This window comes from Rhodococcus sp. NPDC004095 (assembly GCF_053604015.1).
Genome location: NZ_JBSGGS010000005.1, coordinates 1 through 115,343 on the forward strand (window position 1 = coordinate 1; position 115,343 = coordinate 115,343).

The 115,343-nt window shown below is 69.6% G+C and carries 94 protein-coding genes, 5 tRNA genes, 1 rRNA gene and 2 pseudogenes (1 of these 102 running past the window's edge); 55 read left to right on the plus strand and 47 right to left on the minus strand.

Features of this window, described 5'->3' with window-relative positions; genetic code table 11:
- Both rrf and ACWEPG_RS10705 read left to right on the plus strand, forming a co-directional pair.
- Positions 1 to 86, plus strand: a 5S ribosomal RNA gene (gene rrf, locus ACWEPG_RS10700); the annotation flags it as partial.
- 764 nt (positions 87 to 850) lie between these two features.
- Entirely contained in the window at positions 851 to 1,213 is a 363-nt protein-coding gene (locus ACWEPG_RS10705) for a hypothetical protein (RefSeq protein ID WP_450116964.1), read from the plus strand.
- A gap of 189 nt (positions 1,214 to 1,402) precedes the next feature.
- On the opposite strand, the gene ACWEPG_RS10710 is transcribed toward ACWEPG_RS10705, so the two are convergent.
- On the minus strand, positions 1,403 to 2,950 hold the full coding sequence (locus ACWEPG_RS10710) for an adenylate/guanylate cyclase domain-containing protein (protein ID WP_452594371.1): 1,548 nt from the start codon (positions 2,948 to 2,950) through the stop codon (positions 1,403 to 1,405).
- A 97-nt stretch (positions 2,951 to 3,047) separates the two neighbouring features.
- Between ACWEPG_RS10710 and nucS the strand changes: the two genes are divergently transcribed.
- The gene (gene nucS, locus ACWEPG_RS10715; RefSeq protein WP_450134213.1) at positions 3,048 to 3,722 is read left to right on the plus strand and encodes an endonuclease NucS; all 675 of its coding nucleotides are present in this window, start codon (positions 3,048 to 3,050) and stop codon (positions 3,720 to 3,722) included.
- Positions 3,723 to 3,753: 31 nt separating this feature from the next.
- Complete coding sequence (locus tag ACWEPG_RS10720) at positions 3,754 to 4,059, plus strand: ATP/GTP-binding protein (protein ID WP_450116967.1); 306 nt, start codon at positions 3,754 to 3,756, stop codon at positions 4,057 to 4,059.
- Here ACWEPG_RS10720 and ACWEPG_RS10725 read toward each other — a convergent pair.
- Positions 4,040 to 5,071: a hypothetical protein gene (locus ACWEPG_RS10725; protein WP_452594372.1), complete on the minus strand. Its 1,032-nt coding sequence runs from the start codon at positions 5,069 to 5,071 to the stop codon at positions 4,040 to 4,042. The genes ACWEPG_RS10720 and ACWEPG_RS10725 overlap by 20 nt on opposite strands.
- A 147-nt stretch (positions 5,072 to 5,218) precedes the next feature.
- Positions 5,219 to 5,692 carry a methylmalonyl-CoA epimerase gene (mce, locus tag ACWEPG_RS10730; RefSeq protein WP_450116969.1) on the minus strand — a complete coding sequence of 158 codons (474 nt, stop codon included), beginning with the start codon at positions 5,690 to 5,692 and terminating at the stop codon, positions 5,219 to 5,221.
- Positions 5,693 to 5,782: 90 nt separating this feature from the next.
- Between mce and ACWEPG_RS10735 the strand changes: the two genes are divergently transcribed.
- The 3 genes from ACWEPG_RS10735 (at position 5,783) to ACWEPG_RS10745 (ending at position 8,477) form a co-directional block, all read left to right on the plus strand.
- Positions 5,783 to 6,973, plus strand: a complete 1,191-nt coding sequence (locus ACWEPG_RS10735) for an acetyl-CoA C-acetyltransferase (RefSeq protein ID WP_450116970.1) — start codon at positions 5,783 to 5,785, stop codon at positions 6,971 to 6,973.
- Positions 6,974 to 7,070: 97 nt separating this feature from the next.
- Positions 7,071 to 7,451 (plus strand): DUF3817 domain-containing protein, encoded by a 381-nt coding sequence (locus tag ACWEPG_RS10740; protein WP_450116971.1) that lies wholly within the window; start codon positions 7,071 to 7,073, stop codon positions 7,449 to 7,451.
- A 129-nt stretch (positions 7,452 to 7,580) separates the two neighbouring features.
- Positions 7,581 to 8,477, plus strand: a complete 897-nt coding sequence (locus ACWEPG_RS10745) for a tetratricopeptide repeat protein (protein ID WP_452594536.1) — start codon at positions 7,581 to 7,583, stop codon at positions 8,475 to 8,477.
- 57 nt (positions 8,478 to 8,534) lie between these two features.
- Here the strand turns inward: ACWEPG_RS10745 and ACWEPG_RS10750 are convergent, their stop codons facing one another.
- The 3 genes from ACWEPG_RS10750 to ACWEPG_RS10760 are packed head-to-tail and all read right to left on the minus strand — an operon-like array spanning position 8,535 to position 14,154.
- Positions 8,535 to 9,950: a neutral zinc metallopeptidase gene (locus tag ACWEPG_RS10750; protein ID WP_450116972.1), complete on the minus strand. Its 1,416-nt coding sequence runs from the start codon at positions 9,948 to 9,950 to the stop codon at positions 8,535 to 8,537.
- Positions 9,947 to 12,145 (minus strand): 1,4-alpha-glucan branching protein GlgB, encoded by a 2,199-nt coding sequence (gene glgB, locus ACWEPG_RS10755; RefSeq protein WP_450116986.1) that lies wholly within the window; start codon positions 12,143 to 12,145, stop codon positions 9,947 to 9,949. The genes ACWEPG_RS10750 and glgB overlap by 4 nt, the downstream gene beginning before the upstream one ends.
- A 2-nt stretch (positions 12,146 to 12,147) precedes the next feature.
- Positions 12,148 to 14,154 (minus strand): maltotransferase domain-containing protein, encoded by a 2,007-nt coding sequence (locus ACWEPG_RS10760; protein WP_450116973.1) that lies wholly within the window; start codon positions 14,152 to 14,154, stop codon positions 12,148 to 12,150.
- Positions 14,155 to 14,249: 95 nt separating this feature from the next.
- Here ACWEPG_RS10760 and glgP point away from each other — a divergent pair, with 95 nt between their 5' ends.
- Entirely contained in the window at positions 14,250 to 16,835 is a 2,586-nt protein-coding gene (gene glgP, locus ACWEPG_RS10765) for an alpha-glucan family phosphorylase (protein ID WP_450116974.1), read from the plus strand.
- Here the strand turns inward: glgP and ACWEPG_RS10770 are convergent.
- From ACWEPG_RS10770 to ACWEPG_RS10785, 4 genes are all read right to left on the minus strand, one after another.
- Complete coding sequence (locus ACWEPG_RS10770; RefSeq protein WP_452594373.1) at positions 16,816 to 18,258, minus strand: phytoene desaturase family protein; 1,443 nt, start codon at positions 18,256 to 18,258, stop codon at positions 16,816 to 16,818. The two genes, glgP and ACWEPG_RS10770, sit on opposite strands and share 20 nt — an antisense overlap.
- A gap of 152 nt (positions 18,259 to 18,410) precedes the next feature.
- Positions 18,411 to 20,444 carry an ATP-dependent DNA helicase gene (locus ACWEPG_RS10775; RefSeq protein WP_450116976.1) on the minus strand — a complete coding sequence of 678 codons (2,034 nt, stop codon included), beginning with the start codon at positions 20,442 to 20,444 and terminating at the stop codon, positions 18,411 to 18,413.
- 9 nt (positions 20,445 to 20,453) lie between these two features.
- A complete protein-coding gene (locus ACWEPG_RS10780; RefSeq protein ID WP_450116977.1) occupies positions 20,454 to 21,074 on the minus strand; it encodes an isochorismatase family protein in 621 nt (206 codons plus the stop codon).
- Between the two features lie 11 nt (positions 21,075 to 21,085).
- On the minus strand, positions 21,086 to 22,417 hold the full coding sequence (locus ACWEPG_RS10785; RefSeq protein WP_452594374.1) for a nicotinate phosphoribosyltransferase: 1,332 nt from the start codon (positions 22,415 to 22,417) through the stop codon (positions 21,086 to 21,088).
- Positions 22,418 to 22,541: 124 nt separating this feature from the next.
- Between ACWEPG_RS10785 and clpS the strand changes: the two genes are divergently transcribed.
- The 7 genes from clpS to rdgB all read left to right on the plus strand — a co-directional run bounded on the left by clpS (position 22,542) and on the right by rdgB (position 27,678).
- Positions 22,542 to 22,889, plus strand: coding sequence for an ATP-dependent Clp protease adapter ClpS (clpS, locus tag ACWEPG_RS10790; RefSeq protein ID WP_450116979.1), 348 nt, complete (start codon positions 22,542 to 22,544; stop codon positions 22,887 to 22,889).
- Positions 22,890 to 22,928: 39 nt separating this feature from the next.
- Entirely contained in the window at positions 22,929 to 23,504 is a 576-nt protein-coding gene (gene aosR, locus ACWEPG_RS10795) for an oxidative stress transcriptional regulator AosR (protein ID WP_450116980.1), read from the plus strand.
- On the plus strand, positions 23,501 to 24,571 hold the full coding sequence (locus tag ACWEPG_RS10800) for a P1 family peptidase (RefSeq protein ID WP_450116981.1): 1,071 nt from the start codon (positions 23,501 to 23,503) through the stop codon (positions 24,569 to 24,571). Before aosR ends, ACWEPG_RS10800 begins: the two co-directional genes overlap by 4 nt.
- 52 nt (positions 24,572 to 24,623) lie before the next feature.
- A complete protein-coding gene (locus ACWEPG_RS10805; RefSeq protein WP_450116982.1) occupies positions 24,624 to 25,271 on the plus strand; it encodes a rhomboid family intramembrane serine protease in 648 nt (215 codons plus the stop codon).
- Positions 25,272 to 25,404: 133 nt separating this feature from the next.
- Positions 25,405 to 26,163 (plus strand): cyclic nucleotide-degrading phosphodiesterase, encoded by a 759-nt coding sequence (locus ACWEPG_RS10810; RefSeq protein WP_450116983.1) that lies wholly within the window; start codon positions 25,405 to 25,407, stop codon positions 26,161 to 26,163.
- 95 nt (positions 26,164 to 26,258) lie between these two features.
- The gene (rph, locus tag ACWEPG_RS10815) at positions 26,259 to 27,041 is read left to right on the plus strand and encodes a ribonuclease PH (protein ID WP_450116984.1); all 783 of its coding nucleotides are present in this window, start codon (positions 26,259 to 26,261) and stop codon (positions 27,039 to 27,041) included.
- 34 nt (positions 27,042 to 27,075) lie between these two features.
- On the plus strand, positions 27,076 to 27,678 hold the full coding sequence (rdgB, locus tag ACWEPG_RS10820) for an RdgB/HAM1 family non-canonical purine NTP pyrophosphatase (RefSeq protein WP_452594537.1): 603 nt from the start codon (positions 27,076 to 27,078) through the stop codon (positions 27,676 to 27,678).
- 89 nt (positions 27,679 to 27,767) lie between these two features.
- On the opposite strand, the gene ACWEPG_RS10825 is transcribed toward rdgB, so the two are convergent.
- The 3 genes from ACWEPG_RS10825 to ACWEPG_RS10835 all read right to left on the minus strand — a co-directional run bounded on the left by ACWEPG_RS10825 (position 27,768) and on the right by ACWEPG_RS10835 (position 28,712).
- Complete coding sequence (locus tag ACWEPG_RS10825) at positions 27,768 to 28,142, minus strand: DUF3817 domain-containing protein (protein ID WP_450117238.1); 375 nt, start codon at positions 28,140 to 28,142, stop codon at positions 27,768 to 27,770.
- Entirely contained in the window at positions 28,139 to 28,540 is a 402-nt protein-coding gene (locus tag ACWEPG_RS10830; RefSeq protein ID WP_450117237.1) for a transcriptional regulator, read from the minus strand. Before ACWEPG_RS10830 ends, ACWEPG_RS10825 begins: the two co-directional genes overlap by 4 nt.
- Before the next feature lie 87 nt (positions 28,541 to 28,627).
- Positions 28,628 to 28,712: transfer RNA gene (locus ACWEPG_RS10835), tRNA-Leu, on the minus strand.
- A 448-nt stretch (positions 28,713 to 29,160) separates the two neighbouring features.
- Between ACWEPG_RS10835 and ACWEPG_RS10840 the strand changes: the two genes are divergently transcribed.
- From ACWEPG_RS10840 to ACWEPG_RS10855, 4 genes are all read left to right on the plus strand, one after another.
- Positions 29,161 to 38,460: a fatty acid synthase subunit beta domain-containing protein gene (locus tag ACWEPG_RS10840; RefSeq protein ID WP_452594375.1), complete on the plus strand. Its 9,300-nt coding sequence runs from the start codon at positions 29,161 to 29,163 to the stop codon at positions 38,458 to 38,460.
- The gene (acpS, locus tag ACWEPG_RS10845; RefSeq protein ID WP_450117117.1) at positions 38,461 to 38,874 is read left to right on the plus strand and encodes a holo-ACP synthase AcpS; all 414 of its coding nucleotides are present in this window, start codon (positions 38,461 to 38,463) and stop codon (positions 38,872 to 38,874) included. It begins immediately after the preceding gene.
- A gap of 177 nt (positions 38,875 to 39,051) precedes the next feature.
- Positions 39,052 to 39,642, plus strand: a complete 591-nt coding sequence (locus ACWEPG_RS10850; protein WP_450117118.1) for a hypothetical protein — start codon at positions 39,052 to 39,054, stop codon at positions 39,640 to 39,642.
- Positions 39,643 to 39,658: 16 nt separating this feature from the next.
- On the plus strand, positions 39,659 to 41,224 hold the full coding sequence (locus ACWEPG_RS10855) for an MFS transporter (RefSeq protein ID WP_452594376.1): 1,566 nt from the start codon (positions 39,659 to 39,661) through the stop codon (positions 41,222 to 41,224).
- Between the two features lie 7 nt (positions 41,225 to 41,231).
- Here the strand turns inward: ACWEPG_RS10855 and ACWEPG_RS10860 are convergent, their stop codons facing one another.
- The 4 genes from ACWEPG_RS10860 to ACWEPG_RS10875 form a co-directional block, all read right to left on the minus strand.
- Positions 41,232 to 41,891: a phosphodiesterase gene (locus tag ACWEPG_RS10860; RefSeq protein ID WP_450117120.1), complete on the minus strand. Its 660-nt coding sequence runs from the start codon at positions 41,889 to 41,891 to the stop codon at positions 41,232 to 41,234.
- Between the two features lie 48 nt (positions 41,892 to 41,939).
- Complete coding sequence (locus ACWEPG_RS10865; RefSeq protein ID WP_450117121.1) at positions 41,940 to 42,662, minus strand: TetR/AcrR family transcriptional regulator; 723 nt, start codon at positions 42,660 to 42,662, stop codon at positions 41,940 to 41,942.
- 80 nt (positions 42,663 to 42,742) lie between these two features.
- Positions 42,743 to 43,522: an ABC transporter permease gene (locus tag ACWEPG_RS10870; RefSeq protein ID WP_450117122.1), complete on the minus strand. Its 780-nt coding sequence runs from the start codon at positions 43,520 to 43,522 to the stop codon at positions 42,743 to 42,745.
- A complete protein-coding gene (locus tag ACWEPG_RS10875; RefSeq protein WP_450117123.1) occupies positions 43,519 to 44,487 on the minus strand; it encodes an ATP-binding cassette domain-containing protein in 969 nt (322 codons plus the stop codon). The genes ACWEPG_RS10870 and ACWEPG_RS10875 overlap by 4 nt, the downstream gene beginning before the upstream one ends.
- Before the next feature lie 120 nt (positions 44,488 to 44,607).
- Here ACWEPG_RS10875 and ACWEPG_RS10880 point away from each other — a divergent pair, with 120 nt between their 5' ends.
- From ACWEPG_RS10880 to ACWEPG_RS10895, 4 genes are all read left to right on the plus strand, one after another.
- Positions 44,608 to 45,372 (plus strand): TetR/AcrR family transcriptional regulator, encoded by a 765-nt coding sequence (locus ACWEPG_RS10880; protein ID WP_452594377.1) that lies wholly within the window; start codon positions 44,608 to 44,610, stop codon positions 45,370 to 45,372.
- Between the two features lie 140 nt (positions 45,373 to 45,512).
- Positions 45,513 to 47,000: an APC family permease gene (locus tag ACWEPG_RS10885; RefSeq protein WP_450117125.1), complete on the plus strand. Its 1,488-nt coding sequence runs from the start codon at positions 45,513 to 45,515 to the stop codon at positions 46,998 to 47,000.
- A gap of 1 nt (position 47,001) precedes the next feature.
- Complete coding sequence (locus tag ACWEPG_RS10890; RefSeq protein WP_450117126.1) at positions 47,002 to 47,496, plus strand: hypothetical protein; 495 nt, start codon at positions 47,002 to 47,004, stop codon at positions 47,494 to 47,496.
- A gap of 26 nt (positions 47,497 to 47,522) precedes the next feature.
- Positions 47,523 to 48,899 (plus strand): M20/M25/M40 family metallo-hydrolase, encoded by a 1,377-nt coding sequence (locus tag ACWEPG_RS10895; RefSeq protein ID WP_450117127.1) that lies wholly within the window; start codon positions 47,523 to 47,525, stop codon positions 48,897 to 48,899.
- Positions 48,900 to 48,977: 78 nt separating this feature from the next.
- On the opposite strand, the gene bcp is transcribed toward ACWEPG_RS10895, so the two are convergent.
- On the minus strand, positions 48,978 to 49,451 hold the full coding sequence (gene bcp, locus ACWEPG_RS10900; protein WP_450134237.1) for a thioredoxin-dependent thiol peroxidase: 474 nt from the start codon (positions 49,449 to 49,451) through the stop codon (positions 48,978 to 48,980).
- 74 nt (positions 49,452 to 49,525) lie between these two features.
- Between bcp and ACWEPG_RS10905 the strand changes: the two genes are divergently transcribed.
- Positions 49,526 to 49,747, plus strand: a complete 222-nt coding sequence (locus ACWEPG_RS10905; protein WP_450134238.1) for a DUF3618 domain-containing protein — start codon at positions 49,526 to 49,528, stop codon at positions 49,745 to 49,747.
- A 50-nt stretch (positions 49,748 to 49,797) separates the two neighbouring features.
- Here ACWEPG_RS10905 and ACWEPG_RS10910 read toward each other — a convergent pair.
- Both ACWEPG_RS10910 and ACWEPG_RS10915 read right to left on the minus strand, forming a co-directional pair.
- A tRNA-Lys gene (locus ACWEPG_RS10910) sits at positions 49,798 to 49,873 on the minus strand.
- Between the two features lie 89 nt (positions 49,874 to 49,962).
- Positions 49,963 to 50,038, minus strand: a tRNA-Lys gene (locus tag ACWEPG_RS10915).
- A gap of 287 nt (positions 50,039 to 50,325) precedes the next feature.
- Between ACWEPG_RS10915 and ACWEPG_RS10920 the strand changes: the two genes are divergently transcribed.
- Positions 50,326 to 51,513, plus strand: a complete 1,188-nt coding sequence (locus ACWEPG_RS10920; RefSeq protein ID WP_452594378.1) for a L,D-transpeptidase — start codon at positions 50,326 to 50,328, stop codon at positions 51,511 to 51,513.
- A 63-nt stretch (positions 51,514 to 51,576) separates the two neighbouring features.
- Here the strand turns inward: ACWEPG_RS10920 and ACWEPG_RS10925 are convergent, their stop codons facing one another.
- The 9 genes from ACWEPG_RS10925 to orn all read right to left on the minus strand — a co-directional run bounded on the left by ACWEPG_RS10925 (position 51,577) and on the right by orn (position 58,956).
- On the minus strand, positions 51,577 to 52,746 hold the full coding sequence (locus ACWEPG_RS10925; RefSeq protein ID WP_452594379.1) for a phosphotransferase family protein: 1,170 nt from the start codon (positions 52,744 to 52,746) through the stop codon (positions 51,577 to 51,579).
- The gene (locus tag ACWEPG_RS10930; protein WP_450115864.1) at positions 52,743 to 53,195 is read right to left on the minus strand and encodes a hypothetical protein; all 453 of its coding nucleotides are present in this window, start codon (positions 53,193 to 53,195) and stop codon (positions 52,743 to 52,745) included. Before ACWEPG_RS10930 ends, ACWEPG_RS10925 begins: the two co-directional genes overlap by 4 nt.
- A gap of 40 nt (positions 53,196 to 53,235) precedes the next feature.
- Complete coding sequence (locus ACWEPG_RS10935; RefSeq protein ID WP_452594380.1) at positions 53,236 to 53,970, minus strand: hypothetical protein; 735 nt, start codon at positions 53,968 to 53,970, stop codon at positions 53,236 to 53,238.
- 192 nt (positions 53,971 to 54,162) lie between these two features.
- Positions 54,163 to 54,852: a hypothetical protein gene (locus ACWEPG_RS10940; protein ID WP_450115866.1), complete on the minus strand. Its 690-nt coding sequence runs from the start codon at positions 54,850 to 54,852 to the stop codon at positions 54,163 to 54,165.
- Complete coding sequence (locus ACWEPG_RS10945; protein WP_450115867.1) at positions 54,849 to 55,640, minus strand: AAA family ATPase; 792 nt, start codon at positions 55,638 to 55,640, stop codon at positions 54,849 to 54,851. Before ACWEPG_RS10945 ends, ACWEPG_RS10940 begins: the two co-directional genes overlap by 4 nt.
- A complete protein-coding gene (locus ACWEPG_RS10950; RefSeq protein WP_450115868.1) occupies positions 55,637 to 57,169 on the minus strand; it encodes a VWA domain-containing protein in 1,533 nt (510 codons plus the stop codon). The genes ACWEPG_RS10945 and ACWEPG_RS10950 overlap by 4 nt, the downstream gene beginning before the upstream one ends.
- 172 nt (positions 57,170 to 57,341) lie before the next feature.
- Entirely contained in the window at positions 57,342 to 57,950 is a 609-nt protein-coding gene (locus ACWEPG_RS10955) for a TetR family transcriptional regulator (protein ID WP_450115869.1), read from the minus strand.
- A 244-nt stretch (positions 57,951 to 58,194) separates the two neighbouring features.
- Positions 58,195 to 58,267: transfer RNA gene (locus ACWEPG_RS10960), tRNA-His, on the minus strand.
- 89 nt (positions 58,268 to 58,356) lie between these two features.
- The gene (gene orn / locus ACWEPG_RS10965; RefSeq protein WP_450115870.1) at positions 58,357 to 58,956 is read right to left on the minus strand and encodes an oligoribonuclease; all 600 of its coding nucleotides are present in this window, start codon (positions 58,954 to 58,956) and stop codon (positions 58,357 to 58,359) included.
- Positions 58,957 to 59,039: 83 nt separating this feature from the next.
- Between orn and ACWEPG_RS10970 the strand changes: the two genes are divergently transcribed.
- Positions 59,040 to 60,770, plus strand: a complete 1,731-nt coding sequence (locus ACWEPG_RS10970) for a helicase HerA-like domain-containing protein (protein ID WP_452594381.1) — start codon at positions 59,040 to 59,042, stop codon at positions 60,768 to 60,770.
- Positions 60,771 to 60,833: 63 nt separating this feature from the next.
- On the opposite strand, the gene ACWEPG_RS10975 is transcribed toward ACWEPG_RS10970, so the two are convergent.
- The 3 genes from ACWEPG_RS10975 to ACWEPG_RS10985 all read right to left on the minus strand — a co-directional run bounded on the left by ACWEPG_RS10975 (position 60,834) and on the right by ACWEPG_RS10985 (position 64,627).
- Complete coding sequence (locus ACWEPG_RS10975) at positions 60,834 to 62,468, minus strand: AMP-binding protein (protein WP_452594382.1); 1,635 nt, start codon at positions 62,466 to 62,468, stop codon at positions 60,834 to 60,836.
- A 79-nt stretch (positions 62,469 to 62,547) separates the two neighbouring features.
- Positions 62,548 to 63,891, minus strand: coding sequence for a diaminopimelate decarboxylase (lysA, locus tag ACWEPG_RS10980; protein ID WP_452594383.1), 1,344 nt, complete (start codon positions 63,889 to 63,891; stop codon positions 62,548 to 62,550).
- Between the two features lie 172 nt (positions 63,892 to 64,063).
- Positions 64,064 to 64,627, minus strand: a complete 564-nt coding sequence (locus tag ACWEPG_RS10985; protein WP_450115874.1) for a TetR/AcrR family transcriptional regulator — start codon at positions 64,625 to 64,627, stop codon at positions 64,064 to 64,066.
- A gap of 92 nt (positions 64,628 to 64,719) precedes the next feature.
- On the opposite strand from ACWEPG_RS10985, the gene ACWEPG_RS10990 reads away from it, so the two are divergent.
- Positions 64,720 to 65,562, plus strand: coding sequence for an alpha/beta fold hydrolase (locus ACWEPG_RS10990; RefSeq protein WP_452594384.1), 843 nt, complete (start codon positions 64,720 to 64,722; stop codon positions 65,560 to 65,562).
- A 51-nt stretch (positions 65,563 to 65,613) separates the two neighbouring features.
- On the opposite strand, the gene cmrA is transcribed toward ACWEPG_RS10990, so the two are convergent.
- The 3 genes from cmrA to ACWEPG_RS11005 all read right to left on the minus strand — a co-directional run bounded on the left by cmrA (position 65,614) and on the right by ACWEPG_RS11005 (position 69,036).
- On the minus strand, positions 65,614 to 66,417 hold the full coding sequence (gene cmrA / locus ACWEPG_RS10995; protein WP_450115876.1) for a mycolate reductase: 804 nt from the start codon (positions 66,415 to 66,417) through the stop codon (positions 65,614 to 65,616).
- 17 nt (positions 66,418 to 66,434) lie between these two features.
- Complete coding sequence (locus tag ACWEPG_RS11000; RefSeq protein WP_452594538.1) at positions 66,435 to 68,441, minus strand: FAD-dependent oxidoreductase; 2,007 nt, start codon at positions 68,439 to 68,441, stop codon at positions 66,435 to 66,437.
- 67 nt (positions 68,442 to 68,508) lie between these two features.
- Positions 68,509 to 69,036, minus strand: a complete 528-nt coding sequence (locus ACWEPG_RS11005) for a PadR family transcriptional regulator (protein WP_450134250.1) — start codon at positions 69,034 to 69,036, stop codon at positions 68,509 to 68,511.
- Positions 69,037 to 69,231: 195 nt separating this feature from the next.
- On the opposite strand from ACWEPG_RS11005, the gene ACWEPG_RS11010 reads away from it, so the two are divergent.
- Positions 69,232 to 70,548: an MFS transporter gene (locus ACWEPG_RS11010; RefSeq protein ID WP_450115879.1), complete on the plus strand. Its 1,317-nt coding sequence runs from the start codon at positions 69,232 to 69,234 to the stop codon at positions 70,546 to 70,548.
- Here the strand turns inward: ACWEPG_RS11010 and ACWEPG_RS11015 are convergent.
- Both ACWEPG_RS11015 and ACWEPG_RS11020 read right to left on the minus strand, forming a co-directional pair.
- Positions 70,524 to 71,102: a TM7S3/TM198-like domain-containing protein gene (locus ACWEPG_RS11015; protein ID WP_450115880.1), complete on the minus strand. Its 579-nt coding sequence runs from the start codon at positions 71,100 to 71,102 to the stop codon at positions 70,524 to 70,526. The two genes, ACWEPG_RS11010 and ACWEPG_RS11015, sit on opposite strands and share 25 nt — an antisense overlap.
- The gene (locus ACWEPG_RS11020) at positions 71,099 to 71,944 is read right to left on the minus strand and encodes an alpha/beta fold hydrolase (protein WP_452594385.1); all 846 of its coding nucleotides are present in this window, start codon (positions 71,942 to 71,944) and stop codon (positions 71,099 to 71,101) included. Before ACWEPG_RS11020 ends, ACWEPG_RS11015 begins: the two co-directional genes overlap by 4 nt.
- A 203-nt stretch (positions 71,945 to 72,147) precedes the next feature.
- Between ACWEPG_RS11020 and ACWEPG_RS11025 the strand changes: the two genes are divergently transcribed.
- On the plus strand, positions 72,148 to 73,380 hold the full coding sequence (locus tag ACWEPG_RS11025) for a PucR family transcriptional regulator (protein WP_450115882.1): 1,233 nt from the start codon (positions 72,148 to 72,150) through the stop codon (positions 73,378 to 73,380).
- A gap of 101 nt (positions 73,381 to 73,481) precedes the next feature.
- Positions 73,482 to 74,384 (plus strand): endonuclease/exonuclease/phosphatase family protein, encoded by a 903-nt coding sequence (locus ACWEPG_RS11030; protein ID WP_450115883.1) that lies wholly within the window; start codon positions 73,482 to 73,484, stop codon positions 74,382 to 74,384.
- Positions 74,385 to 74,489: 105 nt separating this feature from the next.
- On the opposite strand, the gene ACWEPG_RS11035 is transcribed toward ACWEPG_RS11030, so the two are convergent.
- On the minus strand, positions 74,490 to 74,978 hold the full coding sequence (locus ACWEPG_RS11035) for a hypothetical protein (RefSeq protein ID WP_450115884.1): 489 nt from the start codon (positions 74,976 to 74,978) through the stop codon (positions 74,490 to 74,492).
- Positions 74,979 to 75,393: 415 nt separating this feature from the next.
- On the opposite strand from ACWEPG_RS11035, the pseudogene ACWEPG_RS11040 reads away from it, so the two are divergent.
- Positions 75,394 to 76,116: pseudogene (locus tag ACWEPG_RS11040) on the plus strand (HNH endonuclease family protein); the annotation flags it as partial.
- 4 nt (positions 76,117 to 76,120) lie between these two features.
- Here ACWEPG_RS11040 and ACWEPG_RS11045 read toward each other — a convergent pair.
- A complete protein-coding gene (locus ACWEPG_RS11045; protein WP_450115885.1) occupies positions 76,121 to 76,741 on the minus strand; it encodes a TetR family transcriptional regulator in 621 nt (206 codons plus the stop codon).
- Between the two features lie 194 nt (positions 76,742 to 76,935).
- Between ACWEPG_RS11045 and ACWEPG_RS11050 the strand changes: the two genes are divergently transcribed.
- Genes ACWEPG_RS11050 through ACWEPG_RS11060 form a run of 3 tightly spaced genes read left to right on the plus strand, consistent with a single transcriptional unit; the run spans position 76,936 to position 79,439 of the window.
- Complete coding sequence (locus tag ACWEPG_RS11050; RefSeq protein ID WP_450115913.1) at positions 76,936 to 77,967, plus strand: ferredoxin reductase; 1,032 nt, start codon at positions 76,936 to 76,938, stop codon at positions 77,965 to 77,967.
- Positions 77,968 to 77,991: 24 nt separating this feature from the next.
- Positions 77,992 to 79,182, plus strand: a complete 1,191-nt coding sequence (locus ACWEPG_RS11055) for a fatty acid desaturase family protein (RefSeq protein WP_452594386.1) — start codon at positions 77,992 to 77,994, stop codon at positions 79,180 to 79,182.
- A 14-nt stretch (positions 79,183 to 79,196) separates the two neighbouring features.
- Entirely contained in the window at positions 79,197 to 79,439 is a 243-nt protein-coding gene (locus tag ACWEPG_RS11060; RefSeq protein WP_450115887.1) for a hypothetical protein, read from the plus strand.
- 19 nt (positions 79,440 to 79,458) lie between these two features.
- On the opposite strand, the gene ACWEPG_RS11065 is transcribed toward ACWEPG_RS11060, so the two are convergent.
- Positions 79,459 to 79,974 (minus strand): MarR family winged helix-turn-helix transcriptional regulator, encoded by a 516-nt coding sequence (locus tag ACWEPG_RS11065; RefSeq protein ID WP_450115888.1) that lies wholly within the window; start codon positions 79,972 to 79,974, stop codon positions 79,459 to 79,461.
- A 75-nt stretch (positions 79,975 to 80,049) separates the two neighbouring features.
- Here ACWEPG_RS11065 and ACWEPG_RS11070 point away from each other — a divergent pair, with 75 nt between their 5' ends.
- Both ACWEPG_RS11070 and ACWEPG_RS11075 read left to right on the plus strand, forming a co-directional pair.
- Positions 80,050 to 81,456, plus strand: a complete 1,407-nt coding sequence (locus ACWEPG_RS11070) for an FUSC family protein (RefSeq protein WP_450115889.1) — start codon at positions 80,050 to 80,052, stop codon at positions 81,454 to 81,456.
- Positions 81,457 to 81,559: 103 nt separating this feature from the next.
- Positions 81,560 to 81,730, plus strand: a complete 171-nt coding sequence (locus ACWEPG_RS11075) for a hypothetical protein (protein ID WP_450115890.1) — start codon at positions 81,560 to 81,562, stop codon at positions 81,728 to 81,730.
- Positions 81,731 to 81,743: 13 nt separating this feature from the next.
- Here ACWEPG_RS11075 and ACWEPG_RS11080 read toward each other — a convergent pair whose 3' ends face one another.
- The gene (locus tag ACWEPG_RS11080) at positions 81,744 to 82,340 is read right to left on the minus strand and encodes a hypothetical protein (RefSeq protein WP_450115891.1); all 597 of its coding nucleotides are present in this window, start codon (positions 82,338 to 82,340) and stop codon (positions 81,744 to 81,746) included.
- 633 nt (positions 82,341 to 82,973) lie between these two features.
- Positions 82,974 to 83,120, minus strand: a complete 147-nt coding sequence (locus ACWEPG_RS11085; protein ID WP_450115892.1) for a hypothetical protein — start codon at positions 83,118 to 83,120, stop codon at positions 82,974 to 82,976.
- A 432-nt stretch (positions 83,121 to 83,552) separates the two neighbouring features.
- Between ACWEPG_RS11085 and ACWEPG_RS11090 the strand changes: the two genes are divergently transcribed.
- Both ACWEPG_RS11090 and ACWEPG_RS11095 read left to right on the plus strand, forming a co-directional pair.
- Positions 83,553 to 84,503 (plus strand): lipase family alpha/beta hydrolase, encoded by a 951-nt coding sequence (locus ACWEPG_RS11090; protein ID WP_450115893.1) that lies wholly within the window; start codon positions 83,553 to 83,555, stop codon positions 84,501 to 84,503.
- Positions 84,504 to 84,701: 198 nt separating this feature from the next.
- Positions 84,702 to 87,991: pseudogene (locus ACWEPG_RS11095) on the plus strand (protein kinase domain-containing protein).
- A gap of 53 nt (positions 87,992 to 88,044) precedes the next feature.
- Here ACWEPG_RS11095 and ACWEPG_RS11100 read toward each other — a convergent pair.
- Positions 88,045 to 88,118: transfer RNA gene (locus ACWEPG_RS11100), tRNA-Arg, on the minus strand.
- Positions 88,119 to 88,242: 124 nt separating this feature from the next.
- On the opposite strand from ACWEPG_RS11100, the gene ACWEPG_RS11105 reads away from it, so the two are divergent.
- The 14 genes from ACWEPG_RS11105 (at position 88,243) to ACWEPG_RS11170 (ending at position 109,446) form a co-directional block, all read left to right on the plus strand.
- Positions 88,243 to 90,276: a cytochrome c oxidase assembly protein gene (locus ACWEPG_RS11105; RefSeq protein WP_450115894.1), complete on the plus strand. Its 2,034-nt coding sequence runs from the start codon at positions 88,243 to 88,245 to the stop codon at positions 90,274 to 90,276.
- Positions 90,277 to 90,496: 220 nt separating this feature from the next.
- The gene (locus ACWEPG_RS11110; protein WP_450115895.1) at positions 90,497 to 90,985 is read left to right on the plus strand and encodes a single-stranded DNA-binding protein; all 489 of its coding nucleotides are present in this window, start codon (positions 90,497 to 90,499) and stop codon (positions 90,983 to 90,985) included.
- Between the two features lie 132 nt (positions 90,986 to 91,117).
- Entirely contained in the window at positions 91,118 to 92,257 is a 1,140-nt protein-coding gene (locus ACWEPG_RS11115) for a lipase family protein (protein WP_450115896.1), read from the plus strand.
- A gap of 102 nt (positions 92,258 to 92,359) precedes the next feature.
- A complete protein-coding gene (locus tag ACWEPG_RS11120) occupies positions 92,360 to 93,556 on the plus strand; it encodes a lipase family protein (RefSeq protein WP_450115897.1) in 1,197 nt (398 codons plus the stop codon).
- 328 nt (positions 93,557 to 93,884) lie between these two features.
- On the plus strand, positions 93,885 to 95,558 hold the full coding sequence (gene ettA / locus ACWEPG_RS11125) for an energy-dependent translational throttle protein EttA (RefSeq protein WP_450115898.1): 1,674 nt from the start codon (positions 93,885 to 93,887) through the stop codon (positions 95,556 to 95,558).
- Positions 95,559 to 95,568: 10 nt separating this feature from the next.
- The gene (locus ACWEPG_RS11130) at positions 95,569 to 95,988 is read left to right on the plus strand and encodes an acyl-CoA thioesterase (protein ID WP_450115899.1); all 420 of its coding nucleotides are present in this window, start codon (positions 95,569 to 95,571) and stop codon (positions 95,986 to 95,988) included.
- A gap of 64 nt (positions 95,989 to 96,052) precedes the next feature.
- Positions 96,053 to 100,948: an NAD-glutamate dehydrogenase gene (locus tag ACWEPG_RS11135; protein WP_450115900.1), complete on the plus strand. Its 4,896-nt coding sequence runs from the start codon at positions 96,053 to 96,055 to the stop codon at positions 100,946 to 100,948.
- Positions 100,949 to 100,977: 29 nt separating this feature from the next.
- Positions 100,978 to 101,403, plus strand: coding sequence for an acyl-CoA thioesterase (locus tag ACWEPG_RS11140; RefSeq protein ID WP_450115901.1), 426 nt, complete (start codon positions 100,978 to 100,980; stop codon positions 101,401 to 101,403).
- Positions 101,396 to 102,052, plus strand: coding sequence for a hypothetical protein (locus ACWEPG_RS11145; RefSeq protein WP_452594387.1), 657 nt, complete (start codon positions 101,396 to 101,398; stop codon positions 102,050 to 102,052). The genes ACWEPG_RS11140 and ACWEPG_RS11145 overlap by 8 nt, the downstream gene beginning before the upstream one ends.
- 271 nt (positions 102,053 to 102,323) lie before the next feature.
- Positions 102,324 to 103,604, plus strand: coding sequence for an amidohydrolase family protein (locus tag ACWEPG_RS11150; RefSeq protein ID WP_450115903.1), 1,281 nt, complete (start codon positions 102,324 to 102,326; stop codon positions 103,602 to 103,604).
- A 90-nt stretch (positions 103,605 to 103,694) separates the two neighbouring features.
- Positions 103,695 to 104,435: an ATP-binding cassette domain-containing protein gene (locus ACWEPG_RS11155; protein ID WP_450134269.1), complete on the plus strand. Its 741-nt coding sequence runs from the start codon at positions 103,695 to 103,697 to the stop codon at positions 104,433 to 104,435.
- Between the two features lie 3 nt (positions 104,436 to 104,438).
- Positions 104,439 to 106,421, plus strand: a complete 1,983-nt coding sequence (locus ACWEPG_RS11160; protein ID WP_452594388.1) for a YhgE/Pip family protein — start codon at positions 104,439 to 104,441, stop codon at positions 106,419 to 106,421.
- 98 nt (positions 106,422 to 106,519) lie between these two features.
- On the plus strand, positions 106,520 to 107,896 hold the full coding sequence (locus ACWEPG_RS11165) for a glutamate decarboxylase (protein ID WP_450115906.1): 1,377 nt from the start codon (positions 106,520 to 106,522) through the stop codon (positions 107,894 to 107,896).
- Between the two features lie 92 nt (positions 107,897 to 107,988).
- Complete coding sequence (locus ACWEPG_RS11170) at positions 107,989 to 109,446, plus strand: FUSC family protein (RefSeq protein WP_450115907.1); 1,458 nt, start codon at positions 107,989 to 107,991, stop codon at positions 109,444 to 109,446.
- A 39-nt stretch (positions 109,447 to 109,485) separates the two neighbouring features.
- Here ACWEPG_RS11170 and ACWEPG_RS11175 read toward each other — a convergent pair whose 3' ends face one another.
- The 3 genes from ACWEPG_RS11175 to ACWEPG_RS11185 all read right to left on the minus strand — a co-directional run bounded on the left by ACWEPG_RS11175 (position 109,486) and on the right by ACWEPG_RS11185 (position 112,313).
- The gene (locus ACWEPG_RS11175; RefSeq protein WP_450115908.1) at positions 109,486 to 110,130 is read right to left on the minus strand and encodes a hypothetical protein; all 645 of its coding nucleotides are present in this window, start codon (positions 110,128 to 110,130) and stop codon (positions 109,486 to 109,488) included.
- Positions 110,131 to 110,226: 96 nt separating this feature from the next.
- Positions 110,227 to 111,822, minus strand: coding sequence for a glycoside hydrolase family 13 protein (locus tag ACWEPG_RS11180; protein WP_450115914.1), 1,596 nt, complete (start codon positions 111,820 to 111,822; stop codon positions 110,227 to 110,229).
- A 95-nt stretch (positions 111,823 to 111,917) separates the two neighbouring features.
- The gene (locus tag ACWEPG_RS11185; RefSeq protein ID WP_450115909.1) at positions 111,918 to 112,313 is read right to left on the minus strand and encodes a globin; all 396 of its coding nucleotides are present in this window, start codon (positions 112,311 to 112,313) and stop codon (positions 111,918 to 111,920) included.
- A gap of 178 nt (positions 112,314 to 112,491) precedes the next feature.
- Between ACWEPG_RS11185 and ACWEPG_RS11190 the strand changes: the two genes are divergently transcribed.
- The 3 genes from ACWEPG_RS11190 to ACWEPG_RS11200 are packed head-to-tail and all read left to right on the plus strand — an operon-like array spanning position 112,492 to position 113,932.
- The gene (locus tag ACWEPG_RS11190; RefSeq protein ID WP_450115910.1) at positions 112,492 to 113,151 is read left to right on the plus strand and encodes an HNH endonuclease; all 660 of its coding nucleotides are present in this window, start codon (positions 112,492 to 112,494) and stop codon (positions 113,149 to 113,151) included.
- A gap of 57 nt (positions 113,152 to 113,208) precedes the next feature.
- On the plus strand, positions 113,209 to 113,472 hold the full coding sequence (gene ctaJ / locus ACWEPG_RS11195; protein WP_450115911.1) for an aa3-type cytochrome oxidase subunit CtaJ: 264 nt from the start codon (positions 113,209 to 113,211) through the stop codon (positions 113,470 to 113,472).
- Positions 113,459 to 113,932: a DUF5130 domain-containing protein gene (locus ACWEPG_RS11200; RefSeq protein WP_452594389.1), complete on the plus strand. Its 474-nt coding sequence runs from the start codon at positions 113,459 to 113,461 to the stop codon at positions 113,930 to 113,932. Before ctaJ ends, ACWEPG_RS11200 begins: the two co-directional genes overlap by 14 nt.
- A gap of 63 nt (positions 113,933 to 113,995) precedes the next feature.
- On the opposite strand, the gene pepN is transcribed toward ACWEPG_RS11200, so the two are convergent.
- Positions 113,996 to 115,343 carry the 3' portion of an aminopeptidase N gene (gene pepN, locus ACWEPG_RS11205; protein WP_452594390.1) on the minus strand. The gene runs 1,232 nt beyond the window's last position, so the window shows 1,348 of its 2,580 coding nt (coding positions 1,233–2,580); the start codon falls outside the window, past its right edge — the gene reads right to left on this strand; its stop codon occupies positions 113,996 to 113,998.

The window sequence follows — 115,343 nt, forward strand, 5'->3', positions numbered from 1 at the left end:
GTCCCATTCCGAACCCGGAAGCTAAGCCCTCCAGCGCCGATGGTACTGCACTCGACAGGGTGTGGGAGAGTAGGACACCGCCGTACATAACATCCCCGGTTGCCCGGGATCAGGAGTTTTCTTCTGGTCCCGGGCATTCGGCATTTCTGGGGGTGTTGTCCCTTTTTTGTTTCGGGCTGCTGCCGGCGAACTCCTGTGCACACAGGCGATGTCGCGTCCACGCACGGCATGCACGCGCAACGGTCGTGTGGACCGGCGAACTCCTGTGTGCTCGGCCTGGTGGGGAGGCCGTGCGGCGATGCCGCGGTAGCAGTCGGTGCGGCGGCGTACTCGGCGCCACCGAAAACCCCTGTGCACACACCCGATGCGGCGTCCACACACGGCATGCACGCGTAAAGGCCGTGTGCACCGCCGACCAGGCGTGTGCACACGACAATTCCGCTACCCGGCGCGGAAGACCCGCGTGCACACACCTGATGCCGCGTTCACACACCGAATGCACGCGCAATGGCTGTGTGGGCCGGCGAACTCCTGTGTGCTCGGGCCGGCGGGAGACCGTGCCGCGATTCCGGTGTGCACACGACAGTTGGCCGCTCGGCGCCAAAACCCCGGTGCACACACCCGATGCCGCGTGCACACACCGAATGCACGCGCAACGGTCGTGCGCACCGACGACAGGGCGTGTGCGCGGGCTGGTCAACTGACCTGACCGGACGTCGGAAGAGAGCGGGAGAGGCCCTCGCCGACTGCCGACCACGCGGTCGATCCGGGGTTTCCCTGAGAGGTGATCACACGATCAACCCGGGGTTTCCCCGATGTGTTCGAGGCCCGGGAGTGGTGAGCTGGGAACATGACGTTCGAGACCGCCGCTGCCGAACCTTCCCACGCCGTCGGCATTGTCGTGTTCGGTGTGATGGTTGCCCTGCTCGCACTGCTGATCGTCGCCTCATTCAGCCGAACCCTGCGGCCGCGGATACTCAAGCCGCTGGGCTACGGCATTGTCGGCATCGTGGCCGTGTACGCGGTCACCCGCGGAGTCGCCGAGTTCTTCATCGTCGACTACGCCGACCCGGCCAGTTACCGTGACGACTGGGGAGGGCCGAGCCTGATCGGGGTGCTCCTCGTACACAGTGGCCCCGGGGTTGTCGCGTTGATTGCTGCGGCCTATCTGATCCGCAGAAATCGCGCGGAGCGCTCAGCGATGGTTGGTTGAACATCCCAAGTGTCGCGCGACAGTTCGGCGACCCGCGCGCCCGCGAGACTCGTGCACATCAGGTGGAGTGCGCACACAGGCGTTCCCACGTCCACACGGCAGTTGTACGCCGAACGCCTGTGTGGAAGAGGGAAAAGGGTTGTGCACATTCCTTTTCGGCAGGGTTGATCGCTCGGCGGTACGGGGCTGTCAGGGGACCGGAGTCGCCAGGCGGGTCGGGGCGGTGCGGCCGCGGAGCGTGACGGACTCGCCGAGCGTCCATCCCCGGGCGACGTGAGCATCGGCGGCGGTGATGGTCTGCTCCGACGCCACCAGCGCACCGGGGACCGATTTCGCGAGCTCGCACAGGCGAGCCGCCTCGTTGACCGGATCGCCGATCACCGTGTACTCGAATCGGTTACGGGCACCGATGTTTCCCGCGACCGCGATGCCGGAGGCGACCCCGATCGCGGCACTGCAGTCGGGTACCTCCTCGCGCAGTCGGTCGCGAATGCGACGGGCCGCGGCGAGGGCGCTGCCCTCCGGGTCGTCGAGTTCGGCCGGCGCACCGAAGATCGCGAGCGCGGCGTCACCCTCGAACTTGTTGATCAGGCCGCCGTGCGCGTCCACTTCGTCGACGACGACCGCGAAGAACCGATTCAGGAGCTCGACGACCTCCCTCGGCGGGCGAGTGGCCGCGATCGTCGTCGACCCGACGAGATCGATGAAGAACACCGCGATCTGCCGTTCCTCGCCACCCAACTCCGGGTTGCGGGCGATCGCCGCATCCGCGACCTCGCGGCCGACGTGCCTGCCGAACAGCTCCTGAATGCGTTCACGCTCCCGGAGGCCTTCGGCCATCCGGTTGAATCCGCTCTGCAACTCGCCGAGCTCGGTGCCGTCGTACACGACCACCGAGGCGTCGAGGTCGCCTCGCTCGATCCGGGACATCGCGCCGCGTACCGCCCGGATCGGGGCGACCGTCGCGGACAGTCCGAGAAGCGTCAGGGCGAAACCACAGACCAGGGTCACGCCGCCGATCGCGAGGATCGACACGTTCACCTGCCTGGCGTTGTCGTCGCCCCGAACGAGGCTGAACACCGCGACCAGCATCAGCCCGATGACCGGGACGCCGGTGCCGAGCGCCCACGCGAGCAGACCGCGGCCGGTGACGCCGGCAATCCGGAACCGGCGCGGGTCGCCTGCCTCGAGCGCCCGGGCCGCGGCGGGGCGCAGTGAGAACTCGGACAGCAGGTAACAGAAGGCGCAGACGGTGATGCCTCCCATCGCGATCGTCAGGGACACCTTGGGGATCGTGGCCGGATCGATCAGCCCGTACGCGGTGGTGAACAGGGCCAGTCCGCCCGACCAGAGCACGATCTGGATGACGGTCAGTCGCCACGGCGTCGACAGGGCCGCCGTCGCCTCGCGGCGCGTGGGTGTGCGTCCCTCGACGGCCCAACGCAGGTCGCGGATCCCCATCAGCGTGCCCCACAGGGATCCGATCAGCAGCGACAGACCGATGTAGATCGGCCCGAGCACGGCGGTGATGACCATGAACTGCCGGGTGAAGAGCTCCGGTCCGGGAATGACGACGAGGAACAGTGTGCCCACCAACAAGGCACCGATGAGGTTGGCCAGCATCAGTGACGAGGTGATCAGGATCTGGACGCGAACCCGCCGGACGCAGGGGCTCTCGTCGACCGTCCCGAGGATCGGCGACCCGAGCGGCGAGGCGGAACGGCGGAATGGTCGCATGGTGTGCCTCACACTAGCGGCGCGTACCTGGGGGAGTGTGAAACCTTGTGCGGCGAGCATGCGGGAGTTGGCGGCGTCGTGTTCTAGTGTGGTGGCCGTGCGTCTCGTCATTGCCAGCTGCCAGGTCGACTACGTCGGACGTCTCACCTCCCACCTTCCGAAGGCTCGCCGGCTGCTGCTGGTGAAGTCGGACGGTTCGGTGAGCATTCATGCGGACGACCGGGCGTACAAGCCGCTCAACTGGATGAGCCCGCCGTGCTGGCTGGTCGAGGACGGTGGTGACGACGGCAAGCAGTTGTGGGTCGTCACGAACAAGGCCGGCGAGGAACTCCGCATCACGATCGACGAGGTCGAACACGATTCGTCGCACGAACTGGGAATCGACCCCGGCCTGGTGAAGGACGGGGTGGAGGCGCACCTGCAGGAACTGCTGGCCGAGCACGTCGAAACCCTCGGCGCCGGCTACAGCCTCGTGCGGCGCGAGTACATGACCGCGATCGGACCCGTGGACCTGCTCTGCCGGGACGAGAACGGCGCCTCCGTCGCCGTCGAGATCAAGCGGCGCGGGGAGATCGACGGCGTCGAGCAGCTGACCCGCTACCTCGAACTTCTCAACCGCGATCCGCTGCTCGCCCCCGTCACCGGAGTGTTCGCCGCCCAGCAGATCAAGCCGCAGGCCCGTACCCTCGCCGAGGACCGCGGAATCCGTTGTCTCGTTCTCGATTACGAGGCGCTGCGCGGTATCGAGAGCACCGAGTTCCGCCTGTTCTGATCGGCCGGTGGGGACTGGCTAGGCTTACGTCATGCCTCGACGCAACAACAACCGCAAGCCCACCGGCGGCCCGTCGCCCGTGGGCTTGAACGGACCGCGCGTCGAGTCCGGTCCCTCCCAGTACGACGACGAGCGCTATCTGGTTCGGCAGGTACCCGGCGCGCGGGCGCTGAAGACCTATCGTTGCCCGGGCTGCGACCACGAGATCCGGCCGGGCGTCGCGCATCTGGTGGCGTGGCCGGCGGACGGACTCGGCGGGGCCGAGGACCGCCGGCACTGGCACACCGGCTGCTGGAACGGACGCGGATCGCGGGGGATCACCCGGCGTTGGTCGTGACCTGCTTCGGAGCGGCCTTTCCCTTGGCTGCCGCGGTGGACTCGGCGGACGCCGCACCGTCGTTCTGCGGCTTCGGCTTCGCCTGATCGCTCGTGGCCTCGGCGTCGGATTCCTCGTCGAGGTCCCGGTCGTCGACGACCTTCGCGGCCGACGAGTCGGTGGTTCCGTCGAGGAGTTCGCCCTCCCGGTTGACGGAGGCCAGCATCGCGGGAACCGAATCGAGCTGACCGCGAATACCCAGTAGCTGCGCGAGGATCCGGCCCCGCAGGACCCGGAGCTCCTCGGCGAGCTCCTTCGCGTGCGCGATGCGCTTCTCGGCCTGTTCGGTGGCGGTCTGCAGCCGCCGGCGGGCTTCGCTGGTCGCGTCCGCGAGCCGTCGCTCGGCCTCGGCCTTGCTGGAGGACTCCAGCTCCTCGACAGCCGCGACGACCTTGGTGCGCCGCTCGCTCATCGTGATCTCGAAGTCCTGCTGGATGCGGGTGCGCTTGGCGTCGGACTCGGCCTCCAGACGGGCGGCCTCCGACTGGGCGGCCTCGACGGTGCGGGCGGCCTCGGTGCGCGCGCGGGCCATGGTCTGCTCGTGCTCGGTGTCCATCGCGGAGCGGCGGTCGGCCAGTTCGGCGAGCTTGGCCTCGTACTTGCCGCGGAGCGCGGTGGCGTCCTGTTCGGCGATCGAGACCATCTCGGCGGCGTCGGCCTGGGCCTTCGCGCGGACCTCGGAGGCCTCGTCGGACGCCAGTCGCAGCATCCGGGAGATGCGCTCGCTCATGCCCTCCGCGGTGGTCGGCGGAACGGACAGGCGGTCGACGTCCTTACGGAGCGAATCGATCTCGTCACGGGCGTCCTCGAGCTGGTGGGCGAGGTCGCGGGCCTGCGCGGCGGCGGCGTCACGGTCGGTGGCGGTGACGCGCAGCTCGGTGTCGAAACGGTCGAAATAACGCCGGACCTCGTCCTTGTCGTATCCCTTGCGGACGATGGTGAACGGCATGCCGCGGTCGTGGTCGTAGGCCATGCGCACCAATTTACCGCTGGTCGCGGAAGTGGGGGCCGGGGCAGGTGCCTTGTGACGTGGGACACCGTGCAGTGGGCCCCTCCCGCAACGGCTGAAGGGCACCCTCGTCCGGTTGGACCGAACGAAAGTGCCCTTCAGTCGGAGAGATCAGTGCGCGGGGTTCGCGGCCGGCTCGACGAGCTCGACCAGCACGCCGCCTGCGTCCTTCGGGTGCATGAAGTTGATGCGGGAATCGGCGGTGCCGCGCTTCGGGGCGTCGTACAGCAGGCGGACGCCACCGGCGCGCAGCCGCTCGGAGATCGCGTCGAGATCGGTGACCCGGTAGGCCATCTGCTGGATACCGGGGCCGTTGCGGTCGATGAACTTCGCGATGGTGGAGTTCTCGTTCAGCGGAGCCAGCAGCTGGATCGCGGGGGCGCCGGCCGGGCTGCCGGGAACGGACAGCATCGCCTCGCGGACGCCCTGCTCCTCGTTCACCTCCTCGTGCGTGGACACGAGACCGAGGTGCTCGCCGTACCAGGCGATGGCGACGTCGAGGTCGGGGACGGCGATGCCGACATGATCGATGGCGGTCACCAGTTCGGAGGCCAGCGGTGAGCCGGCGGGGGCGGAGTGTGTCATACCCACGACGTTAGCGTTACCGTCTTGGTAGTTCTCTGTCGGATGTGACTGCGGTCGCCCCGATGCTCGTGTGGATCGTTGGAGGAAGTCGTGACCAGTTCTGTCATCGTGGCCGGAGCCCGTACGCCGATGGGGCGTCTGCAGGGTTCGTTGAAGGACTTCTCGGGTTCCGATCTCGGTGGCGTCGCGATCAAGGGCGCGCTCGACAAGGCCGGGGTCGCCCCCGAGCAGGTCGAGTACGTGATCATGGGCCAGGTCCTCACCGCCGGTGCCGGTCAGATCCCCGCCCGCCAGGCCGCCGTCGCCGCCGGCATCCCGATGAGCGTGCCCGCGCTGACGATCAACAAGGTGTGTCTGTCCGGCATCAACGCCATCGCGATGGCCGACCAGCTGATCCGCGCCGGCGAGTTCGACATCGTCGTCGCCGGCGGCCAGGAGTCGATGAGCCAGGCGCCGCACATGCTCGAGAAGTCCCGGCAGGGCTTCAAGTATGGCGACGTGACCCTGCGCGACCACATGGCGTACGACGGCCTGCACGACATCTTCACCGACCAGGCGATGGGCAACCTCACCGAGTCGGCGAACGCCGGGGAGAAGTTCGTCTCGCGTGAGGAGCAGGATGCGTTCGCCGCAGCCTCGCACCAGCGCGCGGCCCGCGCCTGGAAGGACGGCCTGTTCGACGGCGAGGTCGTGCCGGTGACCATCCCGCAGCGCAAGGGCGACCCGATCGTGTTCGCGTCCGACGAGGGGATCCGCGCCGACACGACCGCCGAGTCGCTCGGCAAGCTGCGCCCGGCGTTCTCCAAGGACGGCACCGTGACGGCCGGTTCGGCCTCGCAGATCTCGGACGGCGCCGCGGCGGTCGTCGTGATGAGCAAGGCCAAGGCGCAGCAGCTCGGCCTGGACTGGATCGCGGAGATCGGTGCGCACGGTGTGGTCGCCGGACCGGACTCGACGCTGCAGTCGCAGCCCGCGAACGCGATCGCCAAGGCGTGCGAGCGGGAGGGCATCGACCCGAAGGATCTGGACCTGGTCGAGATCAACGAGGCGTTCGCCGCGGTCGGTATCGTCTCGGCCCGCGAACTGGGCATCGACGCAGACAGGGTCAACGTCAACGGCGGCGCGATCGCGCTCGGCCACCCGCTCGGCATGTCCGGTGCGCGTATTGCCCTGCACCTGGCGCTCGAACTGGCCCGCCGCGGCGGCGGTGTCGGCGCGGCCGCACTGTGCGGCGGCGGCGGACAGGGCGACGCCCTGATCGTGCGCGTTCCCAAGGCCTGACCGGTCGACGCACTACTCCTCTCACGGCCCCGACGCATCGCGTCGGGGCCGTGACGTCTCCCACACCAACGACAGATCGTCGTAGGCGCCCGGCACAATGGCGGTCATGGCGAACATCTTCGACCTCAGCACCCCGGCCAAGCGGTTCCGATTCGTCGCGATCCTCGAGGCGTTCACCTGGGCCGGCCTGCTCGTCGGCATGGCGTTCAAGTACCTGCCCGAGAACGGCAACGAGATCGGCGTGAAGATCTTCGGCCCGTTCCACGGTGCCGTGTTCGTCCTGTTCGTCATCGTCTCGCTGCTCACCGCCCGCGCGCTGAAGTGGAACCTCGTGACCACCGGTCTGGCGCTGGTCTCGAGCATCCCGCCGTTCTTCACGGTGCTGTTCGAGTGGTGGGCCGCCCGCACCGGGAAGCTCGGAGAGCTGTCCGCCCCCGTGACGACGGCTGTGCCGGCGCGAGAACTCGACGCAGTCTGATCGACCCCCATCGGCGCCCCCGAACCGTTCGCGGTCCGGGGGCGCGGTCGTGTTTGTGACAAACTGGTCAGCGTGACTCGACCCGGTTCTCGTCAGCCCGCACGTCCGTCCGCCGCGATGGCCGCGGCCATGTCCGGGGCAGTGGATCTGTCCGGCCTGGCGGATCGCCCCCGACCGCCTGCAGGACCGGCCGCGACGGCCCCCGCCGGCGGCGGCCCCGCGACAGGGCTGGCCCCGATTGTCGACGTCACCGAGGCCACCTTCGAGGCGGAGGTCCTCGAACGCTCCATGCAGGTCGTCGTGCTGGTGTCGCTGTGGTCCGCACGCAGTGAGGCCAGCGTCGCGTTCTCCGATGAACTGGAGACGCTCGCGGAAGAGGGGAACGGAACCTGGGTGCTGGCCAAGGTCGACGTCGACGCGAACATGCGGATCGCGCAGGCGTTCGGGGTCCAGGGCATCCCGACGGTCGTCGCCGTCGCCGCCGGCCAGCCGCTCGCCGACTTCCAGGGCGTGCAGCCTCTCGACGAGGTGCGCGGGTGGCTCGGGCAGGTCCTGGCCGCCACCGCGGGCAAGCTGTCGGGTCCGCCGGCGGACCCGGGCGCCGAGCCGGAGCCGGAGGATCCCCGTTTCGTCACGGCCGAGGACGCGCTCGCAGACGGTGACCTGAACGGTGCGGACGCCGCCTACCAGGCGATCCTCGATGCGGAGCCGGGCAACAAGCAAGCCCTCGCTGCGCAGCGTCAGGTGCGGTTCCTGGCGCGGGTGCAGAACGTCGCGCCGGACGCCGTCGCGGTCGCGGCCGCGGAGCCGTCGAACGTGGCAGCCCAGCTCGACGCGGCCGACGCACTGCTCTACACCCAGCAGCCCGACGACGCGTTCACGGTGCTGATCGACGCCGTCAAGCGGTTCGTCGGTGACGACAAGACCGCGGTGCGGACCCGGCTGCTCGAACTCTTCGAACTGTTCGACCCGGCCGACCCGACCGTCGTCGCCGCCCGCCGCAAGCTGGCGTCCGCTCTCTACTAGCGCTGCGTACCCGTGAGTGATCCGCACTCCGACCGGGGGTGAGAATCACTCACGGTGCTAGCCGTACCGGTTCGCGCACGCGTCACGGCCGCCGAGGACCCCGGAGCGGAAGGCGTCGACGCGGGCGAATCCGCTGGGAATGGTGACGCCGTTGACGTCGCTCGCCATCAGCCCGTCGGTGAGCAGCCCGGACACCGCCTCGTCCAGGTCGCCGGGTGAGAGGGTGAGTCCGCCGGCGCCGACGGCGGTCGCCGCCGTCCACGCACCGGACAGGCAGGCCGCACGCAGGGCGGTCTTCGGGTCGGTGAGCGAGTCACCCGCATTCTGCTGGACGGCGAGGGTGAACCGGGAGGCGACGAGGACGTAGGCGGCGAAGTCGCCGCGGATGTCCGTCACCAGGTCGTCGGGCCGCCCGCCCTGCGGCGTGCCGCGCTCGACGAGTTCCGGCATCGACACCCCGATCGTGCGGGTGGCGGGGCAGTACGACACCGGGGAGGTGGGGGTGGCGTCCGGGCACCCGGTGTCGGCGCCGGTGAACACCACCCGTGGCTGCTCGGGCAGCTCGAACACGGCCTGAAGCGAGTCGACGGTCAGCCCGACGGTCCGTTCGGTCACCGGAGTCTCGCCGGTGTCCTCGGAGGTGGTGAACTGATGCGGGAGCTGGGCGCGGCGGCCCTCGACCTCGGCCTCGTCGATCGCGGTGCAGGCGCGGGCGCCGTCGGTGAATCCGATCTGGAATGCCGTCACCCGCTCGAACGCCGTGCCGTGCACCGCAGTCGGATCGTTCGGGTCGGTGTCGCGGACCGCCACCATCGCCGCCATCACCGAGTTCAGGCCGTCCGAGGTGTTGAGCGTGAACTGCGTCGACTCGTCGGCCGCGACGTGGCGCATGTAGGCGCCCGCGAAACAGTCGGCCTGCTGTTCGAGCACGAGGGTGGGGTCGTCGTCGCCGGCGAGGCCCGAGTCGTGCTGGACCGCGTGCCCGTACTCGTGGGCGATCACCATCACGACCGCCATCGGCCCGAAGGTGTCCATCAGCGCGGGCAGCAGGGTGGTGCGATCCCAGCCGATGGATCCGTCGCGGGTGCAGTACCCGGCATTGACCACCCCGTGCGTGCTGTCGCCGCAGAACGTCCCCGACCGGGCCGCGTCGACGTCGGGGTCCCACGACATCAGATCGGTGACCGGCCGGAAGTCGCCGGCGAACACACGCGGGTACTCGGCACTCCAGAAGGCGGTGAGGTCGTCGACGGCGGAGCCGGCCAGCAGGTCGGCGGCGGAACCGTCGGCGCCGCGCACGGACAGCGTGGGCCGGGGGGCGTCCGGTCGCGGTCCGCTGGCGCCGTCGGTGGCGGGCAGCCCCGCCACGGTGAACGGATTGTCGTAGATCGACACGGCACGGCCGTCGACGGCCTGCCCGCACCCGGCGACCAGGACGGCGACCGCGGCGACCGCGAACGGAACCCACCTCACGGGAGTTCCCGGCGCAGCCAGATGGCGCTGCCGCCCGGCAGCGTCACCTCGGCGGACGCGGGCCGGCCGTGCCAGGGGGCGCTGGTGGCGGTCACCTCCCCGAAGTTACCCAGTCCGGAGCCGTGGTAGATCTCGGCGTCCGTGTTGAGGATCTCGCGCCAGCGGCCGGGCTCGGGCAGACCCACCCTGTAGTGCTCGTGCGGAGAGCCCGCGAAGTTGAACAGGCACGCCACGATCGAACCGTCGGTCCCGTACCGCAGGAAGCTCAGGACGTTGTTCTCGGTGTCGTTGGCGTCGATCCACGAATAGCCGCCCGGCGAGGTGTCCAGCGTCCACAGGGCCGGGCTTCCCCGGTACACGGTGTTGAGGTCGCGGACCAGAGCTTGCACGCCACGCTGGAGCGGGCCGGTGCGCGGGTCGTCGAGCTGCTGCCAGTCCAGACCGCGCTCCTCCGACCACTCCGTGCGCTGCCCGAATTCCTGTCCCATGAACAGCAGCTGCTTGCCCGGGTGAGCCCACATGTACGCGAGCAGCGCCCGCAGTCCGGCGGCCTTGTCGTGGTCGTCGCCGGGCATCCTCGTCCACAGCGTGCCCTTGCCGTGCACGACCTCGTCGTGGCTGATCGGCAGCAGGTAGTGCTCGCTCCACGCGTACATCAGCGAGAAGGTGACCTCGTGATGGTGGAAGCTGCGGTGCACGGGGTCCCGGCCGAGGTAGCCGAGGGTGTCGTGCATCCACCCCATGTTCCACTTCATCGAGAACCCGAGGCCGCCGACGCTGGTGGTGCGGGTGACGCCCGGCCAGGCGGTGGACTCCTCGGCGATCGTCACCACCCCCGGATGGTGCTTGTGCACGGTGGCGTTCATCTCCTGCAGGAACGCCACCGCCTCGAGGTTCTCGCGACCGCCGTGGACGTTGGGGGTCCAGCCGCCGGGTGGGCGCGAGTAGTCGAGGTAGAGCATCGACGCGACCGCGTCCACGCGCAGACCGTCGACGTGGAACTGGTCGATCCAGTACAGCGCGTTGGCGACGAGGAAGTTGCGGACCTCCGCTCGGCCGAAGTCGAAAACGTAGGTGCCCCAGTCCAACTGCTCGCCGCGCTGAGGGTCGGCGTGCTCGTACAGCGGTTCGCCGTCGAACCGGGCCAGCGCCCACTCGTCCTTCGGGAAATGGGCGGGCACCCAGTCGACGAGGACGCCGATGCCGGAGCGGTGCAGGTGGTCGACGAAGGCCCGGAAGTCGTCGGGGGAGCCGAACCGGGCGGTCGGGGCGTAGTAGGAGGTGACCTGGTATCCCCACGACCCGCCGTAGGGGTGCTCGGCGACAGGCAGCAACTCGACATGGGTGAAACCTGCCTCGGTCACGTACTCCGAGAGTTGCTGCGCCAGTTCGCGATAGTCCAGACCCGGCCGCCAGGACCCGAGGTGCACCTCGTACACGCTCATCGGTTCCTGGTTGGGTTCGCGTTCCGCGCGGGCCGCGATCCACTCGGCGTCGGTCCAGACGTGGGTCGACCGGGTGATCCGGGACGCGGTGGCCGGGGGCACCTCGGTGGCGAACGCCATCGGGTCGGCCTTGTCGCGCACCGACCCGTCGCGGCAGTGCACACGGAACTTGTACAGGTCGCCGGGGCCGACGCCGGGAACGAACAGTTCCCACACGCCCGTCGATCCGAGCGCCCGCATCGGCGCCTGCCTGCCGCCCCACCCGTCGAAATCGCCCATCACGGAGACGCCGAGGGCATTCGGTGCCCACACCGCGAACGACGTGCCGGTGACCTCGCCGTCCGGGGTGGTGTAGTTGCGGGGGTGCGCGCCGAGGATCTCCCACAGCCGCTCGTGCCTTCCCTCGCGCAACAGGTGCAGGTCCAGGTCGCCCAGTGTGGGGAGGAAGCGGTAGCCGTCGGCCACGACGACGGTGTGACCGCCCGGGTACTCGACCACCAGGCGGTAGTCGACCAGGTCCTCGACCGGGATCAGCGCCCCGAACACCCCGTCGCCCAGGTCGACGAGGGGATGGTCGACGCCGCCGACCCGGGCCGCGACGGCGACGGCGTGCGGGCGCAGTGCCCGGATCACCGTGCCGCCGCGGTGTGCGTGCGCACCGAGCACGGCATGCGGGTTGTGATGCGTTCCGCCGGCCAGGCGGGCGAGGTCGTCGGGGTGGGGTGCCGCGCCCGGGCGCGGGGCCGGGATGCTCACGACACCGGCGGGCGGTGGGCCAGGTGCAGCCGCGCCGGATAGGGGACCGGGGGCAGCGCGAGGATGTGCGCGACCGCCCGCCACGGTTCGAGCCGGACGAAATTGGTCTGGCCCCAGTCGTACTGGTCGCCGGAGACCTCGTCGAGCACGGCGATGCGGTCGTGCCAGTCCCGGCCGAGAGCGGGCATGTCCAGCCAGATCGTGCCCTGCTCGGGGCCGTACGGATTCAGGTTGACCACCGTCAGCACCGCGTCCCCGGTGACCGGGTCGAACTTCGAGTACGCGATCAGCGAGTCGTTGTCGACGTGGTGGAAGGTGATGTTGCGCAACTGCTGGAGTGCCGGGTGGGTGCGCCGGATCCGGTTGAGCGTCGTCAGCCAGGGCTCGAGCGACTCGCCGCGGGCGCGGGCGCCGTCGAAGTCTCTGGGCCGCAGCTGGTACTTCTCCGAATCGAGGTACTCCTCGCTGCCCGGGTGCACCGGGACGTGCTCGTAGAGTTCGTATCCCGAGTAGACGCCCCATGTCGGGGCGAGGGTCGCGGCCAGCGCCGCCCGCAACGCGAACATGCCGGGCCCGCCGACCTGCAGGCTCTCGTGCAGGATGTCGGGGGTGTTGACGAACAGGTTCGGTCGCGCCTCGTCCGCCTTCGCCGCGATCTCGGTGCCGAACTCGATCAGCTCCTGCTTGTGCACCCGCCACGTGAAATAGGTGTACGACTGCGAGAATCCGCGCTTGGCGAGGCCGTACAGGCGGGCGGGGCGGGTGAACGCCTCGGACAGGAACAGCACGTCCGGGTCGGTGGTCTTGACCTCCGCGATCAGCCACTCCCAGAAGTCCGGTGGCTTGGTGTGCGGGTTGTCGACCCGGAAGATCCTGACGCCGGCCGCGATCCAGAACCGGACCACCCGCAGCACCTCGGTGTAGATGCCGTCACGGTCGTCGTCGAAGTTGACCGGGTAGATGTCCTGGTACTTCTTCGGCGGGTTCTCCGCGTATGCGATCGTGCCGTCGGGAAGCACGGTGAACCACTCGGGATGCGCTGCCGCCCAGGGGTGGTCGGGTGCGCACTGCAGGGCGAGGTCGAGCGCGACCTCGAGCCCGAGCCGGGTGGCCCGGGTGACGAAGGCCCGGAAGTCCTTCATCGTGCCCAGCTCCGGGTGGATGGCGTCGTGGCCGCCCTCCGCCGCGCCGATCGCCCACGGTGACCCGACATCGTCCGGTCCCGGCGTCAGCGAGTTGTTGGGGCCCTTGCGGTTCACCCGGCCGATCGGGTGGATCGGCGGCAGGTACACGACGTCGAATCCCATGCCCGCGATCCGCGGCAGATCGTTCGCGGCGGTCGCGAAGGTGCCGTGACGGGGACGGCCCTCGGCGTCCCAGCCGCCGGTCGAGCGGGGGAAGAACTCGTACCACGACCCGAACAGGGCTCGGGTGCGGTCCACCCACACCTGCAGGGCGCGACTGCGGGTCAGCAGATCGCGCAGCGGGTGCGCGCGCAGCAGCTCGGTGATCGCGGGCGCGAACGCGGGCGCCACCCGTTGGGGCAGCGGCTGGGTACCGCGCAGTGCGGTCGCGACGGCGAGGCAGCGGGCCCGGTCCCCGCGCGGGACGGTCCGGGACGCGCGCTCGAACAGTCGGGCGCCGATCTCCAGGTCGTTGGCGAGTTCGGTGGGGCCCTGCCCGACCGCGAGCTTGGCCTCGATCGCGGACCGCCACGTGGTGATCGGGTCGCTCCACCCCTCCACCCGATAGGTCCAGGTGCCCGGGCAGGTGGGGGTGAACACGGCGGCGAAGGTGTCCGGCAGCGGGCCCGGCAGCATCGGGATCCGGATGCTGCGGGTGAATCCCGGACCGCGCACCGCGAGCGTGGCGGCGACCGCGTCGTGCCCCTCCCGCCACACCGACGCCGTCACCGGGAACGTCTCACCCACCACGGCCTTCGCCGGGTGTCGGCCTCCCTCGATGGCTGGGACGACGTCGTCGATGCCTATCCGCCCGGTCATGGTTGAAACCTTACGGGTAGCGACCGGGTGTGCGCGCGTGACGAAGCTCCACGCACGACAGGACCAATGGCACCGCGATCGGTAGTCTTCGCCAGGTGAAAGCCTTGCGTCGGTTCACCGTCCGTGCCCACCTCCCCGATCGGCTGTCCGCGCTCGGGCCGCTGTCGACGAACCTGCGCTGGTCCTGGCACCCGCCGACCCAGGATCTGTTCGCCCGGATCGACCCCGAACTGTGGACGCGGGTGCGTCACGACCCGGTCCGGATGCTCGGCGAGGTGGCCCCGTCCCGGCTCGACGAACTCGCCGGTGACGCCTCGTTCGTCGCGGAGCTCGACCGGCTCGAGACCGATCTGGACGAGTACCTCGACCGGCCGCGCTGGTACCAGAACCAGCAGGCCAAGGATCGGGATCTGGCCAGCGGGATCGCCTACTTCTCCATGGAATTCGGCGTCACGGAGGTGCTGCCGAACTACTCCGGTGGCCTCGGCATCCTGGCCGGCGATCACCTCAAGGCCGCCTCCGACCTCGGGGTGCCGCTGATCGGTGTCGGTCTGCTGTACCGCTCCGGTTACTTCCGGCAGTCGCTGACCGCGGACGGCTGGCAGGCCGAGCACTACCCGTCGCTGGACCCGCAGGGCCTGCCGCTGAGGTTGCTGACCGAGCCCGGATCCGGTGCTCCGGTGCTGCTGCACGTCGCCATGCCAGGGGGCCGGGTGTTGCGGGCCCGGGTGTGGGTGGCGCAGGTCGGCCGGGTGCCGCTGCTGCTGCTGGACTCCGACATCGCCGAGAACGATCCCGAGCTCCGCGGGGTGACCGACCGGCTGTACGGCGGCGACCAGGACCACCGGATCAAGCAGGAGATCCTCGCCGGCATCGGCGGGGTGCGGGCGGTGCGCGCCTACACGAACGCCGAGGGTCTCGCCGACCCCGAGGTGTTCCACATGAACGAGGGGCACGCGGGATTCCTCGGGGTGGAGCGGATCCGGGAACTGATCACCGGTGCGGGACTGGACTTCGACGCTGCGCTCGCCGCGGTGCGGGCGGCGACGGTGTTCACCACGCACACGCCCGTGCCCGCGGGCATCGACCGGTTCCCGGCGGATCTGGTGCGGAACTACTTCGGGGGCGGGGGAGGTGGCGAGTCCGCGCTGTTGCCCGGGCTGACGGTGGACCGCATTCTCGACCTCGGCCGGGAGGCGGACCCGTCGGTGTTCAACATGGCGCACATGGGTCTGCGCCTCGGGCAGCGCGCGAACGGTGTCTCGAAACTCCACGGCATCGTCAGCCGCGACATGTTCAACGGGTTGTGGCCCGGATTCGACGCCGACGAGGTGCCGATCGGATCGGTGACCAACGGGGTGCACGCGCCGACCTGGGCGGCCCGCGAATGGATGGACCTGGCCCGGCGCGCGGCCGGACCGGAGCTGGTGGAGGAGGCACGCGGCTGGGAGCGGCTGAGCGACGTCCCGGCGGCCGAGCTGTGGGCGACCCGATCCGCGCTGCGCGGCCAGCTGGTCGACGAGGTGCGTCGCCGGGTCCGCGCGTCCTGGATCGAACGCGGTGCGACGGAGGCCGAACTGGGCTGGACCGCAGAGGTATTCGATCCGAACGTCCTGACGGTCGGGTTCGCGCGGCGGGTGCCGACGTACAAGCGGTTGACGCTGATGCTGCGGGACCCGGAGCGACTGCGGGCGCTGCTGCTCGACGAGAAGCGTCCCGTGCAGCTGGTGGTCGCGGGCAAGAGCCATCCCGCCGACGACGGCGGCAAGGCGCTGATCCAGCAGGTGGTGCGGTTCGCCGACCAGCACGACGTGCGGCACCGCATCGTCTTCCTGCCCGACTACGACATGTCGATGGCCCGGTTCCTGTACTGGGGGTGCGACGTGTGGCTGAACAACCCGCTGCGGCCCCTGGAGGCGTGCGGCACGTCCGGGATGAAGTCGGCGCTCAACGGCGGGCTGAACCTGTCCATCCGGGACGGCTGGTGGGACGAGATGTTCGACGGGGAGAACGGCTGGGCCATCCCGACCGCGGACGGGGTGCTCGACGAGACGCGTCGTGACGACCTCGAGGCGAACGCGATGTACGAGCTGCTCGAGCAGTCGGTGCTGCCGAAGTTCTACGACCGCGGCGCGGACGGTGTGCCGGCGCGGTGGGTGGAGATGGTGCGGCACACCCTGCAGTCGCTGGGCCCGAAGGTGCTGGCGTCCAGGATGGTTCGCGACTACACCGTCGAGCTGTACGCGCCGGCGGCGCGCGCCGCGCGGACCGTGGTGGCGGACGGGTACGCCGGCGCACGGCAGCTGGCCCGCTACCGCGACCGGGTGGAGGCGGCGTGGCCCGCGGTGCAGGTGGTGCAGGTCGACAGCTCCGGCCTGCCCGACACCCCGGTCATCGGGGCCGACCTGGCGCTGCGCGCGTACGTCCAGCTCGGCGGGCTCGAACCCGGCGAGGTGAGCGTGCAGGCGGTCCTCGGCAGGGTCGGTCCGGACGAGGACCTCACCGACGTGGTGACGGTGCCGATGACACACGACGGCTCCGACGAACTGGGACAGGTGTACGTCGTCGACACGGCGCTGCCGTTGTCGGGGGCCGTCGGTTACACCGTGCGGGTGCTGCCGCACCACGATCTGCTGGCGGGCGACGCGGAGCTGGGACTGGTCACGGTGCCGGTCGGGTAGCCGCGCCCTTCCCGCGCAGGTGGCGCAGCGCCGCCTCGGCGGCGTTGTGGCCACACATGCCGTGCGCGCCGGCCCCGGGTGGCGTCGACGCGGAGCACAGGTACGTGCCCGGGATTCCGACGCTGTACGGGTCCAACGCGATGCGCGGACGGAAGAGCACCTGGGTGCCCGCGTTGGCGCCGCCCACGATGTCGCCGCCGACATTGTTCGGGTTCGACGCGGCCAGGCGGGCCGGACCGGACGTAGTGGTGGCGACGACCCGATCGCGGAACCCGGGCGCGAACCGTTCGATCTGCGCGAGCACCGCTTCGGTGGCATCGCCCGAATAGCCGTGCGGTACATGGGCGTACGCATACACCGGGTTGAGGTTCCCGTGAGAGCGGGTGGGATCGGCGACGTACTGCTGCCCGAGCAGGACGAACGGCCGCTGCGGCATCCGGCCCGCGGCGACCTCGCGCTCGGCCGCGGCCACCTCGTCGAAACTCCCGCCCAGGTGGACCGTCCCGGCCCGGCCGCATTCCGGGGCGGTCCACGGAATCGGGCCGTCGACGGCGAAGTCGACCTTGAACGCCGCCGCCCCGTGCCGGAACCGGCGGTACGCCCGGGCGACGCGCACCGGTATCCGATCGCCGAGCACCGCGAGTGCCGCCGCGGGCGTCAGGTCGAGCAGGACCACATCCGCGGGTGGGATGTCCCTGGCGCTGCGGACGCGGACACCGGTGCCGATCGTCCCGCCGTGCTCGGTCAGCATCGCGGCGAGGGCGTCGGCGATGGCGCGGGATCCGCCCTCGGCGACCGGCCAGCCGTGGCGGTGGCCCGCCGCGGCGATCATCAGCCCGACCGCGGCGGTGGCCGGACGGTCCAGCCGGTGGTAGGCGTGCGCGGCCACCCCGCCGTACAGGGCGCGGGCCCTGTTGGTGCGCAGCCACCGCGCCGTCACCGTGGCCGGGAGCAGGGCCCGCGCGCCGAAAGCGGCCACCTTGAGCGGGTGCCGCGGGATCCGGACGATCGGCCGCATCAGGTCCGCGGCCAGATCGTCGACGTTGCCTGCCAGATCCTCGACGAGGCGTCGCCACCGCGGGCCGTCGACGCCGAGCCCGGCCGCCGTCTCCGCCACCGACCGGTACAGCAGACCCGCGTCCCCGTCGTCGAGGGGATGGGCGCAGTCGACCTCGGGCCACCGCCAGGTGAGGCCGTACCGGTCAAGGCCGAGCGTCCGAAGGAACGGCGAGCCCGCACCGAGCGGGTGGAAGGCGGCACACTCGTCGTGGATCAGCCCGGGCACGGTCGCTTCCCCGGAACGGGTGCCGCCGCCGATCGTGTCGGCGGCCTCGAGCACCTGGACGGCGACGCCGTTGCGGGCGAGATGGACAGCGGCAGCGAGCCCGTTGGGTCCGCTGCCGACGACGACCGCGGTGCTCACGGCCGGGTCCTGCGGGTCTCGCGCATCCTCGGCTCCTCGCTGTGGCCGCCGGTCGGTCGGCGCCCGGTCGGCTGTCACCTCCAGTGTCCACCGGACGCCGTGCGGGACGGGACTGTTCGGGGTCCCTTCGGGACGGGGCCGTTCGGCGGCCGTCAGCCGCCCGCGAGCCGCTCCAGCGCCTTGCGGACCACGATCGGGTCGGAGGTCTCCCAGAACGGGGGGAGCGAGGCGCGCAGGTATCCGCCGTACCGGGCGGTGGCCAACCGGGAATCGAGCATCGCGACCACGCCCTTGTCGTCGACGCTTCGCAGCAGGCGACCGACGCCCTGCGCCAGCAACAGCGCGGCGTGATTGGCCGAGACGGCGAGAAAGCCGTTGCCCCCGCGGGATTCGACGGCGCGCTGCCGGGCCGCAAGGAGCGGGTCGTCCGGGCGGGGGAACGGGATCCGGTCCAGGATCACCAGCGAGAGCGACGGACCCGGCACGTCCACGCCCTGCCACAGCGACAGGGTGCCGAACAGGGACGTCGCCTCGTCCTCGGCGAACTTGCGCACCAGCTGTCCGGTGGCGTCGTCGCCCTGACACAGCACCGGCGTGTCGAGGCGCTGGCGCATCTCGGCGGCCGCCGCCTTCGCTGCCCGCGTCGAGGAGAACAGTCCGAGCGTGCGGCCACCGGCCGCGGTCACCAGCTCCTCGATCTCGTCGAGGAACCGTGGTGACAGGCCGTCGCGGCCCGGCGGCGGAAGGTGCTTGGCCACGTACAGGATTCCGGCCTTCGCGTGGTCGAAAGGGGATCCGACGTCGAGAGCGTTCCACTTGGCGGCCGAGTCGTCGGACGGGGCCTCGGTGCCCGTCGCCATCGCGGTGTCACTCCGGACCGAGGCCTGCGCCGGCAGCCCCCACTCCACCGCCAGACCGTCGAAGGATCCGCCGACCGTCAGGGTCGCGGACGTGAGCACCACCGTCGACTCGTCGAACAACCGGCTGCGCAGCAGCCCGCCGACCGACAGCGGCGCGATCCGCACCAGCTTGCCGCGCCGCTCGTCGTCGGACAGCCACACCACGTCCCGATGCTTGGCGGGATCGGGCTCGTCGAACGCCGTGAGCACCCGGACGGCACTGTCGTGCACCTCGTCGACCGCCGACAGCGCGGCCGCCCGCGCCGCCGCGGACTCCGGATCGGCCGCCGCCTGACCCGGCCGGGACGGACCGATCGCGGTGCGCACCGCCCACGCGGCGTCCCGGACCAGGGCCAGGGCCTGCCCGGCACCGTCGGGCAGGTGTTCCCACCGTCCCGCGGGCAGCTCCTCGAGCACCTCGGCCCATGCCTCCGACGACGCCTCGAGTCGGTCCGCGTCCTGCTCCTCGACCAGCTTCGTGCAGCGCCGGGCGGCCGCGCTGACCGTCGCCGGCGCCAACTCCGCGGTCGCCACGCCGGTCACCCGGTCCACCAGCTCGTGCGCCTCGTCGATCACGACCACGTCATGCTCGGGCAGCACCGCGATCCCGGAGATGGCGTCGATCGCCAGTAGCGCGTGGTTGGTGACGACGACGTCGACCTGCGCGGCCTCCGCGCGGGCGCGCTCGGCGAAGCAGTCCTCGCCGATCGGGCAGCGGGACTTGCCGAGGCACTCGCGGGCGGTGACGCTGACCTGGCGCCACGCCTGATCGCTGACGCCGGGCACCAGCTCGTCACGGTCCCCGGTTTCGGTGTCCGACGACCACTTCGTCAGCCGCTGCACCTCCCGGCCGAGCCGGGACACCGCGAACGCGTCGAACAGTTCGGTCTCCGGTGCCGGCTGTTCGGCCATGCCGGTGTGCACCTTGTTCATACACAGGTAGTTGTTGCGGCCCTTGAGGATCGCGAACCGGGGCTCCCGGCCGAGTGCCTTCTTCAGTGCCTTCGCGAGGCGCGGCAGGTCCCGGTCGACCAGCTGTCGCTGCAGCGCGATCGTCGCCGTCGAGATCACCACCGTGCGGCCCGACTCCACCGCGTGCCGCACGCTCGGCACCAGGTAGGCGAGCGACTTGCCGGTGCCGGTGCCTGCCTGCACCGCGAGGTGCTCCCCGGACTCGATCGCGTGCGCGACCGCCGACGCCATCGTCAGCTGGTTCCGCCGCTCGGCGCCACCGAGAGCGTGCACGGCCGCGGACAGCAACTCGGGGACGGTGGGGAGTTCACGCACCGGGCAAGCCTACTGGCGGCGGAGCGGACCACCCCGGCGAGGCGTCGGCGCCGCGCCGCCGACGAGCGTCACCCCGGCGGTCTGCATCGCATGCAGCGCCGTCCGCACCGTGTCCGGCGCCACCCCGGCCGTGTAGTCCAGCAGCACCCGCGTGTCGAATCCCTCGCGGACCGCATCCATCGCCGTCGCGCGCACGCAGTGGTCGGTGGCGATCCCGACCACGTCCACGGCGGCGATCTCGTGGTCCTGCAGCCAGTCGGTGAGCGAGTCGCCGTCGCTCGAACTGCCCTCGAACCCGGAGTAGGCCGCCGCGAAGTTGCCCTTGCCGAACACCTCCTGGATCGCGGAGGTGTCCAGCGCCGGATGGAACTCGGTGCCCGGCGTCCCGACCACACAGTGTGGCGGCCAGCTGTCGCGGAAGTCGGGCCGGTCGGAGAAGTGCGGCCCGGGGTCGATGTGCCGGTCCGCGGTCGCGACGATCGCGGCGTACCGCGGACGTCCCGGCGTGGCCAGGTAGTCGCTGACCGCCGCCGCGACCGCTGCGCCACCCGTCACGGCGAGGGAGCCGCCCTCGCAGAAGTCGTTCTGCACGTCGACGATGATCAGGGCCCTGCGAATGGTGGTGCTCATGACTCGATTCTTCACGCGAAGTCGCCGACGTACCGCGTCGGGACCGCCGCCTCGCCGTGCGAGAGCTTGAGGCCCTCCCACGGCAGACTCACCAGGTTCCGGGCGAGCAGTTCCCGCGCGTCGTCGAGACCGGGCAGGTCGGGTTCGAGCTCGCCGCCCCGGACCATCGGGATCATCAGCGGACGGCCGGTCAGACCGCCGCCGTCCGGAACCGGTGCGTCCGCCGGGTACACGACCTCCTCGACGATCGTCCCCGTCGTCCGGGCGAACCGGATGGCGCACTTGCCGCCGCCGCGCGACGACTTCTGGCTGCTGCGCTTCTCCACCGGAATGCCGTCGACCTCGACCAGCTTGTAGACCATTCCCGCGGTGGGCGCACCGGACCCGGTGACCAGCGCGGTCCCCACGCCGTAACTGTCCACCGGTTCGGCCCTCAGTGCCGCGATCGCGTACTCGTCCAGGTCGCCGGACACCACGATCCTCGTCTTCGTCGCGCCGAGATCGTCGAGCTGGCGGCGCACCTGCCGGGCCCACACCCCGAGGTCGCCGGAATCGATCCGCACGCCGCCCAGCTCCGGCCCGGCCACCGCGATCGCGGTCTTGACGCCCTCGGTGATGTCGTAGGTGTCCACCAACAGCGTGGTGCCGACGCCGAGCTTGGCGACCTGACCGCGGAACGCCGCCGCCTCGTCCGGGCCCGCGGCGGTGGTGTGCAGCAGGGTGTACGAGTGGGCGCTGGTCCCCGCGCCGGGCACGCCGAAGCGGCGCACCGCCTCGAGGTTGGAAGTGGCGGTGAACCCGGCCAGGTAGGCGGCGCGCGAGCACGCGACCGCGGACTCCTCGTGCGCGCGCCGGGAGCCCATCTCGATCAGCGTCCGGCCGTCGGCGGCACTGATCATCCGGGCCGCCGCCGACGCGATCGCGCTGTCGTGGTTGAGGATCGACAGGATCAGCGTCTCCAGCAGGACGCACTCGGCGAACGAGCCCCGGACCGACAGGATCGGCGACCCCGGGAAGTACAACTCGCCCTCCCGGTAGCCGTCGATGTCGCCGGTGAACCGGTAGTCCCGCAGCCAGGCCAGGGTGTCGTCGTCGAGGAACGTCGACGCGACCGCCAGCTCGGGTTCGCCGAACCGGAACCGCTCCAACGCGTCCAGCAGCCGTTCGACACCGCCGACGACGCCGTAGCGGCGGCCGTCGGGGAGGCGGCGGGCGAAGGCTTCGAAGGTGCAGTGGCGCTCGGCCGAGCCGTCGGCCAACGCGGCCGCGAGCATCGTCAGTTCGTACTGGTCGGTGAGCAGTGCGGTGCTGGTCGCGGGCTGGGACCACTGGGAGTTCGTCACGCCGTCACCCTACGAGCAGCCGGGCCGCCGGGACCGGCGTGGACCCGGCGTTTCGCGCGCGTGGTCCGCAGGGTATTGCTCGCGCGGTGTTCAATTGGTCCGGATGGCGTCGTAGTCTGGACATATGGCTCCGCGCCCGTACATCACTCTCATGGCCGTGCCGATGGCCAGCATGCCCACCCCGGCTCCTTCGGTGCTGCCCGAACAGGCAGAGGTCACCGACGAGGACGAATCGCTGAACCGGCCCTGGGTGACGGTGGTGTGGGACGATCCGGTGAACCTCATGCACTACGTGACGTTCATCTTCCAGAAGCTGTTCGGCTACAGCAAGGCCAAGGCCACCGATCTGATGATGCAGGTGCACAAGGAAGGCAAGGCGGTCGTCTCGTCCGGTTCCCGGGACAAGATGGAGCACGACGTGCAACGCCTGCACGCGGCCGGCCTCTGGGCCACCATGCAGCGCGACAGCTGAGCCACCCCCTGACTCGGAAGGACTGCCAGGTAACCACCCGTGCGCACATGGAGCCGTAAGAACTCGCTGGGCGGCGTCAAGATCCGGTCCGAGATGGATGCCAGGGAGGCGTCGGTACTCAGGTCGCTGGTGACCTCGGTGCTCGGCCTGCTCGAGGACCGGTCGGCGTCCGCGCCGCAGGACGATCTCGCCGAACTCACCGGACTGCGGACCGGCAACTCCGCCGCCCCGACCGACGCGACGCTCGCCCGGCTGCTGCCGGACTTCTTCGGGTCCGGCCGCGACACGGTGGACCCCGATTCCCGCGACGCCAACGACAACGGCGCGCTGCGCAGCCTGTACGAGCCGGAGATCATCGACGCCAAGGTCGCCGCGGGTGCGGTGATCCTGCAGACCGTCCCCGCCGACGGCGGCAAGGTGGTGCTCACTCCCGAGCAGGCCGAATCCTGGCTGTACGGCCTCAACGACATCCGGCTCGCGCTCGGCACCACGATCGGGATCGACGCCGACACCCCCGACGAACTCGACCCCGACGATCCGCGGGCGCCGCACCTGGACGTCTACCACTGGCTCACCTGGATGCAGGACTCCCTGGTCCAGGTCCTCCTGCCGTGACGGTGGTGCCGGGGCCCCGAAACGCCCTGACCGACGTCGCAGGCCTGCTCGTCGGCCACCACCACGAACTCGACGCCGACGCCACTCTCGGGTCCGGGCGGGCCACCGGCTGCACCGTCGTCCTCACTGCCGGCGGGGCGACCGCGGCGGTCGACGTGCGCGGCGGCGGACCCGGCACCCGCGAGACCGACCTGCTCGACCCCAGTCACAGCGTCCGGAAGGTGGATGCGGTGCTGCTGACCGGTGGCAGCGCGTACGGCCTTGCTGCCGCCGACGGGGTGATGCGCTGGCTCGAGGAACGCGGCCGCGGCATCCCGATGGATGCCGACGGTCACGTGGTTCCGATCGTGCCCGGCGCGGTGATCTTCGACCTGCCGGTCGGGCAGTGGTCGGTGCGCCCGACCGCCGATCACGGGTTCCTCGCCGCGGACGCCGCCCGCACCGACTTCCGGCGGGGGAGTGTCGGTGCCGGCGTCGGCGCCCGTGCGGGAATCCTCAAGGGCGGCATCGGCACCGCCAGTGCCGTGCTCGGCGACGGGCCCGCCGCGGGCGCCACCGTGGCCGCGCTGGTGGTCGCCAACCCGGTCGGGTCGGTGTTCGACCCGGCCACCGGACTGCCCTGGGGGGTCGCGCCCGGCGACGCGGCCGCGTGGGGACTGCGGGTGCCCGACTCCGCGGAACTCGCCGCCGCGGTCGAACTCGGCGGCAAGGGGACCGTCCTCAACACCACCATCGGAGTCGTCGCCACCGACGCCCCGCTGAGCAAGGCCGCGTGCCGCCGCGTCGCGGTCGCCGGGCACGACGGACTGGCCCGCGCCATCCGCCCCGCGCACTCACCGCTCGACGGCGACACCCTGTTCGCGCTGTCCACCGGGACACACGACCTGCCCGCCCCCGCGGCCGAGGTACCGGCCGCGTTCCCGCCCGACCTGCCGGTGCTCGACGCCGTGTGCACCGCCGCCGCGGACGTCGTGTCCCGGTCGATCGTCGACGCGATCCTCTCCGCCACCACGGTCGCCGGGATCCCCAGCTACCGCGACCAATTCCCGTCCGCGTTCGCCGGGTGAGTCAACGCGTGTGAGCCCCCGCCGACCGGTCCCACATGGGTAGGCTCGGGGCATGACCCAGCCCACGTCGTCCTTCCCGGTGCCCGGGCCGTCGAATTCGCCCGTCCCCACCGGATCTCGGCCGCAGTGGCAGCAGGCGGCGATCGCGATCAGCGCCTTCGTGGTCGGGTTGTACGTGCTCGAGTTCATCGACATGCTCGTGGGCAACCGGCTCGACGGCGGCGGCGTCGAGCCGCGCACGCTCAGCGGGCTGTGGGGCGTCCTGTTCGCGCCGGTCCTGCACTACGGCTGGGGGCACCTGCTCGCCAACACGCTCCCGCTGCTCGTCCTCGGATTCCTGGTGATGCTGTCCGGCATCGCACGTGGGCTCGAGGCGACCGCGATCATCTGGGTGGTCGGAGGCCTCGGGGTCTGGCTGACCGGCGGGTCCGGCACCAACCACCTCGGGGCATCGGTGCTCGTGTTCGGCTGGCTCGCCTACCTGATCGCCCGGGGCCTGTTCACCCGGCACTTCGGGCAACTGGCACTGGGGCTCGTGGTCCTGCTGTTCTACGGCGGAATGCTCTGGGGCGTGCTGCCCGGCCAGCCCGGGGTGTCGTGGCAGGGACACCTGTTCGGCGCGGTCGGTGGTGTCCTCGCCGCCTGGATCCTCGCCTCGGATGTGCGGGCCGCGCGCGCGGCGAAAGCGCTGCCTCGGTAGTCGCCCGGCGGCCCGGATCGGGGCCGGGGGCGGGCGGGTGTGACGGCAGGCTCAGCGGCCGGTTCGGGGTGCGTTCGTCTCGATTCGGGCCGATCCTTTTTCGTCACCGGCCGGGCGTGGCAGCATGACCCTTATGCGCATCACCGTCCTGGGTTGTTCGGGCAGCGTCGGCGGGCCCGACTCGCCTGCGTCGGGCTATCTGCTCACCGCACCGGACACCCCGCCGGCCGTCATCGACTTCGGGCCCGGCGTACTCGGTGCCCTGCAGCGGTACGAGGATCCCGGGGCGGTGTCGATCTTCCTGACCCACCTGCACGCCGACCACTGCCTGGACATCCCCGGACTGCTGGTGTGGCGCCGCTACCACCCGAATCCGCCGGCCGGGCGGGCCCTGCTGTACGGCCCCGCGGACACCCACCCCCGGATCGGATCCGCTTCCGCGGAGTCCGCAGGCAGCATGGACGACGTCTCCGACACCCTCGACGTCCGGCGCCTCACCGACGGCGGCACCTTCGACTACGGCCGGCTCACCGTGCAGTCGGCCCGGATGTTCCACCCGCCGGAGGCGTACGGCCTCCGATTCACGAACCCGACCGGCCGCACGCTGGTCTACACCGGCGACACCGGCATGTGCGACCAGGTGGTCGAGCTCGCCCGCGATGCGGACGTGCTGCTGTCCGAGGCGTCGTGGACCCACCACCCGGACCGTCCCGTCGGCATCCACCTGTCCGGTGCGGAGGCAGGCAGGCTCGCCACGCTCGCCGGGGTCGGGGAGCTGCTGCTCACCCACATTCCGCCGTGGACCTCACGCGAGGACGTCATCGCCGAGGCGAAGGCCGAGTTCTCCGGTCCCGTCCACGCCGTCAGCGCGGGCGACGTCTTCGATATCTGAGCGGCCGTGCCGTCCGGTCGGCGCAACCGGCGGTGTTGTCCCGTCGGGCGGCCGACTGTGTTGTCCGGTCGGCGCGGCCGACTAGGCTCACCGGGGTGAGCAGACGACTGGACGGTAGGGCGGACGACGAGCTCCGCGAAGTGAAGATCACCCGAGGATTCACCAGCCATCCCGCGGGTTCGGTGCTGGTCGAGTTCGGCAACACCCGCGTGATGTGCACGGCCAGCGTCGAGGAGGGCGTGCCGCGCTGGCGGAAGGGCTCCGGCCTCGGCTGGCTGACCGCCGAGTACGCGATGCTGCCCGCCGCGACCCACACCCGCAGCGGCCGCGAGTCCGTCAAGGGCAAGGTCGGCGGCCGCACCCAGGAGATCAGCCGCCTCGTCGGCCGCTCCCTGCGCGCCTGCATCGACCTCGCCGCCATCGGTGAGAACACCATCGCCATCGACTGCGACGTGCTGCAGGCCGACGGCGGCACCCGCACCGCGGCCATCACCGGTGCCTACGTGGCGCTGGTCGACGCCGTCAGCTACCTGCGGGCGGCCGAGTTGCTGTCCGATCCGCAGCCGATCTCCTGCGGCATCGCCGCGGTCAGCGTCGGCGTCGTCGACGGCCGCGTCCGGCTCGACCTGCCGTACGAGGAGGACTCCCGCGCCGAGGTGGACATGAACGTCGTCGCGACCGACACCGGCACCCTCGTCGAGATCCAGGGCACCGGCGAGGGCGCGACCTTCCCGCGCACGACCCTCGACAAGCTGCTCGACTCGGCCCTCGCCGGCTGCGAGCAGCTGTTCGAGGTGCAGAAGGCCGCGCTCGCGCTGCCGTACCCGGGCGAGCTGCCCGAGCCGAAGACGCCCGAGAAGAAGAAGTTCGGTGCCTGAGCGGTCGGATACGGGCGCCGATGGCACCGTCCGGCTGCTCGTCGCGTCCCGGAACGCGAAGAAGCTGGGCGAACTGCGCCGGGTGCTGGAGACGGCAGGCGTCGAGGGCATCGAACTCGTCGGCCTGAACGAGGTGCCGGAGTTCCCCGAGACGCCGGAGACCGGCGCGACCTTCGAGGAGAACGCCCTCGTCAAGGCTCGCGACGGGGCCGCCGCCACCGGATTGCCCTGTGTCGCCGACGACTCCGGGCTGGAGGTCGACGCACTGAACGCGATGCCGGGTGTGCTGTCCGCGCGCTGGGCGGGCGGTCACGGCGACGACGCGGCGAACACCGCGCTGGTGCTGGCGCAGCTGTCCGACACCCCGGACGACCGGCGCGGCGCGGCGTTCGTGTCCGCGTGCGCGCTGGTGGTGCCGGGCGGCGTCGAGCGCGTGGTCCGCGGGACCTGGCCGGGGTCGATCGCCCGCGAGCCCCACGGCGACGGCGGCTTCGGCTACGACCCGGTGTTCCGGCCCGAAGGGGAGGAACGCACCGCCGCGCAGCTCACCCCGGCCGAGAAGGACGCCGCCTCGCACCGCGGCCGCGCGCTGGCCCAGCTGGTCAGGGATCTCGCCGCTCTCGCGGCCCGCGGCTGACGTTCCACCTCCCGCGTAATTCCCGAATGGCCCATTCGTTCAGTTGAACTGAACGAATGGGCCATTCGGGAAGAAGGGGGAGTGCGCTCTCAGAGGTTGAAGGCGGCCTTGACCTCTTTCGTCCGCCGGTGCTCGGCGACGAACGAGAGGAACGGGATGGTGCCGGCGAGCGCCGTCGCGACGATGGTCGTGGCCTTCCAGCGCGCCTTGATCGCCAGGTCGATGGTGAAGGCCAGGTACAGCATGTAGAACAGCCCGTGCACCTGTCCGATGTAGAAGAACCACGACGGCGCGCTGCTCGCGTCGGACAGGATCAGGTACTTGTAGATGAGTTCGGCCGTGAGGATCAGCAGCCAGACGCCGGTGATGTACGCGAGCGCCCGGTAGCGCGTCAGCGCCGAGGCGATCTTCTTGGTGTCGCGGACTTCGGTGGTGGTGACGGTCTCGTCGGGGGCCGTGCTCACGTGCTGCTCCTATCGGCCTCGCTCGCCCGGAGCTGCGCGAGGTAGTTGTTGTACGCCTGGTGGGCCTCGTCGTCGGGGTCGTCGGCGTCGAGGACCTCGGCGGCCTTCTGGTTGCGCTGCGGCAGCAGATCGGCCGGGATCTCGCGGGGTGCGTCGCCGTTGGCCGCCTTCGGCTGGTCCTCGGGTGCGACGTCCTCCAGCTGCACGAACCGGCGGTACGCGTAGACCACGAACGCGGCGAACAGGGGCCACTGGAACGCGTAGCCGAGATTCTGGCCGTTACCGCCGACGGCCTCGAAGCGGGTCCACTGCCAGTAGCCGAGAGCCAGGCATGCGGCGGCCGCAACGATGACGAACACGATCAGTGCCGGTCGGCGGCGGGAGGGTGTACGGGCCACACCTCGACGGTACCCGAGGTGGGAAGGGGTGAAGCCGGTGGTCGGGGAGGTGAGGGTCACAGTTGCCCTGCCCGACAACTCCAGCTGTGGTGCGCGAGGGGGGACTCGAACCCCCACGTCCGAAGACACCAGGACCTAAACCTGACGCGGCTGCCAATTACGCCACTCGCGCGTGCAGGACAGACTATGCCACGGCATCGTCGCCGGACGCACACGAGGAGTCTGCCCCCCGAACTGGTTTCTGTGGGCCGATCCGACGCCCTCCAACACCGACGCCGCAGGGGTCGGCCGTGAAGGTAAAGAGGACTTCGATGCTCGAACCACAAAAATAACGGTTGGATAACGATCAATGTGAGGGATTCCTCAACTTTGCTACTCACGGGTACTTCGCACTGCCAGCGCGTTCTTCCTTACCGGAAAGTCACTTGGACGACTGTCCTGTGAGCTGCGTCACGCCTACTACCTGGTAGAACACCGCACCTGGACGGTAAACGTGAGGAATTCCTCATGATCCTGTGTCACCCTGTTCGCACCCCCCGAAGAACCGCCCGCGAGCGCGACGATGCGCCGTCGGGAGGTTGTGACGTCGGCGGGTTCCGACCAGGAGAGGACCATCCAGCGTGACGATCGACGAGAGCACACCACTGGGCAACGGCGACGGCACCTCGGGTGCCCGGTTCGCGCCGGCCCGGGCCGGCGCCGCGAAGTCACCCCTGCGGGATCGGCTTGTCGCCGGCGAACCCTACGCACTGGCCTTCGGCGGACAGGGTGCCGCCTGGCTCGAATCGCTCGAGGAACTCATCCGTGACAACGGCCTCGAGCCCGACCTCACCGCACTTGTCAACGAGGCGGCGGACGCGCTCGCGCCCGTCGCGCAGGACCTCCTCGTGGTCCGGCCGATCGGCTTCGACCCCATCGGCTGGATCCTGGAACGGGACGTCGCCGACGAGGACGCAACCGACGCCGGACCGTCCGCCGAGGCGCTGACCTCCGCGTCGGTGTCGATGCCCGGCGTGCTGCTCACCCAGCTGGCCGCGCTGCGATCGCTGCGCCTGCAGGGCCTCGACCCCGCACAGACCGCGCCGGTCGCGGTGATCGGGCACTCGCAGGGCAAGGTTGCCGCCGACTCCGTCGCCGACGGCGGCGCCTCCGACGGCGCGCTGCTCGCCATCTCCCAGCTCATCGGTGCCGCGGCGGTCCTGGTCGGCCGTCGGCGCGGCATCATCGGCAGCGGCGAGCGCACCCCGATGCTGGCGGTCTCCGACGTCGACCCGGCCCGCATGCAGGCCATCGTCGACGAGCTCGCCGCAGGCGTCGACGCCGAGCGCGGCGTCGTCATGGCCATCCGCAACGGGCGTCGCCGCGTCGTGCTGTCCGGCCCGCCGGCACAGCTCGCCCGCGTGCAGCAGCGCGCCGAGCAGATCGCCGCCGAGGAGGCCGCCGAGCGCGAGGCCAAGAAGCGCGGCGGTGCCGTGTTCTCGCCGGTGTTCGAGCCCGTTGCCGTCGAGGTCGGATTCCACCACCCCGCGCTGTCCGACGCAGTCGACACCGTCGGCGCCTGGGCCACCCGCTGTGGCCTCGACGTCGAGCGCGCCACCCGCCTGGCCCGCGCCTGCTTCACCGACTCCGTCGACTGGGTCGCCGACGTCGATTCCGTCGTCGACGCCGGCGCCGCCTGGATCCTCGACCTGGGCCCCGGCGACCTGCTGACCCGCATGACCGCCGGACCGCTGCGCGGCAGCGGCGTCGGCATCGTCGCCGTCTCCACCCGCGGCGGCCAGCGCAGCCTGCTCACCCCGGGTGCGGCACCCGAGGTGGCCAAGGCGTGGTCGTCGTTCCGCCCGTCGCTGGTGTCGCTGCCCGACGGCAAGGTCGCCGTCGAGACCGCGTTCACCAAGCTGACCGGCCGCTCGCCGATCCTGCTCGCCGGCATGACCCCGACCACCGTCGACCCGAAGATCGTCGCGGCCGCCGCCAACGCCGGCCACTGGGCGGAGCTCGCCGGTGGCGGCCAGGTCACCGAGAAGATCTTCGCCGACCACGTCGCCGAGCTGTCCTCGCTGCTCGAGCCCGGCCGCGCGGTCCAGTTCAACTCGATGTTCCTCGACCCGTACCTGTGGAAGCTGCACGTGGGCGGCAAGCGCCTCGTCCCGAAGGCCCGCGCCGCGGGCGCCCCGTTCGACGGCGTCGTCGTGACCGCGGGCATCCCCGAGCTCGAGGAAGCCGTCGCGATCATCGGCGACCTCGGCGAGGCCGGCATCACCCACGTCGCGTTCAAGCCGGGCACCGTCGCGCAGATCAAGTCCGTGATCCGGATCGCCGCCGAGGTGCCCGACTTCCCGGTCATCGCACACATCGAGGGCGGCCGCGCCGGTGGCCACCACTCGTGGGAGGACCTCGACGACCTGCTGCTGAGCACCTACTCGGAGCTGCGTGCGCGGCCGAACCTGGTGATCTGCGTCGGCGGCGGCATCGGCACCCCGGAGCGGGCCGCCGACTACCTGACCGGACGCTGGTCCGAGCAGCTCGGCTACCCGGCGATGCCGGTCGACGGCATCCTCGTCGGCACCGCCGCGATGGCCACCCTCGAGGCCACCACCTCGCCCGACGTCAAGCAGATGCTCGTGGACACCCCCGGCACCCCCGACTGGGTCGCCGCGGGCACCGCGACCGGTGGCATGTCCTCGGGTCGCAGCCAGCTCGGCGCCGACATCCACGAGATCGACAACGCCGCCTCCCGCACCGGCCGCCTCCTCGACGAGGTCGCCGGCGACGAGAAGGCCGTCGCGAAGCGTCGCGACGAGATCATCGCCGCCCTCGACGTGACCGCGAAGCCGTACTTCGGCGACGTCGCCACCATGACCTACGAGCGCTGGCTGCGCCGCTACCTCGAACTGGCCGTCGGGATCGACGCGGCCAAGGAGTTCGACTGCGGCACCGACTGGGCCCAGGCGTACGCCGACGCCACCGAGTCGGTCTGGCTGGACATCACCTGGCGGGACCGGTTCGCGCAGATGCTGCAGCGCGCCGAGGCCCGGCTGCACCGCAACGACCGCGGCCCGATCGTCACCCAGTTCGCGGACGAGCAGATCCTGGAGCGTCCCGAGGCCGCCCTGTGCACCCTGCGCGCGTGCTTCCCGGACGCCGGGACCACCGTGCTGCACCCGGCCGACGTCGCGTTCTTCGTCGCACTGTGCAAGACCCCCGGCAAGCCGGTGAACTTCGTGCCGGTGGTCGACAAGGACGTGCGCCGCTGGTGGCGGTCCGACTCGCTGTGGCAGGCCCACGACCCGCGCTACTCCGCCGACCAGGTGTGCATCATCCCCGGCACGGTCGCCGTTGCCGGCATCACCCGCGCCGACGAGCCGGTCGGTGACCTGCTCGACCGCTTCGAGAAGGCCACCACCGACGAACTGCTCGCCGCAGGTGCCACCCCGCTCGCCGTGGCGGGTCGCCGTCGCACCGAGGGCGCAGGCCTGTTCGGTCTCGTTCTCGCCGCGCCCGACGTCCTGTGGGCCGCGCGCCTGACCCGCAACCCGGTGCACCGGCTCGGCGACCTCGACGCCTGGACCGTCACCGACACGGAGGGCACGCACGCCACCACCGGCGCCACCCTGCGTCTGCTCGACGACAGCCGCGTCGAACTGCGGGTGCCGCTCGTCGGCGACCGTGCGGTCACCATCGCGATCACCGTCCCCGACTCCACCCGCGACGGCGGCGCCCCCGTGGTCACCGCCGAGGACGCCGAGGCCGCGATGTCGGCGCTGCTCGCTGTCGCGGCCGGCCAGGAACTGCCGACCGTCAAGGGTGACGTCGCCCGCCTGAACGTCGCCTGGATCCCCGACCTGGTCGCCGACCACTCGGGCGTCACCGCCTCCGGGCTGCCGACGTCGCTGGTGCCCGGCGCGAACGTGGTGCCGGACGTGCTCGTCGGCGCCTGCTGGCCGGCGGTGTTCGCGGTGCTCGGTGCCGCGCAGACCACCGACGGCGTGCACGCCATCGAGGGCATGCTCGACCTGGTCCACCTCGACCACGCGGTCAACCTGGTCGACGCCGTCCCGGCCGACGCGGCGGTCCTGACCGTCAAGGCCGAGGGTGTCTCCGTCGTCGACACCGACCTCGGTCGCGTCGTCGAGGTCCACGTCGAGGTCGGCGCCATGCGCGGCGAGCAGGGCACCGCCGCCCCGACGTTCGCGACGATGGTCGAGCGCTTCGCGATCCGCGGCCGCAGCGGCAAGGCCGAACTGGCCGATCCGCAGCGCGCCGGTGGTTCGCTCACCGAGGCCGCCGTCGACACCCCGCGTCGTCGCCGCCGCCAGACCACGATCGTCGCGCCCCGGCACATGGCCGCGTTCGCGCAGGTCTCCGGGGACCACAACCCGATCCACACCTCCGACAACGCCGCGCTGCTCGCCGGGCTCGGCAGCCCGATCGTGCACGGCATGTGGCTGTCGGCCGCCGCCCAGCAGGTCGTCGTCGCCGTCGACCCGGAGGCCACGGTCCCGGCACGTCGCCTGACCGCGTGGACCGCCCGATTCCTCGGCATGGTCCGCCCCGGCGCGCTGATCGACGTCCGCGTCGACCGCGTCGCGCACGACGCCGGCGCCGAGATCGTCGAGGTCGGCTGCCGTGTCGACGGCGAGCTCGTCATGGTCGCCACCGGCCGCACCGCGGCCCCGAAGACGGTGTACGCGTTCCCCGGCCAGGGCATCCAGCGACCCGGGATGGGTCTGGACGCGCGCGCCCGCTCCAAGGCCGCCCGCGAGATCTGGGACCGCGCCGACAAGCACACCCGCGAGACTCTCGGCTTCTCGATCCTCGCCATCGTTCGTGACAACCCGACCGTCGTGAAGGCCCGGGGCGTCACCCACAAGCATCCGGACGGCGTGCTGCACCTGACGCAGTTCACGCAGGTCGCGATGGCCGTGCTCGGTGTCGCGCAGGTTGCGGAGCTGCGCGAGGCCGGTGCCTTCGTCGAGGGTTCGTACCTGGCCGGTCACTCGGTCGGTGAGTACAACGCGCTTGCCGCGGTCGCCGGGGTGCTGCCGCTCGAGGCGGTGCTCGAGGTCGTGTTCCAGCGTGGCTCGGCCATGCATGCTCTGGTGCCGCGCGACGCGAACGGTCGCTCCAACTACCGGTTGGCCGCGATCCGGCCGTCGCAGTTCGGTGTCGACGACGCCGATCTCGAGGTGTTCGTGTCGGGCATCGCCGAGGAGACCGGCGAGTTCCTGCAGATCGTGAACCTGAACCTGCGCGGTTCTCAGTACGCGATCGCCGGCACCGTCGCCGGCCTCGACGCCCTGGAGAAGGAGATCGACCGCAAGCGCGCCGAGATCGGCGGCAAGCGGGCGTTCATCGTCATCCCCGGCATCGACGTGCCTTTCCACTCGAACGTTCTGCGCGGCGGCGTCGACGACTTCCGGGAGCGGCTGCTCAAGCTGCTGCCCGAGGAGATCGACCCGGCAATCCTGATCGGCCGCTACATCCCGAACCTGGTGCCCAAGCCGTTCAACCTCGGCCGGGACTTCATCCAGGAGATCGCGGACCTGGTGCCCTCCGAGCAGCTGAACGCGGTCCTCGCCGACTTCGACAGCTGGTCGGCGAAGCCGGTCGAGCTGACCCGCGTCGTGCTCGCCGAGCTGCTGGCCTGGCAGTTCGCCAGCCCGGTGCGCTGGATCGAGACCCAGGACCTGCTGTTCGGCGAGGAGGCCGACGGCGGTCTCGGGATCGAGCGGTTCGTCGAGATCGGTCTGGCCGCGACCCCGACCGTCGCGAACCTGGCGTCGCAGACCCTGAAGCTGCCCGGTCGCGTCGGTGGCCCGGTCGAGGTGCTCAACATCGAGCGCGAGGCCGGCGTCGTGTACTCCACGGACACCGACCCCGCTCCGGTCGACGACGAGCCCGAGGCTCCGGCCGCCCCGGCCGCGGAGGCCGCTCCGGCGGCCGCGGCTCCGGCTCCCGCCGCGGCCCCGGCCGCGGCGGCCGGCGGCCCGCGTCCCGACGACATCGCGTTCGCGGCGTCCGACGCCACCAACGTGCTGATCGCGCTGTGGACGAAGCTGCGCCCGGACCAGATCGGCCCGGCGGACACCATCGAGGCGCTGTGCGACGGCGTGTCCTCGCGCCGCAACCAGCTGCTCGTCGACCTCGGTTCCGAGCTGTCGCTCGGTGCGATCGACGGTGCGGCGGACGCCGACATGGGCTCGCTCGCGGTGACCGTCAACAAGCTGGCCCGCACCTACAAGCCGTTCGGCCCGGTGCTGTCCGACTCGCTCAATGACCACCTGCGCAAGGTGTTCGGCCCGTCCGGCAAGCGTCCGGCGGCGATCGCCGAGCGCGTCACCAAGGTGTGGGAGCTCGGCGCGGGCTGGGCCAGCCACGTCACCGCAGAGGTGGCGCTCGGCACCCGCGACGGCTCCAGCGTCCGCGGCGGAGCGATGGGCGGCCTGCACGAGGGCGCACTGTCCGACGGCGGCGCCGTCGACGCGGTGATCGACGCGGCCGTGCAGTCGGTCGCGGCGCGCCGCGGGGTCGCGGTGTCCATGCCTGCGGCAGGCGGCGGCGCCGGTGGCACCGTCGACGCGGCGGCACTCGGTGAGTTCACCGAGCACATCACCGGACGCAACGGCGTGCTCGCGTCGGCGGCCCGGCTGGTGCTGGAGCAGCTCGGCCTGGCCGATCAGGCCGCCGCGGCGGTCGCCGAGGCCGACACCGAGCTGGTCGACCTGGTCTCCGCGGAGCTCGGCTCCGACTGGCCGCGCCTGGTCGCGCCTGCCTTCGACGCCCGCAAGGCGGTGCTGTTCGACGACCGCTGGGCGTCGGCCCGTGAGGACCTGGCCCGGCTGTGGATCGGCGACCATGCGACCGTCGTGTCCGTCACCGACTCCGACTTCACCGGCGCAGGCAGCGCCGTGGCGTCGCACGCCGACTTCTGGCGGCGTCGCGCCGAGGCCGAGGGCCGCGAGGAACTGGTCGGCGTCTACGCGACCATCGCCGAGGCGGCGCAGGTCAAGGACGCGCTGTCCGGTCCGTGGTCGGACCAGGTCGCGGTCGTGACCGGTGCCAGCAAGGGGTCGATCGCGGCGTCCGTCACCGGACAGCTGCTTCGCGGCGGTGCGACGGTGTTCGTCACCACCTCCCGCCTGGACGAGGAGCGGCTCGGCTTCTACCGGAAGCTGTACCGCGACAACGCCCGTGCCGGCGCGTCCCTGTGGGTGGTGCCCGCCAACATGGCGTCGTACACCGACGTCGACGCACTGATCGACTGGATCGGCCAGGAGCAGACCGAGACCGCGGGCGGTGCCAAGAAGCTGGTGAAGGAGGCCGTCACCCCGACGCTGCTCTTCCCGTTCGCCGCACCGCGCGTGATGGGTGAGCTCTCCGACGCCGGCGCCCGCGCCGAGATGGAGATGCGGGTCCTGCTGTGGTCGGTCGAGCGGCTGGTCGCCGGGCTGTCCGCGATCGGCTACGACCGCGACGTCGACACCCACCTGCACGTGGTGCTTCCCGGTTCGCCGAACCGTGGTCTGTTCGGCGGCGACGGCGCGTACGGCGAGTCGAAGGCGGCGCTCGACGCGCTGGTCGGCCGCTGGAACGCGGAGCGCAGCTGGGCCGAGCGCGTCACGCTGGTGCACGCGCTGATCGGGTGGGTGCGCGGTACCGGCCTGATGGGCGGCAACGACCCGATGGTCGACGCCGTCGAGGCCAAGGGCGTGCGCACCTGGTCGACGGACGAGATGGCCGAGCAGCTGCTCGGTGCCTGCACCGCGGAAACGGTGAAGCAGGCCGCGGCCGCACCGGTCACGATCGACCTCACCGGCGGACTCGGTGACGCGCAGCTGGACCTGGTGGCGCTCGCCCGTGCCGCCGCGGAGGCCGAGCAGGAGGACGCGGACGTCGAACCCGAGGGTGAGACGATCGCGGCGCTGCCCGCACCGCCGCGGATCATCGACGAGCTGCCCGCCCCGGCGTGGCCCGAACTGGACGTCACCCCGGCGGACCTGGTCGTCATCGTCGGCGCCGGAGAGCTCGGCCCGTACGGCTCGGCCCGCACCCGCTTTGAGATGGAGGTCGACGAGCAGCTCTCCGCGGCCGGCGTCCTCGAGCTGGCCTGGAACACCGGGCTCGTCGCCTGGGAACAGGATCCGCAGCCGGGCTGGTACGACGCCGAGACCGGTGAGCTCGTGCCGGAGGAGGAGATCGCGGACCGCTACCACGACATCGTCGTCGAGCGCTGCGGCATCCGCCGGTACGTCGACGAGGGCGCCATGGTCGACAACACCATGCCGCTGATGACGTCGGTGTTCCTCGACAACGACCTGAGCTTCGTGGTCGGATCCGAGGCCGAGGCGCAGGCGTTCGTCGACTCCGATCCGGAGCACACCGTCGCGTCGCAGGACCCGGAGAGCGGCGACTGGCAGGTCACCCGCCGCGCGGGCACCGAGATCCGGGTGCCGCGCAAGGCGAAGCTGACCCGCACCGTCGGCGGCCAGATCCCGACCGGGTTCGACGTCACCACGTGGGGCATCCCCGCGGACATGGCCGGGTCGGTCGACCGGGTCGGCCTGTGGAACCTCGTTTCCACCGTCGACGCGTTCCTGACCAGCGGCTTCACCCCGTCCGAGCTGCTGCGCTGGGTGCACCCGTCGACGGTGGCCAACACGCAGGGCACAGGCATGGGCGGCATGACGTCGATGCGGTCGCTGTACATCGACACCCTGCTCGGGGAGTCGCGGCAGAACGACATCCTGCAGGAGGCGCTGCCGAACGTCATCGCCGCGCACGTCATGCAGTCGTACGTCGGCGGCTACGGCGCGATGGTGCACCCCGTCGCGGCCTGCGCCACGGCCGCGGTGTCCGTCGAGGAGGGCGTCGACAAGATCCGCCTCGGCAAGGCGACGTTCGCGGTCGCCGGCGGCTTCGACGACCTCGGCATCGAGGGCATCGTCGGGTTCGGTGACATGTCCGCCACCGCGAAGTCGGAGGAGATGACCGCCAAGGGCATCGCCGACCGCCGGTTCTCGCGGGCCAACGACCGCAGGCGCGGCGGGTTCGTCGAGTCCGCCGGTGGCGGCACGATCCTGCTGGCCCGGGGTGACCTGGCGCTCGCGATGGGTCTGCCGGTGCTCGGTGTGGTCGCCTGGGCGGGTTCGTTCGCCGACGGTGTGCACACCTCGATTCCGGCTCCCGGCATCGGTGCCCTCGGCGCCGGTCGCGGCGGCCAGGATTCGCAGCTGGCGCTGTCGCTCAACGCGCTCGGCGTCACCGCGGACGACATCTCGGTGATCTCCAAGCACGACACCTCGACCGCGGCGAACGACCCGAACGAGGCCGAGCTGCACGAGCGGCTCGCGGCGGCCCTGGGCCGCAGCGAAGGCGCCCCGCTGTTCGTCGTCTCGCAGAAGACCCTCACCGGGCACGCGAAGGGTGGTGCGGCGGCGTTCCAGCTGATCGGCCTGTGCCAGGTCCTCGGACAGGGCGTCGTGCCGCCGAACCGCAGCCTGGACTGCGTCGACGACAAGATGGCCGAGTACTCGCACCTGGTGTGGCCGCGCGAGGCGCTGAAGTTCGGTGAGCAGTTCCCGCTCAAGGCGGGCCTGCTGACCAGCCTCGGCTTCGGCCACGTCTCCGGTCTGATCGCGGTCGTGCACCCGCAGGCGTTCGTCGAGTCGGTCCCCGCGGCCGAGCGGGAGGCATACCTGGAGCAGGCCCGCACGCGGACCGTCGAGGGTCAGCGCAGGCTGGCGTCCGCGATGTGCGGTGGCGCGGACCTGTACGAGCGGCCCGCGGACCGGCGCTTCGGCGGCGACTCGGTGCCCGCGAAGGCGGCCCGTGAACTCGAGGCGAGCGTGCTGCTCTCCGAGGCCGCGCGCCTCGGTGACGGCGACGTCTACCGCTCCGAGATGCCGGGGTGCAAGTAGATGGCCATTCTGGGGATCGGTTTCGACCTGGTGACGGTGTCCGAGTTCGCGGAACAGCTGTCCCGGCCGGGCACGGCGATGAAGTCGAGCTTCCGGCCGGGGGAGCGTCGCTACTGCGAGGCCAAGGGCGACCCGGCCCGGCACTACGCCGTCCGTTGGGCCGCGAAGGAAGCGGTGATCAAGGCGTGGGCGTCCTCCAGGTTCGCCCGGCCACCGGCCGTCGGTGACAACGCCTACGTGCAGGTCGAGGTCGTCAACGACGCCTGGGGCCGGCCGTCGATCAAGCTGCACGACGAGGCCGCCCAGTTCCTGCCTGGCGCGATCATCCACCTGTCGCTGACCCACGACGGGGACATGGCCGGTGCGATGGTCGTCATCGAGGAACCCGACCTCGTCGCGCCCGTGACGCGCTGACAACTGGCACAACCGGCGGGGCCGGACGGTGGAGTGGATCCGCCGCCCGGCCCCGCCGCTGTGTTCGGCTCCAGGGTTTCCGCCGCGGGTGAGTGTGTGATTCGCCCCGCACGAGGGCGGGGATCGGCGTAGAACGAAGGGGAAGACTGCTCGGTTCAGTTCACTGGAAGGAGCGTCATGGTCGGCTTCACCCCGATTCGGCGGGGCGGGCCACAGCGGCTCGCGACCGCCCTCGCGTTCAGTGCACTTCTCGCCGTGGCCGCCGCAGGCTGCAGCAGCAACTCCGACGAATCCTCCACGACCACCACGCCGGCGGCGACGACCCAGGCGACGGCGACGACCCACGAGACGGGGACGGCCCACGCGACGGGGACTGCGGCCGGCGCCGCCGACACGGACGCGGTGACGCACGCGTTCGTCACCTTCTTCTCCGGCGAGACGCCCGGCGCCACGAAGATCACCCTCGTCCAGAACGGCGACGCGTTCGCGGACACCATCAACGCCCAGGCGAATTCCCCGATGGCGACCGGTACCACGGCCACGGTCTCGCACGTGGACGTCGATGCGCCCGGACACGCCACCGTCACCTACACGGTGCTGATCAACGGGCAGCCGGTGCTTGCCGACCAGACGGGCGAGGCCGTGCAGGTCGACGGGACCTGGAAGGTGGCGGAGTCCACGTTCTGCTCGCTGCTCACGCTCGAGGGCAACCCGCCGCCGGTATGCACCGCGACCTCCCCTATGGCACCGCCGGTACCGACGAGCTGAGAGTTCGATGGAGCCGGTGGCACTGACACCGGCGACCGCGCGGACGCGGCCGCGGCTCGCGCTGGCGACGTTGTGCGCGGTGCTGTTCCTGACCTTCCTGGACACCACGATCGTCAGCATGGCGCTCGGGGACGTGCAGGCCGACCTGCATGCCGGTGTCGTGCCGCTGCAGTGGGTGATAAACGCCTACACGCTGGTGTTCGCGAGCCTGATGCTCATCGGTGGCTCGTTGGGTGACCGGTGGGGCCGGCGCCGGGTGATGGTCGCCGGGATGGTGGTCTTCTGCGCGGGATCGGTCGTCGCGGCCGCGGCACCGACGACCGCCTTCCTGATCCTCGGCCGTGCCGTCATGGGTGTCGGTGCGGCGGCGTCGGAACCGGGCACCCTGTCGGTGATCAGGCACGTGTTCCCCGACCGCGCGGATCGCGCGAAGGCGCTCGGCGCCTGGGCGGGCGTGTCCGGTTTGGCCCTCGCTCTCGGACCGGTGGTCGGCGGGCTGCTTGTCGGCGCGTTCGACTGGCGCGCGGTGTTCTGGTTCAACCTGGCGCTCGGCGCCGTGCTGGTCGTCGCCGCGATGCGGTACGTCCCGGAGAGCTCGGATCCGCAGCCCGGTCGGCTCGACGTCGCGGGCTGTGTCCTCGGCGCGGGGTTCCTCGGCTGTGTCGTCTACGCCGCCATCGACGGGGAGACCGTCGGGTACGGCGCGACCTCGTCGGTGGTGCTGTTCACGATCGGTGCGCTCGCGCTGGTGGCGTTCGTGGCGGTGGAGTCGCGGACCCGCAACCCGATGCTGAACCTGCGCTATCTGCGGCCGCCACTGGTCCGCAGCGCGCTGATCGTCGCGTTCGCCGTGTACTTCGGGGTGTTCTCGATCTTCTTCTTCACCGCCCTGTACATGCAGCAGGTGTTCGGATATTCGGGGGAGCGGACCGCCGCGGTGTTCGGTCCGATGGCCGCAGCCATCGTGGCGGGCTCGGTGCTGTGCGGGTTCTGGGTGGCGCGCAGCGCGCCCGTGGTGCCGATGATCGTCGGCTGCCTGCTCGGCGCCGTGGGCATCCTCCTCACCCGTGGGGCGCTGGAGGGCACTCCCGCCTTCGGGACGCTGGCCGCCGCACTGACCGTTGCCGGACTCGGCTTCGGCATCGCCGTGGTGCCGTTGACGTCAGCGGTGTTGACGGGCGTGCCCGCCGCTCATTCCGGGATGGCCGCCGCGGCCACCAACACCATGCGGCAGATCGGTGCGGTGGTCGGGGTGGCGGCGCTCGGTTCCCTCGTCAACGCGCACCTGCACACGGACCTGACGACCAGGCTCACCGACCTGGACGTACCGACCACGTTCCAGGGGATCGTCGTCCATGCCATCGAGACCGGCGCCGTTCCCGAGGGCGGGGACGCGTCCGCGACCGCCGCCTACGGGCCGATCGTGCAGAAGGTCATCGACGCCGCGTTCGCCGCGTTCCACGCCGGCCTCGACACCGCACTCCTGGTGTCCGCGATCCTGATCCTGGCGGCGGCAGTGGTCGCGGCGACCTCGGTGCGGCGCGGTGCCCGGGGTGGCTACGAGCCTGTGACGGCCGACTAGGTGCGGGTCATGCCGGCGCGGCGTGTCGCCCGGTTCGGCTGCCGCCGTGGGCCGCCTGCCGGACCGCCGCCACCCACTGTGGCCACATCTGCACCCCGTCAGGGCGGTGGAGCACCGGATCGAAGTCGGCTTGCTCGGTGTCCTCGCAGGTCGTCGGAGGATCGAGCGACAGACGGCCCGCCGGTGTCGGATCGGAGCGTGCGGTTGCCAGGGACAGCGTGAAGAACAGCTGGTCGCCGCGTGAGAGCGCCCTGAGTGAACCGGTCCGGGGTTGCCCCGCCTCCGGCTTCGCAAGCGCCCACGTCAAAGCATCGTTCTCGGTGGTGCGGAACGCAGTGAGGCTGCTGTATCGCGCGCTGGACCAGCCGCGAGCGGGCAACGGCACCACCCTGGTCGTCGGTTGGGCCGACACGAGCAGAAGGTCCCAGGGGCCCGCGGCCAGGTGAAGTCTGACCGACAGCCCGAGCACGTCGGGAAGGGCGTTCGGGAGGCCGAGGGCACGCGACAGCCTGGCGGTGACCGGTATCCGTCCCTGCACGGGCCACCAGTGCGAGCCCAGTTCCGCGTGGCCCTGAGTCGCCACCCCGTTCGAGTGGAACAGCGGCACGCGGCGGAGTGCAGATGCGAACGTGGAGGGGACGCGGAGAACAGCGTCGATTTCATTCATGCCGGAGGCGGTACCCGATTCGGTCCGGCTTCAATCCAAACCGAGCGTTCAGTGCTCCTGACTGGTCCGCGATTCCTTCTCCGCGACAAGGAGATAGGCGGCCATCAGGCGCTTGAGCTCGGCGACCGCGTCGGAGTGCGACTGGCCGTCCTGCACGGAGAAGTTGAGCATCGAGTAGACGACGTGTACGAGCACCTCGGCCATCATGATCCGGCGGTCGCGGCGAGTGCGGGGAGTCAGCGGTGCCAGCATCGTCGCGATCTTCTCGGCGAGTTGCTTCTCGCTGATCTTGCCGGTCGCCCGCGTCGACGGTGTGGACTGCATCGCCAGCCACACCTCGCGGCGGGACGGGTCGGACGTCCACAGCTTGGCCAGGTGGTCGACGAAGCTGTCGAGGAACCGCAGCCAGTCCAGCGAGGGGATGACGCCGTCGAACTGCTCGAGCTCGTCGCGCACCGACGCGAAGTCCTGCCGGTTCAGCTCGCACACGATGACGTACTTGTTGGCGAAGAACTGGTACAGGGTGCCGATCGGAACGTCCGCGCGGGACGCGACCTCCTCGCAGGTGAACGACTCGAATCCGACCTCGGTCAGCAGGTCCCTTGCGGAGGCGAGCAGGGCGTCGAACTTGCGCCGGCTGCGCTCCTGCGTCGGGCGTTTGCGCGGCAGCAGCTCCTGCGGCGCGTCCGCGGCAGCGTCCGGGTCGGCGGGAACGGAAACCAGTGCCGGGTCCGCACGACGCGAGGCTCGGCTGCTGGTGATGGACTCCACCCACCAAGGTTAACCGGCAGGTGGGCCGGATTCGATCAACCGCGGATTCTGGTGTTTCCGCCGGTACCGGCAATCGCGTGTCAACCCCGCACGCGGCGCCGATACAGCACGGTCGCCCATCCGAATCCGGCCACCGCGATGGCGGCGCACCAGGCGACCGCCTGCCAGCCGCTGTGCCCGATCGGAGTGCCCATCAGCAGTCCCCGGACCGTCTCGATGACCGGGGTGACCGGCTGGTTCTCGGCGAACCACCGCAGCCAGGACGGCATCGTCTCCGCGGGTACGAACGCGCTCGACACGTACGGCAGGAACATGATCACGAAGGTGAACCCGGCGGCCGCCTCCGGGTTCTTCGCGAGGAGGCCCAGTGCCGTCGACAGATAGGACAGTGCGAACAGGAACAGGGCGAGGACCGCGAGCACGCCGAGCCAGCGCACCGGGTCGGCGGTGGGTCGAAAGCCCATCACGAGGGCGACGCCGATCACGACGGCCGTGGTGATCAGGTTTCTGACGACACTGGCGAGCACGTGTCCGGTCAGGAACGCGGACTGTGCCGTCGGGAGAGTGCGGAAGCGGTCGACGATGCCGTCCGTCATGTCGGTGGACACGCTGACCGCGGTGGTCGAGGCGCCGAAGGCCGCGCACAGCAGGATGATCCCGGGAACCACGTAGTCGAGGTAGGCCGTGCCGGTGTCGATCGCGCCGCCGAAGACGTACACGAACAGCAGCATCAACGCGATCGGCAGGGCGAGCGCCATGATCATCGAATCCGGGCTGCGGAGCAGGTGGGTCAGGTTCCGTCGCAGCATCACCGTCGAGTCGGTCACCGTGATCAGGCGCGGCAGGGCGGGAGTGGTCATCGCGAGCTCGCTTTCGTGGTGGGCTCACCGGCGGTGCGTCGAGAGCCGGTGAGGGCGAAGAAGACGTCGTCGAGGTTCGGGGTGTGCAGCGCGACCCGGTCGACGGTGATCGAGTCGTCGACCCGGCCGAGCAGGTCCTGGAGGGACGCGATGCTCCCGTCGGTGGGCACCGCCAGGGTCAACGCGTCCGCGTCCACCGACGCGGTGGGCAGGGAGTCGGCGGCGCGCAGGAGATCGTCGGCATCGGTGAACTGGAGTTCGAGATGCCCACCCGGAACGAGCGCTTCGAGTTCGCGTGCGGTGCCCTCCGCGACGATCCGGCCACCGTCGAGGACCGCGATCCGGTCGGCCAGTTCCTCCGCCTCGTCGAGGTACTGGGTGGTCAGGAAGACGGTGACCCCGCCGCGCACCAGTTCGCGGACGATCTCCCACATGTCCCGGCGGCTGCGAGGGTCGAGGCCGGTGGTCGGTTCGTCCAGGAAGATGACCGCGGGATCGGCGACGAGGCTCATCGCGATGTCGAGTCGCCGGACCATGCCGCCCGAGTAGGTGTCGACGCGGCGGTCCGCGGCGTCGACGAGGTCGAACCGCCCAAGCAGTTCGGCTGCGCGCCGCCGTGATTCCGGTCGGCCGAGGTGGTTCAGTTCGCCGACGAGGACGAGATTCTCGCGGCCGGTGAGCAACTTGTCGACGGCGGCGTACTGGCCGGTGACGCTGATGTTGCGCCGCACCGCCTGGGCAGATCCGGGGAGGTCGTGCCCGGCGACGACAACCGATCCGGAGTCGAACGGCAGGAGCGTCGACAGGATTCGCACAACGGTCGTCTTGCCGGCGCCGTTGGCGCCCAGCAGGGCGAAGACGGTGCCCGCGGGGACGTGAAGGTCGAGGTCGGCGAGCACGCTCCGGCCGCCGAAGGATTTGTGGAGGGCGGCGACGTCGATCGCGCCGCCGGAACGCGGGGTCATCTGGGGGCTCCGATTCGTGAGTACTGCACGGACCTGAAAAACTGCGTATGCCATAAACTGTGTTTACAACATACGCAGTTTTAGGATGAGCGCAAGAGGTGACCGGACGAGAGGGTGGATGTGGACAGCAGTGAGGTCGTGCCGGGGCCGGACCTGCCGCGCGCGGTGAAGCTCGCCTGGGGCCTGCTCGAACCCGGCTCCCGAGGTCCGCGACGCGGGCTGAGCCTCGACCGGATCCTCGACACCGCAGTCGAACTCGCGGATGTCGAAGGCGTGGAGGCGCTGTCGATGGCGCGGCTGGCGAAGCGGCTGGGCTTCACCACGATGTCGCTCTACCGCTATGTCGCGAGCAAGGACGAACTCGTCGACCTGATCAGCGACCGCGTCATCGGACCGCCGCCGGACATCCCGGCCGGCGGACCGTGGCGCCAGGCGCTCGGGGAATGGGCGCGGGCCGAGTACGGCGTGCTGATGCGTCACCGGTGGTGGCTGCGGTTGTCGCTGGGGGCGGTGCCGCCCACCGGGCCGAACAACATCGCGTGGCTCGACGCCGGGCTCGGTGCGCTGGCAGGCACGCCGCTTCCTGCGGGACTGCGGTTCCAGGTCGTCCTCAACACGTCGCTGTACGTGATCGGCCGGGCCAGGTTCGCGGCCGACTTCCTCGACGCACAGGAGGGGCCTGCGGCGCAGGCAGCCGCCGAACTGGACTACGGCGCGGTCCTCGGGAAGCTGATCGAGAAGGGGAACTACCCGCACCTCTCCGAGGCTCTGGCCGGAGGCGCGTTCGATTCCGAACCCGATGTCGAATGGAGCGACGCGGATTTCGCGTTTGCGCTGGATCTGTTCCTGGACGGTGTGGAACGGCTCGTCGACGCGTACTCCTGACGTGGCCGCCCCATTCGCGGGTTCATCCGATCCGGGTGAACTGCGCGTTCCGGGCTGCCGCACCGCGACCGCACGCGCAATAGTGCAGGGAGGAAGCCTGCGCCGTCGAATGACGGCCCGTCCGACGGGTGGTGGAGCCGATGAGTGTGGAAACTGCCGGAGCCGAGAGGTCCGAGCCCGAACGGCAGAAGCCGATACTGCCGGTGGGGCCGCGCCAGCAGTACATCACCTGGATAGCGCTGGCCATGATGACCACCAGTTCGGTGGCGAGCCTGCGGTCCGCGCCGTCGATGGCCGTGTACGGACTCGCCTGCGTGTTCCTGTACATCGTGCCTGCCATCGTGTTCCTGCTACCGACGTCGCTGGTCTCCGCGGAACTGGCGTCGGGCTGGTCCGGCGGCATCTACCGCTGGGTGGGGGAGGGGATCTCCGACAAGGCGGGATTCCTGGCCGTGTGGTGCCAGTTCGCGATGACGATCTTCTACTATCCGACGCTGCTCGGTTACGTGGCGAGCACCTTCGCGTACGTCATCAATCCCTCGCTGGCGTCGAACGGTCTGTACACCGCGATCATCATCGTCACCCTCTTCTGGACGGGGGTGTTCGTCTCCTCACGAGGCATGAAGGCGGTCGCGGGGTTGTCGAGTGCCGGACTGGTGCTCGGCACCCTCATTCCCGGCGCTCTGCTGATCGTGATGGGCATCGTGTTCCTCGGACAGGGCAATGCCTCGGCCGCGCCGATGGAGTTCTCCGCGCTGCTCCCGGCGTGGACCGGTATCGCGTCTCTGGTGCTGATCGTCAACAACTTCCTGTCCTACTCCGGCATGGAGATGAACGCGGTGCACGTCTCGAGCCTGCGCAAGCCGGGCTCCGAGTTCCCGCGGGCGATGTTCGTCGCCATGGGGTTGGTGCTCGCGATCTTCATCCTGCCCGCGGTCGCGATCAGCTGGGTGGTGCCCGCGGACAAGCTGTCCCTGACCGCCGGCGTGATGCAGGCCTTCGACACCTTCTTCGCGTACTTCGGGTTCGGCTGGGCCACACCGATTCTCGCGATGATGCTGATCGCCGCCTCGCTCGGCGGAATGCTGACATGGCTGGCGGGGCCGTCGAAGGGCCTGCTGATGATCGGCAGGCAGGACGGCTTCCTGCCGCCGTCGATGCAGAAGCTGAACAAGCACGGGATCCAGCAGAACATCCTCGTCGCGCAGGGTGCGGTGACCACGTTGATCGCGCTGCTGTACGCCTTCATTCCCGAGGTGTCGAGCGCCTACTGGATCCTGTCGGTGATCACCACCCAGGTGTACCTGGTGGTGTACCTGCTGATGTTCGTCGCGGCGATGCGGTTGCGCCGCAGCAAGCCGGATCATCCGCGTGGCTACCGCGCCCCGGCACTGTTCCTGCTGTGCTGGGTGGGCCTGATCTCGAGCGTGGCGGCGTTCTGCATCGGGTTCGTCCCGCCCTCGCAGTTCGGCGGCGGCAGCGTGTTCGTCTACGTGCTGATCGTCGGCGGCGGGTTCGGGATCGTCGGGCTCGGGGTGCCGCTGCTGATCCTGGCGATGCGCAAACCGTCGTGGAAACAGGACGTGACCGTCGACCCGCTCGAGGAGATCGCCGGACAGGAGGCGTGAAATGAGCACCACACCGACAAGCGGGTCCGTGCCGGAGGACGCCGTGAGCCTGGCACCCGGCGACGATCTGTACAAGCGCCCCGAGAACTCCCATCTGACCCTCTATCTCGTCGCCTTCGCCCTGTTCGTGGGGTTGGCGGTGTGGGGGCTGGTGGCGTTCAACCAGGACCAGCGCAGCGAGGAGGCGAACGCGATGGCCACCGAACTGGCCCTGCGCTTCTCGGCGGCCGGGCTGGATCCGCTCGACATCGACGCCACCGCCCGGGTGCTCGGCACCGACGGTGGGGCGGTCTGCGCGGACCCGGCCGCTGCCCTCAACAAGGCGACACTCGACCAGCAGATCGTCAGCGGCGCGGCCGGACCGGGGATGCGTCCGATCATCGCGACCCGGAACCTGCTTGTCGGTGAGCGGCTGGTGCTCGAGGTCTACTGCCCGGAGAACCTGGCGGACTTCGACGCCGCGGTGAGCGATCTGAAACTCGCGGACGACGAATGAGCAGGCGGTCAGGGAGAGGAGCGGACGTGAGCAACGATGTGACGACGAAGGACGGTGTCCGGGAAGCGGTCCGGGGGTTGATGCCCACCGCCCGTGAGGAGCTGGCCACCCTCGTGCGCTTCCGGTCGGTGGCCGATCCACGCCAGTTCCCGCCCGAGGAGTGCCTGGCTGCGGCGAACTGGGTCAAGGACGCGTTCATCGCGGCCGGGATCGGATCGGTGGAACTGATCGAGACCCCCGACGGCTCGAACGCGGTCGTCGGGCACCAGCCCGGGCCGCCGGGTGCGCCGACGGTCCTGCTCTACTGCCACTACGACGTGCAGCCGCCCGGTGACGAAACCAAGTGGCACACCGACCCGTTCGAGCTCACCGAGCGCGACGGCCGGTGGTACGGGCGCGGCGCCGCCGACTGCAAGGGCAACATCGTGATGCACCTGCTGGCACTGCGCGCGCTGCGCAGCCCGGAGACGCCGCAGACCCCGTTCCCGATCGGGATCAGGGTCGTCGCCGAGGGCACCGAGGAGATGGGCACCGGCGGTCTCGAGGCGTTGGTGGAGTCGAGGCCCGAACTGTTCCAGGCCGACATGATCCTCGTAGTCGACACCGGCAACGCCGAGGTCGGCGAGCCGACCGCGACCATCACCCTGCGCGGCGTCGCGAACGTAGTGGTGCACGTGGAAACCCTGGCGAGCGAGGTGCACTCGGGGATGTTCGGCGGGCCCGCCCCGGATGCCCTTGCGGCATTGGTCCAGATTCTGTCCACTCTGCGGGACGCGAACGGGGACACCGTCGTCGACGGACTCGACACCGGGCAGAGCTGGGACGGTGCGGCGTACGCGGAGGAGCAGTTCCGTACCGACGCAGGTGTCCTGGACGGCGTCGAGCTGGTGGGGACCGGCACTGTCGCGGACCGGGTGTGGGCGCGTCCGGCGCTGACCATCCTGGGCATCGACTGCCCGCCGGTGGTCGGGTCGGCGGCGGCGATCCAGCCGCGGGCGTCGGCGCGACTGAACCTGAGGGTGCCGCCCGGCATGGATCCGCAGGTCGCGCAGGACGCGCTCACCGCGCACCTGCTCGCCCGGGCGCCGTGGGGTGCGAAGGTGACCGTCGAGCCCGAACAGCTCGGCTCGCCGTTCCGGGCGCGCACCGACGGTCCCGGGTACGCCGCACTCGGGGCGGCGATGGCCGAGGCGTTCGGGAAACCGCTCGGGACCGTCGGGCAGGGCGGGTCGATCCCGCTGTGCAATGTGTTCGCCGAGCAGGTTCCCGGCGCCGAGATCGTCATGCTCGGCGTCGAGGAACCGCGCTGCCTGATCCACGCCCCGAACGAGAGCGTCGATCCGTCGGAGATCGAGAACCTTGCTGTCGCCGAGGCGTTGTTCCTGGGCCGCTTCGGTTCCTGAGCCTTCCGGCCGAAGGGCACCTTCGTGCGCGTAGAGCGCACGAAGGTGCCCTTCGGCCGTTCAAGGACTCGGTGGGCGTCAGACGGACAGGTCGCGGCGCAGCTTCGCGACGTGCCCGGTGGCGCGCACGTTGTACTGCGCGACCTCGATCTTGCCGTTCTCGTCGACGAGGAACGTCGAGCGGATCACGCCCTGCACCTTCTTGCCGTACATGGTCTTCTCGCCGAATGCGCCCCACGCCGTCAGCGTCGACCGGTCGGGGTCGGACAGCAGCGGGAAGGTCAGCGACTCCTTGTCGCGGAACTTGGCGAGCTTGGCCGGCTTGTCGGGGGAGATGCCGAGCACGTCGAGCCCGGCCTCGTTCAGTTCGCCCAGGTTGTCGCGGAAGTCGCATGCCTGCTTCGTGCAGCCCGGCGTGCTCGCCGCCGGGTAGAAGTAGACGATGACCTTGCGACCGCGGTAGTCGGACAGCGAGACCTCGTTGCCGTCGGCGTCGGGCAGGGTGAAGTCGGGTGCGGTGTCTCCGGCGGAGAGTCTGATGTTCTCGGTCACGACGGTCAGGCTACTTGCCGCCTCGCTCCGGGTACGGTCATGGCAGGAAAGACCGACCACGAGAGGAAGTCCACGTGCCCAGGGACACCGACAGCATCGAGCGCGACATCGAGCAGGCGCGCAACCAGCTCGCCGCCACCCTCGACGAGCTGAGCGTTCGCACCAACCCGAAGCGGCTGGTCGACAACACCAAGACGGCGCTGGTCGCCAAGGTGAACGAGCCGCCGGTGAAGTACTCGCTGATGGGGGCGGGCGCGCTGATCGCGGTCCTGGTGCTGCGCAAGATCTTCCGCTGAGCGGGCAGATACGACGACAGGCCCCGGTCGGGGACCGGGGCCTGTCGTGTTGGTGCGCCATCAGGGACTTGAACCCCGAACCCGCTGATTAAGAGTCAGCTGCTCTGCCAATTGAGCTAATGGCGCTCGGTGTGTTCCGCGAAAGTGCGGGACACGACACGATTCAGGCCCCGATCTGTGCTGGATGAAACAGCCAGGACCGGGGCCTGTCGTGTTGGTGCGCCATCAGGGACTTGAACCCCGAACCCGCTGATTAAGAGTCAGCTGCTCTGCCAATTGAGCTAATGGCGCCTGGTGCGTCTTGCGAGAACTGGTCTCGCTCGGTGCGAAGAGAACATTAACAGCACTGCCCACGGTATGCGAAATCGGCTGGTCACACCGGCTGTGCGGTGCACGGGAGGTAACGCAGGCGCGGGCCGGATCGATTGCAATGTGAACGTTACGGGTCGGACCGGGGGTGCCGCAGGTCCTGTTCTGCAAAGACCTGGCAAAATCGCTGTGCACAGGTCGCCAGAGGCGGATCGTGCCCGGTCGGGGTTCGGCGGCCCGTCGAGTACACGGTGTGAAGTGGGGTAACGGTGAGGAAGTTTCGGCTGGTTGTCGCGTTGGGGGCGGCGGCCGTGGTGCTCGGATCGTCGGCATGCACGGTTCCGTCGAGTGGGGAGGCGTCCGCCGCGCCGGCGATCGACGTGAACCCGGTCACCGAGCTGATCAAACCGAAACTCTCGGCAGTGGTCGCCGACGGTGCGGTCGGGCATTCCCCGAGTGAACCGGTCGCGGTGCAGGTGGCCGACGGCAAGCTGTCGTCCGTCATCCTCGTCGACGCCGCGGGTGCCGTGGTACCCGGTGCGATCGCCCCCGACGGCCGTTCGTGGGTGAACACCGAGCCGCTGCTGTACGACGGCAGCTACCGGCTCGAGGCCGAGGCCTTCGGTCTCGGTGGGTCCGGCGCCCTGGTGTCGAACTTCACGACCAGTGCGCCCGGCAACCTGACCAAGCCCTACATCCTGCCGACCGAGGGCGAGATCGTCGGGATCGGTCAGCCCGTGGCGGTCCAGTTCGACGAGAACATCCCCGACCGCAAGGCCGCGCAGGACGCGATCACCGTCGTCACCAACCCGCCCGTCGAGGGCGCCTTCTACTGGGTCAACAACCGCGAGGTCCGGTGGCGGCCCGAGAACTACTGGGCGCCCGGGACGACCGTCACCGTCGACGTGAAGGTCTTCGGCCGCGACCTCGGCGACGGACTGTTCGGGCAGTCGGACCAGCGATCCGAGTTCCGGATCGGCGACGCGATGATCGCCACCGCCGACGACAACACCAAGCAGGTCACCTTCGAGCGCAACGGCCAGGTGGTGATGACCATGCCGACGTCGATGGGCAAGGACGACACCCCGACCGACAACGGCGTCTACATCATCGGCGACCGGTTCGAGCACCTCGTGATGGACTCGTCCACCTACGGGGTTCCGGTGAACTCCCCGGACGGCTACAAGACCCCGGTGGACTGGGCGACCCGGATGTCGTACAGCGGCATCTTCTTCCACTCGGCGCCGTGGTCGGTCGGGCAGCAGGGCTACTCGAACACCAGCCACGGCTGCCTGAACCTGAGTCCCGCCAACGCGAAGTGGGTGTTCGACAACACCAAGCGCGGTGACATCGCGATCGTGAAGAACACCGTCGGCGGCACCCTGTCCGGTGTCGACGGCCTCGGAGACTGGAACATCCCGTGGGCGACGTGGAAGGCAGGCAACGCCGCCGTCTGACCCCACCCGGCCCCGACCGAATGTGGGTTTCGGTCACTTCACGTGACCGAAACCCACATTCGGTCATTTGGATAGGAGGGTGGCCAGGAGCGTGAAACTGTCGTGCGCGCCGACGGCGGCCACGGCCCGCTGCACCCCGACCCGGGAGATCTCGAACGGTTGCATCCGTTCCCCCGCCTCCGCCGTACACACGGCAGCCAGGAACCACTCGGTGACGGCGGCGCGGTACAGGGTCCAGGTGCGGTCGGGGTCGACCTCGACGCCGACCGCGGCGAGCCGGCTGGTGTAGCGCTCCACCAGTTCGCGTTCGACGACCCGCAGCAGATCGGGATCGACGGATGCGGTCAGGAAGTACGCGACGTCCCGGATGCCCGCCCCGGAACTGGCGACCTGCCAGTCGAGGAATCCAGGTGAGCCCGCTTCGAAGAAGAGATTGCCCGGATGCGGGTCGCCGTGGATCAGCGTCTGCGGCTGCGCGGCCCACAACCTGTCGATGTCGGCGCTGCGCTCGTAGAAGATCCGGCACTGCCGTTTGATCCCCGCCGGGATCAGATCCGACGTGTGTCCGGAGATCTCGCCAAGGAACCGTCGACGGATCAGGTCACCGAGCCGGACCTCGGCCGCCGAACGGTGCGCGAGCGGCCTCAGGTCATCGGCAAATCGGTCGGTGTCCCAGTAGGCAGCGTGCAGGTCGGCCAGGGCGTCGACGACGGCACGGGCCTCGGCCGCCGTCAACGCATCGACGCAGGTGCGGAACTCCGCCGTCGGCGAGACGTCCTCCAGGACGAGGACGGCACGTCGCCGCAGTCGATCCTCCTTCGCCGCATGGCATCGCGGCGCCCGCACCGGAGGGTTGTCACCGAGAGCCCGATAGGCGGCCACCTCCTTCGTGCCGAGCCGGAAGACGTTCATCAGCACGTGCTGCAGATAGTTGCGTGGCGGCATCTTGCAGAACAGGCTGTCGGGCAGGTCGGCCTCCGACTGCACGGCGATGCGGGCCCGCGCCGCCGTCCCCGAGTCGTGATCGACGACCCGCACCGACGTGATCGCTCCGGGTGGGACGCGGAGGGCGTCGGCGAGCCAGAGCGGGGTGACCTCCTCGACGCGCAGCGGCACCGCCGCGGGACGGGGTACGGCCCGGTCGGCTGCGGCCCGGAGTGCCTCGGTGACCGCCATGCCCACGCCGAGGGCGGTCGAGGCCGCCCGGGGCGCCCGGGGGCCTGTGTCGGTCACCCGGTCCCCGTCTCGGTCTGCGCCGCCGCGGCCGCCTGGCGTGCCTCGCGTTCCTCCTTGTTACGCACGAGCTCTCGGAACCCGATCCGCGGAAGCGCGGGCTTCGGCTGGACACCCCACTGATCTTGGGCGGTGTCCCGGCCTGCCCCTTCGGGTTCGCCGCCGAACGGCGGGCCGCCGATCGGATAGGGGTACTCGCACGTGGCGTTCTCGTCGGCCCACCGGACCTTCATGAACTCGTCGCAGATCTCGGTGAACGACAGGGTGGGAAAGCCGTACCAGATGGCGAGTGCGGGAACCGTCATCGAACCTTCGACGACGAGGGCGAAGAGGCAGATGATGATGCCCCGCTTGAGCCATCCGTGCATTCGCGAGAACTCTTTGGTGGTGCCCAGAGGCAGGTCCTCGTCGGATCCGGTTCCGGTCTCGGTCGATGTTGCCTTGCTCATGGGTTCTCCTCGAGGGACGGTGTACGACCCGGTATCCGGTTCAATCCGAGAAGATCTCGCGATTGACGGTGTGCAGGTAGGGGATTGCCAGGAATGGGGTGATGTAGAAGATGTCGAAGAGCCACCATCCGATGACCGGGACGACCGTTCCGTCGAAGCGGATGTCGGCGTACATGGTCATGTTGACGATGTAGCCGACCCAGATGACCACGCCGAACCAGCAGGTGACGATCAGCCATTGGTGACCCCACCGCTTCATCTGGAGGAAGGCGATGCCGGCCGCGATCCGCATGGGGAACACGATGAAGATGCAGGCGATCTCCCAGCCCTTCTCGCCGGGGGCGGCGGATCCGCCGATCCACATTTCGTTGTAGTGCCAGAAGTAGCCGTTGTCGACGAAGTTGCCCCAGGCGGTGAAGAACACCCGGTTCAGCAGCGAGTGACTGGCCAGCACGTCCAGGGTCCAGCCGATGCTGTTGAGGAAGGCGTCGAGGATCACCAGGTACCCGATCAGGGTGACCATGATGGGCCGCACCGAGAGGCCGGATTGTTGTGCCTTGCGCTGGAGGTAGAGCCCGCGGAGGAAGATCGGCAGCCCGACGAATCCGAAGACCAGTGTGCCCATGAACGCGGTGCCGATGGTGAGCCACCGATCGGCCTCGCGCTGAGCGGTGCGACTGTCGGTCTCGTGTTCGTCCTGGGTGAGACCCGTCGTCGGCGGACTGCCTGTGGTGGCCTTCTCGGAGGTGCGCCGGCGGGTGGTCGGGAAGTTCATGCCGGTGCCCTACCAGTCCCGGTGCAGCGACATGTTGAGTTGGATCAGGAACATGGCCAGCAGGAATCCGTACATGGCGATCTGAAAGACGATGAGCGCGCGCTTCCTTCGCCGGTCTTGCTCGTTCATGTCGGTTCTCCTCGAGGTGTCGGAACTGTTCACGCTGTGTCGATGCGAGGCGATCTCTGGGCGTCAATCCGAGAAGATCTCGCGATTGACCGTGTGTAAGTACGGGATTGCCAGGAACGGGGTGATGTAGAAGATGTCGTAGAGCCACCATCCGATTACGGGCAGGATGGTTCCGGTGAAGCGCAGGTCGGCGTAGACCGTCATGTTCGTGATGTAGCCGACCCAGATCACCACGCCGAACCAGCAGGTCACCGTCAGCCATTGGTGTCCCCATCGCTTCATCTGCAGGAAGGCGATCGCCGCGGCGACCCGCATCGGGAAGACCACGAAGACACAGGCGATCTCCCAGCCCTTCTCACCGGGTGCGGCGGATCCGCCGATCCACAACTCGTTGTAGTGCCAGAAGTACCCGTTGTCGGCGTAATTGCCCCAGGCGGTGAAGAAGACGCGGTTGAGGAGCGTGTGGTTGGCGATCAGGTCCAGCGCCCAGCCGACGGTGTTGAGGAAGGCGTCGAGGATGACCAGGTAGCCGATCAGGGTGACCATGATCGGCCGGACCGACAGACCCTCCTGCTGTGCCTTGCGCTGCAACCAGACTCCACGAAGAAAGATGGGCAGCCCGAAGAGGCCGAGGACGTAGGTGCCCATCAGTGCGGTGCCCGCAATGAGCCAGTAGTCGGCCCGCCGCTGCGCCGACCGGCTGTCGTCTTCGTGCTCGTCGTAGGTCGGCCCGGTGCGGACCGTGCTCGTCATCGCTGCTCCGCCCCGGCCAGGTGTGCCGCGGCGATCTCGCGAAGCCCCTCGTGGATGGCGCCGTCACTGCTCAGGGGTGCCAGGACGCAGGCCTCGGCCGCTTCCATCTCGCCTGCACCGGCGGCGATCAGCCGTGCCGCGGCCACCAGGACACGGGTCGAGGGTGGTTCGAAGTGGAAGACGTCGTCGGCATCACGAATGGTGATGGCGCAGCGGATGAGTCGCTCTGCGACGGCTGCGTCCACTCCCGACTCGGCGACCAGGACGTCGATCTCACGGTCGGGCGGGAGGTAGTCCATGGGCACGGTCACGAACCGCTGGCGAAACGACGGTTTGAGGTCCTTGAGCGAGCTCCGGTAGGCGGGATTGTAGGAGCAGACGAGCATGAAACTCGTAGGTGCGGGAATGGTTTCGTTGGCGCGATCGAGGTACAGGGTGCGCCGGTGGTCGGTGAGCGAGTGCAGGATCGCGAGCGAATCGTGACGGGCCTCGACGACCTCGTCGAGATAGCAGATCGCCCCGGTCCTGACGGCGGTGGTCAGCGGTCCGTCGGTCCACACCACGTCACCGCCGGTGACCATGAAGCGACCGACCAGGTCGGCGCTGGTGAGGTCGTCGTGGCAGCTGATCGTGATCACCGGACGGCCGAGGAGGTGTCCCATGTGCTCGACGAACCGGGTCTTTCCGCAGCCGGTCGGGCCGGTGAGCATCACCGGCATGTGCTCGGCGTACGCCCACTCGAGGAGCTGAACTTCGTTGCCGCCTGCCAGGTAGAGATCGTCGTTCATTCGGAAACCAGCTTTCGATGGATGTGTGCCAGTACTTCCGGGAGGTCGTCCACGTTGCGGATTCGGCGAGACCTGCGGTCCCCGAACACTTCCGGGAGGGGATCGACGCGTACCGGTCCGATGCCGATGTAGTACACGGCGACGCCGGCCTCGTCGGCTTCGTCGAGGGCATGGGAGACGTCGGCCCAGGCGTACCGGCCCTCGTATCCCTCGTCCGACATGAGGCCGTCGCCGATGACGATGAGCAGGCGTCGTTCGGACGGTTGATCGAGCAGGCGCCGGGTGAGATGCCGGATCGGTGCGCCGAGGCGGGTGTAGCCGCCTGCGCTCAGGCCCAGGCTGCTCGGGTCGACGAAGTGCGGATCGGCGAAGTCCTTGAGGCAGCTCACCTCCACGCGGTGCCGGGTATTCCCGGAGAACACGAAGATGCCGTGCTTCTCCCGCGACAGCGTCATCGCTCGCGAGAGCGCGTCCGCGCACGCCAGCTCGGTGCGGAAGGCCCGCCCACCGTTCGTGCTCAGCGATGAGCTCCCGTCGAGGAGCAGCGCGGTGCTGACGTCGCGTGAACTCGGTAGCAGTTCACGAAAGACCCGCGGCTCGTCCGCTTCGCCGGCGCGGGTGTCGATGTAGTGGGACACGTAGCGGTCCACGTCGATGTCGGAGCCGTCGTCGAGGCCCGTGCGCATCGCGCGATGGGTGTGCTCGGCGAACCACCGGCGGATGTCGGGGGACACGGCCGAGACCGGGCTGTGGCGCGTCGGGTACCTGCGCTCGAGCACCGCGACGTGATCGGGCAGGAACTCGTCACGCCACATGTTCCACTCGGGATACGGGATGCCGGCGCGCTGGTCCGGACGGATCTCGATCTCCTCGTTCTCGGGTTTGCTCGGTGGCGGGAGGTTGGAGTTGCGCGCACCACCGTCACCGCCGACCGGCACGGACATCAGTCGCTTGGCGTCGGTGCGCGACGACGTCCAGGGCATGCGTCCGTACGCGCGTCGCACCGCTGCGGAGAGTGCACCGCGTGCGGGGGCCCGCAGGGGGAGGTTCCCCAGAACGGGATGACCGTCGATCGGTTTGCGTGAGCGCGCGAGGGACAGGGCCCGCTCGATCATCTCCGCGCCCTCGAGGTCGTGGTCACCGATCTCGAGATGCGGTACGAGGCGCCGGATCTCGGGCAGGAGGCCGGGGAGCCGGTCGGCGATCCAGCCTGCGGCCACGCTGCCCTCGACCAGGGACAGTGCCCCGAGCTGTCGCGGGTCGAGTTGGTGCAGCTCGTACCCTGCGATCCGGTCCTTCGAGGGCGAACACTGCAGGGCCACGCCGCATGTCAGCGTCGATCGCTGCCAGTCCGGTCCGAGTGCGGGGTACGGGACGTTGACGATGCGACGGCTGGGACTCAACCCGAACCCGCGGTGGGGACCGGTCATCAGGCGGACGCCGTCGCGTCGCTGCTCGGAGAAGGCGACCGCGGTGAGCCCGCAGCTCCGCTCGACGGTCAACGCGTGTGAGGTCTCGGCGACGGTCATGACGCACCGGCCCCGGGGTGCGTGGGTGTGCGGTGCGTTTCGCTCAGAAGGTCCCGATGTTGCGCATGATCCAGTACCAGAACGCGATGACCAGAACCATTACGCCCCAGGCGAATGCGAGTCGAACGATTTCCTGCCACATGACTGTCTCCCTTTCGGTGTGTTGATCGGTTCATCGAGGCTCCAGGCTTCGCAATGTTGTCGTGAGGTAGCTGTTCAGGGTCGACGTGCGCAGTGGTTCCGCGCCCGCGGTGGTGGTGAGCAGGGCGTAGAGACCGAGGAGGAAGAACGCGGCGCTGTGGTAGGGATCGACGACGATCTCGGCCTCGCCGGAAGCGTCGGCCCGCTCCATCGTGGTGGCGACCAGGACGATGAGCGGGTGACTGCGCCATTCGTCGGTCAGGGGCCTGGTGGGTGAGAAGTACGACCCGAGCAGGTCTTTGAAGAGCAGTCTTCCGAGGCGCTCTTCGATCGCGACGGTGAGGTCGATGACCTTCTTCAAGATGGCTGTGAGATCTCTTGGAGTGGAGAGGAATTCGCTGAGTTCGCTCGCGATGCGACGCTCTTCGCCTTCCTCGAGTGCCAGGAGGACGTGCTCCCTGGTGGGGAAGTGGAAGTAGAAGGTTCCGCGTGACACGCCTGCGGCCGCGGCGATCGCGGCCAGGTCGGCGTCTGCCATCCCTCGTTCACTGAACTCGGCGACGGCGGCGTCGAATACCCGCTGTCGGGTCAGTATGCGTTGGGCTTCCCGCCCCGTGGACTCCACGCGATTGCCGGTCATCGTGTTCCCGCACCTTCTGGAGGGTCTTCCCGTAAGTGCAACTGGAGTGATGATGGCATACCTCGTTGACACTTGTCAGCGAAAAGTGGGAACAGGTGCACGTTCGATGGGCGCGCGGAGTGGCACGTCCGGCGAGGCGGGCCCGAGGGGTGGCGGCCGCGGATCGACGAGCGGATCGACGCGGGCGTCAGAAGATGGTCCGAACGAGAAAGGCCCCCGACCGGAGTCGGGGGCCTTTCTTCGGGGTGACCGACGGGACTCGAACCCGCGACAGCCAGGATCACAACCTGGTGCTCTACCAACTGAACTACGGTCACCATCGCTTCCCACGCGCCGCCCTTGCGGGCTGTGCGTCAGCAGCGTGGACGATACTAGCGTGTCCGGAGCTCGGAATGCCAATCGGCGTCTATTCGGCCACCAGATCCTTGACGACGGCGGCAATGTCGCTGGTAGACGGGCCGGGGTCGGCGACGAACGCGGTGCGTCGGTAGTACTGCAGTTCCCGGATCGACTCCTTGATGTCGGCGAGGGCGCGGTGCGCCAGACCCTTCTCGGGCTGACCGAAGTAGATCCGCGGGTACCAGCGTCGGCACAGTTCCTTGATCGAGGAGACGTCGATCATCCGGTAGTGCAGGTACTCGTCGAGCTGGGGCATGTCGCGGGCGATGAAGCCGCGGTCGGTGGCGATGGAGTTGCCGCACAGCGGGGCGGTGCCTGGGTTGGGGATGTGCTCGCGGATGTAGGCGAGGACCTGCTGCTCGGCCTCCTCGAGTGTGACGGTCGAGGCGCGGACCTCGTCGGTCAGGCCCGACTTGGCATGCATCTCCTGCACGACCTCGGGCATGTCCGCGAGGGCCGCGTCGTCGGCGTGGATGACGATGTCCACGCCCTCGCCGAGGATGTTCAGTTCGCTGTCGGTGACGAGCGCCGCCACCTCGATCAGCTTGTCGGTGCCGAGCCGCAGCCCGGTCATTTCGCAATCGATCCACACAAGTTTGTCCTGCACAAGCATCCACAGTAGTCAGGGCGGTCTCGGATAGGGTTCGCGGTGGAGCCAAGTCGGGTGGGAATGCGATCGAGGAGGAGCGGATGACGGTGGACCCGGGGTCGGACGCGGCCGCGCTGGCGGAGCGGGCGGCGGCCGCGAAGGCGGCGGCGGAGGAGGCGGCCCGGGTCGCGGCGGAAGCGGCCGCAGCCGCCGAGGCGGCCGCGAAGGCCGCGGCGGAGGCGGAGGGTGCGCAGCCACAGGCGCAGCAGTCCGAGGCCGGTGCGGTGCGGGGCGCCGCCCAGGAGATCGCCGCGGGCTACGCCTTCGACGGCGGCGCACTGGAGTTGGGCACCGTCGTCGTGGACGGGGTCGTGGACTCGACTGCGCGGGTCCGGATCCCGCTGGCCACCCTGAACCGGCACGGCCTGGTCGCGGGTGCCACCGGCACCGGCAAGACCAAGACGCTGCAGGGCATCTGCGAACAGCTCTCCGCCGCCGGGGTGCCGGTGGTGATGGCCGACGTCAAGGGTGACGTGTCCGGCCTGTCCGCGGCCGGCGAGGCGAGCGAGAAGATGGCCGCGCGCGCGATCGAGACCGGCATCACGGACTGGGCGCCGACCGCGTTCCCGACGGAGTTCGTCTCCCTCGGCACCGAGGGCATCGGGGTGCCGATCCGGGCGACCATCACCAGCTTCGGGCCGATCCTGCTCAGCAAGGTGCTCGGACTCAACGACACGCAGGAGTCCACCCTCGGCCTGATCTTCCACTGGGCCGACACCCAGGGACTGGCGCTGCTCGACCTGAAGGATCTGCGGTCCGTCATCGCGCATCTGACCTCCGACGAGGGCAAGGCCGACCTCAAGGGCATCGGTGGCGTGTCCTCGGCGACCGCGGGAGTCATCCTGCGCGCGCTGGTCAATCTCGAGGCCGACGGCGGCGACACCTTCTTCGGCGAACCGGAGTTCGACACCGCGGATCTGCTCCGCGTCGGCCCGGACGGCAGGGGCGTCGTCACGCTGTTCGAGCTGGGCGCCCAGGCGGCACGACCGGCGATGTTCTCGACGTTCCTGATGTGGGTGCTGGCCGACCTGTTCCAGACGCTGCCCGAGGTCGGCGACGTCGACAAGCCCAAACTCGTGTTCGTGTTCGACGAGGCGCACCTGCTTTTCGCGGACGCGTCGAAGGCGTTCCTCCAGCAGGTCGAGCAGACCGTGAAACTGATCCGGTCCAAGGGCGTCGGAGTCTTCTTCTGCACCCAGTTGCCGACGGACGTGCCGAACGCAGTGCTCTCGCAGCTCGGCGCCCGGATCCAGCACGCGCTGCGTGCGTTCACCCCGGACGATCAGAAGGCGCTGAACAAGACCGTCCGCACCTACCCGAAGACCGAGCACTACGACCTGGAGAAGGCGCTGACCTCGCTGGGGACGGGCGAGGCGATTGTCACGGTGCTCTCGGAGAAGGGCGCGCCGACGCCGGTGGCGTGGGCGAAGATCCCGCCGCCGCGGTCGCTGATGGACACGATCGGCGAGGACGCCGTCCGTGCGGCCGCCGCGGCGAGCCCGCTGCAGGCGAAGTACGGAGCCACGCTCGACCGGGAGTCCGCCTACGAGCTGCTGACCGCGCGGTTGGCGGCCCCGACGGACCCGCTGCCGGACCTGCCGCCGGCGCTGCCGGATCTTCCGGATCTGCCGCCGCCTGCCCCGGACGAGCCGAGCGCGGTGGAGAAGATCCTGCAGAACTCCGCGGTCAAGAGCTTCCTGCGGTCGGCCGCGACCGTCGCTGGCCGGGAGATCTCCCGCTCGATCTTCGGCACCGGCCGCCGCAAGCGCTGACGCGCCCTGTGCGCCTTTCCGATGGCGGGACCCGCCAGGAGGGCGCACAGGCGGTGCAGCCGCCTACGGCAACAGGCGGGGGACGACCTTGCCGGTGGCGTTGCGGGGCAGTTCGTCGAGGAAGGTCACGTCGCGGGGCACGCAGAACCGGGTCAGGTGTGACCGCACGTGGTCGCGGACGCCGTCGGTGGTCAGCGCGGACCCGTCCGTGTCGGTGGTCCGCACGACGTACGCCGCGAGGCGCGCACCGAACTCCGGGTCGTCGACCCCGATCACCGCGGCTTCGAGAACGCCGGGCAGTTCACTGAGCAGGTTCTCCACCTCGCGTGGGTAGACGTTCTCGCCGCCGGAGACGATCATGTCGTCGCTGCGGCCGTCGAGGAACAGCAGGCCCTCGTCGTCGAAGTGGCCGACGTCGCCGGTCGACATCATCCCGTCGACGACCTCCTTCTCGCCGCCGGCCCGGGTGTAGCCCTCGAAGAGCATCCCGTTGCCGACGAACACCCGTCCGACGGTGCCTGCGGGGACCTCGGTGCCGGTCTCGTCGAGGATGCGCACCGTGGTTCCGAGGGGTGGCCGCCCCGCGGTGTTCGGATGCCGGAGCAGTTCGTCGGGCTGCGCGATCGACGCCCAGCTCACCTCGGTGGAGCCGTAGAAGTTGTAGAGCACCGGACCGAACACGTCGAACGTCTTGTGCACGACGCCGGTCGGGATGGCGGAACCGCTGGCGGCGATCACCCGCAGGGACGCGAGGTCGACGTCGCGCTGATCCTTGGGGAGGTCCGTGATCCGCTGCAGCATCGTGGGGACCAACCACAGGGTGTCGGCTCGGTGGTGGGAGACGGATTCGACGGTGGCCGCGGGCTCGAAGCGGCGGGTCAGCACCATGGTCGAGCGCAGCGCGAGCGCGAGCTGGGTCCCGGCCAGGCCCCAGGTGTGGAAGATCGGTGACGCGATCACCGTGACGCCGTTGCTGCGCAGCGGCAGCCGCGACAGTACCGCGGACGCCGGCATCCAGCTGCGCGGCTCGGGGCGGGAGGCGCCCTTGGGAGTGCCGGTGGTGCCGGAGGTGAGCACGACCAGCCGACCGCGTCGCGGCCGTCTCGGCAGGGCCAGTGCGCTGCCGCCGCGGCCGTCCTCGAGGAGGCCCTCGAACCGGGCCCAGCCCTCGGCGCCGTCGCCGCCGTCGGTCGCGTCAGGGTCCTCGAACACGGCGACCCGCAACGTCGAGTCCGGGATCAGGGGTGTGAATTCGGGGTCGACGAGCAGCCAGTCCAGCTTCTGTTCCACGACGATCTCGGCGAGCTGGGCCGCGGACGCGCCGGTGTTGAGCAGCACCAGGTCGGTGCCGAGCCGGGCCGCCGCGCCCATCGCGGTGACGAAGCCACGATGGTTGCGGGCCAGGACCCCGATGCGGCCGCGCTCGCGCAGGCCGCGGTCGTGCAGGGCCAGTGCGAGGGCTTCGGCGTCGGCGTCGAGTTGCCGGTAGGTGACCGGACCGCGGTCGTCGACGACCGCCACCCGGTCTCCGTCGCGGCGGGCGGCGGAGGCGAGCAGGCCGCCGGCGGTGAAGTCCCACTGGTACCAGGCGGAGGCGACGCCGGGGAGGGCGCTCGGGGCGATCGGTCCGACGATGCCGGCCTTCGTGATCGGAATCAGGCCCTTGATCAGGTCTGTTGCTCTGGAAAGGCGCGGCATGCGGGCGGGTCCTCCTGGGGTCGTGGCGCGACTCGCCCCAACTTACTTGCCGGTAAGGACTGGCGCCAGGGGCAGAGTGCTACAGACCTGCCTCGCGACGCATCAGATCGTCCAGCGTCTCGCGGCGGATCAGCTCGCGCACGGAGCCCCCGGCTACCGCAACGACCGGCGGGCGCCCCACTGAGTTGTACGACGACGCCATGCTGTGGTGGTAGGCGCCGGTCACCGGCACGGCCAGCACGTCGCCGGGTCGTACGTCCGCGGGGAGTGCCGCGTCCTTCACGATCTCGTCACCGGACTCGCAGTGCCGTCCCGCGACGGTCGCGACCATGTCCGGCGCGGTCGAGTGCCGATTGGCCAGCGTGACGGTGTAATGCGCGCCGTACAGTCCGACGCGCGGATTGTCGCTCATGCCGCCGTCGACGCCGACGAAGGTCCGGCCGCCCTCGACCCGCTTGACCGACAGCACGCGGTACACGGTCACCCCGGCCCGTCCGACGATCGCCCGGCCCGGTTCGAGGGTGATCCGCGGTCGCGGGAAGTGGTGCCGGGCGCAGGCGTCGTCGAGGGCGTCCTCGATGGTCGCGGAGAGCGCCGTCGGGTCCAGGCACGGATCGCCGGCGGTGTACGGGATGCCGTGTCCGCCACCGAGGTCCAGTTGGGTGAGGATGGTGCCGTGATCCAGCCGGATCTGTGCCATCTCGGCGATCATCCGGTCGACGGCGATCCCGTAGCAGTCGGCGTCGGTGATCTGGGAGCCCAGATGGCAGTGCAGGCCGATCAGGTTCAGTCGTGGGTGGCCCAGCACTCGCCGGACCGCTTCGTCCGCCTGGCCGTGCGCGAGGGGGAAGCCGAACTTCTGGTCGTCGACCCCGGTGGTGACGGCGTGGTGGGTGTGCGCGTCGATGCCGGGTGTCACCCGGACCAGGACGTTCTGGCGGTGCGCGGACGACGCGGCGAGCAGCGTGATCTCGGCGGCCGAGTCGACGACGATCCGCCCGACTCCGGCCGCGCGGGCCGCGGACAGGTCGGCGGCGGTCTTGACGTTGCCGTGCAGGATGATTCGGCGCGGATCGACACCGGCGGACAGTGCGATCGCGAGTTCGCCTGCCGAGCACACGTCGAGCGCGAGGCCTTCCTCGGCGACCCACGCGGCCACTGCCCGGGTCAGCAGGGCCTTGCCTGCGTACGCGATCTCGGCCTCGGGGAAGGTCTCGCGATAGACCCGGCAGCGATGCCGGACGTCGCGTTCGTCGAGGATGTAGGTCGGTGTGCCGAACTGGTCGGCGATGTCGGCGATCGCAACTCCGCCGACGGTGATCCGGCCGAGTTCGTCGACGTGGGTGGTGGTCGGCCACAGGGTGGGGTCGAGTCGCGGGCTCATCGCCGAGCGCAGCGACGGCAGGATGGCGAGCAGGGTCACGGTGGGCTCCTGAAGGTGGGTTACACCCTCCGGAGTACTCGCCCGAGTCGTGTCCGTCGCCGTCCCTGACGGGGTCTTGACGCCGCCCGCAACGGGTTTGACGCCGGGCTGACGGTCGGGGGCGCATCCGGTGCGCACGGCGGATCGCGGTCGGTGCCACCGACGAGCGGCTTCACGCGCTTCCGATGGCGACGTCGATGAGGGTTTGCGCCGCTGCATGCGCGTGCTCGGCCGCGCTCGGGTCTCCGGAGACGGCTGCCGTCGTCTGGGCGCCCTCGGCCAGCAGTACGAGCTGCGCGGCCAGGGTGGGCGGACCCCCGATCTCGTGCACGAGCTCGTCGACGGTCGCCTGGAACGACGCTTTCTGGGCGCGCACCGCGGCCGCGACGGCCGGATCGGTGCGCCCCAGCTCGCCGTAGGCGTTGATGAATCCGCAGCCGTGGAAGTCGTCGGTGCAGAACCACTGGTGCAGGTAGTCGTACACGGCGAGCAGCCGGTCGCGCGGGCTGTCCTGTGCGCTGAGGAACGCGCCGAGTTCGCGTTCCCATCGTGCCCGCTTGTGATCGAGGACCGCCAGGACGAGGTCGGCCTTGGAGGGGAACTCCTGGTACAGCCGCTTCAGTGGGACCCCGGCGGCCGTGCGCAACTCGTCCATGCCGACCGCGGCGTAGCCCTTTTCGTAGTAGAGCCGGTCGGCGGTCTCCAGGATGCGGTCGCGCGGGTCCTCTGCGTTCATGTGATCAGAATACTTGCCTCGAGAACGAGCGTTCTCTATTCTCTCGAACATCGGGAGAACGACCGTTCTCCCATGAAGAGAAATGAGCGGACATGGGCTTCGTCACCGTTGGTACCGAGAACAGCACTCCGATCGATCTCTACTACGAGGACCACGGGTCCGGGCAGGCCGTCGTGCTGATCCACGGCTACCCGCTCGACGGCTCCAGCTGGGAGAAGCAGACCCGCGCCCTGCTCGACGCCGGCTATCGCGTCGTCACCTACGACCGCCGCGGGTTCGGGCAGTCCAGCAAGGTCAGCACCGGCTACGACTACGACACGTTCGCCGCCGACCTGAACGCGGTGCTCACGACGCTCGACCTGACGGACGTCATCCTCGTGGGGTTCTCGATGGGCACCGGCGAATTGGCCCGCTACGTCGGCAAGTACGGGCACGAGCGCGTCGCGAAGCTCGCCTTCCTCGCGTCGCTCGAGCCGTTCCTCGTTCGGCGTGACGACAACCCGACGGGCGTGCCGCAGGACGTGTTCGACGGGATCGAGGCAGCCGCGAAGGCCGATCGGTTCGCCTGGTTCACGCAGTTCTACAAGGACTTCTACAACCTGGACGAGAACCTGGGTACCCGGATCAGCCAGGAGGCCGTCACTGCGAGCTGGAACACGGCGACCCGTTCCGCGCCGGTGGCAGCCCACGCGGTCGTTCCGACGTGGATCGAGGACTTCCGGCAGGACGTGGCTGCCGTGCGTGCGAGCGCCAAGCCGGCACTGATCCTGCACGGCACCGCGGACAACATCCTGCCGATCGACTCGACCGGCCGTCCGTTCCACGAGGCGCTCCCGGAGGCCGAGTACGTCGAGATCGAGGGGGCGCCGCACGGTCTGCTGTGGACGCACGCCGACGAGGTCACCGAGGCGCTGCTGAAGTTCGTGCGCGGCTGACCTGCTGCAGTTCACCGTGTCGGCCCGGGGACGCCGGGCCGACACGGTCGGCTAGCCGCCGAGCTTCTTGTAGAAGGTGCCCACGACCGGGGCGATGACGGCGCGGGGGGAATAACCGCCTGCCACGGACATGCCCTTGCTCAGGATGCCGGGCACGACGCGCATCTTGTTCTTCGCCAGCGCGTCGAGGGACAGCTTGGCGGTGTACTCGCTGGAGATCCACAGGAAGTCCGGGACGAGCCGGTCCACGATCGACGCCTCGGCGGGGTCCGGGGTCTCGGTCCGCACCGGGCCCGGAGCCAGCAGCGTGACGTGCACACCCGAGTCCTTCAGCTCGCCGCGCAGCGACTCGGAGAAGGTGTTCACGAACGCCTTCGTCGCCGCGTAGGTGGCGTTGTTCGGAATCGGCATGTTGCCTGCGGCCGAACCCACCATCAGGATGCCGCCCGACCTGCGCGCCAGCATCCCTGGCAGCACCGCGAGGGTGAGGTCGTGCACCGCAACGGCATTGAGCTCGACCTGCGCGCGTTCGTACGACGGGTCCAGTTCCGCGACCGGTCCGAAGGTGGCGATTCCCGCGTTGTTGCACAGGATCGAGATCTCCCGGCCGGCCAGCTCCTCGACCAGCGGTGCACGTCGGTCCCGGTCGGCCAGGTCCACCGCGCGGACCTCGACGGTGACGCGGTGCGCGTCGGACAGCTTCGCGGCAAGCGCGTCGAGCAGGTCCTCACGGCGGGCGACGAGGATCAGGGAGTGGCCCCGGGCGGCCAACTCGGTGGCAAGCGCCTCGCCGATTCCGGAGGAGGCGCCGGTCACGACCGCGCGGGCGTCGGGGGTGGGGGTAGGCAGGCTCACGGCGCTCAGGCTAGTGCCTACAGCGTCGCGGCGAGCCGGGTGCCCTGCTCGATCGCCCGCTTGGCGTCGAGTTCGGCGGCGACGTCGGCGCCGCCGATCACGTGGACAGGGACGCCCGCGGCGGTCAGGCCGGCTTCGAGGTCGCGCACCGACTCCTGCCCGGCGCAGACGACCACGTTGTCGACCGCGATCGTCCGCGGGCGTTCGCGCTTCTCCCCGAAGCTGATGTGCAGGCCCTCGTCGTCGATGCGTTCGTAGTTGACGCCAGAGATCTGTTGCACGCCCTTCTTCTTCAGCGCGGCGCGGTGGACCCAGCCGGAGGTCTTGCCGAGCCCGGCGCCGATCGGGGTGGACTTGCGTTGCAGCAGGTACACCTGACGCGGCGACGGCGCGACCACCGGTTCGGTCAGTGCTCCGGGCGCGGACTCGTCGTGGGTGACACCCCACTCCCGGTTCCACTCGGCCAGATCCACGGCGGGGGAGTGCTCGTGGGTGAGGTACTCGGAGACGTCGACGCCGATGCCGCCTGCGCCGATCACAGCGACCGTCGACCCGACCGGTTTCCCGTCGCGCACGAGTTCCGCGTACGACAGCACGCTCGGGTGGTCGATGCCGGGGATCGACGGGATGCGCGGGGTGACGCCGGTGGCCAGCACCACCTCGTCGTAACCGTCGTCGACGAGGGTCTTCGCGTCGACGCGGGTGTTCAGGTGCACCTTGACGCCCGCGACCTCGAGGCTGCGGGTGTAGTAGCGCACCGTCTCGGCGAACTCCTCCTTGCCGGGGATCCGGCGGGCGATCGCGAACTGGCCGCCGATCTCGGTGCCGGCCTCGAAGAGGTTCACCTCGTGGCCGCGCTGTGCGAGGTTCAGTGCCGCGGAGAGCCCGGCCGGGCCTGCCCCGACGACGGCGATCGACTTTCGGCGCCGGGTGGGGGAGAGCACCAGTTCGGTCTCGCGTCCGGCGCGCGGGTTGAGCAGGCAGGAGACGCGCTTGTTCGCGAACGCGTGGTCCAGGCACGCCTGGTTGCAGGCGATGCAGGTGTTGATCTCGTCGCTGCGGTCGGCGGCCGCCTTGTTCACCCACTCCGGGTCGGCGAGCAGCGGCCGGGCCGCCGAGACCAGTTGCGCGTCGCCGCGGGCCAGGATCTCCTCGGCGGTCTCGGGCATGTTGATCCGGTTGGACGCGCACACCGGGATGCTCACCTCGCGGGCGAGGCGTTCGGTGAACGACGTGAACGCGGCCCTCGGCACGGAGGTGACGATGGTCGGGACGCGGGCCTCGTGCCAGCCGATGTCGGTGTTCAGGATCGTCGTGCCCGCGTCCTCGAGTTCCTGTGCGAGGGTGACGATCTCGCTCCAGGTTTGCCCCTTCTCGACGAGATCCGCCATCGACAGCCGGAACAGGATGACGAAGTTCGCGCCGACGGCGGCGCGGGTGCGGCGCACGATCTCCACCGCGATGCGGCGGCGGTTCTCGGGCGAGCCGCCCCATTCGTCGGTGCGCCGGTTGGTGCGCTCGGCGAGGAACTGGTTGAGGAAGTAGCCTTCGCCGCCCATGATCTCGACGCCGTCGTACCCGGCTTCCTGCGCCAGTCGGGCGCAGCGGACGTAGTCGTCGATCGTCGACTCGATGCCGCGTCGGGTCAGTGCGCGCGGCCGGAACGGGTTGATGGGGGCCTTGATCGACGACGCCGACACGCTCAGCGGCTGGTAGGAGTACCGCCCGGCGTGCAGGATCTGCAGCGCGATCGCGCCGCCCTCGGCGTGCACGGCGTCGGTGATCTCCCGGTGCCGGGCCGCCTGCTTGCGGGTGATCAGATCGGCGCCGAAGGGCAACAGCCAACCGGTGCGGTTGGGGGCGTAGCCGCCGGTGACGATCAGTCCGACACCGCCGCGGGCGCGTTCGGCGAAGTACGCGGCCAGCTTCGGGACGTCGCGGGTGCGGTCCTCCAACCCGGTGTGCATCGAACCCATCACCACCCGATTGCGCAGGGTGGTGAATCCGAGGTCCAGCGGGGACATCAGGTGCGGGTACGGAGTGGTCACGGGTGGGCCTTCCATCGGACGGGCTGGGCAGGGACGGGTCATGTCAGAGGGCGGCAAGGATCTCCTCGCACCACTGCGTGAAGCCCTCCTCGACGCGGATGCCGCCGCGTAGCACGAGGTACTGGTGCAGTGCGCTGCCCGACAGGCGGTCGGGTACCGGGAAGTCGCGCTTCTCGATCATTCGGTAGACCTCGAGCCGCTGGGCGTGGCCGTCGCGGTGTCGGACGACCTCGGCGCGCACGTCGCCGGGATCGGCGTAGGCGGCGGCGCGGATCTTCACCGCGAGCTCGTTGCGCAGGTGGCCGACCTCGGTCGGTTCCGCGATCCACCGCGCGAGTTCCGCCCGGCCGGCATCGGAAACGCGGTAGACGCGCTTGTCCGGCCGTCCCTGCTGGCCGACTGCCTCGCCGGTGACCCAGCCGGCCTCGTCCATCCGCTTGAGGACGCGGTAGATCTGCTGGTGGGTGGCGCTCCAGAAGAATCCGATCGACTTGTCGAACCGGCGGGCCAGCTCGTAGCCCGAGCCGGACTGTTCCGACAGTGAGACGAGTAGTGCGTGTTCGAGAGCCACGACGCCAGTGTCGACGACCCGCCATCGATATGCAACTCGATGAATATGCGCCTGTGTGCATATCCCACTCGCCCGAATGAACGGAAGCGTTCATTCGATCTGATCGAGTGAACGTTCCGTTCACTCGGCGAGGCGCGCTCTACTCCACGCCCGTGAACCGTTCGCTCGCCTCGGCCGCTGGCTTAGGCTCGCGCCATGAGCACAGCGGTCGACGGTGAAGTGGTCACGCGGACGCAGGTGTTCGCATGGGGCCTGTGGGACTGGGGATCGGCCGCGTTCAACGCAGTGATCGTCACGTTCGTCTTCTCGGTGTACCTGACCGACGCGGTGGGTGACGACCTCCCGGGGTCGGTGTCGGCGAGCAGCTGGCTGGGCTGGTCTCTCGGCGCGGCGGGGCTGTTGATCGCGCTGCTCGCGCCGGTCACCGGGCAGCGCGCCGACGCGGCAGGCCGACGCAAGCGCTCACTCGCGCTGCTCACCACGACCGTCGTGGGCTGCATGCTGGCGATGTTCTTCGTTCAGGACGACCACCACTACCTGTGGCTGGGGCTGGGGCTGCTCGGCGTCGGGTCGGTGCTCTTCGAGCTCGCACAGGTGCCGTACTTCGCGATGCTGCGCCAGGTGTCGACCCCGGAGAACATCGGCCGGGTGTCCGGCTTCGGTTGGGCGATGGGGTATTTCGGTGGCATCGTCCTGCTGCTGGTGTGCTACTTCGGGTTCATCGTCGGCGACGGCGACACCCGTGGACTGTTCGGGATCGACACCGCCGGAGGTCTGAACATCCGGGCGGTGGCCGTGCTCGCCGCGGTGTGGTTCGCGGTCTTCGCCGTGCCCGTGCTGTTCGCGGTGCCGGAGATGCCACGGTCCGAGGAGGCGGACGAGCGCCCGGGCTTCCTCGGCTCCTACCGGGTGCTCTGGCACGACCTTCGGGAGCTGTGGGTCGAGGATCGGCGCACCGTCGGGTACCTGGTGGCCAGCGCGCTGTTCCGGGACGGACTCGCCGGGGTGTTCACGTTCGGGGCGGTCCTCGCGGTCAACGTCTACGGCATCGCGTCGGGGGACGTGCTGATCTTCGGTGTCGCGGCCAACGTGGTCGCCGCACTCGGTGCGCTCGTGGCGGGCCGGCTCGACGACAGGGTCGGACCGAAGGCGGTGATCGTCGGCTCCCTCGCGTCGATGCTGGTGGTCGGAGCGATTCTGATGGCGGTGTCCGGGGTCGTCGCCTTCTGGATCCTCGGCCTGCTGCTGTGCCTGTTCGTCGGCCCGGCGCAGTCCGCGGCGCGCACCTTCATGGCCAGACTCAGCCCGCCCGGCCGGGAGGGGCAGATGTTCGGCCTGTACGCGACCACCGGACGCGCGGTCTCGTTCGTGTCGCCGACGCTGTTCGGGCTGTTCGCGTGGCTGTTCGCCAGCGACCGGGCCGGCATTCTCGGCCTGCTGGTGGTGCTCGGCATGGGGTTGGCGGCGCTGCTACCGGTGCGGGCGCCCTACCGCACCGCTTCGGTGCGCTGAATCCCCAGCTTCTCCGGGAACAGCCGGCGCTGGACGATCCACCCGGCGGCCGAGAGGGCGATCCACACCAGCGTCGAGGTCACCTGCTCCCATCCGGCCTCCGGGTGACGCAGGAACTCGAAGGCACCGGACATGCTGCCGAGCCCGCTGAGCATGATGCTGGCACCGCCGATCGAGGTCAGCCACAGCAGCGCCCGGGCGCGGAACTTGTCCGCCAGGAATGCCGCGGCGACCGCGAGCGCCAGGATCACGATCGCACTGAGCGCCCAGTTGTTGTCGCCGGGTTGGAGGACGTCGGCGAGTTTCGCGCCGGCCATTGCGCCGGTGAGGCCGCCGATGAAGTACGCGGAGAACTTGAAGACCAGGGTCGTCACGATCCACGACACCACCGCGCCGATCAGGCCGAACAGCACCAGCGTCCACACCGAGGCGTTGAACAGGTCTGCGATCAGCCAGCCGAGGCCGAATCCGGCGGCGAGCACTGCCAGGTGCATGGATCGGATTCCGTAGAAGCACAGCAGTGCGCCGACCAGGAGTACTGCGATTCCGCTCATGACTGGGTTCCTTCCACCCGCGAGATGATCGCCTCTGCCAAGGCGTCGGGTGCCAGTTCGGGCACCCAGTGACCGATGCCGTCGAGCTCGACGAATCGATAGGGGCCGGTGACGAATTCACCGCACCGCTCGGCACCTGCCCGGCCGAGCGCCTCGTCGCCGTTGCTCCACACGAACGTCGTCGGCACACGCACCGCGGGGGTGTCGGAGAAGTCGCGTCCCATTGCCCGGTACCAGGACAGCGCCGCGGTCAGGGCGCCCGGTTCGGTCAGCGCGCGCAGGTGCGCGTCGACGAGCGCCGGATCGACACCGGCGTAGATGTCGCGCAACCGCTTCGCGTCGTCGGCGAGCAGTGCGCGTTCGGCGGAGTCCCCGTGCCGGAACACCCGGATGTACTGGGATCGGGCCTGCTGGTCGGCATCCTCGCGGAGCGCCCACCCGAATGCCGCCGGGTGCGGGACGGACACCGCGGTCAGTGAGCGGACCCGGTCGGGTCGATGCGCGGCCGTCCACCAGGCGACCGCGGCGCCCCAGTCGTGTCCGACCAGGTGGGCGGACGGCAAGCCGAAGTGATCGAGCAGGCCGAGGACGTCGCCGCCGAGTTCGTCGACGGTGTAGTGCTCGGCACCCACCGGCCGGGCGCCCGAGGAGTAGCCGCGCTGCGTCGGTGCGATCAGCCGGAACCCGGCGGCCGTCAATTTCGGAAGCAGCGGCTGCCAGCAGGCGGCGGTCTCGGGGAACCCGTGCAGCAGCACCACGGGCACACCGTCAACGGGACCCGCGGTCGAGACGTCGAAAGTGTGGTCTCCGATGGCTGTCGCGGACGTTTCGACCGGATCCATGCGTTCCCACGTTCTGTCAGGGCCGGTGCCGGATGGGCGTCGACCTGGTGTTTCGAACCCTACGTCAGTGGACGCGCGCTGCGCGCGAGTCCGGGGAAGCCACGCCGTCGGGGATTCGCGGTGACATCCCAGTGGCTGCGTGGTAACCAATCAGGAAGCATCAAGGTTGCTATTCCGTATTGTCCGGTATCGGGGAGGTCACTGTGACAGTCGAGAATCGAGTCGTGCCGCCACTGAACATCGCGGGCCGGCCGGTGGCCCAATGGCTTGCCGGGGCCGCCCCTGCGCTGACGGAGCGAGTGATCGCTCGCCTGATCGACGAGCTCCCGATCTACCGCGCACTGCCCCGTGAGGAGGTGCACGGAGAGATCTCCGACATCGTGCACCGCAACATGGAGCTGTTCGCAACGCTGGTGTTCGAGCGGCGCACCGCCCGCGACTCCGAGCTCGTCGAACAGCGGCACTCGGCGGCCCGCCGCGCGGAGGAGGGGGTGCCGCTGGACGCCGTCCTGCACGCCTATCACACCGGGATCGGGCTCGCGTCCGAGGAACTGTTCGACGGCGCCGGTCCCGACGACATCGCAGACGTCCAGGTCGTGACGACGATGATCCTCGACTTCCTGCGCCGATTGACGATCGCCGTCAGTGCCGCGTACCTCGAGGAACGCCAGATCATGGAGAGCCAGGAGAACTCGGGGCGTCGGTCGCTGATGTCGGCCCTGATGTCGGGGGAGGGCCTCGAGGCGGTCGTGCACCGCACCGGGTTGCGGCTGGCGCCGCACTACCTGGCGTTGAGCCTGACGATCGGCGAGAACGCCGACGAACGGGGTCTCGGCGTCAGCGGCACCGTTGCCGGGCGCCGCAAACTGCGGCGAGTGCAGGCGGAACTCGATCGGATCACCGGCGAGGCGGCGCTGACGGTGATCGACAGCGGTGGCGGGGTGGCGCTGGTTCCGTGTCCGGCGAGTCCGCCCGACTGGGAGCAACTCCGAGCGGTCGTCGAACGACTCGGCCGGGTTCTCGGTGCGAACCTCCATGTCGCCGGGGCGATCGCGGCGCCCGCCGGGATACCCGAGGCCGTCGAGCAGACCGCCGAGATCGTAGCACTGGTCGTGCGGTCGCGGCGCCCGCCCGGGCTGTACCGCCTCGCGGACGTACTGCTCGAATACCAGCTCAGCCGGCCCAGTGCCGCGCAGCGGGAGTTGGCCGGACTGCTCTCGCCGTTGGCCGGCAAGCCCGAGTTGATGCAGACCCTCGAGGCATATGTCGCGGCGGGTCTCAATCGGCGGGCCACCGCGGCTGCGCTGGCGGTGCACGCGAACACCGTCGACTACCGGATGCGGCGGGTGTTCGAGCTGACCGGCCTCAATCCCTCCGACCCCGCCGACCTGCCGCACATCGGTGCGGCGCTGGTGGCGCGCCGGGTGCCGGAGTGAACACGGTCGCCGGTAGCGACCTCCGGCCCCCACGGTCGATTCGCGCCGTGATCCGTTGGGGTGCGCTTGCTTTCGCTTGGTGTTGCGTTCTTGTCGCGCTCGTGGGCGTCGTCGCGCACGTCGCCCCGGTGACCTCACCGCCGGTGGTGGTCGCCGCGTCCGCGGCCCCGTACCTGATGTGGGCGGCGGTGCCGGCGGTGGCGGTGTCCCTGGTGGCGCGACATCGGCTGGGCGCAGTGGTTGCCGCCACTGCCGTGGCCGCCGCGGTGTGGACGCAGGCGCCGCTGTACATCGGTGCGGCGCACCCCGGTGCGGATTCCGGGGAACTGACCGTCATGCAGGCGAACATCGAGTTCGGCAAGGCGGATCCGGATGCGGTTGCCGCGCAAGTGCGTTCCCGCGGGGTCGATGTGCTGACGGTCGACGAGCTGACCGTCGCGGCGGTCGACGGGTTGACCGCCGCCGGCCTCGACGAACTCTTGCCGCACCGGTACCTTCGGCCCGCCGCGACCGGTGCCGACGGCACCGGCATCTGGAGCCGATATCCCCTGTCGGAACAGGTGCAGCATCCCGGCTTCGCGATGGCGGCCCTGTCCGCGAGGGTGGCGGTGCCCGGCGATCGGTCGGTCACCGTGCTGGCCGCGCATCCGCTGCCGCCGTGGCCGCGGCAGCAGACGCCGATATGGGCAGACGAGCTGGCCCGCCTGGGCGGCATCCTCGATGGGCTGCGGGCCGACGCCGACACCGTCCTGATGGCCGCGGATTTCAACGCAACCTGGGACCACACGCAGTTCCGGGCGCTGCTCGGCGACGGCGTCCGCGACGCCGCCGAGCAGGCGGGTGCCGGTGTTCTGCGCACCTATCCCGCGGACAGGTGGTGGCCGCCGTTGCTGTCGATCGATCGGATACTCGTCTCCGGTGCGACCGCCACCGCTGTCGACGCGGTCGACCTGGCCGGCTCCGACCATCGCGGCATCGTTGCCCGGATCGTGATGCCGGGGTAGTCGGGTATCCCCGAACATCTCGAAACATCCCGATCCACACCGAATCCGGGTGAACACCTGGTGCTCACCCGGATTCGGTGTGTGGGTCGGTTGGCCGGGAGGCGGTCAGCTCGCGACGCCGCCGAGCAGTTCGAGCAGCGCCGCCGGGCTGAAGTCCGCGCTGCCGGTGCCGCCCGCGGGCTGCGTCGGGGCGCCGGTCAGGGTCACCTGGGCCACGGGGCCCAGCTTGACGTACGGGTTGGTGGAGGCGCCTTCCTTGCACTGCGTGATCACCGCGTAGGTGCCGGCCGCGAGCTCGATCGAGGTGCCGGTGGCCGCGCCGCCCGTGAAGCCGGGGTACTTGATCTCGTCCACCCGGGTGGTCTTGTCGTACACCGCGGCGTCGAACGGGAAGATCTGCGCCTCACAGTGATTCATGGCCTCGGTGGTGGCGATGTCGTGCAGGGCGACGGTGATGGTGTTGCTGCCGGAGGTCACCGTCGAGGAACCGGTGACGGTCGCGGAGCCGAGCGCGGGGTTCGCGACCAGGGCGAGGGCGGCGAATCCGGCGACGGCGGCGGCACCGGCGATGCGGCGCGTGCTGAACGAAGACATGGGGGTCCTTTGTGTGACACCGCGCGTCGACGTGCGCGGTGAACGTGAGTGCCCGCAGGTGGTTTGGGGACGCGACCGGCGGCGCACATGATCGAACTGAGCCTGCCCTTCGTGAGGGCAGGCTCAGTTAAGGCGAACGTCGGGCATGCTGTCAACGTCTGTGGCCGCCATCGCTTTTGTCGCTTAAATCGCAGGTAAAGAGCATGAAGACCGTCCAGTTCGTGCTGTCCGATTCGTCCCGGGGTTTGTCCGCTTCGGGCCTCTGGTTGCGCCGCAATGGGGGAGGTTTCGGTGTCGACCGGGTGCGACACGCGTAATTTATGTCACTCCAGGATCTTTCGGCTGCGTGGCGGTGCGGGGAGTGGAACCGGGCGGGTGATACTCGATCGTCCACTATCGAGCAAGGAGTTCCCCGTTGAGTTTCCCCACTGTCACGCGCCGGCGGCTGGCGATCGTCACCGCCGTCACCGCGGCGCTGGCACTGTCCGGCTGTGCGCCCACGGCCGACGCCGACTCGTTCGGCAGCCTCGACTTCGGCAGCGCAGGCGGCGCGGAGCCGGAGTCGTCCGTCGCGGCCAACGCCCTGGCGGCGCTCGCCGCGATCCCGGTCAAGGGCCGCGCGCCCAAGACCGGCTACGACCGCGACCTGTTCGGGCCCGCCTGGACCGACGACGTGCGTGTCGCGGGCGGGCACAACGGCTGCGACACCCGCAACGACATCCTCGCCAGGGATCTGGTCGACGAGACGTTCAAGCCCGGCACCCGCGACTGCGTCGTCCTCACCGGAGTGCTGTACGACCCGTACACCGCCAAGCGCATCGATTTCGTTCGTGGCCAGGGCACCTCGACCGCTGTGCAGATCGACCACGTCGTCGCGCTGTCCGACGCCTGGCAGAAGGGGGCGCAGCAACTCGACGAGGCCACCCGTCGCGACCTCGCGAACGATCCGCGCAACCTGCTCGCCGTCGACGGTCCGACGAATTCGCAGAAGTCGGACGGCGATGCCGCAACGTGGTTGCCGCCCAACAAGTCCTATCGCTGCACGTACGTCGCCAAGCAGGTTGAGGTCAAAGCCGCCTATGGTCTGTGGGTGACGCAGGCCGAGAAGGATGCGATCAGCACCCAGCTCGCCACCTGCTGATTCACGACGGAGTCGCCGAGCGCCAGCCGCCCATGCCGATTATGATCAGGCGCAGCTGTCGCTCGGCGCGCTCGACGACGGCGTCCTGGTCTCGGGGTTCGGCCTCGAGCAGGTCGATCACCGTCGCCATCATCACGCCCACGATCAGGTCGGCGGCCATGTCCAGGTCTGCCGCCGACCATTCACTCAGTGCCGGTATCCGCCCGAGGTCGGTGCTGAGTTCGCTTGCAAACAGCCGTAGTTCGGACGCGATGGCGCGGCGTACCTCGGCGACGCCGCCGTAGCGCTCGCGGCTGAGGAACCGGAACTGCCCCTCGTTCGCGCGGACCTGGCGCACCAGGACCGCCAGTGAGGTTTTCGCATCGCGCGGACTCGGGTCGCGACGGGCCTCGCGCAGCATTCGGCGGAGCATGCGCATGCAGTCCTCGACGAGCGCGACTCCGAGCTCGTCCGTCGACGCGAAATGCCGGTAGAACGCCGTCGGGACGATGCCCGCGGTGCGGGCCACCTCGCGCAGGCTCAGGCTTGCGAGGCTGCGGTCGGCGAGGAGGTCGAGGGCGCCGTCGAGCAGGGCCGTCCGGGTGCGTTCCTTGCGCTCGGCTCTGCTCTCGGGTGCGGTCACCGGTCGAGTGTATGCCCGTGCACCGGACGGCGCGTCCACTACCTGTTATCGGCGTCACATTGCATTTCCCCTTGACATCTACCTGGGACTTACTGTCACACTCATTTGTGTACAAGTGTTCACTGAAACTGTTGCTGAGGGGGCTTCCAGTGTCGACACGGACCCGATCTCGCGTGCTGTCGCTGCTCGAGGCGATGACCACCCCACACCCGCTCGACCGCTATCTCGAGCTCGTCGACCCGATGGCCACGGTGCGTGACCTGCGCGCCGAGGTGGTCGCGATCCGTCGCGCCACTGCGGACACCGTCACGCTGACGCTGCGGCCGACCCGACGGTGGCGGGGCTTCAGGGCGGGTCAGTTCGTCCAGGTCGGAGTCGTGATCGACGGGGTCCGGCACACCCGCTGCTATTCGCCGGCCTGCGCAGAGGGCGACCCCGGCATCGAGTTGACCGTCAAGGCCCACCCCGACGGCCTGGTGTCCCGCCACCTGCGCGAGTGCGGCGCAGTGGGCACGGTCGTCACCCTGTCCCAGGCGGAGGGGGCCTTCGCGCTCCCGACGCCGCGGCCGGCGAAGGTCCTGCTGGTCAGCGGCGGCAGCGGGATCACGCCGGTGATGTCGATGCTGCGGACCCTGGTGGCCGAGGGGTACGGCGGCGACGTGACGTTCCTGCACTACGCGAACCGGGCCGAGGACGTGCCCTACCTCGCCGAACTGCGCGAACTGGCCCGCGGCCACGGCAACGTGCATCTCGTGCTCGCCTGCACGCATGCGGACGACGGCGACCTGTACGGACGCTTCGGGCCCGAGCACCTCGATGTCGCGGCACCGGCGCACGCACAGGCGCAGACCTACCTGTGCGGGCCCGCCCCACTGATGCGCGCGGTGCGCGAGTTGTACGACCGACGAGGCCTCGGCGACCGTCTGCACGCCGAGGACTTCGCCCCGGTCCAGACGCCTGTCGACGTGGATGTCGACGGTTCGGTTGCGTTCACGGCCTCCGGCGTCGCCGCGCCCAACGCCGGTGCCAGCCTGCTCGAGCAGGCCGAATCAGTGGGTCTCACACCGGAATACGGCTGCCGGATGGGGATCTGCTTCACGTGCACCACGGTCAGGACGTCGGGCTGCACCCGAAACCTGCGCACCGGCGAACTCGACAGCGACCCCGACAAGCCGATCCAGTTGTGCGTCAACGCGGCCGTCGGCGACGTGTCCCTCGACCTGTAAGACCATCACCCGAAGGAGAGTCCCATGTTCGGTCTGTCCCTTTCACTACCCGGCCTGTCCGCCCTGCTCGGTGGTGGCTCCCGCGTCACCGTCTCGTCCACTCCCGAGCCGGTGGTGCTCAGCCACCAGCAGGTCGAGGACATCGGCCGTGAACTCGACACGCTGCGTGACCGGGTCGTCGCCGACCTCGGTGCGCGGGACCGCGACTACATCTACTCGATCATCAAGGCGCAGCGCGGCTTCGAGGTCGCCGGGCGGGGCCTGATGTACCTGGGCTTCCTGCCACCGTTCTGGATCGCCGCGGTCGGGGCCCTGTCGATCTCGAAGATCCTCGACAACATGGAGATCGGCCACAACGTCATGCACGGCCAGTACGACTGGATGCGTGAACCCGGGCTGAACTCGCGGGTGTTCGAATGGGACACCGTGTGCCCGGCGGACCAGTGGCGGCACTCGCACAACTACATGCACCACACCTACACCAACATCGTCGGCATGGACCGCGACATCGGCTACGGCATCCTCCGGATGGACGACGCGCAGCCGTGGCGGCCCCACCGCCTCGGCAACCCGGTGTATGCCACCGGGCTGATGCTGCTGTTCCAGTGGGGCGTGATGCTGCACGATCTCGAGGTCGAGAACATCGTGGCGCGCAAGCGCACCTGGCGGGACGTGAAACCGCTCGTGCTGGGGATGTGGCGCAAGGCCGGCCGCCAGGTGCTCAAGGACTACGTGATCTTCCCGGCGCTGACAGGGCCGCTGTTCGTGACGACGCTGCTCGGGAACGCGACCGCGAACCTGGTCCGCAACGTGTGGGCCTACTCGATCATCTTCTGTGGCCACTTCCCGTCCGGCGTACAGACGTTCACGCAGGAGGAGACCGCCGACGAGACGCGGGGCGAGTGGTACGTGCGGCAGATGCTCGGCAGCGCCAACATCGAGGGCGGCCGACTGTTTCACATCATGTCCGGCAACCTGTCCCACCAGATCGAACACCACCTGTTCCCGGACCTGCCGGCGAACCGGTATCCGGAGATCGCGCCTCAGGTGCGGGAGCTGTGCGCCAAGCACGGTCTGCCGTACAGCACTGGCGGGTTCTTCCGGCAGATCGGATCGGTGTGGGGCAAGATCGTCACGCTCGCGCTGCCTCCCTTCCTCACTCGGTCGACTCCGCCGGTCGGTGTTATCGTCGAGCGTTCCCCGGTCTCGGTCTGAGAGTGGAGTCACCCATGGTGGGCAAGTTCGAACGGCGCAAGGACACCGTGCAGGAGCTGACGGAATCCGGGGCCACGCACGTCGGCCGGATTGCGATGATCATCGCGGGTGCCGTCCGCGACGTGACCCGTGAGATCGGCGACTGGATCAGCGACGGAATCGAGATGCAGGAGGCCGCCAAGCGGGCGCGCGCCGACGCGGAGCGCGATCGTGGCGAGCGCGACGACTCCGGCGAGGCCGGGGTCGATCCGGACTAGCGGAGCTCCGTGGCGTTCGTCACCGCCAGTCCTCGGACTCGGCGTTCGCGGCGATCCGGCGCAGCAGCGTGGCCAGGGTGTCGAGTTCCGCCGCGTCGAGCCCGGTCAGCATCCGGCGGTCGCGCTCGACCCGGCGCGGAAAGTCGCGGTCGACCACCGCCCGCCCGGCGTCCGTCAGTTGCAACAGGACCACTCGGCCGTCCCGCTCGAAGGGCAGGCGTTCGACCAGACCGTCCCGGGTGAGCCGGTCGGTGTGCTTCGTGGTTGACGCACCGCTGGTCATCGTCGCCGCGGTGACCTCGGACGCCCGCAGCGGACGGTCGCTGCGGGCGAGGGCGCACAGGATCTCGAACTCGACGCGCGAGACGCCGCTGCCGGCGAGAGCGCGATCGAGTTGATGCAGCGCCTGTGAGCCGATGCGCGTGATGCGCCCCATCACGTTGATCGGCGCCGTGTCCACGTCCGGGTACGCGGCCGCCCATTCGCGCCGGACACGATCGACGAAGTCGCCGGGGGAGTCCGGCTCAACACTCATGCCGTCATCCTAGGCGATCGATTTCACAACGTTTCATATGTATTTTACTTATGAAATATTTGCTAAGGTGGTGTCATGCCGACCTCAACCCGAATCGATGCTGCGCGGTTGCGGCACTCACGAGACGCCCTGGTCCACTCCGTGTCGGCGACCACCTGGCGCAGGGCGTTCGACATCCGGTCGGCGGACGCGACGGTCGCGATCTCGATGCGGGTCGGTCTGGCGGCGGCGCTCGTCCTGGTGGCGTTCGGGCTCACCGGCCACGGAGGCGTGGCCGGGTTCGCCACCCTCGGCGCACTGTCCTCGGCGTTCTCCCGATACGAACCATTGCGCCGGACCGCGCAGAAGGTCGGCTTCATCGGACTGCTCGTCGTCGCCTCGGTCCTCGCCGGTGGCCTGATCGGGCTGGCCGGCCTGCCGATGTGGGCGCAGATCGGATTGATGGCAGTCGTCTCGGCTGTCGGTGCGGCGGTGCTCTTCGCGTTCCGGATCGCGGGCCCCGGCCCGGTGGTCCTCGTCTTCGCCGGCACGGCGGCGGTCGGTGCGACCACCGGTGTCGCTGATCTCGGGGTGGCCGTGCTCGGCACCGCAATCGGTGCCGCCGTCGGCTTCGTGACCGCGCTGCTGCCGTTCGTGTTCCTGCCCTGGGGGCCCGCGCGGCTCGCGGTGGCCCGCGCGCTTGCCGCGGTCGCCGCGGTCCGGGGCGGCGCGGATACCGCGGCCGCGCACGGCGCGATTGCCGCCGCCCGCGAGAAGCTCGCGCTGACCACCCCGTCCGTCGATCACGACCACGTGCGTGACCTCGCCGCAGTGCTCACGGAGGCCGAGGCGGCACTGGGCGCATGGGAACGCGGGGATGCGGCCAGGCTCGACGGTGTCGTTCGGCACGAGGCCGAGCTGCGGAAGGTCAAGCGGCACAGGATTATTCTCGGATCCCACATCGCCAAGACGACACTTCCCCGGCCCGTGTCCTTCGGCGCTGCCGGTGCCGCGGGCCTGCGCACCCGGACGGCCGTCGTGTACGCCGGTCGCGTCCTCATGGCCTCCGCCGTCGCCGGCTGGCTCGCCGCCGCGGTGGGACTCGATCATCCGCTGTGGGCCTCGATGGGCGCGATGGCTGCGATGCAGGGCGTGACCTACGGCCCGACGGTGCAACGCGCGATCCAGCGTCTGCTCGGCAACGTCGGTGGTGCGTTGATCGCCGCCGCGTTGATCGCGCTCTCGCTCGGCTACTGGCAGTCGGTCGTCGTCATCGTCGCCATGCAGATCGCCGCCGAGGTGACGGCGACCCGGAACTACGCGCTGTGCTCGCTGTTCGTCACGCCGATGGCCCTGCTCGTGGTGGGACTCGGCGCCACCGTCGATCCCGGCGTCGGGGTCAGCCGTGTCCTCGACACCCTCGTCGGTGTCGTGGTCGGCGTGGTGGTCGCGGCCGTCACCATCAGCCGGACCGACCGGGCGCACCTGCCTGCCGTGGCGTGAGGTTGCCCCAGTTCGCAGCGTCTTGGGGGTGCCGCGTGATAATTACCCGCAATGACAACACTCGGCGTACCCGGCGGTGCGCCGCGAGGGAGCGGAGGCGGATATGAGTGACGCGGTGCGGGTGGGCGACCTCGTCCACATCTCGGACACTGCGGGAACCTGGGTGGTCGAGGAGATCCGGTCCGGGATCGCGCTGCTGCGCGACGGTGAGGATCGACGCATCTCGTCGCGCGTGTCGAAGCTGACCGTGGTGCGTCGGGGCGGCGCCGCCTGACCGGGCGTCGGCGTCAGGGCGTCGCGAGGAACTTCTCGACCGAAGGTCGCGCCTTGGGGTTGCCCTCGTCGATGCCCATGATGGCGCCGATGCCGCCGCCGACGACGTTGCCGATCATGCAGCCGGCCATGAAGTTCGGGAAGATCGACACGCAACCGATGAGCAGTCCGACGACTGAGCCGGCCATCGCCCTTTGCTGGCCGCCGTTGACCCAGCCCTTGTTGACTTCGTCGGCCATCTCATTGAAGGCGTCCTGCTTGGTCTGATTCTCCGGCCACACCTGTTCGGCGAACATCTGGGTCACCGGCGGCGGGGGAGGCTGCGACGGGTCCGCCGGCTGCCCGGGGAGGCCTGGGAGGCCCGGTAGTTGGGGCAGTGCGGGCAACGCGGGCAGCGGTGGAGGCGCGGGCAGGTCGACCTGGATCGGGGACGGCAGCGTGAACGCAGGCAGCTCGGGTGGCGGAATCGACGGCAGTGGTGGCAGTTCGGGCAGTGCGGGCAATTCCGGTAGCGGTGGTGGGGCCGGAAGCTGCGCGGCCGCGGTGCCCGCACCGGATGCGATGGTGGCGGCGACGAGCACGGGCATGACGAGTGCCTTGGCCATCTTCATGGCGATCCCCACTTGATCTGAACTGATCTGGACGCTTCTCACGGACACGGCTGCGATCTGCGATTCGTGGACGCCTGCCGGCCGCGAATCGCCCTGGGACGTATTCCATGGCCCTCCGTGGAGGGTCGGCAAAGCCAGGGGCCAACTTTACCGCGCACAATCCGCTCGCACAGGCGAATCGTGGCCTCGGAGCACAAGTTTGCGGTGCCGGGTTCGTGGGGAGGAATCGCCACGTGTTCGCGGCCGGTCGCCGATACCGCCGTGACCAGCGGGCCCCCTCGCTAGCCGGGGCTTGCCTGTGGGGTCGATTCGCGGCACCCGTCGATTCTCGGATTCGCGGCACCGTCGATTCGCGGCACGGTCGGATTCTCGTGCCGCGCCGCGTTCGCCTGTCCGGCTGCGCGTTTCGGGTGGTGAGGCAGGACACCAATCCCGAACGCTTCGGGGGCGGTTGTGCCGGCAATGATTGCCCGCATCGCCCGGGAGGGTGTCGATCTCGTCAATTCTGTTGACCCGAAAGGTGATAGGGAGTTCGGGTTGGTGGGGTCGATGGCTGAAGTGCGTCGTGAATCGGTTGGTCGCAGGGATCGGCGGTCCCCGGCCACAGCCGTGGCCGGGGACCGCCGTCGTCGGCTACGAGCCGAGGCTTCCGCCGCCGCCGAGACCGCCGAGGCTTCCGCCGCCTCCGAGGCCTCCGAGGCCGCCCCCGCCGCCGTTGCCGCCCTGCATCTTCTCCATCACGGTCATCAACTTGTCGAGCACTTCGATGAGTTGGGTCATGAATTCCATGGTTTCCTGCACCTTCACTGTCGGGACACGAGTGGTGGGGCGACGACGGAGCGGACGCATCGGACGGTGCACGCGATGCGTCCGGTCCTCGCCGCCTGGTCGGGGCACTTCGTCAGCGTGGAGGGGACCGGCACGGGGCGGTCGGGCGATTCTCGAGAATGTGGTGACCGGGACGGTCGATGTGACGTTCGGGCATGGGACTCACCTCAACCCCGTCTATCGACGCCCGCACCCGTAGTGTTTCACATCACATCGGCTCGTCGTGGGGAGTTCCCGGACCGGAGCCTGCTGTGGGAGGGCCGACGTCCGCGGATCCGGCTTCGGGCGCCCTCGGTGATCCTCTCGGAAGCCCCTCGGTCGAGGTGCCGCGGTGGTAGCTTCCAGCTGTCGGAGCGGCCGGTCGAACCCGTCGAAAGGGATTCCATGCGTGCATCTTTCGTGGCAATCGCGCTCGCGGTGTCGACGGTTCTGGGCGTGCACGCGGGGCCGGCGTCGGCGGAGTCGCTTCCCGTGCCTCACGACGTCACCGCGGGACTGCGGGCCGAGGCAGCCAACCCGGGCGGAGCGCTTCCGAAATCGAACGACTGGTCGTGCAGGCCGACCGCCGAGCATCCCCGGCCCGTGGTGCTCGTGCATGCGACGTTCCTCAATCGCCAGGCGAACTGGTCGACGTACGTTCCGCTGCTGAAGAACGAGGGCTACTGCGTCTTCGCGCTGACCTACGGGACGCTGCCGGGTGCCTGGCCCCTGAACGCGATCGGTGGAATCGGCTCGATGAAGGACAGCGCCCGGCAGCTGGGCGGTTTCGTCGATGAGGTCCTCGCGGCGACCGGGGCGGAGAAGGTCGACCTCGTCGCCCACTCCCAGGGCACGCTGATGCCGAACCACTACGTCAGGTTCCTCGGCGGCGCGGCGAAGGTGGACAGGTACGTGTCGCTGACGCCGTTGTGGCGGGGCGGCGGGCAGGCGCCGGCAGCGGACGATCCGACGGTCGGCGCACCCTACGACCTCGACCCGATGCAGCGGGACGCCATCGGCCGTGCCTGCGCCGCCTGCCTCGAGATGGAACCCGGCTCGGACTTCATCCGGGAGATGAACGCCGACGGCGGTCCGTACGCGCCCGGCGTCACCTACACGAACATCATGACCCGCTACGACGACGTCGTCGTTCCCTACACCAGCGGTTTCGTGCCCGGGCCGAACGCGACGAACATCGTCGTCCAGGACCGGTGCCCGCAGGACATGTCACACCACATGGGTATGGCCGGTTCGCCCGTCGCCGCTGGTCACGTGCTCAACGCGCTCGACCCCGCACACCCGCGCCCGGTGCCGTGCATGCCCGTCTCGCCGAACACGGGAGCGCCGCTCGGCTGAGGTGGGTCCGGCCGGTCCGGGTCGGGTCCGGATCTCGACGTTGTGCGCGACGCGGCGCAGCAGTGCGGTGGCCGCAGAGGCGGGTCGCGGTCCCGTTTCGACGTCCTCTCGGCGTGAACCACTTGGATATCCTGGGGTGGTCAACGAGGTGCCTTGTGTTGTCCCTTTCGAAGATGACCGGCGGAATCGACGCGGGCGATGTCCGATAGCGATCCGTTCGCCACTCAGCGCGGCGTGGCCGTTTCGGTCGACGCGGAACTGGCCGCGGCCGGGTTCACCGATGCACTGGAGATCGGGCGCGGCGGTTTCGGAGTGGTCTACCGCTGCAGACAGTCCTCACTCGATCGAATGGTTGCGGTCAAGGTGCTGACTGCCGATCTCGACGAGGACAACCGTGCACGGTTCCTGCGCGAGCAGCGAGCCGCGGGCCGGCTGACCGGTCACCCCAACGTCGTGACCATCCTGCAGGTCGGAGTCACCGAGCACGACCGGCCCTATCTCGTCATGCCCTTCTTCGCCCGGGGCTCCCTCGAGACACGGATCCGCCGGCAGGGGCCGCTGACGCTGGAAGCCGTCCTGCGGCTCGGCGTGGACATCGCCGGTGTCCTCGAAACTGCCCACGATCTCGGCGTCCTTCACCGCGACGTCAAGCCCGCCAACATCCTCCTCACCGACCAAGGGAAGTTCGCCCTGACGGACTTCGGCATTGCGCACATCACGGGAGGGTTCCGGACCACCACCGGTGTCGTCACCGGCTCGCCTGCGTTCACCGCGCCCGAGGTCATCGCCGGCGAGACCCCGACCGGTGCCACGGACGTCTACGGGCTTGGCGCCACGATGTTCGCGGCGGCCACCGGACACGCGGCCTTCGAGCGCCGTAGCGGTGAGCGGATCGTCGCGCAGTTCGTGAGGATCGCTGCCGACCCCACACCGAACCCACGTGATCACGGCATCGACGACGACGTCGCCGACCTCATCCAATCCGCCATGGCCGGAGATCCCGGCGATCGCCCCACCGCCGGGGAGTTCGGCAGGCTGTTGCGCCGCGCACAGCGCGCTCACGGGTTCCCTGCAGACGACGGTCGCGAGCCGGTGGATCGGGGCGAGAGCCCCAGCAGCGCCTCCGGCTCCGGCGGGGCAGCGTCCACCGCACATCCGTCGTGGACGGAAGCGCCACCGACGGGACCCACGAGCCGAACCGGGACTCTGCCGCTCGAGCTGACCAGCTTCGTCGACCGCCGCGCAGAGACGAGCGAGGTGGCCAACCTGTTGGCCACCAACCGGCTGGTGACGTTGACCGGAATGGGTGGGGTGGGTAAGACCCGGCTCGCGTTGCGGGTCGCAGGTAAGGCGCGAACCCGATTCGCCGACGGTGTGATCCTGGCCGAACTGGGTGAGCTGCGCGACGAATCGCTCCTGGTCAACGTGGTTGCCGGTGCCGTGGGAGTGCGGGACCGCGGGGCAATTCCCCTGGCACAGGTGCTCGAGGACTTCCTTTCCCAGCGTGAGCTCCTCCTCGTCCTGGACAACTGCGACAGGTGCTGGACGGGGTCGCGCACCTCGCTGAATCGCTGCTCCGCTCCAGCCCCCGGCTACGGCTCCTCCTGACCAGTCGCGAGCCGATCGGTGTCAGTGGGGAGGTGGCGATGCCGATCCCGCCGCTCGCGGTGCCGGACCCCGAGCAACCACCGAAGCGTCCGGTTCGCAATGACGCGACGACCCTGTTCGTCGAACGCGGGGAGGCCGCCGCCCCCGGCTTCGAGGTCACCGAGGAGAACCAGGTCACGATCGCCCGAATATGCCGGCGGCTCGACGGGCTGCCTCTGGCGATCGAGCTGGCCGCGGCGCGGCTGCGGGCCATCTCGCCGGACGAGATTCTGGACCGGCTCACCGACCGCTATGCGCTGCTGAGTCGCGGGAACAGGGCCGCCCCGTCACGACAGCAGACACTGCGAATGTGCATCGATTGGAGCTACGACCTCTGTACACCGCCGGAGCGGCAGATGTGGGCACGCCTGTCGATATTTCCCGGCAGCTTCGAGCTGTATGCGGCCGAACAGATCTGTGGTGGTGACCGGCCGGCGGACGAGGTCCTCGACACGGTGACCTCCCTGATCGACAAGTCGATCCTCGTCCGCGACCGGACCGGTCCGGTCGCGCGGTTCCGGATGCTCGACACGGTGCGCGACTACGGGCGGGAGAAGGCGGATGAATCCGGTGGGTATTCCGAACTGCGCGGTCGGTACCGCGACTGGTACGAGCGCCTGGCCCGGGACGCGGAGGCCGACTGGATCGGACCGCGGCAGGCCGAGTGGATCACCAGGCTGCGCGCGGAACAGCAGAACCTGCGACAAGCGTTCGAATTCTGTCTCGCCGACGACCCGGACGCCGGGATTCGCATGGCCGGATCCTTGTTTTCGTTCTGGCTCGTCCGCGGCCTGTTGAGTGAGGGACGGCTCTGGGTCGCTCGGCTTCTGCACGATACGTTCGAGCCCGGCAACCCGGACCGAGCGAAGGTGCTCTACGCGGTGACCATCATGGCCGGGCTGCAGGGTGACGAACCGGCCGCGGCGGCACTGGTGGAGCAGGGTAGGGCGTTCGCCGAGCAGTCGACGGACGCGACGGCGCGGGCGCACGTCGACCTCGCCGACGGCTACCGCGCGTTGTTCAGCGGTGAACTGGAGAACGCCCGTGCGCTGTTCTGCCGCGCCGAGAGCGTGTACCGCGACACGAACAACGAACTCTTCCAGGTCGTCGTGAACAGCGTTCTCGGTCTGACCTTCGGGCTGCTCGACGACGCGCAACGGTCCATCGAATGCCACGAGCGTGCACTCGCCATCACCGCGTCCCGGGGTGAATTCGTCTATCGCTCCTACACGCTGTGGGCGCTCGCGGTCGCGGAGTGGCGGCGCGGCGGCCGAGCCCGGGCGGTCGATCTCCTTCGGCAGGCGCTCGGTCTCGGGCGCAAGGTCGACGACCGCCTCAACGTGAGCATGTGCCTTCAGGTTCTCGCCTGGATCGCGGTCGAGGACGGGAGGTTCGAACGCGCAGCGGTGCTGGTTGCGGCGGCCGAGAAGCTCAGCCGGTCGGTGGAGAGTCCGATGGTGTTCCTGCCGGCGCTGGCCGACTACCAGGAGAAATGTGCACGCGAGACACGGGCGGCGTTGAGTGAGCGGGCGTTCGCCGCGGCGCGCAGGAAGGGGGCCGCAATGGGACTCACGGCGGCCGTGGCCTACGCCCGCGAGGAACGGTCACCCGAGCCCTCGCCACAGCCCGTCCGATCGTCGACCGCTCCGACGAAGCGCGAGCTCGAGGTTGCGCACCTCGTTGCCGAGGGGCTGACGAACCGGGAGATCGCCGGCCGGCTGACGATCTCCGTGCGCACCGCCCAGGGGCACGTCGAGCACCTTCTGACGAAGCTGGGATTCACCTCACGTGCCCAGATCGCGGCGTGGGTGGTGGCGTCGCGCGATGCAGATCCCCGATGACCGGCGACCGGTCGGTGCGGGTGCACTCCGGCCGGAAGCCGGCAGTGTCTCGGTGCCCCCGGCAGGAATCGAACCTGCGACCTAGAGATTAGAAGGCTCTTGCTCTATCCAACTGAGCTACGGAGGCACGACCCCACGCGTGGGATCGGGTCAGGAGTCTACCGGCTCCGGTGGGGTGCCTCGGACCGGCACGCGGTGCGGGGTCGAACCTGGACGTGGTTCACAGTCGGGGGCCTCCTACCCTGGTAGTCATGGCATCACCCGAGCTCGCCCACTCCGACGCGCCGCCGACCCGCAGGAGGGGGGAGAGCGCCCTTCCCGTCTTTGTCACCCTCGGCCTGATCGCCGGCCTGGTCGCCGCGATCGTCGTCGGACTGTCGGCGTCGGAGGCACTGGTGCGGCTCGGCATCCCCGACCCCGGCCCGCTGACCACGTACGGGCTGCCCGCGGTCAAGGCCGTCGGGGAGGTCGCTGCGGTGATCGCGATCGGTTCGCTGCTGTTGGCGTCGTTCCTCGTGCCGCCGCAGAAGTCCGGCGTCCTCGACGTCGACGGGTACCGGGCGGTGCGGACGGCGTCCAACGCGGCGATCGTGTGGGCGGCCTGCGCGCTGGTCCTGGTGCCGCTCACCGTGTCGGACACCGCGGGGCAGCCGTTCGGTGAGGCGCTCAAGCCGGAGAACCTGTGGAAGGCCATCCCGCAGATCGAACTCGCCGGGGCGTGGCGCACCACCGCGATCCTCGCGATCGTGCTGGCGATCTGCTCACGGATGCTGCTGCGCTGGAACTGGACGCCGGTGGTGCTGGCGCTCGGCGTCGTGACGCTGATCCCGCTCGCGCTGACCGGGCACTCGTCGGCCGGCGGTTCCCACGACATGGCCACCAACAGTCTGCTGTGGCACCTGATCGCGGCGTCGCTGTGGGCCGGTGGACTGTTCGCGCTGCTGGTGCACGCGCGCCGCGGGGGCGCGCACACGGACCTCGCCGCCCGACGCTTCTCGACGGTCGCGACGGTCGCATTCGTGATCATGGCCGTCTCCGGTGTCATCAACGGTCTGGTCCGGTTGCCCGTGAGCGACCTGTTCACCAGCACCTACGGCTGGCTGCTCGTCGCCAAGACCGTGGCGCTGGTGATCCTCGGCGTGTTCGGGTTCGCGCAGCGACGGCGGTCGCTGCCCGCGCTGGCCGCGGACCCGACGTCGCGGGGCGCGCTGATCCGGTTCGCGGGTGGTGAGGCGATCGTGTTCGCCGCGACGATCGGACTCGCGGTCGGGCTCGGCCGCACCCCGCCGCCGCCCGAGGACATCCGCCCCACGCCGGCGGAGGTGCAGCTCGGCTACAACCTCGACGCCCCGCCGACGCTGGCCCGACTGATGTTCGACTGGCGGTTCGACCTGATCTTCGGCACCGCCGCGATCATCGCCGCGGTCTGGTACATGGTCGGGGTCCGCCGGCTCAAGGCCCGCGGCGACAGCTGGCCCGTCGGCCGGACCGTGGCGTGGCTGCTCGGTTGCGCGACGCTGCTGATCGGCACCTCGTCCGGGCTCGGCCGCTACGCACCGGCCGTGTTCAGCGTCCACATGGGCGCGCACATGGCACTGTCGATGCTGGCGCCGGTGCTGCTGGTGCTGGGCGGTCCGATGACGCTGGCGCTGCGCGCGCTCAAGCCCGCGGGCCCCGACGGTGCGCCCGGGCCCCGCGAGTGGCTGCTCGCGGCGCTGCACAGCCGGTACTCGCGCTTCATCACCCATCCGCTGGTGGCGTCGGTGCTGTTCGTCGGCGGCTTCTATGCGCTGTACCTGGGCGGCATCTTCGGTGCGACCCTCGATTCGCACGGTGCGCACCTGCTGATGAACCTGCACTTCATTCTCAGCGGCTACCTCTTCTACTGGGTTGTGATCGGCATCGACCCGGCGCCGCGGCAGATTCAGCCGGTGACGAAGCTGGCGATGGTCTTCGGCTCGCTGCCGTTCCACGCGTTCTTCGGCATCGCCCTGATGAGCACCATGGAGGTCATCGGTGGCTGGTACTACCGCTCACTGGCGTTGGGCTGGAACGACGATCTCTTCGGCGATCAGAAGGTCGGTGGCGGCATCGCCTGGGCGACCGGTGAGATTCCGCTCGTGCTGGTGATGCTGGCGCTGCTGGTGCAGTGGTCGCGGTCCGATCAGAAGATCGCCAAGCGCATCGACCGGGCCGCCGACCGCGACGACGACGCCGAGCTCGCCGCCCACAACGCCATGTTCGCGGAGCTCGCGCGCCGCGACAAGGAGGGCTGGAAGCAGTAGTTCGGGGCGGCCCGATCCCCGCCGGCGCCCCCTGAATCCGCTGCTGCGGGCGGATACCACGTCGCACCGACGAAAACTGCTCCCGTGCCCCGGAATCCGACGCCGCTGTGCACCGACTCCGCGGTTGTCCCCAGGTCGCCGCAGGCCCTCCCGTGCCGGATCGTGCACGGGCACTCTGGGATTGGAGGGCCGATCGGGCCCCGGGTGACAGGAGGGCAGCATGTACGAGACGCACACGGCGGTGGTCGGCACCGTCATCACCAACCCGGTCAAGCGGACGACGGGCACCGGGGAGGAGGTGCTGAGCTTTCGGATGGCCAGCAACGCCCGCCGGTTCGACCAGTCGTCGGGGGAGTGGACCGACGGCGGCACGCTCTACCTCACCGTCAGCTGCTGGCGCCGGCTGGTCGGTGGGGTCGCCGCGTCGCTGATGAAGGGCGACCCGATCATCGCGTACGGACAGTTGCGCACCAACGAGTACACGAACAGGGACGGTGTCGAGCGGTCCGACCTGGAGATGCGAGCCGCCGCCGTCGGACCCGATCTCGCCCGCTGCGTCGCGAAACTCGAACGGGTGCCCCGTGTTCCGCAGTCGTCGCCCGACGGTGAGGTGCGGGACGGTGACGTGCTGCCGCACGGCGGATCGATCCGCGCCGATCACGAGATCCCTGATGACACCGCAGGTCTCGAGGTCGCGACGGCCGGATAACGACGCGGCGTCGGCGCCTCCGAAACCCGCATCGGACGTCGTCGCGGGCCTACGGTGTTGAGGGATTCCGGCAGAGCACGACCCGAGCGGTAGCGATCCGAGGGTGGGGTGGTTCCGGTGAGTGTCCTTGCGGTGGGCGAAACGTCATGGAAGAGGTCGCTGGTCTCGGCGGTCACGATCGCAGTGGTCGGCTTCGGCGGGCTCGCGGTACCACAGGTTGCAGGGGTGGCCGCGGCGGCGGATGCGCCCGGAACGGTGGTGTCCGTCGAGGAGTTGCCGGCCGCGGCGTCCCTTCCCGGCGCCGCGGACCAGTACCGGGTCACCTATCGGACCACCGATCATCGCGGCGGCCCCCGGCTGAGCACCGGCGCCGTGTTCGTGCCACCCGGCCCGGCGCCTGCCGATGGGTGGCCGGTGATCTCGTACGCGCACGGCACCATCGGTCTGGCCGACAAGTGCGCACCGTCCGCGGTCGGCGGCACCGCGGTCGAGGCGGAGTACATGGATCGGTGGCTGCGCCGTGGCTACGCGGTCGTCGCCACCGACTACGCCGGGCTCGGGACGCCCGGCGAGCTCGCGTACCTCGACGGAATCGCGGCGGGTCACGACGTGACCGACATGGTCCGCGCCGGACGGCACGTCGTCCCCGCGTTGTCACCGCGCTGGGCGGTGGCCGGGCTGTCCCAGGGCGGGCACGCGGCCCTGCACACCGCACATCTGGCGACCGCGTATGCGCCGGACCTCGACTACCGCGGTGCGGTCGCGCTGGGGGCGCCGACGAATCTGGACCAGGTGTTCTCGCTCGGCAGGCCGGGCATCCCGAACTTCGGTGTCGCCGGCCTCACCACGTTCACGCTGTTCACGATGGCCGGGATGCGCGCCGCTCGACCGGACCTGAACATCGACTCCTATCTCTCGCCCCGCGGCCGCGAGTTGGCGGGCATCGCGACGCAGGTGTGCAGCGTCGAGTTCGGTAAGTACCTCGACGGCGCCTCGGTCGGCGACCTGTTCTCCCGCCCCCTCACCGACCTGCGCCCCGCGATGACCGATTACCTCGGCGTGCCGGCCGCGGGCTACGACCGCCGACTGTTCCTCGGGCAGGGTGCCGTCGACCGGGTGGTGCCGATCCCGCTCACGCTCGTGTTCGTCGGGCAGCTCGCCGCCTCGCGAACCAACGTGACGTTCCGGGTCTATCCGTCCGCGGATCACCTCGGCACCCCCGCCGCCGCGTTCGACGACTCGGCACGGTTCGTCGACGCGGTGATGCGATGACGTTCCATGCCCTGGACACGCACCGGGACGGAAAGGTAACGATCCGATAACGGTGTCGCGCAGACGCGGCGGGCCGTGTTTGCTCCGGGTAGTTACAACCCCATGGAACGTACCTGGGGGTCTGGTTTTTCGGGCGGGCGGGACGGACGGATTCGTCGCGTCCTGTCCGCCGTGACACGCGCGGGCGCTCGCGCATCGATCGTGGCGATCGCCGTCGCGCTGCTGGGGCCGGTGAGCGCGACCGCAGCGCCGCCGGCCGAGCACGGCACGGTGGTGGCGACCGCGGAGTTGCCGCAGATGGCGCGGCTCCCGGAAGCGGTTTCGCAACGGCAACTCACCTACTGGACCGAGGGGCCGACCGGCGCGCCCGCGCTGAGTACCGGAGGGGTCTACGTGCCTGCCGGCACCGCGCCTGCGGGAGGCTGGCCCGTCGTCGCGTGGGCGCACGGAACCACCGGGGTCGGCGACGACTGCGCGCCCGCGCACGGGTACGACACCACCTGGCTCACCCGTGACTACGTGTCCGCCTGGCTGCAACAGGGCTACGCCGTGGTGGCCACGGACTACGTGGGGTTGGGCACGGAGGGAACCCACGCGTACCTGCACGGGCGCAGTGAGGGCCGCGCGGTGATCGACATGGTCCGGGCGGCGCACGCGGAGACACCGGAGCTGTCGCCGGCCTGGGTGGTCGTCGGGCACTCGCAGGGTGGCCACTCCGCCATGTTCGCCGCGCACGAGGCGACGAGGTACGCGCCGGAACTGGATTACCGTGGCGCGGTCGCGACCGGGACCCCGGCGAACCTGGAGATGTTGCTGCCGCTCGGGGGTCCCGGCTTTCCGGACCTCGGGCTCAACGGACTGACCGTCTTCGCGGCGTACATCATCGATGGCATGCGCGTCGCCCGACCCGACCTTCCGATCGACGACTACCTGACACCGGCCGGGGCGGCTCTCGTCAAGGATTCCGAGTCGCTGTGCTACCTGGAGATGCGTGATCGGGCGGGCAAGCTCGGCGTCGGCGAGATGCTGAGCCGACCGCTCAACGAGCCCCGCATCCGGGAGGCGCTGCTCGACTACCTCGCCGTCCCCATCACCGGTTACGACCGACCCGTGTTCGTCGGGCAAGGATTGCGGGACCAGACGGTGCCGTTCCCGCTCGCCACGAAGCTCGCGCTCGATCTGCAGCTGACGGGCCAGCCCGTGACCTTCCGGACCTACGACACCTTCCACGGCGACACCGTCTTGGCCGCGCTGCCCGACACGACCGCCTTCGTCCGCTCGCTGTTCGCGACCGCCTGACGTCCCGAGCCGACCTGCGGCGGGTCGCACACCCGGCGCAGGTCGGCGAGCGCACGCCCGCACGCCGCTGTGGGACGCCGAGGCGGTCATCGCCCACGAGCGCGACCGCGCCGTGCCCGGGACGCGCGTCCCCGGCGATCACGCTCGAGGTGTACCCGCACCGTGGCCGGGGGGCGACGACCGGGCGCGGCCGGCCGTGGACGCGGTCTCGCTGCTCGCGGCGGACGGTGCGGGACCGGTGCGGGACGGGGTCGGTAGGCTGTTCCTCGCATAGGTGGTCGCCGCATGGCTTGACCTGGACGAATGCGATTCGACTCAAGGAGTGTTGGTGGCGGAGTTTATCTACACGATGAAGAAGGTGCGCAAGGCGCACGGCGACAAGGTCATCCTCGATGACGTCACGATGAGCTTCTACCCGGGAGCCAAGATCGGTGTCGTCGGCCCGAACGGTGCCGGTAAGTCCTCCATCCTCAAGATCATGGCCGGACTCGACCAGCCGTCCAACGGCGAGGCGTTCCTGGACCCGGAGGCGACCGTCGGCATCCTGCTGCAGGAGCCGCCGCTGAACGAGGAGAAGACGGTCCGGCAGAACGTCGAGGAGGGCCTCGGCGAGATCAAGGTCAAGCTGGACCGGTTCAACGAGATCGCCGAGCTGATGGCCACCGACTACTCCGACGAGCTGATGGAGGAGATGGGAAAGCTTCAGGAGGAGCTGGACCACGCCGACGCCTGGGACGTCGACTCGCAGCTCGAGCAGGCGATGGACGCACTGCGCTGCCCGCCGGCCGACGAGCCCGTCACCCACCTGTCCGGTGGTGAGCGCCGCCGCGTCGCGCTGTGCAAGCTGCTGCTGAGCAAGCCGGACCTGCTGCTGCTCGACGAGCCCACCAACCACCTCGACGCCGAGTCGGTGCTGTGGCTCGAGCAGCACCTCGCCTCGTACCCGGGCGCCGTGCTCGCCGTCACCCACGACCGCTACTTCCTCGACCACGTCGCGCAGTGGATCTGCGAGGTCGACCGCGGCAAGCTGCACCCGTACGAGGGCAACTACTCCACCTACCTGGAGAAGAAGGCCGAGCGCCTCGAGGTGCAGGGCAAGAAGGACCAGAAGCTGCAGAAGCGCCTCAAGGAGGAGCTGGCCTGGGTCCGGTCGGGTGCGAAGGCCCGCCAGACCAAGAACAAGGCCCGCCTCGACCGCTACGAGGAGATGGCTGCGGAGGCCGAGAAGCACCGCAAGCTCGACTTCGAGGAGATCCAGATCCCGACGCCGCCGCGCCTCGGCAACGTCGTGGTCGAGGTCGAGCACCTCGACAAGGGCTTCGAGGGTCGGGTGCTGATCAAGGACCTGTCGTTCACGCTGCCCCGTAACGGCATCGTCGGCGTCATCGGCCCCAACGGTGTCGGCAAGACCACGCTGTTCAAGACCATCGTCGGGCTCGAGCAGCCGGACTCGGGCACGGTGAAGGTCGGCGAGACGGTCAAGCTCAGCTACGTCGACCAGAGCCGCGCCAACATCGACCCGAAGAAGACGGTGTGGGAGGTCGTCTCGGACGGGCTCGACTTCATCGAGGTCGGCCAGAACGAGATGCCGTCGCGCGCCTACGTGAGCGCGTTCGGGTTCAAGGGACCGGATCAGCAGAAGAAGTCGGAGGTGCTCTCCGGTGGTGAGCGCAACCGCCTCAACCTGGCGCTGACCCTCAAGGAGGGCGGCAACCTGATCCTGCTCGACGAGCCGACCAACGACCTCGACGTCGAGACCCTGAGCTCGCTGGAGAACGCGCTGCAGCAGTTCCCGGGCTGCGCCGTCGTGATCTCGCACGACCGCTGGTTCCTCGACCGCACCTGCACCCACATCCTCGCGTGGGAGGGCAACGTCGAGGAAGGCAAGTGGTTCTGGTTCGAGGGTAACTTCGAGGCGTACGAGGCCAACAAGGTCGAGCGGCTCGGCGCCGAGGCCGCCCGCCCGCACCGGGTCACGCACCGCAAGCTGACCCGCGACTAGGCACGAGCGGGTGACGAAGTCCTACACGTGCGAGATTCAGGTGCGCTGGGGCGATTCCGATCGCAACGGCCACGTGAACAACGTGCTGTACGCGGAGTACGCGCAGGAGTCTCGGACCCGGTTCTTCCGTGACTGCATCATCGGGGCGGGCGCGCCGCTCGCCCCGATGGTGGTGCGGAAGATGGCGTTCGACTACCTGCGTCCGGTGACGGACGAGACCGGGCCGGTCACGATCGAGGTGTCGATCCTGCACGTGGGCACCTCGTCGTTCGGCGTGCGGCAGGTGCTGCGCGACCGCAACGGCGAGGTGTGCGTCGAGGTCGAGGGCGTCATGGTCGGGTTCGATCCGGAGACCGAGAAGTCGGTTCCGCTGCCCGATCGCACCCGGGAACTGCTGCGGTCGTACGCGCCCGTCGAGGTCACGCCCTAGGCGCGACGAGCCGACTAGGCTCAGCGGTGCACACCTGTCCCAGTGATCAGGGGGTGACCGCGAGATGACCGTGTCCGCAGATCGATTCGGCCCGGGGTGGGCGGCGGGGCTGCCCACCGCCGTCGCCGAGCACCTACCGGAGGTGGCCGCCGCCTACTTCCGGGGCACCGACTTCGCCTGGACGGGTGGAGCGATCACCGACGAGGCGATGGCCGGCTTCCGGGCGCACCTCGAGTTCGCCGGGGAGCGGGCGCCGGGGCAGTCGATCGCCCGCGTGTGCGTGCCGACCCCAGGCGCGCCGGCGGTGCAGGTGGTGACCGACGACATGCCGATGCTCGTCGAGTCCGTCACCGCGCTGCTGGCGCGCCTCGGGGTGACCGTCGTCGAGATCGTGCACCCGGTGCTGCGGGTTCGCCGTGATGCCGACGGCGCCCTGGTCGACGTGCTGGTCGACGGTGCACACCACGAACGGTCCACCCACTCCGAATCGTGGATGCATCTGCAGTTGCATCCGGCGACGGACCCCGCGATGTTCGACGCGCTCGCCGTCGCGGTCCAGGACGTGCTCGTCGATGTCCGGCAGGTCATCGCCGACACGGACGGGATGCGGGGCCTGCAGCGCGAGCTCGCCGAACACCTCGAGGAACTCGCCGACAGCGATGCCGCCGGATACCCGGAGCGGGAGGTGCGCGACAGCGCGGCGCTGCTGCGGTGGTTCGCGGCCGGCAACTTCGCGCTGCTCGGCTACCGCCGCTACGAATACGGCGATCCGGCGGTCCACGGCGCTCCGACCGCGCGCATCGTCTCGGGGAGCGGCCTCGGGGTGCTCGGCGCCGCCACCCGCACCGATCACCGGATCGACCTTCCCGCACCGGGATTCGACCCGGATCAGCCGCTGCTGACCTATGCACAGGGGCCGTCGCCCGCCACCGTCCACCGGTCGGTGTACCCGTCCTTCGTGCGGGTGGTCGACCTGGACGGCGCCGGGCGGATCGTCGGCGAGCACCGCTTCCTCGGAGTTCTCACGGTGACGGCGGTGCACGAGAACATCCTCGACATCCCGGTCATCTCGGGTCGGGCCAGGGCCGTGATCGCGCGGGCGGGCTTCGAGCTGCACTCGTTCTCCGGGCAGGCGATGCTCGAGGTGATCCAGTCGCTGCCGCGCACCGAGCTGTTCTCCATCGGTGTCGACGCGTTGTTCGAGACCGTCACCGCCGTCCTCGCGATCGGGGTGCGCAGGCAGGCCCGGCTGTTCCTTCGCGACGACCACGACGGCCGCTTCGTCTCCGCACTGGTGTACCTGCCGCGGGACCGGTACAACACCCGTTCCCGCCTGGCGATGCAGTCGATCCTGTTGCGCGAGCTCGGCGGTGGTGTGCTCGACTACAGTGCCCGGGTCACCGAGTCGGATCTGGCGATGGTGCACTTCACGATTCGGACGGAACCCGGTGCGGCGACCCCCTCCGTGGACACCTCTGCCGCGAACCGGGAACGGATCGAGGCACTGCTGGCGGCCGCGACCCGGGCCTGGGACGACGACCTGATGGACGCCACGGCCGAGGAACCGCGGGTGACGTCGCTGACCGCGCAGCGGTACGCGGCGGCACTCCCGGAAAGCTACAAGGAGGACTTCGGGGCGGTCCGCGCCACCCGCGACATCGCGAGGCTCGAGGCGTTGCGGGTGGGGGAGATCGATCTCGAGCTGTACCGCAGGCACGGTGCCGAACCCGGCCGGTGGCGGTTCACGCTGTACATCACCGGTGAGGGTGTCTCGCTGAGTCAGGTGCTTCCGGTGCTGCAGTCGCTCGGTGTCGAGGTCGTCGACGAGCGGCCGTACGGAGTGGTCAGACCAGACGGAATTGCTTGCTGGATATATGATTTCGGGTTGTCTGCCGCGCCGGAACTGATCGGTGCAGCCCTCGAGGAGGATCTCGAGCAGGACCGCGGCGAGCCGGCCGCGGCGGAGGCCGAAGCGCTGCGGCGCCGCTTCACGGACGCGTTCACGGCGGTCTGGAACGGACACTCCGAGCCCGACAAGTTCAACGAACTCGTCCTGCGTTCGCAGTTGGGCTGGCGGCAGGCCGCAGTGTTGCGGGCCTACGCCAAGTACCTGCGCCAGGCCGGATTCCCGTACAGCCAGTTCCGCATCGAGTCGGTACTGCTCGAGCATTCCGACACGGCGCGGCTGCTGGTCGACCTCTTCGGGTCGATCTTCGATCCGGACACCGCCGACGTGTCCCGGGCCGAGCATCTCGTCGGTGACCTGCGAGCCCGGATCAAGGAGGTGGTCAGTCTCGACGTGGACCGGATCCTGCGTGGCATGCTCTCTCTCGTCCTCGCGACGCTGCGCACCAACGTGTATGTGCGCGGCTCCGACGGCGCCCACCGCGACGTGCTGGTGTTCAAGCTCGACCCCGGACAGGTCAGCGAACTGCCCAGGCCCCGTCCGCGGTTCGAGGTGTTCGCATACTCGCCGCGGGTGGAGGGTGTGCACCTGCGGTTCGGTCCGGTGGCACGCGGCGGGCTGCGCTGGTCGGATCGCCGCGAGGACTTCCGCACCGAGATCCTCGGTCTGGTGAAGGCCCAGGCCGTCAAGAACGCGGTGATCGTTCCGGTCGGGGCCAAGGGCGGGTTCGTCGTGAAGCGGCCACCAGCACCGACCGGAGACCCTGCCGTCGATCGCCGGTCGGCGCTGGAGGAGGGGCAGGCCTGCTACCGGCTGTTCGTCTCCGGCCTGCTCGACGTCACCGACAACGTCGACACCGCCACCGGTCGGGTGCTGCCCCCGGCGCGGGTGGTGCGCCGCGACGGGGACGACACCTACCTGGTGGTCGCGGCCGACAAGGGCACCGCCACCTTCTCCGACCTGGCCAACGAGGTCGCCGCCGAGTACGGCTACTGGCTCGGTGACGCGTTCGCCTCCGGTGGTTCGGTGGGCTACGACCACAAGGCGATGGGCATCACCGCGAGGGGGGCCTGGGAATCCGTCAAGCGGCACTTCCGGGAAATGGGGGTGGACGTCGCAACGGACGAGTTCACCGCGGTGGGGATCGGTGACATGAGCGGCGACGTGTTCGGCAACGGCATGCTGCTCAGCCGGCGTCTGCGGCTGGTGGCGGCGTTCGACCACCGGCACGTGTTCCTCGACCCGAATCCGGACGTGGCCCGGTCGTTTGCCGAACGGGAGCGGCTCTTCCGGTTGCCCCGGTCGTCGTGGGCGGATTACGACCGGGGCGCGATCAGCGCCGGCGGGGGCGTGTGGGAGCGTTCGGTGAAGTCGGTCGCGCTGGCTCCCGCAGCGCGGGCGGCACTCGGACTCGGCGACGCGGTCACCGAGTTGTCGCCGCCGGAGTTGATCCGGGCGATCCTGCGGGCACCGGTGGACCTGCTGTGGAACGGCGGCATCGGCACCTATGTCAAGTCCTCCGCCGAGTCGCAGGCCGACGTCGGTGACAAGTCGAACGACACCGTACGGGTGAACGGAAACGAGGTGCGGGCCAAGGTGATCGGGGAGGGTGGCAACCTCGGCGTCACCTCTCGTGGCCGGGTCGAGTACGACCTGTCCGGAGGACGGATCAACACGGACGCTCTCGACAACTCGGCCGGGGTGGACTGTTCCGATCACGAGGTGAACATCAAGATCCTGCTCGACACCGCGGTCAGCGGCGGCGCACTCGGGCACGCGGAACGCAACGAACTGCTCGCGTCGATGACCGACGAGGTGGCCCGGCTCGTGCTGCGCGACAACATCGACCAGAACCAGCTGATGGGCACGTCACGGGCCGACGCACCCGGCATGCTCGGGGTGCACGCGCGGCTGATTGCCGTCCTCGAACGCGACCGTGGTCTGGACCGCGGGTTGGAGGTCCTGCCCACCGAGGAGGAGATTGCCCGGCGTGCCGAGGCCGGTCGGGGTCTGACCTCACCGGAACTCGCGACCCTGCTCGCCCACGTGAAACTGGTCCTCAAGGACGATCTGCTGGCCAGCGAACTGCCCGACAGCGACACCTACGCGACCCGGCTGCCGCGGTACTTCCCCCGGCCGTTGCGGGAGGAGTTCGCGCTGCAGATCCGCACCCATCGCCTGCGTAGGCAGATCGTGGCGACGATGCTCGCCAACGAGGCCATCGACGTCAGCGGTATCAGCTACCCCTACCGGCTCGCGGAGGAGGCGGGCGCGAGCAGCACCGACGCGATCCGCGCGTTCACCGCCACGACCGAGATCTTCGACCTGCGGCGAGTGCGGGCCGAGATCGCGCACGCCGCGGTGCCGGTGTCGGTGAGCGACGATCTGGTGCTCGAGGCGCGCCGGATGATCGACCGCGTTTCGCGTTGGCTGCTGTCGAACCGGCCGCAGCCGCTCGCGGTCGGCGCCGAGATCAACCGGTACGCGTCGCGTGTGCGGGAACTGATGCCGCGGGTGCCCGGGTGGCTGCGCGGACACCACCTGAGCGAACTCGACGCCCGGACGGCGCCGGTGCTCGAGCGGAACTGCCCGCGTGATCTTGCGCTGCAGGTGTTCGGGATGCTCGACGCGTTCCCGGTGCTCGACATCATCGACATCGCCGACATCACCGAGCGGGATCACGAGGAGGTGGGAACGCTGTACTACGCGCTCGACGCACACCTCGGGATCGACGAATTCCTCACCGCTGTATCGAGACTCGAACGCGGGGACCGCTGGCACTCGCTGGCCAGACTCGCCCTGCGCGACGACCTGTACGGGTCGCTGCGGTCGTTGACCATGGACGTGCTGGTAGCCGGTGAGCCGCACGAGAGCGCCGCCGAGAAGATCGAGGACTGGGAGTCCACGAACGCTTCCCGGCTGGCGAGGGCGCGGGCGGCGCTCGGCGAGATCGCCGAGTCTGGGACCCTGGACCTCGCGACGCTGTCGGTGGCGGCGCGTCAGGTACGGAGCATGGTGCGCGGAGCGGGCACCCGAGCGGAGGGAACGCGGTGAGCGGGGAACTTGCAGGTACGAACGGGGCGGTGGCCACGCAGGTGGGATTCCACACGAAGGTGGGTGTGCGCTGGTCCGACATGGACGTCTTCCAGCACATCAACCACGCCAGGATGGTGACCCTGCTCGAGGAGGCCCGCATCCCGTGGCTGTTCGAGGACGGACTGCCGACGGTGGCGCTGCGTGACGGCGCGGTGATCGTGGACCTGCACGTGCGCTACCGCGGCCAGTTGCGTCACGACGACGGTCCGCTGGACGTGCTGATGTGGATCGACCAGGTGCGGGCGGTGGACTTCACCATCGGGTACGAGGTGCGCGCCGGTGGCGCCGACCCGGCCTCGGCGCCGTCGATCGTGGCGTCCACCCAGATCGCGGCGTTCGACATCGACACCCAGCGCCTGCGGCGGATCACCGCCCCCGAGCGCGAGTACCTGGAGCGCTGGCAGCGTGGCTGACCGCGCCCTCATCGTTCCCGAGCAGGGAGAGCGCGCGAACCTGACTGCGTTCCTGGCCCGGGCGGTCCGGCTCGACGAGGCCGCGGTCGTGCGCCTGCACCGCCGCGACGACGAGCACCTGGTTGCCTGGACGACAACGGGTTTCGACGTCCTCGCTGCTCGGGTGGTGACCGGCAGGATGCGTCCGGGGGACATCACCGCCGCCGCGGACGGACTGCTGCACGCGCTCGGGGGCACGGAGGAGGAGATCGACCCCGGGTTCCCGATGGACTCGGCGTGGCGCGGTGCGCTGCCGCCGGAGCACGGATTCGTGCACGTCGACGACGTGCCCGCGCACCTGCTGGTCGACCTGGCCCGGCAGGGCACCCAGGTCGCCGCCGAACACGGCGGTCATGGCCCGCCCGCCTCCCTGCTCGACCAGGAGGTGCTCGCCGTCGACGGCGGCGGCGAGCAGGTCGGTGTCACCATGCGGACCGTGTTCGCTCTGACCGCAATGGGTTTCGTCCCCGGAGGGGATGTCGAGGCGGCGGTCGTGGATCCGGCCGAGCTGGTCCGGGTCCGGGCCGCACGCACCTGGCTGCGCCTCGACGCCCGTTACGGCTCGGTCTTCGCCAGGCGCGGCGGCGAGATTCCGCTCTCGGTGGTGTAGGGGCGACTGCGTCGGTGGGCGGGTCACGGAATCTGCCACGACCCACCGACGCGGCTCGGGAATTCGAGGTATTGCCCTTGAATAGCTGTGAATTCGACTCACGTTCAAGATAGTGTTTATCGCTACAGTTATATTGAACTAGGTTTTGTGCCATAACGTATTTCGATGCATTTTCGCAGTTTCCCTGTGCTTGATCTCGAAAAGATAACGTTCCGAAACGACATGAATCCCGTTGAGACGATTCCTTGATTTTTGCTTACTATTCGCTGGCATGACGACCTCTTCGAAAGCAAAGCAGCGCGTTGTTTTTCGTGATGTTCGGGTGTTCGACGGTGTGTCCGACAAACTCGTCGCCGGGGACGTTCTCCTCGACGGGGACCGCGTGGTGGGGGTCTCGGAGTCCCCGATCGGTGACGAACCGGGACGCGAGACGCATGTGATCGACGCCGGTGGACGGGTCCTCATGCCGGGCATGTCCGACGCGCACGTCCATCTCGTGGGCAATGCGAACACCTACGTCGACATGGTCATGGGCTCGGAGAGCCACATCGCGATCAACGGTCTCGCCGAGGCCAGGCGCATGCTGCTGCGCGGGTTCACCGCGGTTCGGGACATGGCCGGCGACACCGGCAGCATCAAGTCGGCCATCGACAGCGGACAGTTCGAGGGGCCGCGGATCTATCCGTCACAGGCCGCGGTGTCGCAGACAAGTGGGCACGGCGACTTCGGGTTCGTCTACGACACTCCAACCGCCCTGTCCGGCGAGGAGTCCCGCGCGGAGAAGATCGGCTTCATGCGGGTCGCGAACGGTGAGGCGCAGGTGCTGGCCTCGGTCCGCGAACAGTTGAAGAAGGGTGCGTCCCAGATCAAGGTGATGGTCGGTGGCGGTGCGGCATCGATGTACGACCCCCTGTACACGGTGCAGTTCACTCCCGCCGAGTTGCGGGCGGCGGTGAATGCGGCGACCGACTACGGCACCTACGTCGCCACGCACGTCTACAACGTCACCGGAATCCACCGCGCCGTCGAGGCCGGCGTCAAGTCCATCGAGCACGGTCACCTGGCCGACGAGCCGACGATCGCCATGCTGGCCGAGCGGGAGGTGTGGCTGTCGATGCAGCCGTTCGCGCTCGGTGACCACCACTACCCGGATCCCGACCGGGCGGGGAAGGACCGGGAGATCTGCACCGGTACCGACCAGGTGTACCAGTGGGCGAAGAAGCACGGCGTGAAGGTTGCGTGGGGCACCGATCTTCTCCTCGAGCCGCAGTTGGCCGCCAGGCAGAGCGAGATGGCGGCCCGCCTCGGCGACCACTACAGCAACCTCGATGCACTGCGGATGCTGACATCGGGGAACGCGGAGCTGTTCCGCCTTGCGGGCGAGCGTGACCCCTACCGGCAGGCGCAGTTCGGTGTCATCGCCAAGGACGCATGGGCCGACCTGCTGCTCGTCGACGGCAACCCGCTGGAGGACCTGAACCTGCTTGCGGATCCGGGAAAGAACCTGGCCGTCATCGTGAAGAACGGTGAGATCGTCAAGAACACCCTCTGACCCGGCTCGTCGAGCCATCCATCGAACCCGAACAACACTGTCACGCGCGCGCCGTCGACTCGTCGAACGGCCCGGGAGGAGAGGTGTGAGTTGGTCGAGACCACGACGGCGGAACCGGAGAAGTTCTGGGAACCGATTCCCGGATCGCTCGCGTCCGCGAGGGCAATAGAGCTCGACGGGCCGTGGGGGCACGTGTTCGGCCCCCTCGACCTCGACATCGACGAGGGTGGGGTGACGGTGCTCGCCGCGCAGTCCGGTGCCGCTCGGACCGCGCTGCTCATGGCACTGTGCGGCCGAATGCGCCTGTCGGGCGGAACCCTGACCGTGCTGGGCCACACGAACAAACCCGCGAAGGTGTTTGCGGAGTCCGCCATCGCGTGCGTGAACGAAATCGACGACGTCAGCCCGTCGGTCACCGTCCGTGACATGGTCACCGAGCAGTTGCGGTGGCAGTCGCCGTGGTACCGGTTCGTTCCCAGGGTGCACGAAGACGGTGTGGAGCGAATGTGCGCGGAGGTGTTCGGTGACGTGCCGCTGCCGGCGCTGAACGCCTTCGTGGACGACCTCCCCGAGATTCAGCAGTTGCTGCTGCGTATCGCGGTGGCGAACACCCGCCGCCCACCGTTGCTCGTCGTCGGGCGCATGGACAAGATCGCCGACGACGACGAACGGCTCGGACTCCTCGAACGTCTTGTGGCACTGGGGGAGAAGCAGTCGGTGATCACCGCGGACGTCAACCCGCTCCCGCCGGGCACCGGGGTGCGGGCGGTGGTCGACATGCACGGGTTGCTCGGCGCGGGCGACATCGGCGTCATGACCGAGGGGAGGTGACCCATGCTGGCAGGAGTGTCCCTCGGAAGTGATTCGAAGCGGTACTTCCGCGGCACCATGCCGCGGATCGCGATCATCACGATCATCCTCATGCCCCTGCTCTACGGTGCGATGTACCTGTGGGCGTTCTGGAACCCGTTCGGCGCGGTCGACAAGATCCCCGCCGCGATCGTCAACAACGACACCGGCCGCACCGCGGACGGACAGCAACTCGACGCCGGTGACCAGGTGGTCAAGTCGCTCATCGCGTCCGGACAGCTGGACCTGGCCGAGGTCTCCGACGAGGAGGCATCCGAGGGCCTGGCATCCGGGAAGTACTACTACACGATCACCCTGCCCGAGAACTTCAGCGCGGCGGTCGAATCGCCGAACGGGGACAACCCGGAGAAGGCGGAGCTGATCTTCACGTTCAACGACGCCAACAACTACCTCGCGACCATCATCGGGCAGGACGCCTCGGAACAGGTCATCAACCAGGTCAACTCGACCATCGGTGCGCAGGGCGTCGGGCAGGTTCTCACCGGCCTGCAGAGCGCAGGCTCCGGACTGAAGCAGGCCGCCGACGGCGCCGACCAGTTGGCCTCCGGGATCGACACCGCCAAGAGTGGGGCGGACCAGCTCAGTTCGGGTGCGAACGAACTGGCGACGAACATGGTCACCGCGGAATCCGGATCGGCACAACTGGCAAGTGGCGCAGCTCAACTCGCGACGGCGATCGACGGTGCCACCACCCCGTTGATCAATGCACTGGGCAGTGGTGCAGTCCCGAACGTCAGCGGCCAGGTGTCCGAGCTCCGGCAGTCGTTGGAGGCGCTCGGGAGCCGGCTGCCCGAGTCGGCACCTGCGCCCGCCACCGCGGTCTCGCAAGCACTCGACATCCTCAGGCAGAGCTCGGATCCCCTGGTGCAGCGGGCCGTGGCCGCGCTGTCGCCTCTCACCGCCCAGCAGGTGCGTGGTGACACCGGGGAGCTGCAGGCGGAGATCAGCCGCCTCAGCGAGGACGCCCGCGCGGTCGAATACCAGCTCACGGACCCGAGCAGCCCGCTGCAATCCGGGCTGGCGATGCTGCAGAACGGTGGGATCGCGTCGGATCTTCAGCAGTTGCGCAGTGGTGCGGACGAACTCAGCGCCGGTGCGGCCACGCTCAGCTCGGGGATGGTCCAGTTGACCGATGGCAGCAACCAGCTCGCCAGCGGTGCCGGTCAGCTCGCGTCCGGGATGGTGGAACTGCAGTCCGGATCGCACGAGCTCGCCACCGCGCTCGAGCAGGGGGCCGGACAGGTTCCGAGCTGGACCGACGAGCAGAAGACCGCGACGGCGGAGACCCTGTCGACTCCGGTCGGCCTCAAGCAGGACTACACGAACATGGCGCCCACCTTCGGTACCGGTTTCGCGCCGTTCTTCCTGTCGCTGGCGCTGTTCGTGGGCGGCATCATCACCTGGATGCTGTTGACCCCGTTGCAGTCCCGGCCCACGGTCGGTGGGCTGGGCCTGTACCGAACGGTGCTCGCGTCGTACTGGCCCGCGCTCCTGGTGGGGATCCTGCAGGTGATCGTCATGTACACCGTCGTCCACTTCGGTGTCGGGCTCGACGTCAAGCACGTGCTCGGCACGATCGCGTTCCTGATGCTCATCTCCGCGACCTACCTGGCGATGATCCAGGCATTCAACGCGGTGTTCGGGATCGCGGTCGGGCGTGTGGTGACCCTCGCCTTCCTGATGCTCCAGTTGGTCTCCGCGGGCGGCATCTACCCCGTGCCGACGACCGCCAAGCCGTTCCAGTACATCCACCCGTTCGACCCGATGACCTACACCGTCAACGGGTTGCGACAGCTCACCATCGGTGAGCACGTCGACTCCCGGTTGTGGATCGCGATCGCAGTACTGGTCGGCATCCTGGTCGTGAGCCTCACCGCCAGCGCGCTCTCCGTCCGCCGCAACCGCCAGTACACCATGGAGCGGCTCTACCCACCCCTGGAGGTGTGACCAGGAGAAACCATCCGGTGACCGGGCGGTGTGCGGTACCGAAGCCCGGAGATTTCCCTCAACCTCTGTGATCTGTGGAACCGAGTATTGGAGAGAAGATGTCTGATTCCTTTGCAGCTCCGGCAGAAACCCTCGCCCCGGCGTACACGGGGCGGCTCGGAACCGATCCGGTGCCGGCGCTTCGCATGCCGAAGTCCGAAACGGATCCGGAAGCCGCCTACCGGTTCATCCACGACGAGCTGATGCTCGACGGCAGCTCGCGACTGAACCTGGCGACCTTCGTGACCACCTGGATGGATCCGCAGGCCGATCGCCTGATGGCCGAGACGTTCGACAAGAACATGATCGACAAGGACGAGTACCCGCAGACCGCGGAGATCGAGACCCGGTGCGTGAACATGGTCGCGGCCCTGTTCAATGCGGAGGACCTCGACGAGTCCGATCCCTCGTCCGCCACCGGGGTGTCCACGGTCGGCTCCTCGGAGGCGGTCATGCTCGCCGGTCTCGCGCTGAAATGGCGCTGGCGCGCGGCACGGGAGGCTGCGGGCAAGGACACGGCGCGGCCGAATCTCATTCTCGGCAGCAACGTCCAGGTCGTGTGGGAGAAGTTCTGCCGCTACTTCGACGTCGAACCGAAGTACCTCCCGATGGCGAAGGACCGCTACGTCATCACCCCGGAGCAGGTGCGGGAGGCCGTGGACGAGAACACCATCGGCGTGGTCGCGATCCTCGGCACGACCTTCACGGGTGAACTCGAGCCGGTCGCCGAGATCTCCGACGTCCTCGACGAGATCGCCGCGAAGGGCGGACCGGACGTGCCGATCCACGTCGACGCCGCCAGCGGTGGCTTCGTGGTTCCCTTCCTGCATCCCGAACTGAAGTGGGACTTCCGCCTTCCCCGGGTGGTGTCGATCAACGTGAGCGGCCACAAGTACGGCATGACCTATCCGGGTATCGGGTTCGTCGTGTGGCGCTCGAAGGAGTACCTGCCGGAGGACCTGGTCTTCCGGGTCAACTACCTCGGCGGTGACATGCCGACCTTCACCCTGAACTTCTCGCGTCCGGGCAATCAGGTGGTGGGCCAGTACTACAACTTCATCAGGCTGGGTGTTGCGGGGTACACCCAGATCATGGAGTCGCTCCGGGACACCGCCCTGATGATCTCGGCGGAGCTGTCCAAGATGGACGACATGCACGTCATCACGGACGGCACCGCGATTCCCGTGCTGTCGTTCGAAGTTGTCGGCGATCCGGGGTACACGGTGTTCGACATCTCGCACGAACTGCGCGCCCGTGGCTTCCAGGTTCCCGCCTACACGATGCCTGCCGACGCGGAGGACGTCGCGGTCCTGCGAATCGTGTTGCGGGAGGGCTTCAGCCGGGACATGGCCTACAAGCTGGTGCTGGCGATCAGGGATGTCGTCGCCCGGCTGAAGGAGGGTACCGAGCACACCGCGAAGGGATTCGCGCACTGAGTTCGTGGCCGGGCCGTAGCTGACGGACAGGGGAGGTGCGGGTGCGGATGAGCACCGGTACCTCCCCTTTTCCGTGCCGGAAGGAGGTCGAGGTGGCCGGGACCGTGGACGGACCGCTGCGGCGCACACTGCGTTACCTGAGCATCACCGACCCCGGCCACCAGCGACTGCGCAGCGGACTGATCACAGTCACCGCGCTGGGATTGGCGGTGGCCGCGCTGGTTCTCCACGCCACGGTCGCCGAACTGCCGCTGTTGTGTCTGGGCATCTGCACCGGCGTGGCGGTCACCGTCTTCGTGCGCACCGTGGTGTTTCCGGAGACCCCACTGCGCGAGATCAACAGTCTGCTGGAGGCATTGCGTGCGGAGAGCCGGTCCGGGTTGGACGTGATCCGGCGCAGTGCAGGTTCCGATGGCTCCGCTCCGAGCCGAACCCTCGACCGGATCGAGACCACGGCGATGATGATCGAGGACTGGATCGACCGAAACGACACGAGGTCGTGTCTGGGTGTCGAGAGCGCCGAGTTCTCCCGCGCCGTCTTCGATGCTCAGGTGACCACCGAGGAGGCATTCGCCTTCATGGCCTCCCTCTGGCCGCGCAGAGGTGCCTGTGTGAGCCGGGCCGCCGACGAACTGGCAGACGTGTTGCGCCCGAACCCGACCGCGGAACATGCCTCGGATTCGCTCGTACGAGCGCGGGCCGCGGCCGAGTCGGTGGACGCCGATACCGAGGAGGGATTCGCAGCGCAGCTCGCCTACCGGGCGGTGGAGGCGCACGCGACGCTGGGGCAGCTGGGTCGCCGAACGCCGGTGGCGCCGGACACCGCGCGTGAGCATCGCGCATCACGGGCGGAGGGCGGCGACTCTTCCGTCCGGTCGGCGAGCGACCGTGCGGCCGTACAGGTCGCGGTCGCGGTCGCGGCGACCGCCGCGATGGTCGCGGGTTCCCTCGTCAATCCGGGACATTGGTACTGGGCGGTGGTCACGGCCTTCCTCGTCTACACCGGTACCAGCACCCGCGGGGAGGTGCTCGCCCGCGCGGGTGAGCGGGTGGTGGGAACGATCGTTGTCGGATCTCCTCGACCGGTGTTCCGGCACCGCAAAGGGAGTGGGCACTGCCGCGGAGGTGGTCGCCACGACTCGGGCCCTCGACGCGAGACTGGCCGTGGTGCGGGCCGCGGCGGTGCCGCTCATCGAGGACCCGATGACGCGAGCCGACGGTCCGTGGCGTGGTTCGAGCGTCGGTTGCGCGAAACGAACAGGGGGGCGCACGCGTTGGCCAGGGCAGGTGCCGTCACGGTGCCGCAGCAGGAACCGGCCTGCGGCGCCGGACGTGCACTCGAATCGGTGATTCGGGACGTGCAGGGAAACATCGAGTTGGTGCGCCGACGCAACGCCGGACACCGGGGCGGAACCACGGTCCGTCTCGATGACGCCGCGGTGACCGGTCACGTGGGGCGGTCCGGGTCCGCAGATCCGGATCAGTGTGTCGCGACGCTGCTTCCACCGCTGATCCGGATCAACCGATCACTCGTCGCGCTGGTCGAGTAGCGACTGGTGCGCACGCGACGGCCGGGACGGCGGCGGGACTCACTCGACCGCGTCGGCGAACTCCTCCGCGGGCCGGTCGTCCTCGCCGAGGCAGACGGCAGAGGCGGCGAAGAAGCACAGCGCGCCGACGAACGTGCCACCGACGGCGAGCGCCGTGTCCAGGGACGTGCCGTCCTGGGTGACGAACGCGCCCGCTGCCGAGATGCCGAACGCGATCGACCCGAGCATGTTCAACCACACGCTCTGCCAGTCCCTCGAGCCCGGTTCCCAGATCTGGTTGGCCCGCAGCAGAATCAGGACGGCCAGTGCACTGCTCGCGAGAAAGGCCACCGATCCCTCGGCATTGGGATTCCACACGAGGTGCATTTCCCCCTTGATCGTGTGTGCGTGCAGCGCAGCTCCCGTGCTGATGTTGAACAGCACCGTCCCGAGGAATTGGATTGCTGCGGACAGCCACTCGGCTCGAATCGCCGGCTTGCCGTGGTCCGTGGTGGTCGCAGGACCGCTCAACACCAGCTGAACGAACGCGGCGGCGGTGAAGAACCACGATCCGATGAAGAATGCGGTGTTGGCGGCCCCTGTGCCCATCGCAGTGGAGATCCAGGGGGCGGAACCGAGGGCGAACAGCAGAGAGCCGACGACGAATCCCCACGATTGCATGCGCAGAGTCGGGTGAATCAGCATGCGGCGCAGTCTAGTTGGTTCAGTGGTGGGATTGCCCGATTTGGGGGTGCGGCGTGCCGAATCGTCACGTGTCGCGGCCGTCGCGTCGCCGGCGTGTCAGACCAGCCAGGCGGCCGCGTTGCCGGGCAACGCCCCGTCGACGAGCGGCGCGCTCGCGAGCAGCAGTTGTCCGGGCGGCAGCGGGATCGGGGCATCGGTGGAGTTGAGCGCGCAGATCAGCCCGCCACGTCGCCGGAACGCGAAGCATCCGGGCGGGCTTCCGTACCAGTCGATCTCGGTCCCGGTGAACTCGGGACGCTGGCCCCGCAGTTCGATCGCCGAGCGGTACAACGACAGCATCGAGCCGACGTCCTCGAGCTGTGCCTCCACCGTCAGCGCCGCCCAGTCCGCCGGCATCGGCAGCCAACTCGAGTCGGCGGTGGTGAACCCGTACGGCGCCTGCGAGCCCTGCCAGGGGAGCGGGACACGGCAACCGTCGCGGCCGCGCTCGGTGTGCCCGGATCGCTCCCACGCGGGGTCCTGCAGCGCCTCGTCGGGAAGGTCGACGTTCGGGAGCCCCAGTTCGGCGCCGTTGTAGACGAACACGGCGCCGGGCAGTGCGAACTCCACCAGGGTCATCGCCCGCGCCCGCGCCCAGCCGACCGCGCCGCCGCCGTACCGGGTCACCTCCCGCTCGACGTCGTGGTTCGACAGGGTCCACGTCGGTGTCCCGCCGACCGCGGCAACGGCGGCCAGCGAGTTGTCGATCGCGGCGCGCACCTGTTCGGCGCCGAACTCGGCCTCGGCGAGCCGGAAGTTGAATCCCAGGTGCAGTTCGTCGGGCCGGATGTACTCGCCGAAGCGCTCGTTGTCGCGGACCCAGATCTCACCCACGGACATCGTGTCGGGGTACTCGTTCATCACCTTCCGGATGCCGCGGTGGATCTCGTGCACACCCGGGTTGTTGAACCGCGGGTCGTCGTCGTCGTTGCGCATGAGCTCGTTGAGGTCCCAGTCGTGGTCCGGCAGGCCCTCCGGCTTCGCCATACCGTGCGCCACGTCGATCCGGAATCCGTCGACGCCGCGGTCGAGCCAGAACCGCAGGGTCGTGTACAGGTCCTCGGCGACCTCGGGGTTGTCCCAGTTCAGGTCGGGCTGCTCGCGGGCGAAGATGTGCAGGTACCACTGGCCGGGGGAGCCGTCGGCCTCGGTGACCCGGGTCCACGCCGGTCCGCCGAAGATCGACGGCCAGTTGTTCGGCGGTTCGTCGCCGTTGGCGCCCCGACCCTCGCGGAAGATGTACCGGCCTCGTTCGGGACTGCCCGGAGGGGCGGCGAGCGCGGCCACGAACCACGGGTGCCGGTCGCTGGTGTGATTGGGCACCAGGTCCATGGTGACCTTGATGTGGCGGGCGTGCGCCTCCGCGATCAGCGCGTCCATCACGTCGAGATCGCCGAACAACGGATCGATGTCGCGGGGATCGGAGACGTCGTATCCGTGGTCGGCCATCGGCGAGCGCATCACCGGGCTCAGCCAGAGGGCGTCGACACCGAGCAGTTCGAGGTAGCCGAGCCGGTCCCGGACCCCGATGAGGTCGCCGACCCCGTCACCGTTGCCGTCGGAGAACGAGCGAGGATAGATCTGGTAGAAGACGGCGTTCGTCCACCACCTGTCGCCTGCCCCCCGATCCGACGCCTCCGCAGCGTTGTCCACTGTGCTCACGTCCGTCACAGTGCCACACGCCGCCGACCGCCACGACTCGTAGGCGTGCGCGTCGCGACCCCGATTCCCGTCCGGCCCGGTGCGAGTCAGACGGGGGAGTTCACCATCGAGTCGGCGGCCATGTCGATGTACTCGACGAGCGCGCGCCGGTGCGGTGCGTCCATGGTCTGCTCGTCGATCGAATCGATCGCGATGTGCATGCAGCGCAGCCAGGCGTCCCGTTCGAGCGGACCGATCTTGAACGGGTGGTGCCGCATCCTCAGACGCGGATGCCCTCGCTCCTCCGAATAGGTGCGCGGACCACCCCAGTACTGCTCGAGGAACATCCGCATCCGGCGCTCGGCCGGTCCCAGATCCTCCTCGGGGTAGAGAGGGCGGACGATCTCGTCCTTCGCGACCTCTTCGTAGAAGCGGGCGATCAGTTTGCGGAACGTCTCGGCTCCACCGACCGCGTCGTAGAAGCTCATCTCGGCATCACTCATGGCGCCACCATTGTGCCTGGCTGATCGCGCTGCGTCGATGTGCGCCGGGAGCGCTGCGTCGATGTGCGGCCCGATGTCGCCTTCCGTTCACCGAATGTCCCGTGTTCGGTGGCACAAATGCACGTGCGTCGGCGCGTCATCCGTGGTCAACTGGGACAGGTCGTTCTCCGGAGGTCGCATGAAGCACCGACACAGCACCCGCACGCACCGACAACTCGAGCCCGCCGACGCCCGTGACAGGCCGGTGTCGGGGGCTTCCCCGCTGTATGCGATCGACGAGGGCAACAGACCCTCGCACCCCGGAGAGGATGCGGTTCCCTCCTGGGTGAAGCGTCGGGTGCTGCTGCTCAACGCGACTTACGAACCACTCACCGCACTCCCCATCCGCCGCGCGGTCGTGCTGCTGGTCTGTGACAAGGCCGATTCCGTGCACGAGGATCCGCTCGGGCAGGTCATCCACTCCGCTGGTTGTTCGGTGCAGGTGCCATCCGTGATCCGGCTGCGCAAGTACGTGCGCGTGCCGTATCGGGCGCGTATCCCGATGACCCGCGCCGCCCTGATGCACCGTGACCGATTCCGGTGCGCCTACTGCGGTGACAAGGCGGAGACCATCGACCACGTGATCCCCCGCAGTCGCGGCGGCGAGCACTCGTGGGAGAACTGCGTCGCCTGCTGCGCCCCCTGCAATCACCGCAAAGCAGACAAACTGCTCAGCGAGCTCGGGTGGACGCTGCGCGCGTCGCTGGCCCCGCCGAAGGGCCAGCACTGGCGGCTGCTCGCCGCGACGAAGGAACTCGATCCACTGTGGCTCCGGTATCTCGGAGAGGGTGCGGCCTGAGCCGGTTTTCCCGGGGCCGAGAGCACATTTTGGCTGCCAGTGGGCTACCTTTGCCGGGTGAGCATTCTCGAGACAACGCTGATCTTCGTCGGGATTCCCGTCGTCGTCATCGCGATCATCGCGGGGCTGTGCTATCCGGCCACGCGTGATCCAAGTCCCAAGCCCCCGCGCTACACCCTGGACAAGAAGTGGACCCACGAGCCGGTGCTCTGGTCCGCCACTGACGAGGTGACGACCCGCCCCGGACACCACGGTGGACACGCGGCGATCGAGGCCGGTTCGGCAGATCTGATCGGAGGTTCGGCAAGTGGCAGGTGGTAACCGTTTCCCGGCAGTGATCGAGGCCGATCTTCCGGTGGGGTCGGCGGTGACCTCCAGCGGTCGCGTGTCCGCGGTGCACCGGGTCGGCGAGCCGCTCGACACCGCGCTCCCGTTCGACACCGACGAGCTGGTCGCGCTCGACGACGCGCTGACCGACGCGACCCGCGCGACGAAGGTGCGCTTCAACGCGTACGTCGGCCCGCTCGGCACGGACCCGGCCGCCGGCGTCACCGAGCTGTTCCCGAACACCCCCGACGCGGAGCGTTCCGTGCTCATCGCGGTCTCCCCGAACCAGCGGGTCATCGAGGTGCGTTCCGGCAAGGACGTGGCCGACCGCGTCACCGACCGTGTCGCGCAGCTCGGTGTGACGGCGGCCGTGTCGTCGTTCGCCGACAACAACCTGATCGACGGTCTGATCTCCGCGATCCGCGTGATGAGCGCGGCCATCGCCAAGCCGTAGCAGCGCAGTCTCGACCAGAGGGGGTGTCCCTCGCCCGATCGGGCGAGGGACACCCCTTTTCGGCTATTCGGCGTCGAACGCGCGGGCGGCCAGGGACCGGACGATGCCGGCCCGGCCCTCGACGACGAGGCGGCGCAGCGCCGGCGGATGCTCGCCGGCCAGGAACGCGTCCGCCGCGGCCACCGAACCCTCGCTGATCGACCACGCCGGGTACAGCCCGACGACGACCGTCTGCGCGACCTCACTCGAGCGGCGCTCCCACACCCCGGCGATGTCGGCGAAGTAGCGCGCCACGAACGGCTCCAGCAGTTCGCCCTGGCCGGGCCCGGCGAAGCCGCCGATGATGGACCGCGCCGTGATGTTCGCGACCGAGTCGTCGCCCACGACCGTCGCCCACGCCTGCTCCTTGACCGCGGCCTGGGGGCGCGCCGCCCGAGCCGCGGCCGCCGCCCGTGCCCCGGCCGCGGTCGGGTCGCGCTGCGCCTCGGCGTCGATGAACGGCGACTCGGGACCCTCCGAGTCGACCTCGCCGGCCGCCGCCAGCGCGGTCACCACGCGCCAGCGCAGGTCCGTGTCGACGGTCAGTCCGGGCAGGCCGACCGTCTCCGGCGCGGCGTCCAGCAGTTCGGCCAGCACCTCCGTGTGCCACGGCGACAGCTGCGCCCCGGTCAGCGCGTTGACGAACGCGAGCTGGTGGTCGGAGCCGGCCTCTGCCTCTCGGGCCAGTTCGAGCAGCCGGTTCGCGAAATCCGGCCAGCCGGCCTCGCTGGCCCAGCCGGGTTCGGCATAGGACGCCAACGCGGTGTGCGCCTGCATCAGCAGCCGCTGCACGACACCGACCTCGGTCTCGGCGCCGATGCCGCGCTGCACGAGGGCGACGAAGTCACGCGCCTTGAGCTCGGCCTGCCGGGTCATCTCCCACGCAGCCGACCACACCAGCGTGCGGGGGAGCGGGTCGACGATGTCGCCGATCCGGGCGATCGCGGTCGCGAGCGACTCGGGGTCGAGCCGCACCGAGCAGTACGTCAGGTCGTCGTCGTTGACCAGCACCAGCTTGCCGCGGGAATTGCCGACCAGCTCGGGAACCTCGGTGCGCGGGCCCTCGACGTCGAGTTCGATGCGCTCGGTGCGGACCAGCTTGCCGTGCGGGCCGTCGTCGTAGACGCCGATCGCGAGCCGGTGCACGCGCGTCTCGCCCGCCCCGGGTGCGGCACCGTCCTGCAGCACCGCGAACGAGGTGAAGTTGCCGTCGGCGTCCACCTCGAACTCGGGCCGCAGGATGTTCAGGCCGGTCGTCTTGAGCCACTGCGCACCCCAGTCGGACAGGTCGCGTCCCGACGAGCGCTCCAGGGCCGCGAGCAGGTCGTCGAAGGTGGCGTTGCCGTAGGCGTGCTCGGCGAAGTAGGCACGC

What these genes read in the sequence shown, in the direction of transcription:
- ACWEPG_RS10705 (WP_450116964.1), top strand. Translation starts at nt 851, where the DNA reads ATGACGTTCGAGACCGCCGCTGCCGAACCTTCCCACGCCGTCGGCATT.
- ACWEPG_RS10710 (WP_452594371.1), bottom strand. Translation starts at nt 2,950, where the DNA reads ATGCGACCATTCCGCCGTTCCGCCTCGCCGCTCGGGTCGCCGATCCTC.
- ACWEPG_RS10720 (WP_450116967.1), top strand. Translation starts at nt 3,754, where the DNA reads ATGCCTCGACGCAACAACAACCGCAAGCCCACCGGCGGCCCGTCGCCC.
- ACWEPG_RS10725 (WP_452594372.1), bottom strand. Translation starts at nt 5,071, where the DNA reads ATGGCCTACGACCACGACCGCGGCATGCCGTTCACCATCGTCCGCAAG.
- mce (WP_450116969.1), bottom strand. Translation starts at nt 5,692, where the DNA reads ATGACACACTCCGCCCCCGCCGGCTCACCGCTGGCCTCCGAACTGGTG.
- ACWEPG_RS10740 (WP_450116971.1), top strand. Translation starts at nt 7,071, where the DNA reads ATGGCGGTCATGGCGAACATCTTCGACCTCAGCACCCCGGCCAAGCGG.
- ACWEPG_RS10745 (WP_452594536.1), top strand. Translation starts at nt 7,581, where the DNA reads ATGTCCGGGGCAGTGGATCTGTCCGGCCTGGCGGATCGCCCCCGACCG.
- ACWEPG_RS10760 (WP_450116973.1), bottom strand. Translation starts at nt 14,154, where the DNA reads ATGACCGGGCGGATAGGCATCGACGACGTCGTCCCAGCCATCGAGGGA.
- ACWEPG_RS10780 (WP_450116977.1), bottom strand. Translation starts at nt 21,074, where the DNA reads ATGAGCACCACCATTCGCAGGGCCCTGATCATCGTCGACGTGCAGAAC.
- clpS (WP_450116979.1), top strand. Translation starts at nt 22,542, where the DNA reads ATGGCTCCGCGCCCGTACATCACTCTCATGGCCGTGCCGATGGCCAGC.
- ACWEPG_RS10805 (WP_450116982.1), top strand. Translation starts at nt 24,624, where the DNA reads ATGACCCAGCCCACGTCGTCCTTCCCGGTGCCCGGGCCGTCGAATTCG.
- ACWEPG_RS10810 (WP_450116983.1), top strand. Translation starts at nt 25,405, where the DNA reads ATGCGCATCACCGTCCTGGGTTGTTCGGGCAGCGTCGGCGGGCCCGAC.
- acpS (WP_450117117.1), top strand. Translation starts at nt 38,461, where the DNA reads ATGGCCATTCTGGGGATCGGTTTCGACCTGGTGACGGTGTCCGAGTTC.
- ACWEPG_RS10850 (WP_450117118.1), top strand. Translation starts at nt 39,052, where the DNA reads ATGGTCGGCTTCACCCCGATTCGGCGGGGCGGGCCACAGCGGCTCGCG.
- ACWEPG_RS10860 (WP_450117120.1), bottom strand. Translation starts at nt 41,891, where the DNA reads ATGAATGAAATCGACGCTGTTCTCCGCGTCCCCTCCACGTTCGCATCT.
- ACWEPG_RS10870 (WP_450117122.1), bottom strand. Translation starts at nt 43,522, where the DNA reads ATGACCACTCCCGCCCTGCCGCGCCTGATCACGGTGACCGACTCGACG.
- ACWEPG_RS10875 (WP_450117123.1), bottom strand. Translation starts at nt 44,487, where the DNA reads ATGACCCCGCGTTCCGGCGGCGCGATCGACGTCGCCGCCCTCCACAAA.
- ACWEPG_RS10885 (WP_450117125.1), top strand. Translation starts at nt 45,513, where the DNA reads ATGAGTGTGGAAACTGCCGGAGCCGAGAGGTCCGAGCCCGAACGGCAG.
- ACWEPG_RS10890 (WP_450117126.1), top strand. Translation starts at nt 47,002, where the DNA reads ATGAGCACCACACCGACAAGCGGGTCCGTGCCGGAGGACGCCGTGAGC.
- ACWEPG_RS10930 (WP_450115864.1), bottom strand. Translation starts at nt 53,195, where the DNA reads ATGAGCAAGGCAACATCGACCGAGACCGGAACCGGATCCGACGAGGAC.
- ACWEPG_RS10935 (WP_452594380.1), bottom strand. Translation starts at nt 53,970, where the DNA reads ATGAACTTCCCGACCACCCGCCGGCGCACCTCCGAGAAGGCCACCACA.
- ACWEPG_RS10940 (WP_450115866.1), bottom strand. Translation starts at nt 54,852, where the DNA reads ATGACGAGCACGGTCCGCACCGGGCCGACCTACGACGAGCACGAAGAC.
- ACWEPG_RS10945 (WP_450115867.1), bottom strand. Translation starts at nt 55,640, where the DNA reads ATGAACGACGATCTCTACCTGGCAGGCGGCAACGAAGTTCAGCTCCTC.
- ACWEPG_RS10950 (WP_450115868.1), bottom strand. Translation starts at nt 57,169, where the DNA reads ATGACCGTCGCCGAGACCTCACACGCGTTGACCGTCGAGCGGAGCTGC.
- ACWEPG_RS10955 (WP_450115869.1), bottom strand. Translation starts at nt 57,950, where the DNA reads ATGACCGGCAATCGCGTGGAGTCCACGGGGCGGGAAGCCCAACGCATA.
- ACWEPG_RS10970 (WP_452594381.1), top strand. Translation starts at nt 59,040, where the DNA reads ATGACGGTGGACCCGGGGTCGGACGCGGCCGCGCTGGCGGAGCGGGCG.
- ACWEPG_RS10975 (WP_452594382.1), bottom strand. Translation starts at nt 62,468, where the DNA reads ATGCCGCGCCTTTCCAGAGCAACAGACCTGATCAAGGGCCTGATTCCG.
- ACWEPG_RS10985 (WP_450115874.1), bottom strand. Translation starts at nt 64,627, where the DNA reads ATGAACGCAGAGGACCCGCGCGACCGCATCCTGGAGACCGCCGACCGG.
- ACWEPG_RS10990 (WP_452594384.1), top strand. Translation starts at nt 64,720, where the DNA reads ATGGGCTTCGTCACCGTTGGTACCGAGAACAGCACTCCGATCGATCTC.
- ACWEPG_RS11000 (WP_452594538.1), bottom strand. Translation starts at nt 68,441, where the DNA reads ATGTCCCCGCTGGACCTCGGATTCACCACCCTGCGCAATCGGGTGGTG.
- ACWEPG_RS11010 (WP_450115879.1), top strand. Translation starts at nt 69,232, where the DNA reads ATGAGCACAGCGGTCGACGGTGAAGTGGTCACGCGGACGCAGGTGTTC.
- ACWEPG_RS11015 (WP_450115880.1), bottom strand. Translation starts at nt 71,102, where the DNA reads ATGAGCGGAATCGCAGTACTCCTGGTCGGCGCACTGCTGTGCTTCTAC.
- ACWEPG_RS11020 (WP_452594385.1), bottom strand. Translation starts at nt 71,944, where the DNA reads ATGGATCCGGTCGAAACGTCCGCGACAGCCATCGGAGACCACACTTTC.
- ACWEPG_RS11035 (WP_450115884.1), bottom strand. Translation starts at nt 74,978, where the DNA reads ATGTCTTCGTTCAGCACGCGCCGCATCGCCGGTGCCGCCGCCGTCGCC.
- ACWEPG_RS11050 (WP_450115913.1), top strand. Translation starts at nt 76,936, where the DNA reads ATGACCACCCCACACCCGCTCGACCGCTATCTCGAGCTCGTCGACCCG.
- ACWEPG_RS11055 (WP_452594386.1), top strand. Translation starts at nt 77,992, where the DNA reads ATGTTCGGTCTGTCCCTTTCACTACCCGGCCTGTCCGCCCTGCTCGGT.
- ACWEPG_RS11060 (WP_450115887.1), top strand. Translation starts at nt 79,197, where the DNA reads ATGGTGGGCAAGTTCGAACGGCGCAAGGACACCGTGCAGGAGCTGACG.
- ACWEPG_RS11065 (WP_450115888.1), bottom strand. Translation starts at nt 79,974, where the DNA reads ATGAGTGTTGAGCCGGACTCCCCCGGCGACTTCGTCGATCGTGTCCGG.
- ACWEPG_RS11070 (WP_450115889.1), top strand. Translation starts at nt 80,050, where the DNA reads ATGCCGACCTCAACCCGAATCGATGCTGCGCGGTTGCGGCACTCACGA.
- ACWEPG_RS11075 (WP_450115890.1), top strand. Translation starts at nt 81,560, where the DNA reads ATGAGTGACGCGGTGCGGGTGGGCGACCTCGTCCACATCTCGGACACT.
- ACWEPG_RS11080 (WP_450115891.1), bottom strand. Translation starts at nt 82,340, where the DNA reads ATGAAGATGGCCAAGGCACTCGTCATGCCCGTGCTCGTCGCCGCCACC.
- ACWEPG_RS11085 (WP_450115892.1), bottom strand. Translation starts at nt 83,120, where the DNA reads ATGACCCAACTCATCGAAGTGCTCGACAAGTTGATGACCGTGATGGAG.
- ACWEPG_RS11090 (WP_450115893.1), top strand. Translation starts at nt 83,553, where the DNA reads ATGCGTGCATCTTTCGTGGCAATCGCGCTCGCGGTGTCGACGGTTCTG.
- ACWEPG_RS11105 (WP_450115894.1), top strand. Translation starts at nt 88,243, where the DNA reads ATGGCATCACCCGAGCTCGCCCACTCCGACGCGCCGCCGACCCGCAGG.
- ACWEPG_RS11110 (WP_450115895.1), top strand. Translation starts at nt 90,497, where the DNA reads ATGTACGAGACGCACACGGCGGTGGTCGGCACCGTCATCACCAACCCG.
- ACWEPG_RS11120 (WP_450115897.1), top strand. Translation starts at nt 92,360, where the DNA reads ATGGAACGTACCTGGGGGTCTGGTTTTTCGGGCGGGCGGGACGGACGG.
- ACWEPG_RS11135 (WP_450115900.1), top strand. Translation starts at nt 96,053, where the DNA reads ATGACCGTGTCCGCAGATCGATTCGGCCCGGGGTGGGCGGCGGGGCTG.
- ACWEPG_RS11150 (WP_450115903.1), top strand. Translation starts at nt 102,324, where the DNA reads ATGACGACCTCTTCGAAAGCAAAGCAGCGCGTTGTTTTTCGTGATGTT.
- ACWEPG_RS11160 (WP_452594388.1), top strand. Translation starts at nt 104,439, where the DNA reads ATGCTGGCAGGAGTGTCCCTCGGAAGTGATTCGAAGCGGTACTTCCGC.
- ACWEPG_RS11165 (WP_450115906.1), top strand. Translation starts at nt 106,520, where the DNA reads ATGTCTGATTCCTTTGCAGCTCCGGCAGAAACCCTCGCCCCGGCGTAC.
- ACWEPG_RS11175 (WP_450115908.1), bottom strand. Translation starts at nt 110,130, where the DNA reads ATGCTGATTCACCCGACTCTGCGCATGCAATCGTGGGGATTCGTCGTC.
- ACWEPG_RS11185 (WP_450115909.1), bottom strand. Translation starts at nt 112,313, where the DNA reads ATGAGTGATGCCGAGATGAGCTTCTACGACGCGGTCGGTGGAGCCGAG.
- ACWEPG_RS11190 (WP_450115910.1), top strand. Translation starts at nt 112,492, where the DNA reads ATGAAGCACCGACACAGCACCCGCACGCACCGACAACTCGAGCCCGCC.